This is a genomic window from Nocardioides sp. GY 10127 (assembly GCF_004919085.1).
In the GTDB taxonomy this organism is placed as follows: domain Bacteria; phylum Actinomycetota; class Actinomycetes; order Propionibacteriales; family Nocardioidaceae; genus Nocardioides.
In genome coordinates, this window is the sequence record NZ_STGL01000005.1 from 1 (window position 1) to 113,741 (window position 113,741).

A 113,741-nucleotide genomic window follows, 5' to 3' on the forward strand; every position below is an offset into this window, starting at 1 on the left:
CAGACCTCGGCGTCCAGTGCGGCCGCCAGGGCCACGGCCGTCGTGTCGGAGGCGCCGCGGCCGAGCGTGGTGACGTCCTTGGTGTCCTGGGAGACGCCCTGGAAGCCCGCCACGATGGCGATGTGGCCCGACTCGATGGCCGACTTGATGCGACCCGGCGTGATGTCGATGATCTTCGCCTTGCCGTGCACCGAGTCGGTGATGACGCCGGCCTGCGAGCCGGTGAACGACTGGGCCTCGTAGCCGAGCTGCGAGACGGCCATCGCCAGCAGCGCCATGGAGATGCGCTCACCCGCGGTGAGCAGCATGTCCATCTCGCGCGGCGGGGGCAGCGGGGTCACCTGCTGCGCCAGGTCACGCAGGTCGTCCGTGGTGTCGCCCATCGCGGAGACCACCACGACGACGTCCTTGCCCTGCTTACGCGTGTTCACGATCCGCTGGGCGACGCGCTTGATGCCGTCCGCGTCGGCCACGGAGGACCCGCCGTACTTCTGCACGACAATGCTCACGAGGAGCTCCTCTTCGGTTCCGCCGGTCAGGGCGAGGAGTCCTCCCCCGCCCGTTGGCCGACGGCTCCCTCCCGGGGTGCTCGTGCGGCCGAGGGCACAGTCTAACGACCGTCCGCCGAACCCTCGCCCAGGATCTCATTCGCGACGGCCACCTGGTCGGCGTCCACCACGACCTCGGCGTCCAGGCGGTCGTGCGCGACCACCGAGAGCAGGGCGTTCAGGGCCGCGCCGGCGAGGTTGCCCCACGAGGACACGTAGGAGAACTGCCACCACCACAGGGCCTCGGCGACGTTGCCCTCCTGGTAGTGCCGCAGCCCCGTGTCGAGGTCCGTGGCGATGGAGGTGAGGTCGTCGGAGAGCTGGCTCTCGACGACCTCCGGCACGTAGGGGTCGAAGACGAAGCCGTACGTGTCGACGCCGCCGAGCATGTCGGCCAGCGACAGCCGCATGTCGTCGAGGTCCGGCTCGGGACCGACGTCCGGCTGGTACTCGGAGCGCGGGGTGAAGTCGCGCTGGGCGCCCAGCCGTGCACCGGCGAGCAGCACCTGGCTGATCTCGAGGAGCAGCAGCGAGATCGCCCGGCCGCCGTCCTTCTCCTCGGCGATCGCGCGCAGCGCCACGAGGAACGCGCCGATCTGCTCGGCCACCTCCGCCGCCAGGGCGCGGTCGCGCGCGTCCAGAGCCGTCGGCTCGAAGCTGATGTCGGTCATCGGGCAGCCCGCCTTCCTGCAAAGGCCCGTCCGAGGGTCACCTCGTCGGCGTACTCGAGGTCACCCCCCACGGGCAGTCCACTCGCCAGTCTCGTCACGCGCAAGTCCGGTTGCACGAGCATCCGGGTGAGGTACGTCGCGGTCGCCTCGCCCTCGAGGTTCGGGTCGGTGGCCAGGATGACCTCCGTGACCGTGCCGTCGGCCAGGCGCATCATGAGCTCGCGGATGTGCAGCTGGTCGGGCCCGATGCCGTCGATCGGGCTGATCGCGCCGCCCAGGACGTGGTAGCGGCCGCGGAACTCGCGGGTCCGCTCGATCGCGACGACGTCCTTGTACTCCTCCACGACGCAGAGCACCGCGGGGTCCCGTCGCGGGTCGCGACAGATCCGGCACTGGTCCTCCTCGGTCACGTTGAAGCAGATCGAGCAGAACTTCACCTTCGTCTTGACCTCGACCAGGACGTCGGCGAGGCGCCGGACGTCCACGGGGTCGGCCTGGAGCAGGTGGAAGGCGATCCGCTGAGCGGACTTCGGCCCCACGCCCGGCAGCCGGCCGAGCTCGTCGATGAGGTCCTGGACGACGCCGTCGTACAACCGCGTGCCTCTCTCAGAACCCGAAGCCGCCGGAGCCCGGCATGCGACCGGTGGGGCCCGGCAGGGGGCCGCCGGACGCGCCGGAGCCGCCCGCGGCGCCACCGCCGGCCAGGCCCCCCAGCCCCCCGGCCAGGGGGCCGAGCGCCTCGGAGGCCTGCTGGTCGACCTTGGACTTGGCGTCGCGGAAGGCCGCGACCACCAGGTCGCCCAGCTCGGCCAGCGACTCGGCGTCCGTGCCCTCCAGCACGCCCTCACGCAGGTCGACGCGGACCAGCTCGCCGGTCCCGTCCACCGTCACGCTCACGGCACCGTCGGCGACGCTGCCGGTCACCAGCGAGTCGGCCAGCTTCCGCTGGGCGTCCATCAGCTGCTCCTGCATGGCCTGGGCCTGCTGGAGCAGGGCGCCCATGTCGAAGCCGCCCTCGCCGCCGAGGGCCTCGAAGGGGTTCTGCGTCATCGCGTCGTCACCTCTGCGTGCGTGGGGATGGGTCGGTGTGGGTGCTGCCGCTCCTGCGCGGGGCGGCGCGTCCCCTGTCAGTGTGCCGGGTCGGCGGCGGCGTCCGTGGTGGCGTCGCTGTTGGCGTCAGCGGTGGCGTCACTGGTGGCGGATCTCCTCGATCACCTTCGCGCCCAGCTCGCGGGCGAGCAGCTCGGCGCCCGCCAGGGCGTCCTCCTCGGCGTCCGCGTCGTTGCGGTCGACGTGGGCGTCCGGGTCCACCCCCGGCTCGGAGGGCGCGTCCGCCTCGTTACGGCCGCCGGCCCGCGTGGCCTGGATGGCGCTGCGCGCCGCCGAGATCCCGCCGCGGCCGGCCGGCCGCTCGGATGCTCGCTCGGGGGCTCGCTCCGGGGCCCGCGAGGGGGACTCGTCGACGGGGCCGTCGAGCGGGTCGGGCGGCAGGTCGTCGTCCGGCGGCTCGACGTCGGCCCAGGCGGGCGGGCGCTCGTCGGCGCGCGGGGCCGGGCGCTCGGGCACGGGCGGCGCGTCCTGCGCCCACGCCGGGGCGGCCTCCGGGGGACGCTGGGCGCGCTCGTCCTGACGGCCCGCGGCGCCCCGCTCGCCGGGCTGCTGAGGCCCCTCGTCCGGTCGACCCGCCTCCTGGGCGGGTGCCGCCTGCGGCGGGGAGGGCCGGGTCGAGGAGCGGGTGACGACCGGCGCGTCAGGCGAGGCGCCCGGGTCGATGATCGTCTCGATCTGCCAGTCCGACCCCACGACGTCGATGGCGGCCTGCCGGACGATCTCGCGGCTGCCGCCGGCCTCGAACGAGTCCCGGGCGCCGGTGTTGGCGAACCCGAGCGTGAGGGTGCGGGCGTCGACGGCGACGACCTGGGCGTTCTGGGTCAGGTGGATCCAGGTCACCCGGCGGCGCTGCTTGGTCGCCTCGACGATGTCCGGCCACAGGCGGCGGACCTCGACCAGCGAGAGGCCGCCCTGCGCCGGTTCGGGCTGCGCCGGCTCGGGCTCCGCCGCCGTGGGCCGCTCGGCGCGCGCCGGCTCGGGCCGGGCGGGCTCGGGGGCAGCGACCGGCTCGGGCGTGCGGGCGGGCTCGGGCGTGCGGGCCGGGGACTCCTCTGCGGGAGCCCAGGGGTCGTCGGCGGCGGCCCAGGGATCGTCGGCCGGCGGGGCGGCCGGTCGGGCTGCGGGCTGCGGCTCCGCCGGCGCAGCCGGGGCCGCGCCGGCCACCGGCGGCTCCGCCGACTCCTGCGCGCCGGTGCCGATCCGCGGGCGCGGCGGGATGTCCCACGGGGCGTCCCCCGCCGGAGCGGGCTCGGGCGCCGACGGCTGCGGGGCGGCGGACCGCTCGGTGGGCCGCTCGGCGGGCCGTTCCGTCGGGCTGGGCTCCGGGTGGGCGGGAATGCGGGCGTGCTCAGGGAGGACCGGCGTCACCGACGGGGCGGGCGGCTCGGGGGCGGGCGCGGCGGCCGGACGGGTCCGCACCTGGGCGGGGGCGGTCGGGCCGCTGGCGGGCGGGGCGGTCATGGGACCGGACACGCTCATCCGGCGCTCCACCCGGTCGATCCGGGCGGCGAGGCCGTCGGTGCCGTGGTCCGCCCCCGGGAGCAGGACGCGGGCGCAGATGAGCTCGAGCAGCAGCCGCGGCGCGGTGGCGCCGCGCATCTCGGTGAGCCCGGCGGCGACGAGGTCGGCCGCGCGGGTGAGGTCGGCGGCACCGAACCGGGCGGCCTGGGCGACCAGCCGCTCCCCGGCGTCCTCGGCGACGTCGATGAGGCCGGAGGCGGGCGCGTCAGGGACCGCGGCGACGATCACGAGGTCCCGCAGGCGGCGCAGGAGGTCCTCGGTGAACCGCCGCGGGTCCTGCCCGGTCTCGATCACCTTGTCGACCACGCCGAAGACGGCCGCGCCGTCGGCGGCCGCGAAGGCGTCCACGACCTCGTCCAGCAGGGTCTCCGGCGTGTACCCGAGCAGGCCCGTGGCGAGCTGGTAGGTGACGCCCTCGGGACCGGCGCCGCCCATGAGCTGGTCGAGCACGGAGAGCGTGTCCCGCGCCGAGCCGCCGCCGGCCCGCACGACGAGCGGGATCGCGGCCTGCTCGATGGTGACTCCCTCGCGGGCGCAGAGGTCGGCGAGGTAGGCCGAGAGCAGCCGCGGCGGGATGAGCCGGAACGGGTAGTGGTGGGTGCGCGAGCGGATGGTGCCGAGCACCTTCTCCGGCTCCGTGGTCGCGAAGATGAAGCGCAGGTGCGGCGGGGGCTCCTCGACGAGCTTGAGCAGGGCGTTGAAGCCCTGCGTGGTGACCATGTGGGCCTCGTCGATGATGTAGACCTTGTAGCGGCTCTTCACCGGGGCGAAGAACGCCTTCTCGCGCAGGTCGCGGGCGTCGTCGACGCCACCGTGGGACGCCGCGTCGATCTCGATGACGTCGATCGAGCCCGGCCCGCCGCGGGCCAAGTCCCGGCACGAGTCGCATCGCCCGCACGGCTCGGCCGTCGGGCCCTCCTCGCAGTTCAGCGCGCGGGCCAGGATGCGCGCCGACGTCGTCTTGCCGCAGCCGCGCGGGCCGGAGAAGAGGTAGGCGTGGTTCACGCGGTTGTTCGCCAGCGCCGCGCGCAGCGGACCGGTCACGTGGTCCTGCCCGATGACCTCGGCGAAGGTCTCGGGCCGGTAGCGGCGGTACAGGGCGAGGGGTGACTCCACACGCGCACCCTAACGAGCCGCACCGACAGCCGCGGCCCCGCGGAGGGGGACCTGTGGACCGGGCGGGCCGCCGACCGTCGAGGCACTGCCGGTGGCCGGGCCCAAAAAGAGAAAAGGCCCCCCGCGCACCCGACAGAGCTCACTTACCCTTGCTGCGTTTCCGCCCTGGGGGAGTTGGGCGAGATGCCGCCACGCGGGGGGTTGCCCCGAGTGTAGGTGAGGGGCCGCTCGCCGCCCAACACGGCCCCGGGGCCGTCACCGGCGGTCGGCCGACCCGCGTCGATCAGCACAGCCGGATTTCGCGCCAGCCACGCCCACCGGTATCTTTCCCGGCGGAGGTATCGCCTAGTGGCCTATGGCGCTCGCTTGGAAAGCGGGTTGGGTTAATAGCCCTCGGGGGTTCGAATCCCCCTACCTCCGCCGGAGCCGACGGCGCCGCACCAGCAGGTGCGGCGCCGTCGTCGTTCTCCCGGGGTCAGGGGCTCACCACCCGTCCGGGCCACGCAGCGCGGCTGCCCGCGTCAGGTCGGGTCCGCGCACCACCCCCCGCAGCCAGGACGCCGGCCGCGCCACCGCGTCCGACGGCTGCCAGCCCAGCGCGGCGATCGCGTCGGCACCGCCGAGCCGGTACCTGCGGGCGCCCTCCCCGGCCCCCTCTCCAGCTCCGGTCCCGCCCACCACGAGCCACCAGCGCGGCCGGCCGTCGGAGCGCACGAGCGCGACGGCGCCGTCGGCGACGGGACCACTCGACCCTGTGACCTCGGTGGCCCCGGCGGACTCGACGTCCGGCAGTGAGACCCGCACCGGGGCTCCGTCGTCGACGGCCACGCAGGTGCGGGCGGTCGTGGGGCGGGCCCCCGCGCCGGAGTCGGGCCAACCGTTCGGGTCGAGGGGCCGGCCCGCCGGGGAGCCGCCCACGTCCGTCGCCCCGGGGTCGCGCGCCCCGAGCGTCGGGCCGATCGCCTGCCAGAGCCGCCAGGCCAGGGGGCCGAGGAGGCGCAGCCGCCCGTCGGCCGCCACGACGGCGCCGCCACCCGGCCGGGCGACCGCGTCCCCCACGAGCACGCCGGCCCGGCGACCGGGAGCCTGACGCCCGACCCGTCCGCCGGCCGTCACCTCCCCCAGCGCCGCCGCGGAGACGTCAGCGCCGCGGGGCACCAGCCGGAGCCAGCCCGTCGCGACCCGCGGCGCCCAGCGGGCGGCCGGGAGCCCGAGGCGGGAGAGCAGGTCGTCCGTCACGGGGTGCGGGAGCCGAAGGCGCAACCGCCGAGCGCCGCCGCTCGCGTCCGTGACGAGGAGCCACAGGCCGCCGCCCTCCCGTGCCCGCACCACCTGCGGGCCGATCACCCCACGCCGGCCCTCCGTGGCCGTGCGCCACGCGATCCCGTCCACCCCGGAGCAGGCGACCCACGCGGAGTCGTCGAGCCCCGCAGCGGTGGGGAGCAGGGTGGGCGCCCCGCTCACCCCGAGCGCCCGTCCGCGAGGCAGGTCGCGGGCCTGCGCCGAGGTGAGCTGCACGGGAGCCACCCCGTCTGCGGCGCCGGTATCAGGGGCAGGGTCCGCGGCCGGGCCGACCAGCAGCTGCGCCGACGTCGCGTCCGTGACCGGGTGCAGCACCGGGCCGTCGTCCGACTCGAGGAGGACCGCGGGCTGGCCCTCCGGCCCGAGGACGAAGGCGGGCGCCTGCAAATCACCGACGGGCACCTGCCCCGACGTTCCCCCGGTCCGGTCCAGAAGCCCGGGCAGGAGCGCCAGCAGCAGGGCCAGCACGAGGGAGCCGAGCACGCGCGGCCACGGCGGGCCGGGCTCCTGGGCGCCGGGCTCGCGGCCGGCGAGCGCCCCGGCGAGACGCCGCCGCTGCCACCGCTCGGCCTCCAGGACCCCGGCCCGGTGCCCGGCCCCGTGGCCGGTCACGGCCGCCACCGGTTCACAGCGTCGGAGACGACCGCCGGCAGGTCGGGCCCCAGCCCCGCGGCGAGCACCGCCAGCGCGGGGAGCGCCGCCAGGAGGACCGACTCCGCGACGTCCGCCCAGCGGTCGCGGCGCGCGGCCCACGCCGGACGCGGGTCCGCGCGCGCCGTGCCCCCCGATCGGGCGAGCACGAGCAGCCCGGCGGACGCGAGCCCCAGCCCGCCCCACCAGGGGGCGCCGAGCCCCGCGACGAGGACGGGGGCCGCGACCACGGCAGTCGCTCGGCCGGCCAGCGCCGGCAGCCACAGCATCTCGTGCCGCGCGCGGAGCGCGAGCAGGAGCGCGGACACCAGCAGCAGGCCTGCACCCCCGGGACCACGGGCCAGCGGGCCCGCGCAGGCCACGAGCACGAGGAGGGAGGCGACTGCGGAGGAGGTGGCGGCGTCGCCGGCGCGCTCGACCACGCTCCCGACCGGCACGCTCCCGGCTGCCGGACCCCCGACAACCAGACCCCCGACCGGCGGCTCCGCGTCAGCGTCCGGGGCCCTCGTCGACCCCGCGGCGACGGCCGCGAGGCTCCACGGCAGCAGGTTGCCCACCATCACGGTGAGGGCGAGCGTCGCGGCCAGGGCCGGGCGCGGCCCCGCGACGGTGAGCACCGCCGCGGCCGACAGCCCGGCCAGTCCGCACGCCGGGGCGACCAGCCCCAGGCACCAGCGTCGACCGAGCAGCGCCGAGCCCAGGGCTCCCGCTGCCAGCGCGACCGCGCTCGAGGCGAGGAGGACGGCCGCCGTTCCTGCCCGGGGCAGTACCGACGCCGTGCCGACCGCCAGGCACAGGGGACCGAACGTCACCGCGACCGCAGCCGCGGGCACGGACCCGGAGCCGGCCAGACGAGGCGCGACGAGCAGGGCCAGGAGCCCGACGAGGCAGCCCAGGACACCGCCCAGGAGGCCTGCCCCATCGGGGGTCGCCCGGGCGAGCGGGAGGAGTACCCCGGCGAGGAGCCAGCACGACGCGGCGACGACACCGGCGCCCGCGGGGGCACCGGCTCGCCCGGTGGGCCCGACGGCCCGGCCGCGGACCGCGTCGGCCACCGCGAGGGCCGGGTCGTCGACCGGGCACGGCGTGCCCTCGACGTCCAGCACGAGGACGTCGCCGTCCCGCACCGGCAGCCGGTCCAGCGGCTCGGCGAGGTCGACCAGCCCGGCAGCCGCGGGCGCTGCGGACCGTCCGCCACGGCCCATGGCCCGCGCCACCGGACGGGCCGTCGGCCCGGCGGCGGCCAGGGCCGCCCGGTCCAGCCCGAGCCCGCTCGCCAGGTCGGGGCGCGCCGCCAGCACGTCGAGGAGCGAGAGACCGGCGGGGACGACGACGTCGACCCCGCCGGTCGGCCCGCGCAGCACCAGCCGGAGCTCCACGGGGGTCGGGCGCCGGCCCGCGTCGGCGCTGCCGGCAGCCACCGCGCCGGTACTCGCACCCGCCTCCGCACCAGCACCGGCACCCACGCCCCCGGCGCCCCCGAGCAGGGCCGGGAGGGCGGGCGGCAGGCCGGTGCCGGGCGGGGTCGCCCGGCGACGTCCGCCGGGAGAGGGCCTCGACGCCGGCGCGCCGTCCTCCCCCGTCGGCCCCGGCAGGAAGCCCAGCGGCTGCGTCATGGCTGCGCTCCTCAGCCGCCGAAGAGCGCGGCACCGCGCAGGTCGGCCGCGCGGTACTCCTCGTTGGCGACCGCCACGGCGCCGGCCGTGCGGGCGAGGAGGTCGTTCATGCCGGCCACCTGCTCGTCCCACCCCGCCTTCGCCGTGTCGTAGGCCAGGCGCGCCCGCCCGACCCAGGCGCCCCGCAGGGCTCCGAGGTCCGCGTCGAGCTGGGCGAGCCGGCTCTCGATGTCGCGGACCGCGCGGGCCAGGTCCTGTGCGCCGGCGTCCAGCCGGGCGTGGTCGACGCTGATGCCGTCGAGGTCGCTCATGTCTCCTCCTGGGATCGGTGCCCGCACGAGCCCGTGCGGACGGGGTGGTCGGTGCTGGTGGTCGTCGGCCCGCTCACGGCAGGGCGCCGAGGGCCGAGGTGAGACGGGCCATCGCGGCCGAGGCGGCCTCGTCCGTCGTCGTGTTGTCGCGCTCGGTCGACCGCAGGTCCGCCTCGAAGCGGTCCAGCACCGCCACGACCCGTCGCTGCCGGGCGTCCCACGCGGAGGCGAGGGCGCTGAAGGCGGTGGCGCCCCGCCCGCCCCAGCCGGCCCGCAACGCCTGGGTGTCGCCCTCGAGCCGCCGACCGACCTGGTCCAGGTCGGCACGGGCCCGGGCCACGAGCGCGGCCGCCTGCCCCAGGGCGCCCTCGCCCTGTCCGAAGTCTGCTGTCACGTGTGCCTCCTCGTCCGCGGCGCTGCCGCATGACCTCCGCGGCGCCTGCGCCGCCACCCCGACCGGTGCCGGGACGAGCGGCCGGATACCCGGGGGCGGGCGCCGGAAACGGATCAGGACGTTGTCCACAGGAGGTGCGCGCGCTGCTCTGATCGGCGGCTGGGGCGGTGTGTGGGCAACCGTCGAGGGCGAGGCTCAGGTTGCTGGGACACCGCCGGTGGGGGCTGGCTGGGTGGGCGGTGTGTGAGCAACCGGCCGGGCCGCGGCTCACGTTGCTGGGGCACCGCCGGTGCCGGCTGGCTGGATGGGCGGTGCGTGAGCAACCGTTGAGGGCGCGAGGCTCAGGTTGCTGGGACACCGCCGGTGGGGGCTGGCTGGGTGGGCGGTGCGTGAGCAACCGTTGAAGCCGAGGCTCACGTTGCTGGGACACCGCCGGTGGGGGCTGGCTGGATGGGCGGTGCGTGAGCAACCGTCGAAGCCGAGGCTCACGTTGCTGGGACACCGCCGGTGCCGGCTGACCGGATGGGCGGTGCGTAGGCAACCGTTGAAGCCGCAACTCACGTTGCTGGGGCACCGCTGGTCGGCGCGGCGAGGCTCAGCCGAGCTCGGCGGCGAGGCGCTCGGCGAGTGAGTCCTGGACGCCGGGTCGTCCCGGAGCGCCGGGGTCGGCGGGCCCACCGGCGTCGTCCACAGATCGCTCCGGCGGCGTTTCCGGCGGGTGCCCCGGGGCACCCCTCCAGCCATGTCCACGACCACTCCGCCGACCCGATCGGCCGTCGACGAGGGCGCCGCCGGCCCGGCGGGGCCGACGCTGCGCCCCGTCCCGCCGCTGCCCGGCGTCGAGAGCGGGGGCGTGCTCGGCGCACTGGTCCCGATGGTGGGGACGCTCGGTTCGGTGGCGGTGATGCTGACCCTCGCACCGTCCTCGACGGGCCGCGCCCTGCTCGCGGGCGGTTCCCTGCTGGCGGCCTCCCTCGCCTACGTCGCGGTGGGCCTGGAGCGCCAGCGACGGCACCGGGCGACGGCCCTGGGGCGCAGCCGGGGCGCCTACCTGCGGCACCTGGGCCAGGTCCGCGAGCTCCTGCGGGCCCGGGTCGTCGAGGTCCGGCACCCCGACCCGGCGGTGCTCGGTCTGCTCGCCCACCAGGGCCTCCCCCGTCCCGGGGTCGGACCCGGCCACCAGCCGGCCGTCCGCTGGGGAGTGCGCAGCGCGCCCGACCCGGGTGCCCCGCAGGCGCCGCCCGTGGGGGACGACGAGCCGGACCCCGCGCTCGCCGACGCGGCACGACGGCTGGTGGACGTGTGGGCGGAGCGCCCCGAGGCCGCTGTCCTCGACCTCGCCGAGGTGGGCTCCGCCGTCCTGGTGCCCACCCCGGACGACCCCGACCCCTGGGCGCCCGTCAGGGCGCTGGCGGTGGCCGCGGCGTGGGCCGTGCCGTCGGAGCGGCTGGCCCTGGCCGTCCTGGACGACACCGATGCCGCCGGCCGGGGCGACGACGCCCGCGGCGCCAGGGCTCACGAAGGATGGGCTCCCGACGGCTGGGCCTGGCTGCCCCACCACCGGACCGCCGTCGGATCGCTGCTGCGCGCGGGCACCACCGCCCAGCTGGCACGGCTGTTGGAGGGGGACACGCGCCACCTGCTCGTGCTCGTGGGCGGCGCCGGCCGCGTGACCACCCCGGCACGGCTCGCCGAGGTGCGCCGGGAGCTGGCGGGCGGGCGCGAGGTCACGGCGGTCGGGCGGGGCGCTGCCGACGAGGCCTCCGGGCTGGGAGGAGCCCGGTGGGAGGTGACCACGACCGGCCCCACGACCGGCCCCACGACCGGCACCACGAACGGCACGGCCGCCGGCACGGAGGCGATGAGCGGCGTCCGGCCGGACAGGCTCTCCGCCGCGGCGCTGGCGACCACCGCACGCGCGATCGGGCTCCGGCTCGAGGAGGAGGCGGCCCACGGGCCGCACGCCGTCGCACCCCTCCTCGCCCGGGTGGCCGGCAAGCGGCCGACACCGCCCGCCGGCCCCCTCACGGTCACGCTGGGCACCGGCACCGGCACCGGCACCGGCACGGAGCCGACCGCGCAGGGCGGGTCGGCGCCCGTCGTCCTGGACCTCAAGGAGTCCGCCCTCGGTGGCAGCGGACCGCACGGGCTGGTCGTCGGCGCCACGGGCTCGGGCAAGTCGGAGCTGCTGCGCACGCTCGTCGCGGGCCTCGTCGCCACCCACTCCCCCGACGACCTCCGGCTCGCGCTCGTCGACTTCAAGGGCGGGGCCACGTTCGCCGGCCTCGAGCCCGCCCCGCACGTGGCGGCGCTGCTCACCAACCTCGAGGACGACCCGGCGCTGGTGGACCGGATGGCCGACGCGCTCGCCGGCGAGCTCACCCGCCGTCAGGCCCTGCTGCGCCGCGAGGGGCTCGCCTCGCGCGAGGCCTGGGAGGACGCGCGGCGGCGGGGTCGCCCGCTGGACCCCATGCCCTCGCTGCTGGTCGTCGTGGACGAGTTCGCCGAGCTCCTCACGGCCCGCCCGGACTTCGTCGACACCTTCGTCGCCGTCGGGCGGCTGGGCCGCTCCCTGGGCCTGCACCTCCTGCTCGCCTCGCAGCGGCTGGAGGAGGGTCGACTGCGCGGCCTCGAGGCGCACCTCTCCTACCGGATCGGCCTGCGGACGTTCTCCGAGGCGGAGTCCCGCGCCGCCCTCGGGGTCCCGGACGCCGGCCTGCTGCCGCGCCGGCCCGGCGAGGCCCTGCTCCGACCGGGGCCCGGCGTCCTCGTCCGGTTCCGCGCGGGCCACGTCTCGGGGCCCGTGCCGCTCGACCGCCCGCTGTCGCGCGCCGCGGGGCGCGTGCGGACCCTGGCCGAGGACGCGGCCGCCGGCTGGACGTCGCCGCCCGTCGGCCCCGACGACTCCCTGCTGGACGCGGTGGTGAGGACCGTGGCGACCGACCCCGGTCCGCGCGAGGCGTCCCCGTTCTGGCTGCCGCCGCTCACCGACCCGCCACCGCTCGACCTCGACGTGCCGGCGGACGGGGACCTGCGGCTGCGCGTCGGCCTCGTCGACCTGCCGCGGGAGCAGCGGCAGGAGCCGCTCGTCGTCGACCTCGGCCGGGGACACCTGGCCGTGGTCGGTGGTCCCCGGTCCGGCCGCAGCACCGCCCTCGCGTGCGTCGCGCTCGCCGCGGCGGCGCGCACCGCGCCGAGCGCGTTGAGGCTGTACGTCCTCGACCTGGCCGGTGGCGCGCTCGCGGGGCTCGATCGGCTCCCGCACCTCGCGGCACGCGTCGTCGAGGAGCCCGAGCTGGTCCGCCGGGTGCTGGAGGAGGTGGAGGACCTGGTGGTGGCCCGCGAGCGGGGCACCACCGGCCGTCCGGCCCCCGGGCGCGGCCGCGGTGACGACGGCCGGGTGCTGCTGCTGGTCGACGGGGTGGCCGCCCTGGCTGACCTCCCCTTGGCCGGCCTCCCCCTGGCCGGCCTCCCCTCCTCGCCGGCCCCCGCCGGGGACACCGCCACGGCCCGGCTGGTGCGGCTCGCGGCCCGCGGAGCCGCGGTCGGCGTCCACCTCGCGGTCACCGCGGGACGGTGGAGCGAGCTGCGGGGCGGGCTCCGCGACCTGTGCACCGAGCGGGTCGAGCTGCGGCTGCCGGACCCCGTGGAGTCCGAGGTCGACCGACGGGCGGCGGCGGGCGTCCCCCGGCACCGCCCGGGCCACGGGCTCACCGCCGACGGCCACCGCTGCGTGCTCGCCGCCCCGGAGCCGGGCAGCACTGCCGGCCTCGGCGGGGCCGCCACCGCGGCGGAGCGCGTGGCGCACCGCTGGCCGGGGCCCCGCGTCCCGGCGCTGCGAGTGCTCCCCGACCGGGTCGACCTGGCCGGGCTCCTGGCGGGGCCGCCGAGCACGGGCGAGGGTCGCCGCGACGTCCTGGCCCTCGACGAGCGGACGCTCTCCCCGGTCGGCCTGGACCCCCGCACGGACCCGCACCTGCTCGTCGTCGGCGAGCCGGGCTCGGGCAAGACCTCGGCCCTGCGCGCGCTGGCCCGCTCCGCGACGCACGGTCGGACCCCCGACGGCCTCCGCGTCCTCGCGCTCGACCCGCGCCGCTCCCTGCTCGGCGACCTCCCCGAGCGGCACCTGCTCGCCCACGTGAGCGCACCCGACGACGCCCGCCGCGCCGTCGAGGAGCTGGCCGCCTACCTCGCGGCCCGCCGCCCGGGTCCGGAGGTGACGCCCGCCCGCCTCCGGGCCCGCGACTGGTGGACGGGGGCCGAGGTGCTCGTCCTGGTCGACGACCACGACCTGCTGGAGGCAGCAGGCTCGCCCCTGCTGCCGCTCGTCCCGCTCCTGGGCCACGCCCGCGACGTCGGGCTGCGGGTGGCGGTGGCGCGGCGCAGCGGAGGGGCGGCCCGGGCGCTGTGCGGCCCCGCCCTGCAGGCCCTGCGGGACGTGGCGGCCGCCGGGCTGCTGCTGCCGGGCGACCCGGACGAGGGTCCGCTGCTGGGTGGCCTCCGCCCGCAGCGCGGCGTCCCGGGCCGGGCCCGGCTGGTCACCCGGGACGAGGGCCGGCGCACCGTCCAGGTCGCGTGGAGCCCTCCGGACACCGGCCCGGGCGAGACCTGACCAGCCCGGGCCAGGACGGACCTGAGGAACGTCCCGGACCGCTACCGGGGCCGGGACGCACTCCGGTTCCGGACGCGTCCTGCGTCACATGACGCCAGGCTTAACACGGGCTCAACACGGCCGCCACCGACCTCCCCCACAGTGAAGGTGAGCCCTCTCCACCCCCCACCCCCCAGGAGACCGCCATGAGCACCACCGCAGACGCGCACACCTCGGCCCACGCCCCCTCCGCCCGCACCGCGCCGGCGAAGGAGGACGTCCGCCTCGACCGGATCACGGGCCGCCGCCAGGTCCTGCGCACCCGGCACTCCGCCCGTCTCACCCAGCTGATGGAGGAGCGGGAGGACCTCCGCGGGGTGCACGCGCTCGCGGACTTCGTCGACGACTCGGTGCGCTGGGGCGCCTGAGCCACCTCCTCACCCCCGCACCGGCACGCGGCGAGCCGCACGCCGATGCCCGAAACCGGCCACCACCCCGTTGGTCGACGGCGCGACTGCCTAGACTCGGCGCCGTGATCTTCAAGCGCGTCGGGGACGGTCGTCCCTACCCTGACCACGGGCTCAGCGCCCGGGACTGGGCAGCGCTGCCCCCTCGTCAGGTCCGGCTCGACCAGCTGGTCACCACCAAGGACACGCTGCAGCTCGCCGCGTTGCTCGACGAGGACTCCACGTTCTACGGCGACCTGTTCGCCCACGTGGTGCAGTGGCGTGGAGAGCTCTACCTCGAGGACGGCCTGCACCGCGCGCTGCGGGCCGCGCTCCAGCAACGGTCGGTGCTGCACGCGCGGGTGCACGCCATCGGCGAGGAGGACCGGATCCCCGCATGAGCCCACTGCCGCAGGCCGCGAAGACCGCGATCACCCTCCTCGTGCTGGCACTCGTGCTGGCGCTGGGCGCGTGGTGGGGCTGGTCGTCGCTCACCTCACCCTTCACCGACGAGGCCGACTCCGCCACGGGGTGCACCACCGTCGACGTCGCCAAGGGCGACGAGGTGACCACCTCGATGGTGGAGGTCGACGTCCTCAACTCCGGCACCCGCACGAGCCTGGCCAGCACGGTCATGGAGGAGCTCGTCGCGCGCGGCTACCTCGAGGGCACGGCGGGCAACAGCGAGACCGAGGTCAAGACCGTCCAGGTCTGGACGCCGAGCCGCAAGGACCCGGGGCTGGCCCTGCTCCTCACCTCGATGCCGAAGGGCACCGCCGTGAAGGTGAAGGACGACGTGGACGTGCTCACCGTCGTCCTCGGGGACGGCTGGACCTCGCTGCGCTCCGGCAAGACCTCGATCAAGGCCCAGCACGCCGGCACCCTGTGCGAGGCGAGCGACTCCGCCGCCTGAGCGACGGCCGACCGGAGGCTCAGCGCCCCGGGCGGCGCCGCTCCTCGTGGAGCCACTTCGCGAGGCGTCCACCCCGGCTGACCTGACGCAGCCGACGCTCGACCGCCTCCCGCTGCGCGCGGGGCGTGACGAGCAGCAGGTGGTCGCCGTGCCGCAGGACGGTCCGTGGCTCCGGCACGAGCATCTGCTCCCCCCGGATCACCAGCGACACGGACGCGCCCGTGGGCAGCCGCAGCTCGGCGACCTCGACCCCGTGCATCCGCGAGGTGTCGGCGATGGTGACCTGCAGGAGGTCCGCGGCGAGGCGCTCCAGCGGCGCGGCCTCGAGCTCCAGGTCGCGCGGCTGCTCGGGCAGGGCCACCCGCAGCGTCCTCGCCACCAGCGGCAGCGTCGGGCCGGTGAGCGCCGTGTAGACCACGACGAGCACGAAGACCAGGTCGAAGAGCCGCTCCGAGCCGCCGACGCCCAGGGCCAGCGGGATCGTGGTGAGGACGACGGGGACGGCCCCGCGCAGCCCGGCCCAGGACAGGAACGCCAGGTCGCGCGGGTGCATCGGCTGCACGATCGAGCTCACCGCCACGGAGAGCGGCCGCGCGACGAGGGTGAGGACGAGACCTGCCACCAGCCCCATGAGCACCTCGTTGAGGGTGATCCGGCTGGGCGAGAGCAGGAGCCCCAGCATGACGAACAGCCCGATCTGGGCCAGCCAGGCCACGCCCTCGGCGAACGAGCGCGTCGCACCGCGGTGCGGGAGCTCGGAATTGCCCAGCACGAGCGCCGCCACGTAGATCGCCGCGAAGCCGCTGGCGTGGACGTACGCGGCCGCCCCGTAGGCGAGGAACGCCAGGGTGAGCACCGACAGCGGGTAGAGGCCGGCGGTGGGCAGCGCGACCTTGCGCATGAGCAGCGCCCCGCCGCGTCCGACGAGGAAGCCCACGAGACCGCCGCCGACGAGCTCGCCCAGGATGATCAGGCCCACGACCAGCGGGTGGTGGTCACCGACGGTGCCCGTCGAGACGAGGGTGACGAGGACGACGGTCGGGGCGTCGTTGAGCCCGGACTCCGCCTCGAGCGCACCGGTGAGCCGGCGCGGCAGGGGCACCACGCGCAGCACCGAGAACACCGCGGCCGCGTCGGTCGGGGAGCACACCGCGCCCAGCAGCACCGCCACCGGCCAGGAGAGCCCGAGGAGGTAGTGCCCGGCCAGCGCCATCACGGTGACCGAGACGGCGATGCCCACGGTGGCGAGCGAGATGCCGATGCGCAGCGAGCCGCGCAGGTCGCGCCAGCCGGTGGTGAGGCCGCCCTCGGCCAGGATCACCGCGAGCGCGGCGAAGCCCAGGGCGTGGGCGGCGGAGGCGTCCTCGAACTGGATGCCGAGCCCGGACTCGCCCAGCGCGACCCCCATGAGCAGGTAGATCAGCAGCGAGGGCAGGCCGGCGCTGGAGGAGATGCGCACGGCGAGGATGGCCAGGAGCGTCACGATCGACCCGACGAGCAGGAAGCTGTCGAGGTGGTGGACGTCCAGGCTCAAGGGCGTTCCTCCCGGGTCGGCGGCCGGGGCCGGCGGCAGGCCCCGATCCTATCGGCGCCGCCCGGACGTAGCCTGCCGGTGTGAGCACCGACGCGACCGTCCACCCCGGCAGCGACCGGTTCGGCGTGGCCAGCCGGGCGAACGTCCCGCCCTTCCACGTCATGGACGTGCTGGAGGCGGTCGCCCGGCGCCGACGAGCCGGGCTCGACGTCGTCGACATGGTCGCGGGGCAGCCGAGCACCGGCGCGCCCCGGGCGGTGGCGGACGAGGCGGTGCGGCTGCTCCGGTCGGGCGACCCGCTCGGGTACACGCCGGCGGTCGGCGTCCTGGAGCTCCGCGAAGCGATCGCGGCGCACCACGCCCGGGTGCACGGCATCGAGGTCTCCCCCGACGACGTGGTCGCCACCACCGGCTCCTCAGGCGGGTTCCTGCTCGCGTTCCTCGCCGCCTTCGAGGCCGGCGACCGGGTGGCGATGGCCCGGCCCGGCTACCCCTGCTACCGCAACGTCCTCCAGGCGCTGGGCTGCGAGGTCGTCGACCTCCCGACGGGCCCCGGGACCCGCTTCCAGCCGACCGTGGAGATGCTCGAGGCCGTGCCCGACCTCAAGGGCCTCGTGGTCGCGAGCCCGGCGAACCCCACGGGCACGATGCTGCTGCCGACGGAGCTCGCCGCGCTGGCGTCCTGGTGCGAGGAGCACGGCGTCCGCCTGATCTCCGACGAGATCTACCACGGCATCGAGTACGCGCCGCTGGACGGCGGGGAGCCGCTGGCCCGCTCCGCGTGGGAGACCTCGCGCGAGGCCGTGGTCTTCTCCTCCTTCTCCAAGTACTTCTCCATGACCGGGTGGCGGATCGGCTGGATGCTCGTGCCCGCCGGCCTGCGCCGCGCCGTCGACGTGCTCACCGGCAACTTCACGATCTGCCCGCCCGTGCTGGCGCAGCGCGCGTGCGTGGCCGCCTTCTCCGAGGACGCCTACGCGGAGCTGGACGGCCACGTGAGCCGCTACGCCGAGAACCGCCGGGTGCTCCTGGACGGCCTCGCCGACCTGGGCCTGGACCGGCTCGCCCCGGCCGACGGCGCCTTCTACGTCTACGCCGACGCCGGCCACCTCACCGACGACTCGCTGGCCTACGCCCGGCACCTGCTCGACACCACCGGCGTGGCCCTGGCCCCGGGGGTGGACTTCGACCCGGTCGACGGGGGCCGGTTCCTCCGGTTCAGCTTCGCCGGGTCACGGGCGGACGTCGAGGAGGGGCTGCGCCGCCTGGCACCGCACCTGCGCGGCTGAGCCACGCGTTCACGGGCAAGCCTCCCGGCCACCTGCCGTCCACAGGCTCGCCCCGCGGCAGGGCCGTCCCCCGCGGTCGGCGAGGTCCACCACGGCCCGCAAGGCGCGCGCAGGCTGTCCTCGGCCCGACCGCCGGGCCCCCGCACCCGCGGGTGGAGGACGGGAGTCGTCGCGTGACCGGACCGCTGGACCCACCGCTGCCCGACGCCACCTGGCTGCCCGCCGACCTCACCGAGGTCGCGGCCGGCCTGCGCGCCCGGGCGGCCGACCTCGACGGGCAGGCCGAGCTCGCCCGCGCGGAGGCGGCGCGCCCGGGGTGGTCGGGACGGGCCCACCAGGCGTGGGCCGAGCGGGCCCGCGAGCGCGCCGCCGAGCTCGACCGCTGCGCCGGCCTCCACCGGGCCGCCGCCGACCTCGTCGACCGGCACGTCCGCGAGGTGGCCGCCGTGCGGGAGGCGCTCGCGGCGGCCCGGGCACTGGTGGAGAAGGCCGTGGCGGGCGCGGCATGAGCCGGGACCTGCCGGTGGCGACCGACGTCCGGGTGACCGGCGGCGTCGCGGGGCCGGAGGCCACGTGGGCCCGGCTGGAGCTCCTCGCCGCGGACGAGGAGGGGACGGCGCGGACGCTCGCCCTGACCGCCGCCCGCACCGCGGCGGACGCGGCCCACCCGCGGCTGGCGGCCGACGCCCTGCTGGCGCCCGCCACGGCCGCCAGTGCCGCCGAGGCCGCCCTCGCGCTCGGCGGGGCCGCGGCCGCCACCGCCGCCTCGGCGGCCTCCTGGGCGACCGACGCGGCCCGGGTGCGCGTCCTGCTGGCCTGGTGGCGCGCGGCGGACGAGGCCACGGCCGCCGACCTCGAACGCCTGCGGCTGGGGCTGGCCCTGCCGTGGCCGTCCCCACCGTCCCCGGCACTGGCGATGGCGCCGGCGGCGGGGCCCCTCGCGGGCGCGACGGTCCTGCCGCTCCTGGCCGCGGCGCTGGGGCACCCCCGCGCCACGGCCGCCGGGACGTCCCTAGGGGCGGGGATGCTCGGGGCGGCCTACGCCGATCCGCCGGTCCGCGTCCGCCGCCGACGGGACCTGGAGGCGGGCCCGCCCCCGGACGGGATCTCGGACCTCGCCGACGTGGTGGCCCGGCTGGAGGCGCTCAGCGCACTGTCCGACGGCGACCACCCCGACGGCAACGGCACCCTGGAGGTGCAGACGTTCGTCGACCCCGACGGAGAGGTCCGGCACGTGGCCTACCTGCCGGGCACCGACGACATGACGACGCTCCCGTGGACGGCCGACCAGGACGTCCGGGACATGGGGACGAACCTCCGGCTCGTCGGCGACCTCCCCAACGGCTACGCCGACGGGGTCGTGGCCGCGCTCCGGGAGGCGGGCGTCCGCCCCGGGGAGCCGGTGCTGCTGGCCGGTCACTCGCAGGGCGGGCTCGTCGCCGCCCAGCTCGTCGCGCACGCGGACGAGACGGGGCTCGACCTCGACCGTGCGGTCACGCTCGGCGCCCCCGTGGCCGGGTACGCCTTCCCCGACGACGCCCGCGTGCTCAGCCTCGAGAACACCCGGGACCTGGTGCCGCTGCTCGACGGTGCGGCCAACGCGGGGAGCAGCGGCCACGTCACCGTCGTGGCCGACGCGGGCGAGCGCGGCGGTCCGGCCGGGGCGCACGGCTTCGCCGCCTACGCGGCCGTCGCCCGGGCCACGGACGCCAGCGCGGACCCCTCGGTGCGCGCGGCCGTGGCCTCGCTGCGCGCGGAGGGTTGGTTGTCGGGCGCCTCCCCGACGCGCAGGATGCTGGTGCAGGTGCTCCGGGAGCCGGGGTGAGTCACCCGCCCTGTCCCCCCGGGCCCGTGCGAGAGCCCTAGGACCCTTTTCGACACTTGTCGGAGAGAGGTACCTTGACATCAAGATTGTTTCCGTCGTCACATCGAGGTGATCTCCCCATGAAGGCCGTGGTCTTCGAGAAGTACAAGACGTTCCCCGTGCTCGCCGAGATCGAGAAGCCGACCCCCGGGCCGGGCGAGGTCCTGCTCAAGGTCGCCGGCGCCGGCGCGTGCCACTCCGACGTCGCCGTGTTCACCGACTTCAGCGAGGACTTCGGTCCGGCCCAGCTCAAGCCGTCCTTCGTCCTCGGCCACGAGAACGCGGGCTGGATCGAGGAGCTCGGCCCGGGGGTCTCGGGCCTGAGCAAGGGCGACGCGTTCCTGGTCTACGGCCCGATCGGCTGCGGCCACTGCAAGGCCTGCTCGCGCGGGCAGGACACCTACTGCGAGAACGCGGCGACCATGCCCTACCTCGCCTCCGGCCTCGGCCGCGACGGCGGCATGGCGGAGTACATGGTCGTCCCGGCCCGCAACCTCGTGCCGCTCGGCGACGCCGACCCCGTCGCCGCCGCGCCGCTGTCCGACGCGGGCCTCACGCCCTACCACGCGATCAAGAAGTCGCTGCCGCTCCTCACCCACGGGGACGCCTACGCCCTCGTCATCGGCCTGGGTGGTCTCGGCCAGATCGCCGTGCAGATCCTCTCGGCGCTCACCGGCGCGACGATCATCGCCACGGACACCAAGGAGGAGGCGATGAAGGCCGCCGAGGCCCGCGGCGCCGTGGTGGTCCCCGGCGGCGAGGGCCAGGCCGAGAAGATCCGCGAGATCACCGGCGGTCGCGGCGTGGACGCCGTCTTCGACCTCGTCGGCGCCGGGCCCACGATCGACGTGGCGATGAAGACCGTCGCCGCGCAGGGCCGCGTCACCGTCGTCGGCATCGCCGGCGGCAACTACGAGTGGAACTTCTACACGACCCCGTACGAGACCGAGCTGACCAACACCTACTGGGGCACCATCGAGGAGCTCCACGAGGTCGTCGCGCTCTACCGGGCCGGCAAGATCACCCCCGACGTCGAGGTGTACTCGCTCGACGACGCGCTCGAGGCGTACCAGAAGCTGGTGGACGGCACGCTCTCCGCGCGCGCCGTCGTGGCCCCGCACGGTCGCTGACGCGGACGGGCCGGCGCCCGCGTGGGGCTCAGCCCCGCGGGGCGCCGACCCGGGCGGCCCACAGCAGGCCGGCCAGGGCCACCGCTCGCAGTCTCCCGGCGCTGTGCACGACCAGGTAGCCGGTGAGCCCGCCGGACACGACGCCGCCCACGAGGGCACGGGCGACGGCGGGACGCAGGGCCGCCGGGAGCGAGGTGGACGGGCTCGAGGTGGGCACGGGGTCTCCTGGGGGTCGCTGGACGTTCCGTCACCTCAGGTACCCCGTCGGGCCGCCGCCGAGGCACCCGACCGGGTGATCGCTCGCCGCGGGTGGAGGCATGACCCGGGAAGGGGCCCGGGCACGAGCACCAACGCCGTGAACGGCAGGAGCCCCGGACCACGTCGTGGTCCGGGGCTCCTGCGTCTGCGGTGGCGGTGGGATTTGAACCCACGGTGGGTTTGACCCCACACATCATTTCGAGTGATGCACCTTCGGCCGCTCGGACACGCCACCGGGGAGAACATTACGGGAGAGCGCTCCGCGGGTGAAATCGCCCCCGCCGGTCGCACGTCGGGCCCGGGCGGCCGCGCCGCCCGACCCGAGGAGACCCGAGGAGACCCCCTCGCAGGGCCAGTCGGCACTGGCCTCCGCCGCCGATCCGGCCGGCGCCGAGGGCCCGGCTCGCAACGTCACCGCAACGGGCCCGCCCGCATCCTCGCCCCAACCAGATGAGACCGCGATCACACGTGATCGTGGCGGGGAGGCGTGTCCTGATGTTCACTGGTCCCATGACGGAGCAGTCTGGTGGCGAGGCCATGCGTGCCGACGTCGCCGAGTCGTGGCAGCGTTCCGCCGCTGCGGGCGTCCGCTCGGACGCCGTCGAGGTCCCCGTCCTCGTCTCGGACGCGGACCTGCGGAGCATGCGCGAGGCGCACCCGCTCAACCGCGTCTTCCCGCTCCTCGACGACGTCCTGGGCCAGGCCGTGCGCGAGTGCGACGCCGTGATGGCCGTCGGCGACGCCAGCGGCAACCTCCTGTGGGTGTGCGGGGCCTCCAGCAGCCTGCGCAAGGCCGAGTCGATCGGCTTCGTCGAGGGCAGCAACTGGGACGAGCGCCTGGCCGGCACCAACGCGCCCGGCCTGGCGCTGGCCACCGGCGCCCCGGCCACGGTCACCCGCCGCGAGCACTTCCGCTCCAGCGTCCAGCCCTGGTCCTGCGCCGCCGTGCCGATCCACGACCCCGGCACCTCGCAGCTGCTGGGGGTCCTCGACATCACGGGCGGCGACCAGGTCGTCGTCCCCCAGACCCTCGCCATGGTGCGCGCCGCCGCCCGCCTGGCCGAGGCCGAGCTCGCCCGCACCCAGCTCACGCGGCCGCAGGTCTCGTCCCAGCACGGGCTGCGCCTCATGATCGAGGCGCTCGGCCGCTCGGAGTCCCTGGTCTCCGTGGACGACGGCCGCGGCAGCGTGTCCACCCTGCGCCTGTCCCCGCGCCACAGCGAGATCCTCACCCTGCTGGCCGCGTCCCCCTCGGGCATGTCCGGCGACGAACTCTCCGTCCTGCTGTACGAGGACGACGGCGCCTCCTCCACCCTGCGCGCCGAGCTCAACCGCCTGCGCGGCCTGCTCGGTGACCAGCTGCTGCTGTCGCGGCCGTACCGGCTCGCGGCCGGCGTCTCCTCGGACTGGCTGGCCGTCGAGGCCCAGCTCGCCGCCGGCGACCTGCGGGGCGCCATGCGCTCCTACCGCGGCCCGATGCTCCCGCGCTCGAACGCGCCGGGGATCGTCCGCCTCCGCGACTCCCTCGCCCACTCGCTGCGGCACGCCCTGCTGCGCAGCAACGAGCCCGACCTGATGTCCACCTGGACCCGCTCCGCCTGGGGTCGCGACGACTACGAGATGTGGCTCGCCCAGCGGGCCGCCGTCGGCCGCACCTCGCCCGTCCTGCCGCTCATCGAGGGCCAGATCGCCCGGCTCGACGCCGAGCTGGGCTGAGGGAGCCGGGCGGTGGGCGTCGGGCCGGCACGGACCCGCGTGGACGTCACGCACACCCTGCGCCGAACGTCCCGCAACGTTCGGGCACCTCGACCCTGAACACCGCGCCTGACCTGGTACTTCACCGAGCAACGTCTGCGCAACCTGGCCCCTCGTAATATGTGACCGTCGTCACAGCCGACGACGAGAACCACTCTTGCGAGGAGCATCAGATGACCGTCTACGCAGTGCCCGGAGCCCCCGACTCCCTCGTGTCCGTCAAGAGCCGCTACGAGCACTTCATCGGCGGCGAGTGGGTGGCCCCGGTCAAGGGCCAGTACTTCGAGAACATCTCGCCGGTCAACGGCAAGCCGTTCACGGAGATCGCCCGCGGTACCGAGGAGGACATCGAGGCCGCTCTCGACGCCGCGCACGCCGTCGCCGACAAGTGGGGCAAGACCTCCACCACCGAGCGCGCGAACATCCTGCTGAAGATGGCCGACCGCATGGAGGCCAACCTCGAGGCCATCGCCGTCGCCGAGACCTGGGAGAACGGCAAGCCCGTCCGCGAGACGCTGGCCGCCGACATCCCGCTCGCCATCGACCACTTCCGCTACTTCGCCGGCGTCCTGCGTGCCCAGGAGGGCACCATCGGCGAGATCGACGAGAACACCGTCGCCTACCACTTCCACGAGCCGCTGGGCGTCGTCGGCCAGATCATCCCGTGGAACTTCCCGATCCTCATGGCCGTGTGGAAGCTCGCCCCGGCCCTCGCCGCCGGCAACTGCGTGGTGCTCAAGCCCGCCGAGCAGACCCCCTGGTCGATCCTCAAGGTCGTCGAGGTCATCGGCGACCTGCTCCCCGCCGGCGTGCTCAACGTCGTCAACGGCTTCGGCGTCGAGGCCGGCAAGCCGCTGGCCTCCAGCCCGCGCATCGCGAAGGTCGCCTTCACCGGTGAGACCACCACGGGCCGCCTGATCATGCAGTACGCCTCGCAGAACATCATCCCGGTCACCCTGGAGCTCGGCGGCAAGTCCCCGAACGTGTTCTTCGAGTCCGTGGCCGCCGAGCGCGACGCGTTCTACAACAAGGCCCAGGAGGGCTTCGCCCTCTTCGCGCTCAACCAGGGCGAGGTCTGCACCTGCCCGTCGCGCGCGCTGGTCCAGGAGTCCATCTACTCCGAGTTCATGTCCGACGCCGTGACCCGCGTCGAGAAGATCATCCAGGGCAACCCGCTCGACACGAACACGATGATCGGCGCCCAGGCGTCCAACGACCAGCTCGAGAAGATCCTCTCCTACATCCAGATCGGCAAGGACGAGGGCGCCAAGCTCCTCACCGGTGGCGAGCGGAACGTGCTCGACGGCGACCTGGCCGAGGGCTACTACGTCACGCCGACCATCTTCGAGGGCAACAACTCGATGCGGATCTTCCAGGAGGAGATCTTCGGCCCCGTGGTGTCGGTGACCGCGTTCTCCGACGAGGCCGACGCCCTCAAGATCGCCAACGACACCCTGTACGGCCTCGGCGCCGGCGTCTGGTCGCGCGACGGTTCCCAGGCCTTCCGCGCCGGCAAGGAGATCAAGGCCGGCCGCGTCTGGACGAACTGCTACCACGCCTACCCGGCCCACGCCGCGTTCGGTGGCTACAAGCAGTCCGGCATCGGCCGCGAGACCCACAAGATGATGCTCGACCACTACCAGCAGACGAAGAACCTCCTCGTCAGCTACTCGCCGGACGCGCTCGGCTTCTTCTGAGCCGCAGCCCCCTGATCGTGGGGCCGTGCGCCTCGGCAGGTCGCCCCGACCGACGCCGGAGCGTGCGGCCCCACGCCCGTTCCACCAGCAGCACCCCCAGCAGCACAGGGTCCTCACCGGGACCCGCCCCACGCGAGAAGAGGCACCAGGCATGACGACGGAGCACAGCACCCTCGACATGGTCGACGTGACCCCCGAGGCCGCGGAGCTCGTCCGCAGCCTCACCGAGCAGCACGGACCGGTGATGTTCCACCAGTCCGGCGGCTGCTGCGACGGCTCGGCGCCGATGTGCTACCCGGACGGCGACTTCATGCTCGGCGGCTCGGACATCCACATCGGCGACCTGGACGTGGGCCTGGAGCGCCACGTCCCCGTCTGGATGTCGAAGGCCCAGTACCAGTACTGGTCCCACACCCACCTCACCATCGACGTGGTGAAGGGCCGCGGGGCGGGCTTCTCGCTCGAGGCACCCCACGGCGTCCGGTTCCTCATCCGCTCGCGCCTCATGACCGACGAGGAGGCGCTGCGCGTGCACGGCTGAGCCGCGCGGCGCCTCCTTCGTCACTCCGCACGGCGGGGTCGGAGCGGGCCCAGCCGCGGGAGCGGAGGAACGACGAGGCCCCCGAGGACGATCTCCTCGGGGGCCTCGTCGCGTGCCCGGGGCCGGGCACGCGAGGCTGGGTGTCGCCTGACGTCAGGCGGGGACGGCGTCCCGGGCCTGGGCCGGCGGGGCGGCGATCCGCAGCGACTGGGCGGTCTGCGTCATGATCTCGTGCGCGCGCACCGGGTCCTCCGAGAGGCGGGTGCCGTGCGAGGGGATCATCGCGTCCAGCGTCGGCTGCCAGGACTCCCACCGGTCGGGGAAGCAGCGCTCGAGCACCTTGAGCATGATCGGCGCCGCCGTCGAGGCACCCGGAGAGGCACCGAGCAGACCGGCGATGGAGCCGTCGGAGGACGTGATCACCTCGGTGCCGAACTGGAGCACGGCACCCTTGCCGGGGACGTTCTTGACGACCTGGACGCGCTGACCGGCCGTGATGAGCTCCCAGTCCTCGGCCTGCGCGGCCGGGACGAAGGCGCGCAGCTCGGAGAGCTTCTTGCGACGACCCGCGAGCACCTCCTTGACCAGGTAGACCAGGAGGGAGAGGTTGCGGAGACCGACCTGGATCATCGGCCACACGTTGTGCGGGCGGATCGACCGGACGAGGTCGAGGTTCGAGCCCTCCTTGAGGAAGCGCGGCGACCAGCCGGCGTAGGGGCCGAACATGATGGACGGCTGGCCGTCCACGACGCGGGTGTCGAGGTGGGGCACCGACATCGGCGGGGCACCGACGGCCGCCTTGCCGTAGACCTTGGCGTGGTGCTCGGCGACGAGCGCGGGGTTCGTGGTGCGCAGGAACTGGCCGGAGACCGGGAAGCCGCCGAAGCCCTTGATCTCCTCGATGCCCGAGCCCTGGAGCAGCTTGAGCGCGTAGCCGCCCGCACCCACGAAGACGAAGCGCGCCCGGTGGGTGACGCTCTCGCCGCCGTCCGTCGGGCGGGTGACGACGTCCCAGAGACCGTCCTCGCCGCGGGTGACCGAGCGGACCTCGGTGCCGAGGTCGAGGGCGACGCCCTGGTCGACCAGCGCGGAGGTGAGGTGGCGCGTGAGGGAGCCGAAGTCGACGTCCGTGCCGGCGTCGGACCACGTGGCCGCGACCGGGACCGCGTCCTGCCGGCCCTCGATGAGCGCGGGGGCCCAGGAGGCGATGGTGGCGCGGTCCTCGGAGTACTGCATGCCGACGAACAGCGGGTGCTCGCGCAGGGCCTCCCAGCGGGTGCGCAGGTAGGCGACGTTCTCCTCGCCCCACACGAAGCTCATGTGCGGGGTGGGGTGGATGAACGAGGTCGGCTCGGGCAGGCGCCCGGACTCGACCAGGAAGGACCACAGCTGCCGCGAGACCTGGAACTGCTCGTTGACGTCGACGGCCTTGTCGATGTCGACGGAGCCGTCCGCGTTCTGCGGGGTGTAGTTGAGCTCGCACAGGGCGGCGTGCCCCGTGCCAGCGTTGTTCCAGGCGTCCGAGCTCTCCAGCGCGACGGCGTCGAGACGCTCGACCACGCGGATGGACCAGCTCGGCTCCACCTGCCGCAGCAGGGTGCCCAGCGTGGCGCTCATGATGCCGCCACCGATGAGAACGACGTCCGATACCTCAGCCATGCGTCTATTACCGGAGAGGGGGTCGCACGCCCCGACACCGGGGGGTCAGATGACCCCCGAAAATGTGCAGCAAGTCTCACCTGCGGGTTTGTCAACTACCCGACAGGTGTGATCGGACGCCTGTGTTCGTTCGTACACCGTACATCGGCGGTCGCCAGCCGGACGGCGGAACCCGCTGCCCCGGCGGTGTGACGTCGCCCTCCCCGGGGAGCCGGGGACGCGAACGGGCGCCCTCCCCGACCCGCTCCCGGGGTCGGCGAGGGCGCCCGTGGCGCCGCGAGGGGCGGCGCTGCGCCCGCCCGGGGACCAAGCCGGGCGGGCACGGGTGCGAGGGCGGGCTCAGCGAGCCGCCCAGGCCTCCAGGGTGGCGCGCGCGCCGTGCTCGTGGAGGCTGCGCAGCGCACGCAGGTAGGGCTGCGTGAAGCGCTCGTCGTCGACCAGGTCACCGAACAGCGCCGGGTCGCGCAGGAACGCCAGCTCGTCCTCGCCCTGCTGGGCGGCGCGAGCCATGACGGCGTCCTTGCGCCGGTCGACCACGTCGATCGGCTCCCCCGCCTCGTCCACGCCCTCGGCGTAGCGGGCCCACGACGCGACGACCAGTGCCGCCTCGTCGACCGCCCCGTCGGCGGCGAGCCGCTCCTTGATCACGGGGACGAGCCACTTCGGGATGCGGTCGGAGGACTCCGCGCACAGGCGGGCCAGCGTGTCGCGGACCTCGGGGTTCGCGAAGCGCTCGACCAGCTTGAGCCGGTAGGCGCCCAGGTCGACGCCCGGCACCTCGGCCAGCGTCGGGGTGCCCTCGTTCGTCATGTAGCGCAGCAGGAAGTCGACGAACAGCGGGTCGCTGCACACCTCGTGGGCGTACCGGTAGCCGGCGAGGTAGCCGACGTAGGTGAGGGCCTGGTGGGAGGCGTTGAGCAGGCGCAGCTTCATCAGCTCGTAGGGGACGACGTCCTCCACGACCTGCACGCCGACCTCCTCGAACGCCGGGCGGCCCAGCGGGAAGTGGTCCTCCAGCGCCCACTGCGTGAACGGCTCGCAGACGACGGGCCAGCCGTCGGCCACGTCGAACCGCTCCGCCAGCGCGTCCCGGTCCGCGTCGGTGGTGACGGGGGTGATCCGGTCGACCATCGAGTTGGGGAACGCGACCTCGGCCTCGATCCAGGCACCGAGGTCGGCGTCGCGCAGCGCCGCGAACGAGGTGATCATCTTCTTGGCCACGTCGCCGTTGCCCTGGATGTTGTCGCAGCTCATCACGGTGAACGGGGCGGTGCCGGCCGCGCGCCGGCGGGCCAGCGCCTCGACGATGAAGCCGAAGGCGGTGACCGGCAGCTCCGCGCCGCCGACCGGCACCCCGAGGTCGTGCTGGATGCCGGCGTCGTCGGCGTCGAACTCACCGGTGACCTGGTTGACGTGGTAGCCGCCCTCGGTCACGGTCAGCGACACGATCCGCGTGCTGGGCGCGGCCATCAGCTCGACCACCTCGGCACCCCGGGTGGTGGCGTGCAGGAAGTCGACGATCGAGCCGATCACCCGGGGCTCGAGCGAGCCGTCGGGGTGCTTGACGACCAGCGTGTACAGCCCGTCCTGGGCGGCCATGACCTCGGCCATCCGGGCGTCGCCGGGCATGACGCCGACACCGGTGATGCCCCAGTCGAGGGCCTGGCCGGCCTCCATCAGCCGGTCCAGGTACATCGCCTGGTGCGCCCGGTGGAAGCCACCGACACCGATGTGCACGATGCCGGTCGTCACCGCGGAGCGGTCGTAGGAGGGGACGGGGACGTGGGCGGCCACCTCGGGGAGGGTGGCGCCGGACAGGCGGACGGTCACTTGACGGCTCCCAGGGAGAGACCGCGGACCAGCTTGTCCTGGGCCGCGAAACCGGCGATGAGGACGGGCAGCGAGACGAGCGTGGAGGCGGCGCACAGCTTCGCCAGGAAGAGGCCCTGGCTGGAGATGAAGCCGACGAGGAACACCGGGGCGGTGGCCGACACGGTCGCGGTCAGGTTCACCGCGAACATGAACTCGTTCCAGCTGAAGATGAAGCAGATCAGCGCGGTGGCCGCCAGGCCGGGGCTGATCATCGGGGTGACGATGCTCCACATGGTGCGCAGGAAGCCCGCGCCGTCCACCTGCGCCGCCTCGAGCACCTCGGACGGGATCTCCGCGAGGAAGCTCTGCATCATCCAGACGGCGATGGGCATGTTCATCGCGGTGTAGAGGATGACCAGCGTGTAGATGTTGTCGAGCATCCCGGCCTGCTTGACGATCAGGTAGATCGGCAGGAGGCCCGCGATGGGCGGCAGGAACTTGGTGGACAGGAAGAAGAACATCGCGTCGGTCCACTTCTCGACCTTGCGGATCGAGAGCGCGTAGGCGGCCGGGACGGCGAGCAGCAGCACCAGCACGGTGGAGATGACGCTGGCCATGAGCGAGTTCAGCAGGTACACGCCCGCCCCGCGGTCGAAGACCGACAGGTAGTTGTCGAAGCTCAGCGGCGCGAAGATCGACGGCGGGTTCGTGGCCGCGTCCACCTCCTGGTGCAGGGACGTGAGGACCATCCACCCCACGGGGGCGAAGAACAGCAGGGTCAGCACCCAGGTGAGCAGGCCCCAGCGCCACGAGGCGCGCTCGGGGTCGGCGCTGCGGGGCGGCTTCTTGCCGGCGTAGCGCTTGGCGGGGGCGGAGGTGGTCGGCGTGGTCACGGTGCTCATCAGCGGTGCTCCTCCTCGAACAGGGACGAGATCACGCGGAGCGCGAAGGTCGCCACGACGATGGTGCCGATCACGACCACGACGCCGGCCGCGGCCGCCTCGCCGTACTCGTACTTGCGGAACATCGTCAGGTAGATCTCGTAGGGCAGGTTGGTGGTCGCGGAGCCGGGGCCACCCTGGGTGATGGTGAAGATCGCGTCGAACGTCTGCAGGACGTAGATCGTGCCCAGCAGCACGGACAGCTCGATGTAGCGGCGCAGGTGCGGCAGCGTGATGAACCGGAAGATCTGGAAGCCGGACGCCCGGTCGAGGCGCGCTGCCTCGAGGATGTCGGTCGGCTGGGACTGCAGGCCGGCGAGCAGGATCAGCATCATGAACGGCGTCCACTGCCACACGAGGGCGGCGACCACGGCGGCCATGGGGGTGCCGGAGACGTAGTCGATCACCGGACCCTCCTCGGCGCCGAAGAGCTGCCAGAGCCAGTTGAGGACGCCGTTGAACAGGCCGTAGTCCGGGTTGTAGAGCGCGTGCTTCCACAGCAGCGCCGAGGCCACGGGCATCACGAGGAACGGCGCGATGAGCAGCGTGCGGGCCAGGCCGCGGCCGAGGAACTTGCGGTCGAGCAGGACGGCGAGCAGGAGGCCGAGCAGCATCGAGATGACCACGACGGAGGTGGTCAGCACGATGGTGTTGACCACGGCGTCGCGCAGCCGGGAGTCGGTGAAGACGGTGACGTAGTTGTCGAGCCCGGCGAACGAGGTGAAGTTCCCCATCCCGAGGAAGTTCTTGTCACCGGGGCGCAGGACGTTCCAGTTGAGCGTGGAGATCGCGATCGTGAGCAGGAACGGCAGCTGCGTCACGACGATGGTGAAGATCAGGGCCGGCAGCAGCGGGCCGCGGCGCGACCAGCGCTCGCGGGACGAGAGCCGCCGCGCCGGCGGAGCCGGCGGGGCAGAGGCCTCAGGGGCCTCGGGCTGGGCGGTGGTGGTCATCGGGGTGCTTCCTCCCGGGGAGCGCGGGCGGACGGATGGGTCGGGACGCGCCCGCGGGGCGGACGCGTGGGACGGCCCGGGTGCAGCGGAGGGGAACCACCGCACCCGGGCCGGTCAGAGGGTGTTGCTCAGTGACGGGAGCCGGGTCTCGGCGCCGGGGTCACTGGTAGTTGGCAGCCACGTCCTCGGCCAGCTTCTGGCCGTTGTCCAGGGCGTCCTCCACGGTGCCGTCGCCGGCGATGACCGCGGAGATGTCCTGGGAGACCTTGGTGCCGAGGTCGGCGAACTCCGGGATGTCGACGAACTGCACGCCGACGGTCGGGCGGGGCTGGACGCCCGGGCTGACCGGGTCGGCCTCCTCGATCGACTTCAGGGTGATCGGGCCGAAGTCACCGGCGGCGTCGGCGTACTCCGGGATGGAGTAGGTCGACTCACGCTTGCCGGCGGGGACGCGGGACCAGCCCAGCTTCTCGCCCACGAGCTGCTCGTAGTCCGACGAGGTGGCCCACTTCATGAACTCGGCCGCGGCGTCGGCGTTCTGGGTGGTCTCGGGCATCGCCCACGACCAGGTCCACAGCCAGCCCGAGGAGTCGGTCTCCTTGACCGGGGCGTAGGCGTAGCCGATCTTGCCGGCCACGCCGGAGACGCTGGGGTCCTCGAGGGAGCCGGCGGCCGAGGTGGCGTCGTACCACATGGCGACCTTGCTCTGGCTCATCGCGTTGAGGCACTCGGTGAAGCCCGCCTGCGAGGCGCCGGCCTCGCCGTGCTTCTTGATCAGGTCGACGTAGAAGTTGACGGCCTCGGTGAACTCGGGGGAGTTCACCTTCGGGGTCCAGTCCTCCTCGAACCAGGTGCCGCCGAACGTGTTCACGACCGTGGTGAGCGGCGCGAACATCTCGCCCCAGCCCGGGAGGCCGCGCAGGCAGATGCCCTTCATGCCCTTCTCGGCACCGTCGACCTTGGCGGCGATGGTGGCGACCTCGTCCCAGGTGGGACGCTCCGGCATGGTGAGGCCCTCCTTCTCCAGCACGTCCTTGCGGTACATGAGGAAGGAGGACTCGCCGTAGAACGGCAGCGCGTAGAGCGAGTCGTCGTAGGACAGGGACTCGACCATCGGCTCGAGCAGGTCGTCCGCGTTGTAGTCGGAGTCGTCGTCGACGTAGGAGTCGAGGGGCTGCAGCCAGCCGTTCTGGGCCCAGATCGGGACCTCGTAGGCGCCGACGGAGACGACGTCGTACTGGCCGGCCTGGGTCGCCACGTCCTGGGTGACCTTGTCGCGCAGCTCGTTCTCGGGAAGGATCGTGTAGTTGACCGTGATGCCGGTGTCGGCCGTGAACGAGTCCTCGGTCAGCTGCTCGATGTCCTGCATCTGCGGGTTGCCGACCATGATGACGTTGATCTCCGAGGAGCCCTCGTCACCCGCGCTGCCGCCGCCACCGGCGCCGGCGCATGCCGTCAGGGTCAGGCTGCCCGCCAGCCCGGCCACGGCCAGGGTGGCGATCCTCTTCTTTGAGTTGCCCACTTCGTTCACCTCTCGTCGGACGGGGCTGTACCGGGCGCAGGGCGCGACCGGCTGGCTGACCGTCGTGCCACGGTCAGCCATCAGGGGTGGTGCGGATGGCGCTAGACGCGCACCACCTGCGGCCCGAGCGCGGCGTACCTCTGCGCCTCGCTCGAGCTGAGGCCGGTGTCAGTCACCAGGGCCTCGAAGTCCGTGATGCGGGCGAAGCGACTGAAGCTCGAGACCCCGAACTTCTTGCTCAGCCCCACGAACACGCGCCGGCGTGAGCGCTGGACCACGAGGTTCTTCACCGCGGCGACCGCTGGGTCGGGCGTGGTGAGGCCGTGGTCGCGGCTCACTCCGTTGGCGCCGAGGAAGGCCAGGTCGATGACCAGGCCGTCCAGCATCTGGGTCGCCCAGTGGTCGACGGTCGCCATCGTGCGCGACCGGACTCGACCACCGAGCAGGAGGACGGTGACCTCGGCCTGCTTGGCCAGCGCGTGCGCCGTCAGCAGGGAGGAGGTCACCACCGTGATGGGTGACTCGGGGACGAGTGCCTCGGCGACGAACTGGGGCGTGACCCCCTCGTCGACGTAGACGGTCTCGGCGCCGCGCAGACGCTCGGCCGCCGCGGCGGCGATCCGCCGCTTCTCGATCACCTGGGAGGTGGCCCGCTGGACCACGTCCGTCTCGTAGCCGGCGCTCTCGACGGGGAAGGCCCCGCCGTGGACCCGCTGGACCACGCCGCGGTCGGCGAGGTGGCGCAGGTCGCGACGGACGGTCTCCGGCGCGACGCCGAGCTCCTGGGCGAGGACGGCGACGTCGACGCGACCCTCGGCACGGGCTCGGGCCAGGATCTCCCGCTGTCGTGCGACTGCCTCGTGCATGGTCACCTCCTCCGCCGGCGCCGCCGGTCCCCGGGGCGGCGCGGGTGCGCCGTCGTGGTCAGGTCGGGCGAGCCCGCCGAACGGGCCGCCCGGACGCCGCCCGCCCGGTCATCCCGGTACGAGTGATCGGCGTCACTGAGAGAAGTATGAGTGTGACCTGAGACATAAGCCAGTCCGAGCAAGCGCTCCTCGATGCCCGAGTGGTGACTGTTTGAAACACAGGTCCAGCACAGGCGAGCGTAAAGAACTGGTACGGACCACGCCCGGTTCGCCCGCGTCCGGCTCCGATCCTGCCCGAACGGTCATGCCCGGCCGGGCAGGAGGACCCAAAACCGAGTGACCACTCGGTTACCGGTCGGGCGCGAAGGTCCCGGACGGGCCGGGGTGCTGCCCGGGCGGGCGGCCCGGGCAGCAGCGGCGTCAGACCCAGCTGTTGTCGACGTCGAACGCCGTGGCCACGCTCTGCAGCTCGGCGCGGGCGAGGCCCTCGGCCGGGCGACCGGCGACGAGGTCCATGTACTCGTACCGGGCACCGGTCTCGGCGTACTCCACCCGGTCCACGGCGCGCGTGGCCGACAGGTCGGAGCGCGCCATCACGCCGTGCTTGCTCCACAGGACGATCTCGTGGGTCCGCAGGCCCTCGACGTTCGCCGCCATCATCTCGGGCGAGCCGGGGACCAGGAACGGGAGCACGCCCACGCCCTGGGGCAGCGCCACCACGGCCTCCGGCTCCCAGCGCAGGATGCGCCGGTTGAAGGTGAGCGTCTCGCGGTAGTCAGCGATGTGGCTCAGGTAGGTCAGGTGCGGGGGCTGCGCGTGGACGACGGCCTGGAACGTGATCCCGCGGCTCGCGACCTGGTCCTGGTGGACCGCGAGGTGGGAGTTGAACTCGCTCGTCAGCCGCTCGAAGAGCCGGCGCGGGGAGGTGTGCAGCGTGCCCTTCTCACCGCCCTCGTGGACGGTCACGGCGCCGACGGAGGCCTCCGGGTCGTCCTGGATCTGGCGCAGCCGCCGGCCCGAGCCCGTCACCAGCAGCGTCCGCCCCGCGAGTGCCGGCGCCGGGACGGGGAGCACGATCTCCTCCGTCAGCGGGAAGCGCCGCCTGACCTCCACGTCCCAGCCGAGGTAGAGCGAGATGTTGCCCGCCCCGGCCTCGCTGGCGTCGATCTCGCAGATCCGCGCCCCGGCGACCCCCATCGAGGTGAGGAGCTCGGTGAGGTCCGGGTACGGCTCGGTCATGGGCATGGCGGCACTGCCTTCCTGATGGGTTCTAGTCGTCGATCACGACACCGGTCCGACCGTGTCGGCCGCGACCAGCAGCACATGGAGCGTCCGGGGCCCGTGCACGCCCTCGACGCGGTCCAGCTCGATGTCGCTGGTCGCGGAGGGGCCGCTGATCCAGGTCAGCGGGGCGCCTGCGGACACCGCGCCCGCGAGCCGGGCGACGGCCTCGGGGACGTCCGCCACGACCTGGTCGGCGCGGACGACGCACACGTGCCGGTCCGGCACGAGGCTGAGCGCCCGGCGACCCTGGCCGGCGGAGTGGTCCAGGACGATGGTGCCGGTCTCGGCCACGCCGACCGCGGCCAGCGTGACGACCGCGTCGACGGCGTCCAGCTCGGCGGCGGTCAGCGGTCCGTCGTCCTCGGTGACGGCCACCGGCACGGCGGCGGCGAGCTCGGCGGGCAGCCCGGCCGGCACGACCACGCGCTGGCCCGGCTCGAACAGCGTGGCCAGGTGCGCGGCCAGCCCCTCGGCGTCCACCTGCTCGACCACGGCCTTGTAGTCCTCCACCCGCTCGACGAAGACGTCGAGGACGTGGCCCTCCGGCGCGGCCGAGAGGGCCGAGGTGATCGGCGGGACGACCGGCTCGGGGGTGGGCGTGACGTCGGCCAGGGCGCTGCGCACCCGGCCCAGGACGGCTTCGCGGGCGGCGCTCATCGGGTCTCCCCCTCGGTGGTCGTGCTGGACGGGGTGGCCGTGCTGTCGGGGCGGGTGCCGCCGTCCGTCCTGGCCCACCACTGGCGGAAGGACTCCGCGGGCGGGGCGGGCAGGTCGCGCGCGCCCGTCCAGGCCACGGCCGGGCCGGCGAGCCGACCGGCGGTGGGGCGTCCACCCGGGAAGGCGGACTTCGAGAGCCGGCCGAGGACGCGACCCGAGAGGCCCGAGGCCTTCTCCACGAGCCCGAGGCGGGAGGCGTCGCTGAACGCCCACGCCGCGCCCTTCATCGCCACGGCCTCGGCCTTGGGCGGGAAGTCGCCGCGGTGGCCGTCGACCACCTTCGTGCGCAGGTGCACCAGGACCTCGGGAATGTCGATGCGCACCGGGCAGGCCTCGAAGCACGCCCCGCAGAGCGAGGAGGCGTACGGCAGGGAGTCGGTCTGCTTCTCGCCCGTGCCCTTGAGCAGCGGGTTCAGGATCGCGCCGATGGGGCCGGGGTAGACCGAGCCGTAGGCGTGGCCGCCGGCGCGCTCGTAGACCGGGCAGACGTTGAGGCAGGCCGAGCAACGGATGCAGCGCAGCGCCTGGCGGCCGACCTGGTCGGCCAGCGCGTTGGTCCGGCCGTTGTCGAGCAGGACGACGTGCACCTCCTGCGGCCCGTCGCCGGGCGTGACGCCCGACCATGTCGAGGTGTACGGGTTCATCCGCTCGCCGGTGGAGGAGCGCGGCAGCAGGCGCAGCAGCGGGTCGAGCTCGGCGAAGGTCGGGACGACCTTCTCGATGCCCACCACGCTCACGAGCACCTCGGGCAGCGTCAGGCACATGCGGCCGTTGCCCTCGGACTCGACGACGACCAGGGTGCCGGTCTCGGCGACGGCGAAGTTGGCGCCCGAGACGCCGACCTTGGCGCGGAGGAACTTCTCGCGCAGGTGCTCGCGCGCGGCGGCGGCGAGGACCTTCGGCTCGTCGGTGAGGTCGGCGGGCGCGGGGCGACCGACGTCCTTCATCCGGCGCAGGAAGATCTCGCGGACCTCGGCCCGGTTGCGGTGGATCGCGGGCACGAGGATGTGGCTGGGCAGGTCGTCGGCGAGCTGGACGATCAGCTCGGCGAGGTCGGTCTCCCAGGCGGCGATGCCCTCGGCCTCGAGCGCCTCGTTGAGGCCGATCTCCTGGGTCACCATCGACTTGACCTTGACCACCTCGTCAGCGCCGTGGCTCTTCGCCACGCGCGCGACGATCGCGTTCGCCTCGGCCGCGTCGCGCGCCCAGTGGACGACGGCGCCGGCCTTCGTCAGCGACTCCTCGAGGAGCTCGAGCTGGCCGGCCAGGTCGTCGAGCGCGCGCTGCTTCACGGCGGCGCCGGCGAGGCGGAGGTCCTCCCAGCCGCCGGGGGCGCCGGCGGCGTGGGCAGCCTCGACCTCGTCGACGAGCTTGGCCCGCTTGGCCCGGATGACGCCGGTGGCGTGGGCGAGGTTGTGCCGCAGCTGGGTGTCGCCGAGGGCGGCGCGTGCCGCGGTCGGGAAGACGGGCATGCCGACGAAGGTGCCGCTCATCGGGCGCTCCCCTCGTGGCTCGCGGTGGACGCCCCGGCCGGCTCGTCCTCCGTGCTGGCGAGGATCTCGGCCAGGTGCATCACCCGGACGCCGGCCTGCTGGCGCGAGAGCGTGCCGCCGATGTGCATGAGGCAGGAGTTGTCGCCCGCGACCAGCACCTCGGCGCCGGTCTCGCGGACGTGCCGCGCCTTGTCGGAGCCCATCGCCACCGAGGTGTCGCTGTTCTTGACGGCGAAGGTGCCGCCGAAGCCGCAGCACTGCTCGGCCGCGGGCAGCTCGCGCAGGCGCAGGCCCCGGACGTTCTCCAGCAGGCGGCGGGGGCGGTCGCCCACGCCCAGCATCCGCAGGGAGTGGCAGGTGGGGTGGTAGGTGACCGTGTGCGGGAAGTAGGCCCCCACGTCCGTCACGCCCAGCACGTCGACCAGGAACTCGGAGAGCTCGTAGGTCTTCGGGGACGTCTCGGCGACCGCCTTCACCAGCGCCGGGTCGCCGGAGCGCTCGGCGACCATCCCGTGCTGGTGCCGGGCGCAGCCCGCGCAGGAGCCGGACGGCGTGATGATCGCGTCGTAGCCGGCGAACGCCTCGGTGAAGGTGCGGACGACCGGCACCGCCTCGTCCAGGTAGCCGGTGTTGACCATCGGCTGGGAGCAGCAGGTCTGCGAGGCCGGGAACTCGACGTCCACCCCCAGGCGGCGCAGCAGCCGCACGACCGCCTTCCCGGTGTCCGGGAACATCGCGTCGTTGATGCACGTGACCATGAGGGCGACCCGCACGGCACTCCTCCCTCCGCCCGGCGCCCCTCGGGCTCCGGTGCGTCTACGCTAGCGCTGATTGAAACGTTTTAATCAGGGTCGAAGGTTAGGTGAGGGCGGTCACACGGGTCAAGCCGCCCGCGCGCACCGCCGGCCCTCCCGACGGACCCCGGCGGGCGCTCCTCCGCGCCCGGTGTCGAACCTACTGCGGCGCGCTGGGCCTCGGCAGGTGTCTCAGGCCGGCGCCTCAGAGCAGACCGAGGCGCTCGAGGTAGCCGTTGGCGAACCGGCCGTCCGGGTCGAGGGCGCGCCGCTGGGCGATCCAGTCCTCCGTATGCTCCCAGAGCCCCAGGTCGACGGGGCGGGTGAACGTCTTGCCCCAGTGGGCGCGCGGCGTGAACGGCGCCAGGGCCTGCTCGACCGCCCGGACGGCGTCCATCCGCGCCGCGACGTTGCGCCAGGTGAAGTGGAAGGCCAGCGAGGCCCGCCCGGCCGAGCCGGAGAGCCAGATGTCGTCCGCGGCGATGGTCCGCAGCTCGGAGACCGCCATCGCCTCGGCGAAGACCGCCGGCGCCGCGTCCACCGCGGCGCGGAGGGCGGCCACCGCGCCGACGGCGTGCTCGAGCGGGACGAACCACTCGGACTGGTCCTCGTCGCCGAAGCTCGGGTCGCCGTCGGGCGGGAAGTGCGGCAGGCGGGTGAACCAGGGGCCGGGCGTGCCGCGGGGCGTGAGGTGCTCGCTGGCGCCGAGCATCGCCGACGGGGCCTCGCCCGGCTGGGGCCTGCCCAGCAGCGCCTCGACCTCCTCGGCAGGGCGTCGGTCGTCGGTGCGGTGCTTGACCACCACGTCGCCGACCGTGCCCCCGGGCTCGTCGACCCAGCGGGTGAAGACGCTGACGCTGTAGCCGGTCGCCATGACGGCGAGCGGGTCGGCGAGGAGCCGCTCCCACGGCAGGCCGGGGTGGATGTCCTGCACGACGTCGAAGGTCGGCACCAGGGCGAGCTCGAGCTCGGCCACCACGCCCTTGGCGCCGAGGCCGACCACCATGCCCTCGAAGCCGGGCTCGCCCCGACGGACGGTGAGCAGGTCGCCGTCCGGCAGGACGACCGTGAGGGCCGCGACCGCCGAGGCGGCGATGCGGTTGCCCGTGCCGGAGCCGTGGGTGCCGGTGGACACCGCGCCGGCGACGCTGATGTGCGGCAGCGAGCCGGTGTTGGGCAGCGCCCACCCGGCGGCGTGGATGGCGGGCAGCGCGTCGACGTAGCGCGCACCGCCCCCGACGAGCGCCGTGCCCGCCGCGGCGTCCACCGAGACGTGGTCGAGGTGGCGCAGCGAGACCTGCGTACCGGGGGTGTCGACGCCGTCGTTGAACGAGTGGCCGGTGCCCAGCACCCGGATCCGGTCGGCCCCGGCGACCACGCGGCGGAGCTCCTCGAGGTCCGCGGGCGCCGAGAACGAGCCCCGCGCGTAGGTGTGGTTGCCCGCCCAATTGCGTGCCGGACCGCCGTCCGCCGCCACCGTCATGCCCGCCTCCTCGCGCCGCCCCGGTGGCGGTGCTCACAGGGTAGGTCGGTCCTCGTGCCCACGAGGACCGAGGGCGGGAGCGGGCGCGGGCTCAGGCGGGTGTGGGCGTCTGTGGTGCCCGTTCGGTCCTCGTGGCGGCGAGGACTGAGCTGTTGGGCGGCGGGTGGGTGCGGTTCGGTCCTCGTGTCGATGAGGACCGAACGGCTTGGCGGCCGGTCGGTGCGGTTCGGTCCTCGTGCCGACGAGGACCGAACGGTCGGCGGCCGGTCGGTGCGGTTCAGTCCTGGTGGCCACGAGGACCGAAGGCGGGAGCGGACGCGGTCGCAGGCGGGCGCAGCAGGGCGTGGCGCCCCTTCGGTCCTCGTGCCGACGAGGACCGAACGAGGGCACCGGTGGGCGCGGGGGACGGTCCTCGTGGCCACGAGGACCGAACGCCACCCAGCCGCCCCGGGGCAGCCCCGGGCAGCGGCAGCCCCGGGGCAGCCCCACCGGCCACCAAACCCGTCAGCGCGGGAGACGCGCCTCGGCAGCGTCCCAGTCGAGCGCGGCGGACGGCTCGAAACGACCCAGCTCGTGGGTGCGCCGCAGCAGCGCACGCATGGCGGGCAGGTCGGGCAGGTCGACGCCGAGGGCCCGGCCCTGCACCAGGACGTTGCCGAGCGCCGCGGCCTCACCGGGGCCGGCGAGCACGGGCACCCCGCAGGCGTCGGCGGTGAGCTGGCACAGGAGGCTGTTGTGCGACCCGCCGCCGACCACGTGGACGACCGAGAAGTCCCGGCCCGCCAGCCGGGCGGCGGTCCGCAGGTGGCGACGGTAGGCCAGGGCGAGCGAGTCGAGGATCGTCCGGGCGATCTCCACCGGCGTGGACGGGACGGGCTCCCCCGCCTCCTCGGCCAGGCGCTGCACGCGGGCCGGCATGTCGCCCGGCGGGAGCAGGCGCGGGTCGTTGATGTCGACGACGGTGCGCAGCGGCTCCGCGTCGGCCGCGGCGGCCAGCAGCGTGGCCAGGTCGGTGCCGGGCACCCCGCGCTCCGCCCAGCGCTTCTGCGACTCCGAGAGCACCCAGAGCCCCATCACGTTCTTGAGGAACCGGACGGTGCCGTCGACGCCGCCCTCGTTGGTGAAGTCGGCGAGGCGGGCCTCCTCGGTGAGCACCGGCTCCGGCAGCTCGAGGCCGACCAGCGACCAGGTGCCCGACGAGACGTAGGCGAAGTCCTCGTTCGCGGCGGGCACGCCGACGACGGCCGAGGCGGTGTCGTGCGAGCCCACGGCCACGACGGGCACCTGCGCACCCTCGGGCAGCCCGATGGCCTCCGCGATGGCGGGGAGCAGGTGGCCGACGACCGACCCCGGGTCCCGCAGGGGCGGCAGGACGCCGGCCCGCAGGCCGGCCTTCTCGACCAGCTCGGTCGCCCACTCACCGGTGGTGGCGTCGTAGAGCTGGGTGGTGGAGGCGTTGGTCCGCTCCGCGCCGACCTCGCCCGTGAGCCAGTAGCCCAGCAGGTCGGGCAGCATGAGCAGGGTCTCGGCCTGCTCCAGCGCGGCGGTGCCTCGGGCGGCCACGAGCTGCCACAGCGTGTTGAACTGGAGCTGCTGGAGCCCGGTGGTCGCGTAGAGCCCGGCGGCGTCGAACCCGGAGCCCGGGTCGGCGAGCGCCTGCTCGGCCACGCCGTCGGTGCGGCTGTCGCGGTAGGTGTACGGGTTGCCGAGGAGCCGGCCGTCACGGTCGAGCAGGCCGTAGTCGACCGCCCAGGAGTCGATGCCGACGGCGTCCAGGCGTCCGGTCGCCACGACCTTGGTGAGACCGGCGAGGATCTCGCGGTGGATGCCCAGCACGTCCCAGAACAGCCCGTCGTGGGCCCGCACCCCGCCGTTGGGGAAGCGGTGGACCTCCTCCAGGTGCAGCGTCGTCGGGGAGACGGTGGCGACCATGATCCGGCCGCTGGTGGCGCCGAGGTCGACGGCCGCGACGCGCATCGCCGTGGTGGGGGTGCTCATGGTGCGGTTCCTCGCTGTGCTGGGGCCGACCGTGGGCCCTGCGGGGGCAGGTCCTGACGCGTCGGCATGGGTGGGTCTCGAGCAGGGGGGGTGGTGCGCCGCACCCGCCGGACCGGCCCAGAGGTAGGGGTCGGTCCGACGGGTGCGGGTGCTGCGGTCCCGCGCGGTGCGCGGGGCTGGGTCAGCGCAGGAACGCGGCCGCCACACCGGCGTCCACGGGGATGTGGAGACCGGTGGTGTGGGTCATCTCCGGGCCGCAGAGCACGAAGACGGCGTTCGCGATGTTCTCCGGGAGCACCTCGCGCTTGAGGATGGTCCGCTGGGCGTAGTACTTGCCCAGGTCCTGCTCGTCGACGCCGTAGACGGCGGCGCGGTTGGCGCCCCAGCCGCCGGCGAAGATGCCGGAGCCCTGGACGACGCCGTCGGGGTTCACGCCGTTGACCTTGATCTGGTGGGCGCCGAGCTCGGCGGCCAGCAGACGGACCTGGTGGGCCTGGTCGGCCTTGGCGGCACCGTAGGCGACGTTGTTCGGGCCGGCGAAGATCGAGTTCTTCGAGGAGATGTAGACGATGTCGCCGCCCATCTCCTGCTCGATCATCACCTTGGCGGTGGCCTGGGCGACGAGGAACGAGCCCTTCGCCATGACGTCGTGCTGGAGGTCCCAGTCCTTCTCGGTGGTCTCGAGCAGCGAGCGCGAGAGCGAGAGGCCGGCGTTGTTGACGACGAGGTCGACACCGCCGAACGCGAGCACCGCGGCGTCCACCATGGCCTTGACGGCCTCGGCGGAGGAGACGTCCACCTGGACGCCGACGGCGACGTCGGTGCTGCCGATCTCGGCGGCCGAGGCGATCGCCTTCTCGAGGTTCAGGTCCGCGATGACGACGCAGGCGCCCTCGGCGGCCAGCTTCTTGGCGGTGGCCAGGCCGATGCCGGAGGCGGCACCGGTGACCAGCGCGACGCGGGTGGCGAGCGGCTTGGGCTTCGGCATCCGCTGGAGCTTGGCCTCCTCCAGCGCCCAGTACTCGATCCGGAACTTCTCCGACTCGTCGATGGGGGCGTAGGTGGAGAGGCCCTCGGCGCCGCGCATCACGTTGATGGCGTTGATGTAGAACTCGCCGGCCACGCGGGCGGTCTGCTTGTTCTTGCCGAAGGAGAACATGCCGACGCCGGGGACGAGGACGATGAGCGGGTCCTTGCCGCGGATCGCCGGGCTGTCCGGGGTGGCGTTGCGCTCGTAGTAGCCGGCGTAGTCCTCGCGGTAGGCGACCGCGATCTCCTTGAGGCGGGCGATGGAGTCCTCGACCGACGCGTCCGCGGGCAGGTCGAGCACCATCGGCTTGACCTTGGTCCGCAGGAAGTGGTCCGGGCAGGACGTGCCGAGCTCGGCCAGGCGCGGGTGGTTCTCGGCCTCGAGGAAGTCCAGGACGACCTGAGCGTCGGTGAAGTGACCGACCATCGGGGCGTCGCCGGACGCGATGCCACGGATCGTCGGGGCCAGGGCGGCGGCCTTGGCCTTGCGCTCGGCCTCGGGCAGCGGGCCGAAGCCGGCGAGCTTCCCGCCGAACGGCTCGGCCTTCGAGTTCTCCGCGATGTAGGACGCGGCGGTGTCGATGATCCAGAGGCTGTTGGTCTCGGCCTCCTCGGAGGTGTCGCCCCAGGCGGTGATGCCGTGGCCGCCGAGGATGCAGCCGATCGCCTGCGGGTTCTTCTCCTTGATCTCGGCGATGTCGAGACCGAGCTGGAAGCCGGGGCGGCGCCACGGGACCCAGACGACCTTGTCGCCGAAGATCGTGGTGGTCAGCTCCTGGCCGTCCTTCGACGTCGCGATGGCGATGCCGGAGTCGGGGTGCAGGTGGTCCACGTGCGCGGCGTCGACGAGGCCGTGCATGGCGGTGTCGATGGACGGCGCGGCGCCACCCTTGCCGTGCAGGCAGAAGTCGAACGCGGCGACCATCTCGTCCTCGCGGTCGATGCCCGGGTAGACGTTGACCAGCGAGCGCATCCGGTCGAGGCGGAGGACGGCCAGGCCGGACTCCTTGAGGGTGCCGAGGTCGCCACCGGACCCCTTGACCCAGACCAGCTCGATCTCCTCACCGGTGACCGGGTCGGTCTCGGTGCCCTTGGCGGAGGTGTTGCCGCCGGCGTAGTTGGTGTTCTTGGGGTCCGCGCCGAGGCGGTTCGAGCGCGCGATCAGGTCGGCGGCTGCGGGGTTCGTCATGTCTCTCGTTTTCCTCGTCGGAGTTGACGTGTCGGTGGTGACGGGCTGAACGGACGTGGACCGGATCAGGTCCAGGACATCTGGGTGCCGCCGACACGGGCGGCCTCGATCTGCTCCTGGTAGCCCGAGGCCGCGTAGGCCTTCATCGGGTCGGCGGGCAGGCCCCGCTCCTCGCGCCAGGCGGCGAGGTCGGCGCGGACGTCGGTGTAGAAGGCGTCCATCAGGATCTGGTGGGCGGCGAGCACCTCGCCGGCGTCCTGCGCGGCGGTGAGCGCCTCGCGGTCGACGAGCAGCGCACGCGCCGTCATCTCCTGGACGTTGAGCACCGACCGCATCTGGCCGGGGATCTTGCCCTCGACGTTGTGGCACTCGTCGAGCATGAAGGCGACCGGGCTGGTGCCGTCCGGGTTGGCCGGGCCGTAGCCGCCGTTGCGGATGACCTCGAAGATGATGCGGAACAGCTGGAACGGGTCCGCGGCGCCCACGATCAGGTCGTCGTCGGCGTAGAAGCGGCTGTTGAAGTCGAACGACCCGAGCTTGCCCAGGCGCAGGAGCTGCATCGCGATGAACTCGATGTTCGTGCCGGGCGCGTGGTGACCGGTGTCGAGGCAGACCACGGCCTTGTCGCCGAGCGCGCTGACCTGGGCGTACGAGGTGCCCCAGTCCGGCACGTCGGTGTGGTAGAACGCCGGCTCGAAGAACTTGTACTCGAGCACGAGGCGCTGCTCGTCGCCGATGCGGTCGTAGATCTTGCTCAGCGAGTCGTGCAGGCGGTCCTGGCGGCCGCGCAGGTCGGCCTGGCCCGGGTAGTTCGAGCCGTCCGCGAGCCAGATCTTGAGGTCCTGGCTGCCGGTGGCGTTCATGACGTCGATGCACTCGAAGTGGTGGTCGATCGCCTTCTGGCGGATCTTGGCGTCGGCGTGCGTGAGGCCGCCGAACTTGTAGTCGTCGTCCTGGAACGTGTTGGAGTTGACCGTCCCGAGCTTCACGCCGAGGCCCTGGGCGTACTCGCTCAGCGCGGCGAAGTCGTCGACGAGGTCCCACGGGATGTGGAGGGCGACGGACGGCGCGAGGCCGGTGTGCTTGTGCACCTGGGCCGCGTCCGCGATCTTCTCCTCCACGGTGCGCGGCGTGCCGGGGCTGCCGAACACCTTGAAGCGGGTGCCCGAGTTGCCGAACGCCCACGAGGGCAGCTCGATGGCCTGGCCCTCCAGGAGGGGGGCGATCGAGGCGAAGTCAGTCATGGTCTACTCCAGTTCTGAAACGTTTCATTGCACAGGATGGCGCGTGAGCCCGCAGATGTCGAGCCCGCGACCGCGCTCGCCCCCGGTGCGGTCGGGGCAGGGACCCGGGCTCGGGTCTCTCCCCCGGCCGCACCGTCCGTCCCGCCGTCGGCGGGTCCGGTGGCGTCCGGTCGGTGGTGCGGTGCGTGGTGTCCGGCGGGTGCCGGACCGGGTGGATCAGGACGGCAGCTGGTCGGCGAGGTGGAAGACCTCGCGGACGAAGTGGAAGCCCTCGTCCGGCGGGGTGTCCCCGTCGGCGAAGAGCCGCGCCATCTCCGCCTGCCAGCGGGCGTTGACCTCGGTCTCGGCCATGGCGGCGAGCGAGGCGTCGAGGTCGTCCGACTCGACGTAGCCGATGAGGAGCCCGTCCTCGCGCAGGAAGAGCGAGTAGTTGCGCCAGCCGGTGGCGTCCAGGGCCTGGCACATCTCCGGCCACACGTGGGCGTGCGCCTCGGCGTAGGCCTCGAGGTGGGCGGGGTCCACCTGGCTGGTGAAGCAGTAGCGGGGCACGGGGGCTCCCCTTCCGGGTCGTGCGGGAGGTGCGGGGTGCGGGTGGCCCGGCCGGTGGGGCCGGGCCACCCGCCCGCGTCGCCGGGGCGACGCGGTGCCGATCAAGGATCAGCCGATCAGGGATCAGCGGATCAGCTCGTCAGCCGATCGACGTCGACGATCAGAAGTCGAAGTCGTCGATGTTGTCGGCGTTGAACTTGTACGGGTCGCCGAGGAGGACGGTCCCGTCCGCGCCCACGGTGTAGTCGCCCAGGTCGCCGGCGGTGAAGGTGTCGCCCTCGGCGCCGGTGATGGTGCCGTCGACGAGCGCCTTGGCGGCGTAGGCGGCCAGGTAGCCCAGCTCCTCCGGGTTCCACAGGGCGAACTCGGTGACGGTGCCGTCCTTGACGTACTCACGCATCTGGTTCGGGGTGCCGAGGCCGGTCACGGCCACCTTGCCCTTGTAGGAGGAGGTGGAGACGTAACGAGCGGCGGCCGCGATGCCCACGGTGGTGGGGCTGACGATGCCCTTGAGGTCCGGGTAGGTCTGCAGCAGGGCGGCGGTCTTGTCGAACGAGGTCTGGTCGTCGTCGTCGCCGTAGACCACGTCGACGAGGTCGATGTTCGGGTGGTCGGCCTTGAGGTCCTTCTTCATGAGCTCGATCCAGGCGTTCTGGTTCGTCGCGTTGGCCGCGGCGGACAGGATCGCGATCTGGCCCGAGTCACCGATCTGGTCGGCGATCATGTCGACCTGCACCTTGGCGATGCCCTCGGCGGTGGCCTGGTTGACGTAGATGTCGCGGCAGTCGGTGTCGACGTCGGAGTCGAAGGTGACGATCTTGACGCCCGCGTCGCTGGCCTGGTTGAGGCTGTCGCAGAGGGCGGTCGGGTCGTTGGCCGAGAGCACCAGGGCGGAGGTGCCCTGCTGCGCGGCGGTCTGGATGAAGGAGACCTGGCCGTCGGGGGTGGCCGTGTCGGGGCCGACCTCGCTGTAGGTGCCGCCGAACTCCTCGACGGCCTTCTGGCCGCCGGCGTCGGAGGTCTCGAAGTACGGGTTGCCCAGGTTCTTGGGCAGGAAGGTGACCGAGATGTCCCCGTCGGAGGAGGAGGACGAGTCGGACGAGGTGTCCGTGGTGCTGCCGCAAGCGGTCAGACCCAGGGTCGCGCTGAGCACGACGGCCGCGACGGCCGAGGCACGCCGGTTGAGGAACTTCATCGTTCTTCCCTTCTGGTGGGGTGTCAGGACGACAGTGACCGCTTGCCGGCAGCTGTCGCGTCCGGGCCGCTGCGCGACCCGCTTGCCCGCCTGGACCTGAGCGCCGAGATGCCGGCCAGGAGGCTGGTGGACAGGACCGAGAGCACGAGGAGCCCCCCGATCACGATGTTGGTGACGTTGACCGTCAGCCCCTCGAGCGTCATCGCGGAGCGGATGACGCCGATGAGGAGCACACCGGCGATGACGCCGTGCAGAGCACCGCGGCCGCCGAAGATGGAGACGCCGCCGAGGAGCACGGCCGCGACGACCTGGAGCTCCATGCCGGTGGCGTTGTCGCCGCGGGCGCTGCCGTAGCGCAGCGTGTAGTAGACGCCGGCCAGGGCCGCGACGACGCCCGAGATCATGAAGAGCAGCAGCTTGGTGCGGGCGACGTCGACGCCGGTGAAGTGCGCCGCCTCGTCGTTCAGGCCGATCTCGAAGATGCCGCGGCCGAACGAGGAGAAGTGCAGCATCCAGGCGATGAGCAGCGCGAGCACCGCGATCGGCACGAGGACGACCGGGTACGGCGAGGAGTTGCCCAGCTGGGCGGTCGCCAGGTCCTTCCAGGACTGCGGGAAGTCGGTCTTCGCCGCGGTGCCGAGCAGGCCCTCCGCGATGCCGCGGTAGAGGGCGAGCGTGCCGATGGTGACCGCCAGCGACGGCAGCCCCACGTAGGCCACGAGGAAGCCGTTGAAGGCGCCGCACGCCAGGCCGGCCAGCAGGGCCAGCACGATCGCGACGGGCATCGACAGCCCGGCGTCCACGTGCAGGAGGCCGACCAGGCAGGACGAGAGGCCCACCACGGAGGCCACCGACAGGTCGATCTCGCCGGTGATGATCACGGCCGTCATCGGCAGGGCGATGAGGAGGACCGGGATGTTGTCGAGGAAGAGGTAGTAGAGCGTCAGCGGGCTCGAGAAGTTCTCCACCGTCGCCGACGAGAACACGTAGACGAGGAGGAAGAGGCCGATGACGGCCATCTCGCGGGTGAGGAGCACGCGGCTCCACAGCGGCCGGGAGAAGGACGGGTAGGTGCGGGCCGGCGCCTGGTCCGGCGAGGCGGTCAGCGTGCTCATGCGGTCACCTGCGGGCTGCTCGGGGCGGACGGGGACGAGGGGGCGGCACCGGGCGGCGCCGAGCCGCCGGAGGGCGGTGCCTCGTCGCGGGCGGCGACCAGGGCGGCGTCCTGACGGACCGAGAGCACCCGGTCGAGGGCGATGGCGCCGAGGATCAGGGCGCCGACGACGGCCTGCTGCCAGAAGTCGGAGATGCCGAGGATCGGGAGCACCGAGTTGATCGTGACCAGGAGGTAGGCGCCCACGGCCGCACCGAGGGCCGTGCCGCTGCCGCCGAAGATGGCGACGCCGCCGATGACCGCGGCGCCGACGGCCTGGAGCTCGTAGCCCTGGCCGGCGCCGGAGGAGACGGTGCCGTAGCGGGCCAGGTACATGACCCCGCCCAGGCCGGCGAGCGCCCCGGAGGCGACGAAGGCGAGGAGGACGCGGCGGGTGACCTTGAGGCCGTAGAGCTGCGCGGCGTCGGGGTCCGAGCCGATGGCGTACAGCTCGCGCCCGGCGCGGGTGCTGGAGAGCACGTAGGCGCCGACGGCGAGCACCACGAGGGCCAGGATGGTGAGGACCGGGATGGTGAGGACCTGCTGGGTGCCCAGGTTCGAGAAGGACGCCGGGATCTGGTCCGCGTTGATCCGGCTGGAGCCGGCCCAGGTGAGGAAGATGCCGCGGTAGATGTACATCGTGCCGAGGGTGATGACCAGCGCCGGGACCTTGCCGAACGCCACGAGGGCGCCGTTGACGAGGCCGAGCACCGCGCCCATGAGGACGGCGAGCAGGACCACGACGACGATGGGCAGGTTCGGGTGGTCGATGAAGAGCCGACCCGAGAAGTAGGCGCAGAGGCCGAGCGTCGAGCCGACCGACAGGTCGACGGAGCGCGTGATGATCACGCAGGCCTGGCCGATCGCGAGGACCAGCAGCATGGACGGGTTGAGCAGGACGTTGCGCCAGCCGTCGGAGCTGAAGAGGAACGAGTGCGTCTTCAGCGTCGCGACCAGGACCAGGAGGACGAGCACGGCCGCGATGGCGAGCTCGCGCGAGCGCAGGAGCCTGGTGACCAGGCCGGCCCGGCCGGGGTGGACGAGGGTGGCGCTCACGCCGAGACCTCCTGGGAGTCGGGGCCGGCACCGCCGGCGGTGGTCGCGCCGGCCACGTGGCCGTCGCGGTGGGTGGCGGCGTGCATGACGTTCTCCGGCGTGGCGTCGTCGCGGGCGATGTCGGCGGTGAGCCGGCCCTCGCAGACGACGAGCACGCGGTCGGCCATGCCCAGCACCTCGGGCAGCTCGGAGGAGATCATCAGGATCGCCATGCCCTGGCCGGCCAGGTCGGAGAGCAGCCGGTGGACCTCGGACTTGGTGCCGACGTCGATGCCGCGGGTGGGCTCGTCGATGATCAGCAGCGAGGGGTTCGTCGCCAGCCACTTGGCGATGACGACCTTCTGCTGGTTGCCGCCGGACATGGTGGCGGCACGCATGTCGAGGGCCGAGGTCTTCACCTCGAGCTTGGCGGACCAGGGGCCGGCCGCGCGGTTCTCGGCGGCGGTGGTGAGGACGCCGAAGCGGCTCAGGCCGCGGCGGATGACGCCGGCGACGTTGCGCGCCACCGAGCCCTCGGTCACGAGGCCCTGCTTGCGGCGGTCCTCGGGGATGAGCGCCATGCCGGCGGCGATCGCGGCGCGCGGGTTCCCGCCGGGGATCTGCGCCCCGCCGAGGCGCACGCTGCCCTCGGAGTAGGAGTCGACGCCGAAGACCGCGCGGGCGATCTCGGATCGGCCGGCGCCGACGAGGCCGGCGAGGCCGACGATCTCGCCCGCACGCACCTGGAAGCTGACGTCCCGGAAGAGGCCGGGCGAGGTGAGTCCGGCGACGTCGAGGACGACGTCCCCGATCTCGGCGGGGGTCTTCGGGAAGAGCTCGGAGACCTCGCGGCCGACCATCTTGGCGACGATGCCGTCGACGGAGGTGTCGGCGATCCGCTCGGTGGAGACGTACTCGCCGTCGCGCATCACGGTCACCGTGTCGCAGAGCTCGAACACCTCCTCGAAGCGGTGGGAGATGAAGACGATGCCGCGGCCCTCGTCGCGCAGCTGGCGGGCGACGTTGAAGAGCCGCTCGACCTCGACGCCCGAGAGGGCGGCGGTGGGCTCGTCCATGATGAGGAGCGAGGCGTCCAGCGAGATGGCCTTGGCGATCTCGAGGATCTGCTGGTCGGCGATCGAGAGGCCCTTGGCCGGACGGCGGGGGTCGATCGCGACGCCCAGGCGCTGGAACAGCGCGGCCGCCTCGGCGTACATCGCGCCCTTGTCGATCCGCCACGAGCGGCCGGGCTGGCGGCCCATGAAGATGTTCTCGCTGACGTCGAGGTCCGGGAAGAGCGTCGGCTCCTGGTAGATCACCGCGACGCCCGCGGCCTTGGACTCGGCGGTGGAGCCGAAGTCGGCCTCCTGCCCGTTCAGCTCGAAGACCCCGGCGTCGCGGCGGTGCACGCCGGCGACGATCTTGATCAGCGTCGACTTGCCCGCGCCGTTCTCGCCGACCAGAGCGTGGATGGATCCAGGCTGGACGGTGAGGCTGGCGGAGCGCAGCGCGCGGACGGCGCCGAAGGACTTGCTGACGTCCTTGAGCACCAGGGTGGCGGCAGCCATCGAGCTCCCCCTGTTCGATGATTGAAACGTTTTAATCCGGAACGTCGAGAACCGTAGGTGAGGGCGGTCACACCAGTCAAGAGGGGACTGAGAATCCGCCCAACGACCCTGGCAGTGACCAGGGCGACAGATGTGGGAGACGGGCGTCACGCAGATCCTGCGGAAGTGGCGTGAGCAGGGCCACACGCGCCTAGACTGCGCCAAGATCGTTTCAACGAGGACGTCCCGGGGCGGACTGGACCAGTGGAGGTGGACCGTGCCGACGAGCGCGAACCGCTCCGTGTCCGTGAAGGACGTCGCCGCCGCCGCGGGCGTCTCGCTCGGCACCGTCTCGAACGTCCTCAACAAGCCCGACCGGGTCAGCGAGGCCACCCGGCAGCGCGTCCTGGCGGCCATGACCGACCTCGGCTTCGTGCGCAACGAGTCCGCCCGCCAGCTCCGCTCGGGCGTCAGCCGCACGCTCGCCTACCTCATGCTCGACGCCAGCAACCCGTTCTTCACCGACGTCGCCGCCGGCATCGAGACCGAGGCCGAGACCCACGGCCTCACCGTCGTGCTCTGCAACTCCGGCAGCCGCGGCGCCCGCGAGCAGGCCCACCTGGAGCTCTTCGAGCAGCAGCGGGTCCAGGGCCTCCTGGTCACCCCGGTCGACCCCGACTCGCCGACGCTCGACGCCGTGGCCCGGCGCGGGACCCCGGTCGTCATCGTCGACCGCACCCGCGACGACGACTCCCTGTGCTCCGTGGCCGTGGACGACGTCCTGGGCGGGCGGATCGGCATCGAGCACCTGCTCGACCGCGGCCACCGCCGGGTGGCCTTCATCGGCGGCCCGGCCGACCTCGGCCAGGTCCGCGACCGGCTCGAGGGCGCCCGTTCCGCCTGGTCGGACGCAGGGCTGGACCCCGAGGACCTGCTCACGCTGCGCACCGAGGACCTCCGGGTCGCCGACGGCCGCGAGGCCGGCCAGCGGCTGGTCGGGCTGCCGGCGTCCCGCCGCCCCACCGCGGCCTTCTGCGTCAACGACTTGATCGCCCTGGGCCTGCTCCAGCAGATCACCCAGGCCGGCCTGCGCACCCCCGACGACCTGGCCATCCTCGGCTACGACGACATCGACTACGCCGCCGCGGCGGCCGTCCCGCTCTCCTCGGTGCGCCAGCCCCGCCAGCAGCTCGGCCGCACCGCGGCGGACCTCGCGATGACCGAGGCCGCCGGCGGCCCGCACACCCACCGCCGGGTGCTCTTCACCCCCGAGCTGGTGGCCCGGGCGTCCACGCTCGGCTGAGCCCGCACCGACGCCCACACCGACGCCCGCACCCGCGCCGGCTCGCCCGGCAGGGGTGCCGACACCTGTCGTGTTCTCCCTGCCTCACAGACCACGCACAGGCCCCCTTCACCTCCGTCGCAGCGACGACCGGCTTCCTGGTGGACGTCGAGGAGTCACCTCCTCGTCACCCACCGTTCACCGTTCGCACGGACCCCGGAGTAGGCCCATGACCGAGCTGCCCATGATCCTCGTCGACCTCGTGGCGGTGGCCGCGCTCGTCGCAGTGTTCCTGGTGCGGCACCGCCGGCCCGACCTCGTGGTGGCCTACCTCGGGGTCAACGTCGGCGTCCTGGCCGTCACCGCCGTGCTGGCGACCAGCAGCGTCGGGGCCGGGCTCGGGCTCGGGCTGTTCGGCGTCCTCTCGATCATCCGGCTGCGTTCCACCGAGCTCGCCCACCACGAGATCGCCTACTACTTCGCCGCCCTCGCGCTGGGCCTCGTGGCCGGCGTCGCGGCGGCGCTCGACGGGCTGGCCATCGCCCTCATGGCGGCCATCCTGGTGGCGCTGTGGCTGGGCGACCACCCGCGGGTGGCGCAGCCGACGAGGACCCAGGAGCTGGTGCTCGACCGCGCCTGGACCGACCAGGCCGCGCTCGTCGCGCACCTCGACGAGCTGCTCGGCAGCGAGGTGGTCGACGCCCGTGTGACCAGCACGAACCTCGTCAACGACACCACCACCGTGGTGGTCCGGCACCGCCCGCGGGCGGCGGTGCCCGCCGGGGTCGCCCGATGACGGCCCTGCCGCACGGCGCGGCCGCCACGCCCGTCCACGAGGGGCACGGGTGGACCTCCCACCTCGCCCCCGTCGGCCTCGACGAGCTCGTCGAGAGCGCCGAGCTGCTCACCCGCGTCGACCGCAAGTACGTGGTGCCGCGCGCCCGGGCGGAGGCGCTGCTCGCCGCCGTCCCGGCCGACACCCGGGTGCTGGAGATCGACGGCTCGCGCGACTTCGGCTACCGCTCCGACTACCTCGACACCCCCGGGCTGGACGCGTTCTGGCTGGCCGGCCAGGGCCGGCGCCGACGGTTCAAGGTCCGTGAGCGCACCTACCTCGACACCGGCGCCACGTTCCTGGAGGTCAAGACCCCCGCCGCCCGCGGCACCAACCTCAAGGAGCGGGTGCTGCGCAGCCACCGCGGTCCGCTGGACGTCGCCGAGCGACAGTTCCTCGACGAGCGGCTGCGGGCCGCACGGGTGCCCGCGCACGTCCGTGCGGGCGACCTCGCGCCATCGCTGACCAGCAGCTACCGCCGCACCACCCTGCTGCTCAGCGGTGGCGGGGGCAGCCGCGCCACCCTCGACGCCGACCTCGCGTGGGCCCTGCCCGGGGACGGTTCCCGGCTCGGCGTCCCCGGCGTCGTCGTGGTCGAGACCAAGACCGGCTCCACCCCGTCGGCCGTCGACCGGCTCCTGTGGCGGGCCGGCCACCGCCCCGTCCGGCTCTCCAAGTACGGCACCGGGCTCACCGCGCTGCGTGCCGACCTCCCCCGGCTGCGCTGGCACCGGGTGCTCGAGAAGCACCTCGGAATGCCCCGGGACTGAGCGCGATCCGTCGCCCCCTTGCCCTTCTCCCTCCCCCCGCACCTTCCCCGCACCGCACCCTGACCACTGGAGCTCACCGTGCCCGCACCCCGCACCTCCCGCACCCGCCGCCTGGGCGGTCGCCTCGCCGCGGCCGTCGTCTCCGCCACCGCCGTCCTGGCGCTGGCCGCCTGCTCGGCGGGGGACGACACCGCCGCCACCTCGTCCTCCGGGTCCGACTCGAGCGCCTCGAGCGCCGCCGCCGGCACCGCGGGCACGACCGCCGCCGAGGCCTTGGCCGAGAACGCCGAGGTCGAGACCGGCGACGCCGACTACGACGCGTCGTCCGCCACCACCGTGGCCCTGGCCGACGGTGACTCGTCGGCGAGCGGGGACGGCAGCGACGGCGTGAGCGTCGACGGGGACACGGTCACGATCACCGCCGCCGGCACCTACGTCCTGTCCGGCAGCCTCTCCGACGGTCAGGTGGTCGTCTCCACCGCGGACGAGGGCACCGTGCGGCTCGTCCTGGACGGCGTCGACCTCACCTCCTCCGACGACTCGCCGCTGGTGGTGGAGGACGCCGAGGCCGTCGTGGTCGTGCTCGCCGACGGCAGCGACAACGTCCTGGCCGACGGGGACGGCTCGACCGCCGACGACGACGCCGACGACCCCGTCAACGCCACGCTCTTCTCCACCGCCGACCTCACCATCGCGGGCAGCGGGTCCCTCACCGTCTCCAGCCACGCCGACGGCATCACCAGCAAGGACGGCCTGGTCGTCACCGGCGGCACGATCACGGTCGAGGCCGCCGACGACGGCCTCCGCGGGAAGGACTACCTCGCGGTGTCCGGCGGCACGATCACGGTGGACGCGGGCGGGGACGGGCTGAAGTCCGACGGCGACTCCGACGACACCGTCGGCTTCCTCTCGCTCACCGGCGGCAGCCTGGACGTGGTCGCCGGCGACGACGGGGCCACGGCCACCACCGACGTCCTCGTGGACGGCGCGGACCTCACCGTGAGCGCCGGCGGCGGCTCCGCCGACGCCTCGGAGGACTCCGGCGCCAAGGGCCTCGTCGGCGGGTCCAGCGTGGTGGTCTCGTCGGGGACGGTGGACGTCGACTCCGCGGACGACGCGCTGCACTCGGACTCGATCGTCTCGATCACCGGCGGCACGGTCGTGGCCGCCAGCGGGGACGACGGCGTGCACGCCGACGGGGACCTCAGCGTCACCGACGGCACCGTCACCGTCACGTCCTCCTACGAGGCGCTCGAAGGCGCCACCGTGGAGATCGCGGGCGGCACCCTCGACGTCACCTCCTCCGACGACGGCGTGAACGTCACCGGCGACGAGACCACCAGCGCGCTGCTCACCATCTCCGGCGGCGACCTCACCGTCACCGCCGGCGGCGACGGCCTCGACAGCAACGGCCTGGGCACGATGACGGGCGGCACGGTGGTCGTCTACGGGCCGACCGAGTCCGGCAACGGCGCGCTCGACGTCGACTCCATGCTCGTCGTCTCGGGCGGCAGCCTCTCGGCCGTGGGGTCGAGCGGGATGGCGCAGTCGCCGAGCACCGACTCCTCGCAGTCGTTCGTGGCGGCCACCTTCGACACCGTGGACGCCGGCACGACCCTCCAGCTCCTCGACTCCGACGGGGACGTCGTCGCCGAGGTCACCACCCCCGAGGCCGTCTCGTCGTGGGTGTTCTCGAGCAGCGACGTGGTCGACGGCGACTCCTACACGGTCGCCGTCGACGGCACCACGCTCACCACCGTCACCGCGGGCGAGGGCTCGTCCGGGATGGGCGGCGGGATGGGCGGGCACGGCGGCCCCGGTGGCGGCCCCGGCCACTGAGCCGGCGCCTGGGCACGGCGCCTGGGCACGGCGCTGAGGTGCCGGCGCTGAAGGGCCGGGGCTACGGCACCGGTTCGGTCGCCGCGCGGACGAGCGCGGCGACCTGCGCGGCCGCCGGGCCGGCGTCCGGGTGCGAGACGAGCGCGAGCTCGACGGTCTCGGGGCGGGCCAGCGGCACGTAGGCGACCCCGTCGACCCGCAGCGCCTGCACCGACGCGGGGACGAGGGCGACGCCCATGCCGGCCGCGACGAAGACCACGAGCGTCGCGGTCTCGGAGACCTCCAGGACCTCGCGGGGGCTGAAGCCCGCGGCGCGGCAGGCGGCGAGGACGCGCTCGTGCATGGCCGAGCGGTGCCCCGAGGGGTGGGTCACGAGGCTCTCCTCGGCGAGAGCGGCGAGGTCGACCGCCTCCCGCCCCGCGGACGGGTGGCCCGCCGGCAGCACCGCCACGAACGGCTCGGTGCGCAGCGGCGTCACCTCCAGGTCGTCGACCGGCTCCGCGCCCGGCCGCACCACCGCCAGGTCGAGCGAGCGCTCGCGGACCGCGTCGAGCAGGCCGGGCGCGAGGAGCTCCCCGCGCAGGTCGAGCCGGACCCCCGGGAGGCGCTCCCTCGCCAGGCGGGCGAGGCGGGGCAGGACGTCGTAGGTGGCCGTGCCCACGAAGCCCACCGACACCCGCCCCAGCCGGCCGGCGGCCACCTCGGCGAGGTCGTCGGTGGTGCGGTCGAGGTCGGCGAGGACGTCGAGCGCCCGCTGCTGGAGCAGGCGGCCGGCGTCCGTGAGCTCGACGCGGCGGGTGCTGCGGTCCACGAGCCGGACCCCGACCTCGCGCTCGAGCTGTCGCAGCTGCTGGGAGAGCGCCGGCTGGGCCAGGTGCAACCGGGCGGCGGCGCGGCCGAAGTGCTTCTCCTCGGCGAGGGCGACGAAGGATCGCAGGTGACGCAGCTCCACGGCACGAGCCTGCCACCAGTACTGATAAGCGGCAACGATCAATAGCGCTGAACTTCGTATTGGCGTCGATCAATGCTCCGGGCCTAGCGTCGACGCCGTGACCGACAGCTACCTCTACGCCGCCGCCCGGACCCCGTTCGGCCGCTTCGGCGGCGCGCTCGCGGACGTGCGCCCCGACGACCTGGCCGCCACGGCCCTGCGCGCGGTCGTCGACCGCGCCCCCGGCCTCGACGCCGGCGACCCCGAGCTCGCCATCGACGACGTGGTCTGGGGCTGCGCCAACCAGGCCGGCGAGGACAACCGCAACGTCGGCCGCATGGCCGTCCTGCTCTCCGGGCTGCCGGTCTCCGTGCCCGCCACCACGGTCAACCGGCTCTGCGGCTCCTCGCTGGACGCCGCGATCGCCGGCTCCCGCGCCATCGAGTGCGGGGACGCCGAGGTCGTGGTCGCCGGAGGCGTGGAGTCCATGACGCGCGCGCCCTGGGTGCTGCCCAAGCCCTCGCGGGCCTACCCGGCGGGCAACGTCACCGCCGTCTCCACCACGCTGGGCTGGCGCCTGGTCAACGCCCGGATGCCGCAGGAGTGGACCGCCTCGCTCGGCGAGTGCAACGAGCAGCTCGCCGAGCGCTCGGGCATCAGCAGGGAGCGGCAGGACGCCTTCGCGGCCCGGTCCCACGAGCTGGCCGCCGCGGCCTGGGACGCCGGCTTCTACGCCGACCCGCTGCTCGGCGTGGTCGCGGTCGACGGCGTCGACCTGGACCGTGACGAGTCGATCCGCCCCGGCTCCACCCCGGAGAAGCTGGCGGGGCTCAAGCCCGCCTTCCGCGCCGACGGGTCCATCACCGCGGGCAACGCCTCGCCGCTCAACGACGGTGCCTCCGCCGTCCTCCTCGGCTCCGCGTCCGCCGCCGGCACCCTCGGCCTGGACCCGGTGGCCCGGGTCGCCGGGCGCGGCGTGCACGCCCTCGCACCGCAGGAGTTCGGGTTCGCACCGGTCGAGGCCGCGAACAAGGCGCTGCGCCGCGCCGGCATCGGCTGGGAGGACGTGGACGCCGTGGAGCTCAACGAGGCCTTCGCCGTGCAGTCCCTCGCCTGCGTGGACGCCTGGAAGATCGACCCGGAGATCGTCAACGCCAAGGGCGGCGCGATCGCGATCGGGCACCCCCTCGGCGCCTCGGGCGGTCGCGTGCTGGCCACGCTCGCCTCGCGGCTGCGCGAGACCGGCGGCCGGTACGGCGTCGCCGCCATCTGCATCGGCGTCGGGCAGGGCCTCGCCGTCGTCCTGGAGAACGTGAGCGCCTCGGTCACCGGCGCCACTGCGGGCGAGGCGACCCGATGAGCGCCGCCAGCATCCTCGCCTCCTACGCGGACGCCGTCGCCGACGTCGAGGACGGCGCGACCGTCCTGGTCGGCGGCTTCGGCATGGCCGGCATGCCCGTCGAGCTCATCGACGCCCTCATCGAGCAGGGCGCCAAGGACCTCGTCATCGTGTCCAACAACGCCGGCAACGGCGACACCGGCCTCGCCGCGCTGCTCGCGGCGAAGCGGGTGCGGAAGGTCGTGTGCTCCTTCCCTCGGCAGAGCGACTCCTGGGTCTTCGACGGCCTGTACCGGGCCGGCCAGATCGAGCTCGAGGTCGTCCCCCAGGGCAACCTCGCCGAGCGGATGCGGGCCGCCGGGGCCGGGATCGGCGCGTTCTTCTGCCCCACCGGCGTCGGCACCCCCCTCACCGAGGGGAAGGAGACCCGGGTCATCGACGGGCGGACCTACGCCCTGGAGTACCCGATCAAGGGCGACGTCGCGCTCATCAAGGCCCACCGCGCCGACACCATGGGCAACCTCGTCTACCGCAAGACCGCCCGGAACTTCGGGCCCGTGATGGCGACGGCGGCCCGGACCGTCATCGCCCAGGTCTCCGAGGTGGTCCCGCTCGGCGGGCTCGACCCGGAGGTCGTGGTCACCCCGAGCATCTACGTCGACCGGGTCGTGTGCCCGACCGCCCAGGAGTCCTGATGAGCACCCCCTCCACCTCCTCCGCCCCGGCCGAGGCCGGGCCGCGCGACAAGCACGCCCTGGCCGCCGCGATCGCCCGCGACGTCCCCGACGGCGCCTACGTGAACCTCGGCATCGGCCAGCCCACGCTGGTCGCCGAGCACCTGCGCGAGGGCTCCGGCGTGGTGCTGCACACCGAGAACGGGATGCTGAACTTCGGCCCCGTGGCCACCGGTGACGACGTCGACCTCGACCTCACCAACGCCGGCAAGATCCCCGTCACCGAGCTGCCCGGCGCCGCCTACTTCCACCACGCCGACTCCTTCGCCATGATGCGCGGCGGCCACCTGGACGTGTGCGTGCTCGGCGCCTTCCAGGTCTCCGCGAACGGCGACCTCGCCAACTGGCACACCGGCGCCCCCGACGCCATCCCGGCCGTCGGCGGGGCGATGGACCTCGCCATCGGCGCCGAGCAGGTCTGGGTGATGATGACGCTGTTCGCCAAGGACGGCACCGCCAAGATCGTGCCGACGTGCACCTACCCGCTCACCGGCCTGGCCTGCGTCGACCGCGTCTACACCGACCTCGGCACCTTCGAGCTCGCCGCCTCGCGCGGGCGCGCCGACGGCGCCGTCGTCGTCCGCGACCTCTCCGGCATCTCGCTCGAGGAGCTCGGCGGCCGGCTGGACGTGCCGGTCGTGCTCGGCTGAGCGCGCTCGTCCCTCGTCGTCCGGCCGGGTCCGGCCGGCCGGCCCGTCATCCGCGCCGACCGCTCACCGGTGCTCGGCGAAGAACTCCCGCAGCAGGTCCGCGCACTCGGCGGCGAGCACCCCGCCGACGACCTCGGGGCGGTGGTTGAGCCGACGGTCGCGGACGACGTCCCAGAGCGAACCGACGGCCCCGGCGCGCTCGTCCCAGGCGCCGAGGACGACCCGGTCGACCCGCGACAGGACGGCCGCCCCCGCGCACATCGTGCACGGCTCGAGCGTCACGACGAGCGTCCCGCCCTCCAGCCGCCACTCGCCGCGCGCCGCGGCGGCCTCCCGCAGTGCCACGACCTCGGCGTGCCCGGTGGGGTCGCAGGTGGCCTCGCGGACGTTCCGGCCACGGCCCCACACCTCGCCGTCCGGCCCGACGACGACGGCGCCGATCGGCACGTCCCCGGTCGCGGGCGCCCGGCGGGCCTCGGCGAGCGCCAGCCGCATCGCCGGCTCCCAGGCGGGAGCGGCGGAGGCGGTGACCCCGGAGGCACCGGAAGCACCCGGGCCGCCGGGGGTCTCGGGGCTCGTGGACGACGACACGGGGCTGAGTCTCCCAGAGCAGCCGCCCCCGTGCCGCACGCACCGGATCAGCCGATCAGCCGCCCCGCCCAACCCGGCAGCGCTCTCGGCGTCCAGGAGGACCGAACCCGCCCGTCTCTGTGCCAACAACACGCTGACCTGGCCTGATGCGCATGCCCCCGGGCCGGCTGTGCCGTTCGGTCCTCGTGGGCGCGAGGACCCAACGCCGGCGCCCGCGTCGCGCTTCGGTCCTCGTGGCCACGAGGACCCAACACGACGGCCGGCCGGGTTACAGGCCGCTGACCTGCACTGATTCGTTCGCCCGCCGACCGCTCGACTCGTTCGGTCCTCGTGGGCGCGAGGACCCAACGCCGGCGCCCGCGTCGCGCTTCGGTCCTCGTGGCCACGAGGACCCAACACGACGGCCGGCCGGGCCACAGGCCGCTGACCTGCACTGATTCGTTCGCCCGCCGACCGCTCGACTCGTTCGGTCCTCGTGGGCGCGAGGACCCAACGCCGGCGCCCGCGTCGCGCTTCGGTCCTCGTGGCCACGAGGACCCAACACGACGGCCGGCCGGGCCACAGGCCGCTGACCTGCACTGATTCGTTCGCCCGCCGACCGCTCGACTCGTTCGGTCCTCGTGGGCGCGAGGACCCAACGCCGGCGCCCGCGTCGCGCTTCGGTCCTCGTGGCCACGAGGACCCAACACGACGGCCGGCCGGGCCACAAGCCGCTGACCTGCACTGATTCGCCCGCGTGCCGACTGCCCGACCCGTTCGGTCCTCGTGGCCACGAGGACCGAACGGCAGGCTCAGCTGCCCGCAGCCGCACCTCACAGCGGGGGAGCAACAGGGCGGACGACAGAGGAGCCCGGCGTCAGAGCGTGGCGAGCCCCACGGCGTCGTCGAAGAGCTCACCGAACCCGAGGCGCTTGGCGAGGTCGGAGAGCACCTCGTCGAGGTACTCGGCCTCGGCGGTGTCATCGAGGAGGTCCTCCATCTCGACGGCGCCGATGCCGAGGTCCGCGAGGACGTCGAGGTCACCGACCGGGTCGCTCAGCTCGTCGTCCTCGGGGTCGTCGAGGTCGAGGAAGTCGAGCACGGAGGTGGCGAGGTCGTACTCCTCGGCGGCCGTCCCGTCCGAGAGCAGCACCCGCGTGAGCGGACCGGCCACGCGCACCAGCACGAAGAACTCGTCGGCCACGGAGATCATCGCGAGGGCGTCGGGGGCGAGCTCGCGCAGCGCCTCGGCGACGTCCTCCACGTCCTCGAGGTCGTCGTCGGAGAGCTCCGCGACGTTCCACCAGCCGTCCTCGCGGTACGCCACCAGGGCGACGTCCACGTCGTTCAGCTCATCGATCTCGTCCACGCTCGGGCCTCCGGTTCCCCAGCACGTCACCGGCGCGCACCGGCACGGACCAATGTGACAGACCCGCGGGCGCGGGACCAGTGCTTTGCGGCACCCACCCGTCCACGCCGGCCGCCGCGCTACCCCCGCAACCCGTAGGCTGCCGCCCATGCGCACCCACGTCGTGGACCACCCGCTCGTCACCCACAAGCTCACCACCCTGCGCGACGAGCGCACCGACTCCCCGACCTTCCGGCACCTCACCGACGAGCTGGTCGCGCTCCTGGCCTACGAGGCCACGCGGGACGTCCGGGTCACCCCGGTCGAGATCACCACCCCGGTCGCGCCGACCACCGGCGTCCGCCTGGCCTCCCCCAAGCCCCTCGTGGTGCCGATCCTCCGTGCCGGCCTGGGCATGCTGGACGGCTTCATGCGCCTGCTCCCCACGGCCGAGGTCGGCTTCCTCGGGATGGTCCGCAACGAGGAGACCCTCGAGGCCTCCACCTACGCCAACCGCCTGCCCGACGACCTCTCCGGCCGCCAGTGCTACGTCCTGGACCCGATGCTCGCCACCGGCGGCACCCTCGCCGCGGCCATCCGCTTCCTCGTCGACCGCGGCGCCGACCACATCACCGCCATCTGCCTGCTCTCCGCGCCCGAGGGCACCGCCCGCCTGGAGCAGGAGCTCGCGGACCTGGAGGTGCCGGTCACCGTCGTCACCGCCGCCATGGACGAGCGGCTCAACGAGCACGGCTACATCGTCCCGGGCCTCGGGGACGCCGGCGACCGGCTCTACGGCGTCGTCGACTGAACCCCGGCCGGGCGGCCCGCCGGTTCACCCCGGGTGAGGGGCCCCGACCTACCCTGTCCGGCGTGGACACCGACGACCGCTGGGAGCCGGGCTCCCTCGGCGAGGGGACCCGGCGCTTCCTCCTCGAGCACAAGTTCGGCATGGAGGAGATCGTCACCAAGCTGAACATCCTCAAGGACGAGTTCGCCCACCTGCACGAGTCCAACCCCATCGAGCACGTCTCCAGCCGCATCAAGACGCTGGAGAGCCTCGAGGAGAAGATGGGCCGCAAGGGCGTGCCCGCCGACTCCCGACCGTCGTTCGAGGAGATCCGTGCCCGGGTCACGGACATCGCCGGCGTGCGCGTGGTCTGCAGCTTCGTCTCGGACGTCTACCACGTCTTCGACATGCTCGGCTCGCAGTCGGACCTCACCGTCCGCGAGGTCCGCGACTACATCACCGAGCCCAAGGCGAACGGCTACCGCAGCCTGCACGCGCTCATCGAGGTGCCGGTCTTCCTCTCGGCCGGCACGGTGCCGGTGCTGGTGGAGGTGCAGATCAGGACCATCGCGATGGACTTCTGGGCCAGCCTCGAGCACAAGATCTACTACAAGTACCGGCGCGAGGTGCCCCAGCAGCTGCTCGCCGGCCTGCGGGACGCCGCGGAGACGGCCGCCACCCTCGACACCACGATGGAGGGGCTGCACCAGGAGATCCGCGGGCTCGAGCCGCTCCCGGACGACGTGGTGCGCAGCCTGCGCGCCGGCATCTCCAGCGACGCGATGCTGCGCTCCTCGCTCAAGCACCTGGCCGACCCGCTGCTCTGAGTCCCTGCTCTGAGTCCCTGCTCTGAGTCCCTGGCTCAGCCCAGCGGAGCGTCGGCGACGGGCTCGTACCGGCGGCCGTGACCGGTCGGCACGCTCGCCAGCAGCGTCACCACGTCCGGGCTCCAGGACGGGCCGGCGTACCCGTCGAGCAGCCGCACCCAGTCGTCCACGTGACCGGGGTGCCGCCGCCGCGCCAGCGTGAGGTGCGGCCGGAACGCCCGGCCCTCGACCCGGGTCCCGGCCCGCGCGGCCGCGTGCCGGCAGCCGGTGGCGAGCCGGCCCAGCTCCGCCAGGTCGTCGGGCGCGCCCGCGAGTCCCGCCCACAGCACCTGGGCCGCGGCCGGGTCGGGGAAGGCGCCGCCGCCGGCCAGGGACAGGCAGGGTGGACGCCGCCGGGCGGCCGCGTCCGCCACCGCGTCGGCCAAGGACTCGGCACGCTCGTCGGCCGAGCCGCGCGGCCCGGCGTCCACCTCCCCGTAGAAGGCGAGGGTGACGTGCCGGCCCGACGGGTCCGCGAGCCGGAGCCCAGCAGCCGCCGCGGCCTCGCGCCGCGGCTCGACGAACGCCTCCAGGTGCGCGAGCGCCTCGGGCGGCGGGACGAGCGCGGCGAAGAGCCTCACGCTCAGAGGTGCGTGCCCAGCAGGGTCCCGATGCCGTACGTGACGGCCATGGCGAACAGGCCGCCGCCGACGTTGCGGAGCACCGCGCGGGTGCGCGGGGCGTCCCCGAACCAGGCGCTGGACCAGCCGGTGACGGCGAGCGCCACGGCTACCGCCACCACGGTGACGGCCACGCGCCACGTCGCCCCCACGAGGACGATGGTGAGCAGCGGCAGGAGCGCACCGACCGTGAACGCGAGCATCGACGCGAGCGCCGCGGCCCAGGGGTTGGTGAGGTCGTCGGGGTCGATGCCGAGCTCGGCCTCCGCGTGGGCGCGCAGCGCGTCGTGCTCGGTCAGCTGGACGGCGACCTCGCGCGCCAGCTCGGGGGTGAGCCCCTTGGCCTGGTAGATCCCGGTGAGCTCCTCCAGCTCTTCCTCCGGTGTCTCGGCCAGCTCGCGGCGCTCGACCTCCAGGACGGCGCGCTCGGAGTCGCGCTGGGTGCTCACCGAGACGTACTCGCCGGCCGCCATGCTCAGCGCGCCGGCCACCAGCCCGGCCACGCCCGCGACCACGAGCGAGCCGCGGTCGCTGGTCGCCCCGGCGACACCGACGACGATGCCCGCGGTCGACACGATGCCGTCGTTGGCGCCCAGCACCGCCGCCCGCAGCCAGTTGAGCCTCTGGTGGAGGCTGTCGTCGTGCGGCTCGTCGTGGGCCGCGTCCTCGGGGGCGCCACCGGTCGGCTCGGTGGGCTCGTGCACGGCCTGGTCCGTCGTCATGCGTCGATCATCGTCGGCCGAGCCGTCCCCGTCCACGCAGGTCAGGCTGTCCTTCGTCACCCTCGGGCACCCTTCTGGTCGAGGCTGGTCGCGGCGGGACTCGGCGGGGTCAGGCGGACGCCGTGCGGGCCGCCGGGCCGGGCGTGCCGGGCGTGCCCGTCGGCCGGTCGCCGGCGTCCCCGTCCGAGGCGGCGTCCGTGTCCGGGGCGGGCGCGGCGTCCGGGCTGTCGTGGTCGGCCTTCACGTGCCGCGGCATCACCAGGCCGGCGCCGACGAGCGCGAGGGACACGATCGCCGCCCCGACGAACACGACGCGGATCGCCGAGTGCAGGACGCCGCCGGACAGCTCCTCCAACGACGGGGCGTCGCTGCCGAGGCGGGCGGTGACCACCGCGTTGGCGAGCGCACCGAACACGGCCGTGCCCAGCACCGAGCCCACCGACCGCGCGAACATGGCGGTGCCGGTGGCCACGCCGCGGCGCGCCCAGTCGACGCTGGACTGCGCCGCCACGATGGAGGGGCTGACCACGAGGCCGAACCCGAGACCCAGCACGAAGCAGGGCAACGCCAGCATGAGCAGGGAGCTGTCGGGGCCCACCAGCAGGAGGAGCGCCCCGCCCACGACGCCGAACGCGGCGCCGAGGAGCATCGCGGCGCGGTAGCCCCAGCGCAGGTAGATCCGGCCGGCGTTGGACGCGGCGATCGGCCAGCCGACGAGCATCGCGGCCAGCGCGAGGCCCGAGACCAGCGCGCCGTGGCCGAGGACGCTCTGGGCGTACAGCGGCACGTACGAGGTGAGCCCGAGCATCATCACGCCCACGACCAGGCTGCCGAGCATGGCCGAGCCGACGACCCGGTGGCCGAACACCCACGGCGGGAGCACGGGCTGCTCGACCCGACGCTCGACCAGTGCGAACGCCACCAGCGTGACGACCGCCAGCGCCACGAGACCGAGGCTGACGGGCGACGTCCAGGACCACTCCACGCCTCCCTCGAGCAGCGCCAGCAGCAGCGAGACGCCACCGATCGCGAGCAGGGAGGACCCGAGGACGTCGACGGGCTGGCGCTGCCGCTGCACCTTCTCGTGGAAGTTGCGGGCCAGGACGTAGGCGGCGACCACGCCGAGCGGGAGGTTGATCGCGAAGATCGCGCGCCAGGAGACGTAGTCGGCGAAGACACCACCGAGCGTCGGGCCGACGACGGAGGACGTGGCCCACACCGCGGCGATGTAGCCCTGGACCACGGACCGCTCGGCCGCGGTGTACAGGTCGCCGATGATCGTGATGCCGACCGGCTGGATCGCGCCGGCGCCCAGGCCCTGGATCGCCCGGAAGACGATGAGCGGGACCATCCCCCAGGCCACCATGCAGAGCAGCGAGCCGAGGACGAACAGGCCGATGCCCAGCAGGGCCATGGGCTTGCGGCCGAACTGGTCGGAGAGCTTGGCGTACAGCGGCGTGCTGATCGCCTGGGCCAACAGGTAGACGCTGAAGAGCCACGGGAACTGCGTGAAGCCGCCCAGGTCCTCCACGACCGCCGGCACCGCGGTGGCCAGCACGGTCGCGTCGATGGCCACCAGCGCCGTGCTGAGCATGACGGCCAGGAGCACGGGGCCGCGCTCGGACCGCAGGCCCACGGAGGCGCGGCTGATCTGGGGAGCACTCACGTGCGTCCCCAACTCGTCGCCCGTGGCAACCATTCCCTGCGGCTGGACCGGTCCGGCCCGGCGCCCCGACCACCCGGGGTCAGGCGCTCACCGGCTCGGGGCTCAGAGCCCCAGGTCGCGCCCGATGAGCTCCTTCATGATCTCGTTCGAGCCGGCCCAGATCTTCGAGACCCGCGCGTCGCGCCAGGCGCGGGCGACGCGGTACTCGTTCATGAACCCGTAGCCGCCGTGCAGCTGCACGCAGTGGTCGAGGATGCGGTTCTGGATCTCGGAGGTCCACCACTTCGCCTTGGCGGCGTCGACCGGCGTGAGCTCCTTCTTGCTGTGGGCCAGCACGCACTGGTCGACGTAGGCCTGGGTGACGTCGACCTGCGTGAACAGCTCGGCCAGCAGGAACTTGTTGTGCTGGAAGGAGCCGATGGGGGCGCCGAACGCGGCACGCTCCTTGGTGTACTCCAGCGTCTCCAGGAGGATCTGCTTGGCGTGGGCGAGGTTGGAGATGGCGCAGCCCAGGCGCTCCTGCGGCAGCTTCTGCATCATGTGGATGAAGCCGCCGTCGACCTGGCCGACGACGTCGGCCTCGGTGACGCGGACGTTCTCGAAGAACAGCTCCGCGGTGTCGGACTCGTCCTGCCCGACCTTGTCGAGCTTGCGGCCGCGGCTGAAGCCGGGCGCGCTGGTCTCGATGCCGAACAGCGTGATGCCGCGGGCGCCCTTCTCGGGGCTGGTGCGCACGGCGGTCACCACGAGGTCGGCGGAGTAGCCGTTGGTGATGAAGGTCTTCGAGCCGTTGACGACCCAGCCGTCCCCGTCGCGGACGCCGGTCGTCTTGAGGGCGGCGAGGTCGGAGCCGCCGGACGGCTCGGTCATGCCGATCGCGCAGAGCAGCTCGCCGCTGGCGACCCGCGGCAGCCAGCGCTCGTGCTGGTCTGCCGTGCCGAGCTCGACGAGGTACGGCGCGACGATGTCGGAGTGGATGCCGACGCAGCTCGAGAGCGCGGCGTTGACGAAGGAGAGCTCCTCCATCAGGACGGCGTTGAACCGGTAGTCCCCGTCCTTGAGGTCGCCGGCGCCGCCGAACTGCTCCGGGATCTCCAGGCCGAGGAAGCCCTGCTTGCCCGCCTCGAGCCAGAACTCACGGGGCAGCGCCTTCGCGACGGCGTGCTCCTCGACGTGGGGCACCACCGAACGCTGCAGGAACTCGCGCACCGAGTCCCGGAAGGCCTCGTGGTCGTCTTCGTAGATCGTCCGCTCCATGGGGAGGAGCGTACGCCCGGACGCTACTGTTCGGTAACCTCTTCCCGCTCGGAACCTTCAGCCCCGGCGGGAAGATCGGGCAGGCGCTTGGCGAACCGCTCCCACGCCGCCTGGCGCGTCACGCCGAGGGTGCGGCCGATGTGGGCCCAGGAGATGCCGGACTCACGAGCGACGGCCACCCAGGTGAAGAGGAACCGCTCCACCTGGCGCGAGGCGGCCACGATCCGGGGCAGCGCCTCGAGGATCTCGGCCTCGGAGCGGTCCTTCCACGCCACGTCCACCAGGTCGGGGACCTCGCCGGACGTGACGAGCAGGTGGGCCGTCTCCACGCACTCGGCGCAGCAGAGGACGCCGAAGCCACCCACCACGCGATCGTCGGCGGAGGCGGTGCGGCCGCAGAACGAGCACACCTTGCCCTCGGGGTCGAGCAGCACGGGTCGCTCGCGCCGGTCCACTGGTTCCATGTCACACCCATCGTCGGCGGTACGACCCGCCTGAGCCTGGAGTCAAGAAATACTGTCGTCGGCCCCGGAACCGTTGGGGCCGATCATGCCAGCAGCGGCACTCCCGCGGGACGAAGGGTGGGCGGGGCGTGTCGGCCAGAAGAGTGTGAGGCGGGCCACCCGCCGCCGTGGGCACGACGGCCGGCGGGCGGCCCGCAGGTGACCGGGGAGAGGCCCGGCCGGCGGGCTCAGCGGCCCGCGGTCACCACGCCGTAGCGGGACTCGGCACGGGCGGCCTCGGACGGGGCGACGTGGTCGGCCACGTCGGTGCCGTCGGCGCCCGGCAGGCGCTTCGCGAAGCGCTCCCAGGCGGCCTGACGGGTGGTGCCGACGACGCCGCCGATGCGGGCCCAGCTCAGGCGTGCGTCCCGGGTGCGGCCCACCCAGGCGACGAGCTCGCGCTCGGCCTGGCGCGAGGCCTCGAGGGAACGGGCGAGGCCGGCCAGCAGGTCGATGCCGGCCCAGCGGTCGGCACCGGCACCGGACTCCAGGGCGCGACCGGCCTCGGCCGCGCACCCGGCGCAGATGTAGGAGCCGAAGCCCGGGTACAGCGCGTCGCCGGCGACGGGCTCGAGGCAGAAGCTGCAGGACGCCGCGGCGCCGAGCGAGGGCTCGTTCGCGGGGGCGCTGGACGTGGGGGACGTAGTCGGGGACACGGCGACATCTTGCCTCGTCGCGGACCCCTCCCGAGCCCACCTGGGGCCCGGAGCGGGCTAATCACAGGGTCATCACAGGGACTTCGTGGTCATCCCTGGGCTGACAGCCGCGACACGCGGGAAACCTGTGCCCGACGTCACCGCCGTGGCGTCACGTCCGGGCGGCCGGAACGCTCAGCGCACCTCGTCGGTGGCGCGGTCGTCGTCGGCTCCGCCGGAGCCGGCGGCCGGGGCGTCCGCCGGGCCCGAGCCCTCGGCGAGCAGCTCGGTGACGTCGGGCAGCCGACGGGCGAACCGCTCCCAGGCGGCCTGGCGGGTCGTCCCGAAGACGTCCCCGACCGCCGCCCACGAGTAGCCGTGCGCCCGGGCGATCGCGACCCAGGTGAAGAGGAACTCGTCGGCCTGGCGGGCGGAGGCCCGCATGATCCGGAGACCGTCGAGGACCCCGGCGTTCGTGCCGTCCTCCCAGTAGGCGGGGACGCCGCCCGGCTGCACGTCCGCCGGGTCGGTGCCGTCCAGCATCGCCAGGGCGCCCACGAGGCACGCGCGGCAGATGAGCGCGCCGTACCCGCCGGCGAGCGGTCGGTCCTCGGCTGCGCCGTGGCCGCAGAACGAGCAGATCTTGCCCGCGGTGGTCTGCTCCACCGCGCTGTACTGCTGCCCCTCGGGGTCGGCTGCCGTGTCCATGGATGGGTATCCAACCAGTCAGGTGGCGGTGTACGAGCGCACAGGGGACTCATGGCTCCCACCTGGGCGGACGTCGGCTTCCGACAGGGGCCCCACCAACGCCCGGACGCACCGACGGGTGAGTCCCCCCGCGGTGCAAGGTGATGTGCGCCGCCCGCCGCCCCTGCTTGAGTGCGCGGTGGCGGGGTACCACCCCGGCGAGGAACCACCGCGGGCCCACCGCGGTGGCGTCGAGGAGGGGAGCAGATGGAGATCTGGCCGGGCAACGCCTATCCGCTGGGGGCCACGTTCGACGGCACCGGCACGAACTTCGCCCTCTTCAGCGAGGTCGCCGAACGCGTCGAGCTGTGCCTGTTCGACGACGGGGACGGCGACGACGGCGCCCTGGTCGAGACCCGCGTCGAGCTCACGGAGATCGACGCGCACGTGTGGCACTGCTACCTGCCCGCCGTCCAGCCCGGGCAGCGCTACGGCTACCGCGTCCACGGCCCCTGGGACCCGGCACAGGGTCTGCGGTGCAACCCGAACAAGCTGCTGCTCGACCCGTACGCGAAGGCCACCTACCGCGAGATCGACTGGGACGAGAGCCTCTTCGGCTACCACTTCGGCGACGAGGACTCCCGCAACGACGGCGACTCCGCGGCGCACATGACGCTCGGGGTCGTCATCAACCCCTTCTTCGACTGGGAGGGCGACCGGCGCCCGAACCGGCCCTACAACGAGTCGCTGGTCTACGAGGCGCACGTCAAGGGTCTCACCATGCTCCACCCGGACGTCCCCGAGGAGCTGCGGGGCACCTACGCGGGCATCGCCCACCCCGCCGTGATCGAGCACCTGGTCAAGCTCGGGGTCACCGCCGTCGAGCTCATGCCGGTCCACCAGTTCATCCAGGACTCCACGCTCCTGGAGAAGGGGCTGCGCAACTACTGGGGCTACAACACCCTCGGGTTCTTCGCCCCGCACGCGGACTACTCCTACTGGGCCCGCGACGAGCGCTACCGCGGCCAGCAGGTCCAGGAGTTCAAGGGCATGGTCAAGGCCCTGCACGAGGCGGGCATCGAGGTCGTCCTGGACGTCGTCTACAACCACACGGCCGAGGGCAACCACCTGGGCCCGACGCTGTCCTTCAAGGGCATCGACAACCAGGCGTACTACCGGATGGTCGAGGACGACCAGCGGTACTACATGGACTACACGGGCACCGGCAACAGCCTCAACGTCCGGCACCCGCACTCGCTCCAGCTGATCATGGACTCGCTGCGCTACTGGGTCACCGAGATGCACGTCGACGGGTTCCGCTTCGACCTCGCCTCCACCCTGGCCCGCGAGTTCTACGAGGTCGACCGCCTCGCCACCTTCTTCGAGCTCGTGCAGCAGGACCCGGTGGTGAGCCAGGTGAAGCTCATCGCCGAGCCGTGGGACGTCGGCCCCGGCGGCTACCAGGTCGGCGGGTTCCCGCCGCAGTGGTCGGAGTGGAACGGCAAGTACCGCGACACGGTGCGCGACTTCTGGCGCGGTGAGCCGGTGCTCGGCGACTTCGCCAGCCGGCTGGCCGGGTCCTCCGACCTGTACGAGCACTCCGGCCGGCGTCCGTTCGCCTCCATCAACTTCGTCACCGCCCACGACGGCTTCACCCTGCGCGACCTCGTCTCCTACAACGAGAAGCACAACGCGGCCAACGGCGAGGACAACAACGACGGCGAGAGCCACAACCGGTCCTGGAACCACGGCGTCGAGGGGCCCACGGACGACGCAGACGTGCTGCGGCTGCGCGCCCGCGCCCAGCGCAACCACCTCGCCACCCTCCTGCTGAGCCAGGGCGTGCCGATGCTGCTGCACGGTGACGAGGGCGGTCGCACCCAGGGCGGCAACAACAACACCTACGCGCAGGACTCCGAGATCTCCTGGATGCACTGGGAGGACCTGGACCGGCCGCTCGTGGAGTTCACCGCCGCCGTCGCCCGGCTGCGGATGGAGCACCCGACCTTCCACCGCAAGCGCTTCTTCACCGGCACCGAGGTCCGCACCGGCCCGGAGGGCGAGGACCGGCTCAACGACATCGTCTGGCTGCACGCCGAGGGCCGCCCGATGGAGGAGTGGGACTGGAAGGAGTCGCACACCGTCGGCATGTACCTCAACGGCCACGGCATCGCCGGCAAGGACGCCCGCGGCCAGACCATCACCGACGACCACTTCCTCCTCTACTTCAACGCCTGGCACGAGGACGTCGCGGTGACGCTGCCCCCCGAGGAGTTCTCGGCCCGCTGGCAGGTCGCGCTCGACACCTCCTCCTCCACCGACGAGAACGACGTCATCCGGTGCGAGGACGGGCTGGTGCTGCCGGCGCGCAGCCTGCTCGTCCTCCAGGAGTGGACGGCCCCGCCGGTCGAGGTCGACCACTCCGTCGACGCCTCCATCGCGGCCCTCGCCGAGCACGCGGAGGCCGAGGTCGCCCAGGCCGAGCGCGCGGACGGGGCACCGGACGAGGCGGACGGGGCGGACGGGGCGGACGGGGCCTCCCCCGACGACGCGGGGGCGGACGAGTGACCCGCCGGCCGACGTCCGCCCCGACCTCGACCTACCGGCTGCAGATCACGGCCGAGGACGACCTCTTCGCGGCCGCCGACCGGCTGGGCTACCTCCACGACCTGGGCGTGGACTGGGTCTACCTCTCCCCGATCCTGGCCGCGGAGCCCGGCTCCACGCACGGCTACGACGTGGTGGCCCACGACCACCTCGACCCCGAGCGGGGCGGCGAGGCCGGGCTGGCCGCGCTCTCCGCCCGGGCCCGCGAGCTCGGCATGGGCGTGCTGGTCGACATCGTGCCCAACCACGTGGGCGTGGCGACGCCGTCGGAGGACCCGTGGTGGTGGGAGGTCCTCATGCTCGGCCGCGACGCCCCGCACGCCCACGCCTTCGACGTGGACTGGGACGCCGCGGGCCAGCGCCTCCAGCTGCCGGTGGTGGGCACGGACGACGTGCGCGCCGACGGGTCGGTCGCGCACCTGAGCCTGGTGGAGACCGACCGCGGCCTCGAGCTGCACTACTGGGACCACGCTTTCCCCGTAGCCCCCGGCACGGCGAGCGGCCCCGACGACGACCCGAGCGCCGTCCACGACCGGCAGCACTACGAGCTGGTCGACTGGCACCGGGCCGACGACGCCCTCAACTACCGCCGCTTCTTCGCGGTGAACACCCTCGCCGCCGTGCGGGTGGAGGAGCCGGACGTCTTCGCCGAGACCCACGTGGAGATCGCCCGCTGGTTCCGCGAGGGCCTGGTGGACGGCCTGCGGGTCGACCACCCCGACGGCCTGCGCGACCCCCGGAAGTACCTCGACGACCTGGCCGCCCTCACCGGCGGCGCCTACGTGCTGGTGGAGAAGATCCTCGAGCCGGGCGAGGAGATGCCGACCACCTGGGCCACCGAGGGCACCACCGGCTACGACGCGCTCGCCCTCGTGGAGCGGGTGCTCGTGGACCCCGCGGGCGAGGGCCCGCTCTGCGCCCTCGACGCCCAGCTGCGGGGCCTGCCCGACGGCGAGGCCGCGGACTTCCACGCCATGGTCCACGACCTCAAGCGCGAGGTGGCCGACGGCATCCTGCACAGCGAGGTCAACCGCCTCGTCCGCGAGCTCCGGCGCTTCCTGCCCACGCTCTCCCCCTACCGCTGCGCCGACGCCGTGAGCGAGCTGCTCACCTGCTTCCCGGTCTACCGGTCCTACCTGGCGCTGGGCCCCTCCCCCGAGGAGCCGGACCTCACCGGCGTCGAGCACCTGGACGCCGCGTTCGCCGCCGCGCGGGCCCACCGCCCCGACCTGGCGGAGACGTTCGACGTCCTCGAGCCCTGGCTGCACGACCCCGCGCTGGCCGCGACCCGGCGGTTCCAGCAGACGTCCGGCATGGTGATGGCGAAGGGCGTGGAGGACTGCGCGTTCTACCGCTACCCGCGGCTCACCTCGCTCACCGAGGTGGGCGGCGACCCGTCGGTCTTCTCCCTGGACGTCGCGGGCTGGCACGCGGCGATGGCGCAGCGGCAGGAGCAGTGGCCCCTGGCGATGACCACGCTGTCGACCCACGACACCAAGCGCGGCGAGGACGTCCGGGCGCGGATCACCGCCCTGGCGGAGGTGCCGATGCTGTGGGCGTCCGCGCTCGGGCGGCTGCTCGAGGCCGTGCCCCTGCCCGACCCGGTCTTCGGCGGGCTGCTCTGGCAGGCCGTGCTCGGCGCGTGGGGCAGCGACCCGGACGACGTCCTGCGCGAGCGGCTGCACGCCTACGCGATGAAGGCCATGCGCGAGGCCGGGGACCGGACGACGTGGACGGCGCCGGACGAGGCCTACGAGGCCGCGGTGCACGCTGCGGTGGACGCGGCCTTCGACTCCCCCGCCGTGCGGACGGTGCTCGACGAGCTGCTCGCGGCCGTCCTCGCCCCCGCCTGGAGCAACACCCTGGCCGCGAAGCTGCTGGCGCTCACCATGCCCGGCGTGCCCGACGTCTACCAGGGCTCGGAGCTGCTGGAGCAGTCGCTGGTCGACCCCGACAACCGGCGTCCGGTCGACTTCGCCCACCGTGCCGCCGTGCTCGCGGGCGAGGCCGGCGACGACGCGGCCGACAAGCTGCACGTCGTCACCACCGCGCTGCACCTGCGACGCGACCGCCCGGAGGCCTTCACCTCCTACACGCCGGTCGAGGTGACCGGCGAGGCCGCCGAGCACGTGCTGGCCTTCGACCGCGGTGGCGTCGTCACGGTGGTCACCCGGCTCCCCGGCGGGCTCGCCCGCCGCGGCGGCTGGGGCGACACCCGGCTCGTGCTGCCCGAGGGCGCCTGGCACGACGCCCTCACCCGCCACGGCACGGACGGCCTGCTGGCCGACCTGCTCGCCACCCACCCCGTCGCGCTGCTCGTGAAGGAGTCCTGATGGACACCCCGCTGACCAAGCCCGGCCGCGGGCCGTTCGACGTGTGGGCGCCGCGGCCCGACTCCGTGGCGCTGCGGCTCGGCGACGGGTCGACCGTGCCCATGACGCGGGGCGAGGACGGCTGGTGGACGCCGACCGCGCCCGTGCCCCTCGAGGGCGCCGTCGACTACGGGTACCTGCTCGACGGCGACGAGACCCCGCGGCCCGACCCCCGCTCGCCGCGGCAGCCGCACGGCGTCCACGGGCTCTCGCGCGTGGAGGCCGGCGCGCCGTACGCGTGGGGCGACTCCGCCTGGACCGGCCGACAGCTCGCGGGCTCGGTGATCTACGAGCTGCACGTCGGCACGTTCACGCCCGAGGGCACCCTGGACTCCGCGATCGAGCGGCTCGACCACCTCGTCGGCCTCGGCGTGGACCTCGTCGAGCCGCTGCCGGTCAACGCGTTCGGCGGCACCCACAACTGGGGCTACGACGGGGTCGGCTGGTTCGCGGTCACCGAGAACTACGGCGGGCCCGACGCCTACCGGCGCTTCGTGGACGCCTGCCACGCCCGCGGCCTGGGCGTCGTCCAGGACGTCGTCTACAACCACCTCGGCCCGTCCGGGAACTACCTCCCGCTGTTCGGCGGCTACCTCAAGACCGGCCGGAACACGTGGGGCGACCTGCTCAACCTCGACGAGGACGGCAGCGCCGAGGTGCGCCGCTACATCCTCGACAACGTCCGGACCTGGTTCACCGAGTACCACGTCGACGCGCTGCGGCTGGACGCCGTGCACGCGCTGCGGGACTCCGCGCACCGGCACCTGCTGGAGGAGATGGCGATCGAGACCGCCGCGCTCTCCGCCTCGCTCGGGCGGCCGCTCACGCTGATCGCCGAGTCCGACCTCAACGACCCGCGACTGGTCACCCCGCGCGAGGCGGGCGGCTACGGCCTGGACGCCCAGTGGAGCGACGACTTCCACCACGCCGTGCACGTCGCCCTGACCGGCGAGACGAGCGGCTACTACGCCGACTTCGAGCCGCTCTCGGCCCTGGCGAAGGTGTGCGAGCGCGGGTTCTTCCACGACGGCACGTACTCGTCCTTCCGGGGCCGCGACCACGGCGTCCCGGTCGACACCGCGCACCTGCCCACGTGGCGGCTGGTGGTGTGCAGCCAGAACCACGACCAGATCGGCAACCGCGCCGTCGGCGACCGGCTCACCGCGCACCTCGACGAGCACCAGCTCGGCTGCGCGGCGCTGCTCACGCTGACCGGCCCGTTCACCCCGATGCTCTTCCAGGGCGAGGAGTGGGGCGCGAGCACGCCGTTCCAGTTCTTCACCTCCCACACCGAGCCCGAGCTCGGGAAGGCCACCGCGGAGGGCCGGATCGCCGAGTTCGCGGAGATGGGCTGGGACCCGTCCCTCGTCCCCGACCCGCAGGACCCCGAGACCTTCACGCGGTCGAAGCTGGACTGGCCCGAGTCCACCTCCGGGCACCACGCGCGGCTCCTGGACCTCTACCGGCTGCTGGGCTCGCTGCGGCGGACCGAGCCCGCGCTCACCGACCCCGCGTTCGGGTCCACGCGGGCGCACGCGGACGAGGCGGCGCGGCTGTTCACGCTCGACCGGACGTCGTCCGCCGGCGGCTCCCCGCTGCGGCTGGTGCTCAACCTGGCCGACTCCTCCGCCTCGGTCCCCGTGCCCGAGGGGGCCGCAGTGCTCGCGCGCACGGGCGACCCGGCCGACGGCGACGTCACCGTCTCGGGCGGCCTGCTCGCCCTGGCCCCCCACGCCGGGGCGCTGCTCCGGCTCGGCTGAGGCACCCGGCGGCTGACGGGTTCCTGAGGGTCCGCCGCGCCCGCCCCCGGGACGGCCCCGCACCTGCCAGGATGGCCGGGTGCTGAGCCTCCCGCGCCGCGTCTCGTCCGCGCTCCTCCTGCTGATCGCGGCGCTGCTGCTGCCGGTGTGGCTGGTGGCGTCGTGGACCGAGTCCCTCGTCACCGATCCCGACGCCTACGTCGAGGCGGTGGCGCCCCTGGGCGAGCAGCCGGAGGTGCAGGCCGCGGTGGCCGACCGGGTCGCGGCCGCGCTGCAGCAGCAGATCGAGGACCGGGTGCCGGCGCTGTCCGTGCCCCTGGTGGACAAGGCGGTGCAGGCGATGGCCGACAAGGCCGTCGCCTCCGACGCGTTCCCGGGGCTGTGGACGGCGGCCAACCGCAGCGCCCACACCAGCCTCGCGGCCGCCCTCACCTCCGACCACGACGACTCCCCGGTCGAGATCGACCTGACCCCGGTGGTCGAGGAGGTGATCTCCCGGCTGGAGATGAAGGGGCTCCTGCCGGCGTCGGCGACGAGCACGACCCCCACCGTCGTCATCGAGATCGCCCAGCCCGACCAGCTGGTCCGGGCCCGGCACGCGTACGCCGTCCTGGCGTTCTTCGACCGGTGGCTGCCGTGGCTCATGGCCGCGCTGGTCGTGGCCGCGGTGGTGATCACGCCCAAGCGACTGCGCGCGCTGCTGGTCGGGTCGTTCCTCGGCCTGCTCACGACCGGGCTGCTCGCGCTGGCCCTCGTCACGGCCAGGCCCCAGGTCCTCGACCTCGTCGAGCAGACCGTCGGCAGCTCGCAGTTCCTCGAGCCGACCTGGGACGCGCTGCTCGACAGCCTGTGGCACGAGCTGTCCGTGGCGGCGGCGGTGTGCGCCGCCGGCGTCCTGGCCTTCGGGCTGCTCGGGTTCCTGCGGCGGCGCCGGGGCTGAGTCGGCGTCGGGGCTGAGCCGCGTTCGTCGGCGCGTTCGTCGGCGGGCTCAGGCCCGATCGTCGTACTCCGCGCGCGCGGCGATCACGTCCACCATGTTGGACTCCGCCCACGTCTTGACCGACGACACCAGCTCCGCCAGCGACGCCCCCAGCGGCGTGAGGCCGTAGGTGACGCTCACGGGGACGGTGGGCTCGACCGTGCGGGTGACCATCCCGTCGCGCTCGAGCCCGCGGAGCGTCTGGGTGAGCATCTTCTGGCTCGCGCCCGCGATGGTCCGGGCGAGCTCGTTGTAGCGCAGGGCCCCCTTCTCGCGCAGGGCGCTGAGGATGAGGGCCACCCACTTGCTCGACAGCGTCTCGAGCAGCTCACGGCTCTTGCACTCGGCCATGAAGGCGTCGAACTCGATCTTCTCCAGCTCGCGGCGCTGGGCGGCGGTGAGGGTGGGCACGGGGGCCTCCTGGTCGGGACGGACGGGCGACTCGGCCGCACGACTCGGCGGGTAACGCACTTTCAGGTGCCTACTTACCAAAGGGGAGCAGCCCCTCCAGAGTGGAGCACGAAGGGCGGCAGCACAAGGGCCGCCGCCCCACCGCACTCCTCGGAGGTCCTCGTGAACACCCAGCTCCCCACCACCACCCGCGCCGCCGTCGTCCGCACCCCGGGCCCGGAGGCCGTCGTCGAGGTCGTCGACGTCCCGCTCGCGGCGCCGGCCGAGGGCCAGGTCGTCGTCCGGGTCGCCGCGGCCACGATCAACCCCGTCGACGTCGCCGTCGTCTCCGGCTTCTGGCACTCCGTCGGCGCGATCTCCCAGCCCGAGCACACCGGGATCGGGTGGGACGTCGCGGGCACCGTCGTCGCGGTCGGCGCCGGAGTCACCGACCTCGCCGTGGGCGACCGGGTCGCCGGCCTGCACGGCGGCGTCGACCACCCGGTCGGCACGATCGCCGAGCACGTGACCCTGGCGGCCTCCGACGTGGCCCGCGTGCCCGACGGCCTGGCCCTCACCGAGGCGGCGACCCTGCCCCTCAACACCCTCACCGCCGCCCAGCTGCTCGACCTGCTGGGCGAGCCGACGCCCGGCGCGACCCTCCTGGTGACCGGCGCGGCCGGGGCCGTCGGCGGGCACGCGCTGCGGCTGGCCGCGGCGCGCGGCTGGGCCGTGACCGGCCTGGCGCGGCCGTCCGACCGCGCCTACGTCGAGGCCGCCGGCGCGGCGTTCGTCGACGCCCTGCCCGAGGCGCCCGCCTTCGATGCCGTCGCCGACACCGCGGTGCTGGCGGAGGCAGCCGTGGCCGCCGTGGTCGACGGCGGCCTCTACGCCGGGGTGATCCCGCTGGCGGTCCCGGCCGGCGAGCGGGGCGTGCGCACGACCGCCGTGATGGCGAGCGCTGACGACGCCACGCTCGCCCACGCGCTCGAGGAGGCCGCCGCCGGCCGCCTCGACACCCGGGTGCACGTCACGCTGCCGCTGGCCGAGGCCGACAAGGCGGTGCGCACGGTCGCGGCCGGCGGGGTCCGCGGCCGGGTGGTCGTCCTGCCGTGACGGCCGCGGGGCTCAGTGACCGCGCAGCCCGTGCCGCTCCCACCACCGTGCGAGCGGCGCGGGCGCCCACCAGTTCCACCGGCCCAGGAGCTTCATGGTGGCGGGCACCAGGAGGGCCCGGACGACGGTCGCGTCGAGCAGCAGCGCCACCAGCATCCCCAGGCCGATCATCTTCATGAAGACCAGGTCGGACAGGCTGAACGCGCCGATCACGACCCCCAGCAGCAGGGCCGCGCTGGTGATGATCTGCCCGGTGCGCTGCAGGCCCACCTCGACCGCCCGGTCGTTGTCACCGCTCGCGTCCCACTCCTCGCGCACCCGGCTGAGCAGGAACACCTCGTAGTCCATCGAGAGGCCGAAGAGGATCGCCAGCATGAGGATCGGGTTGGTGGCGTCCAGGAAGCCCTGGGGCGTGAAGCCGAGCAGCCCCGAGAGGTGCCCGTCAGCGAAGATCCAGGTGACCACGCCGAAGCTGGCGGTGATGGAGAACAGGTTCATCACCACCGCCTTCACCGGCAGGACGAACGAGCCGAACGCGCCGAAGAGCAGCACGAACATCACGACCAGGACGATGAGCCCCATCACCGGCAGCTTCGCCGCGACCGAGGCCACCAGGTCCACCGTGGCCGCCGTGAGCCCGCCCACCAGCGCGGTGCCGGACGCCGGCTCGACCTCGCGCAGCGCCCGCACGACGTCCTGGCTCTCCTCGGTCTGGCTGTTGCCCTCCCAGGTGGCGGTGAGCAGGGTGACCGGCTCCGTCCCGTCCCCCGAGCCGGCGGTGCTGTCGACCGTCGCCACCGACGTGACGCCCTCGACCTGCTCTGCGCGCTCCACGTAGTCGGCCACGTCGGCCTCCTCGGTGCCCTCGAGCACGATCGAGGCGGTGGAGACCTCGCCGCCGAAGTCCTCGGCGAGGATGACGGCGGCCCGGTGGCTGGGCGCGTCGGGCGGCAGGACGCGGTAGTCCATCGAGCCGAAGGACGCGCCGAGGAACGGGCTGGCCACGACCAGCAGGCCGACGACGACCGTGACGGCCACCAGCACCGGTCGGCGCATGACGGCGCGCGCCAGGGCGGCCCAGCGGCCGGCGTCCGTGACGAGGACGTGGGGCCGCGCCCCGCCCGCCCGCCGACGCCACGGCATCCGGCCCGCCTCCACGCGGTGCCCGAGCAGCCGGAGGATCGCGGGCAGGAGGGTCAGGGAGGAGACCATCGCGACCAGCACCGCGGCCACGCCGCCGTAGGCCATCGACCGCATGAACGACTGCGGGAAGACCAGCAGGCTGGCCAGCGAGGCCGCGACCGTGAGCCCGGAGAAGAGGACGGTGCGACCGGCCGTGGCGAGGGTGCGCTGGACGGCGGCGGCGACGAGGTCGGGCCGGCCGCGGCCGAGGTCGGGGACCGTGGCCAGCTCCTCACGGAAGCGGCTGACGACGAAGAGGGCGTAGTCGATGGCCAGGCCGATGCCCAGCAGGGAGACGATGTTGACGGCGAAGACCGAGACGTCCGCGACCTGCGAGACGAGCCGCAGCAGGGCCAGCGAGCCGACGACCGCGGTGAGGCCCACGGTGACCGGCATGAGGGCCGCGACGACGCTGCCGAAGATCACCAGGGCCAGCACGAGCACGACCGGCATGGAGATCGCCTCGGCTCGCGCGAGGTCGTCGGCGGTGATCTGGTTGACGTCGTCGTAGGTGGCGAAGGTGCCGGCCAGGTGGGTCTCGACCTGGTCGCCGTCCGCCACGAGGAGCCCGGAGATCTCGTCGTAGCTGTCGAGCAGTTCGCTGTCGCTCTCGCCGCCGAGCGAGATGAGCACCTGGGCGGCGTGGCCGCCGTCGCCGACCAGGGAGCCCGACGGGTCCTCCCACCAGGGCACGACGCTCGCCGTCGAGCCCGCGGGCAGCCCGGCCAGCGCCTCGCGGACGGGCTCGACGAAGGCGTCCTCGTCGGCGGTGAGCTCGTCGGAGGTGTAGATCGCGACCACGTCGACGCTGCGGTGGCCGAACGCGTCGGTCTCGGCGGCGAGGGCCTGGTAGGACTCGGCGTCCGGGTCCTCGAAGCCACCGTTGACCAGGCCGCCGAAGACGCCGGCGCCGTACACGGCGGCCAGGACGACGAGCAGGAGGCCGACCCCCAGCACGCGGCCGGGGCGTCGGCCCACGAGTGCTCCCCACCGTTCGATCACGGTTCCTCCTCCGTCGCCTGGATGGTCGCCTGGACGGTCCCCAGAATGGTTCCTGAGACAGCATCAGTGATGGACAATCACACGAGTGAACGGCGTTCACGGTAAACGGTGTAAACTCCGCTCGTCAACGCGTTTCCCGTCCGCAGCACCCACCAGGAGCAGCCCGTGTCCAGCCCCGCGTCCCGCCCGGCCTCCGGCGCGGAGCCCACTCGGCGGGAGCGCCAGCGCGAGGCCACGTACGCGGAGATCGTCGAGAGCGCCCTGGGCCTGCTGCGCGAGGGCGAGGACCTCTCGCTGCGCGCCGTCGCCCAGCGGATGGGCATGACGGCGCCGGCGCTGTACCGCTACGTCGCCTCCTACTCCGAGCTCGTCGACCTCGTGGCGCTGCGCATCGACCAGGACGCGACCCGGCGCTTCGCGGCCGCCGCCGAGACGGTGCCCGCCTCCGACCCGGCGGCCCGGCTCGTCCTGGCGATCACGGAGTTCCGGACGTGGGCGATGACCTCCCCGCGGGAGTTCTCGCTGGTCTTCGCACACCCGGTGGCCGAGCCCGGCTGCCGGCCCGGCGAGCCGCTGACCGCCGCCGCCTCCGCGGAGCTGTTCACCACGATGCTGCACGACGTGTGGCGGGCGAACCGCTTCCCCGTGCCGGCCGTCGAGGACCTCCCCGAGGTGGTGCGCCAGGCCGTCCTCGACCCGGCGATCCCCGGACCCCAGCACCACCTGCCGGTGGAGGAGCGCGGCTTCGGCTGGGTGGCGATGCAGGGGTGGGCCCAGCTCTACGGCGTGGTGGCGCTGGAGGTGTTCGGGCACGTGGACGTGCGCCTGCTGGCGTCGGGCGAGCTCTTCCTCTCGACCCTGGGCCGGTTCGCGCCGCAGCTCGGGCTCGGGGCGGACGTCGAGCGCCTGGTCGGCCTGGCGCGCGCCCGGATCGCCGCGGCCTGAGCCTCCGCGGGGCACCACCGTCGCTGCACTCGGCAGTGGGGCCCACCCGGGCCCCACTGCCGAGTGCACGGTCAGCGGGCCAGCAGTCCCCGCCCGGCGAGCACCTCGTCGACCCACTCGGGCACCAGCTCGCCCGCCCGGCCGTGGCGCGCCTGGGCGAACCAGGCCGTGCCGTCCGAGGGGACCAGGTTGAGCTCGAGGGTGTCCGCGCCGAAGCGGCGGGCCTGCTGCACGAACCCGGCGGCCGGGTAGACCGCGCCGCTGGTACCGATGGAGACGAAGGCGGACGCGTCGGCGAGCGCCTCGATGATCGTCTCCATGTCGTAGGGGATCTCGCCGAACCAGACCACGTCGGGGCGCAGCTCGGCGTGGTGACAGCCCGGGCAGGCCGGGAAGTCGCCCAGGTCGCCGTCCCAGTCGAAGCGGCCCTCGCAGGCCCGGCACAGGGCCTTGCGCAGCTCACCGTGCATGTGGAGGACGCGGCTCGAGCCGGCGCGCTCGTGGAGGTCGTCGATGTTCTGGGTGACCACCAGCAGGTCGTCGCCCAGGTGCTCCTCGAGTCGCGCCAGGGCCAGGTGCGCCGCGTTGGGCTCGACGTCGGCCAGTGCCCGGCGGCGCGCGTCGTAGAAGCGGTGCACCGTGGTCGGCGAGAGCTCGTAGGCCTCGGGGGTCGCCACGTCCTCGACCCGATGGCCCTCCCACAGCCCGTCGGCATCGCGGAACGTCGGCACGCCGCTCTCGGCGGAGATCCCCGCCCCGGTCAGCACCACGATCCGTCCGCGCATCATCGTGCCAGCGTAGTCACCCGGCTCCCGCCCCGGCAGTGACCAGCGTCCTTGCCCGCGGGCGGGATCAGTGCCCGGCGAGGACGGCGGTCAGCGCGTCGTCCAGGATGTCGATCCCGGCGTCGATCTCCGCCTCGGAGGCGGTGAGCGGCGGGGCGAGCCGGAAGATCCCGCCCATGCCGGGCATCTGGACGATGTTGAGGTGCAGGCCGCGGTCGAGGCAGGCGCGGGTGACCTCCTGACCGAGGGTGTCGGCGGGCTCCTTGGTCTCGCGGTCGAGCACGAGCTCGATGCCCTGCAGGAGCCCGCGGCCTCGGACGTCCCCCACCACCTCGTGCTTCTCCTGCAGCGCGAGGAGGCGGCCGGTGAGCTGCTTGCCGAGGACGCCGGCCCGCTCGACGAGCCCGTCGCGCTGCACGACCCCGAGGACGGTGAGGGCGACGGAGGCCGCGAGCGGGTCCGAGACGTGCGTGGTGAAGAAGAGGAAGCCGCGCTCGTGGGCCCGCTCCTCGATCTCCGCGCTGGTGGTGACCGTCGCGACGGGCAGCCCGCCGCCCAGGGTCTTGGACAGCGTGAGGATGTCGGGCACGACGCCGTCTCGCTCGAAGGCGTACATCGTGCCGGTGCGGCCGAGACCGGTCTGGGCCTCGTCGAGGACGAGCAGCATCCCGCGCTCGTCGCACAGCTCGCGCAGGCGGGCGAGGTAGCCCACCGGCATCTCGATGATGCCGCCCGAGGAGAGGATCGGCTCCACGATGCAGGCGGCGAGGCTGCCGGCGGAGGCCTGGTCGATGAGCGCGAAGCCGTACTCGAGCTCGGAGCGCCAGTCGTAGCTGCCGTCGGGGTGCCGGAACGGCGAGCGGTAGGCGTTCGGGGTCGCCAGCGTGAGGTTGCCCGGGATCGGCGGGCCGTAGCCCGCGCGCCCCGCCGAGTAGGTCGCCCCGGCCGCACCCGAGGTCATCCCGTGCCACGAGCGGTCGAACGAGACGACCTCGTAGCGGCCCGTCACCAGCTTGGCGAGCTTGAGCGCGGCCTCGTTGGCCTCCGCGCCGGTGGTCAGCAGCATGGTGCGGCTCAGCGCCTCCGGCATGGTCGCCGCGAGGCGGGCGGCGAGGTCCACGACCGGGCGGCTCAGCATGCCGGAGTAGAGGTGGTCGAGGGTGCTCACCGCCTCGGACACGGCACGGGCGACGTCCGGGTGCGCGTGCCCGAGCACCGCGCTCATCTGCCCGGAGGTGAAGTCGAGGATCGCGCGGCCCTCGCTGTCGTGCACGTAGGAGCCGGCGCCGCGCTCGATGATCCGCGGCGTCCACCGCGTGCCGTAACGGATCAGGTGGTCGCCCGCCTGCTGCCAGAACTGCTCGTCGCTCATCGCTTCTCCCGGGTAGGCGGACGCCGGCCTGCCGGCCGTTCCCTCCCGGGCAGTCCTACCAGCCGAGCGGGCTCCGCGGGGCGTGACGTCGGACGCGGCCGCCCCTCGCGGGGCCCGTCCCCTGGCCGCTGTCGGACCCCTGGCCTACCGTCGGTGACAGGTCACGAGCATCGGCCGCACGCCTCCGGACGTGGCCGATCGGCAACCGCGTCGCTCGACACGGTGCCTTCCGGAGAAGACCTGGGCGCGGCCGACCGGCCGTGACCAAGCCGAGCACCGCGGCGCGCCGCGGGCCGTGCCCGAGGAGGCACCTCATGTCCGTCGACCACCGCTGCCGGGGCCGGGAGTGCGGCTTCTACGACTCGGGCCACCTGATCCACTTCATCCACGCCAAGCGCCTCGGCCAGCACCCCTGGGGCTGGCGCGACGCCGTCGTCACCGGCGTCGACGGCTTCTGGGTGTCCCTGGCCTACCTGGACAGCCTCGCCACGCCGCGGGTCTGGCACCACCGCCGGCTGTCGCGGTTCCTCACGGTCGGGGCGCCCGTGCGGCTGCACGAGCAGTACTACGCGCTGGGCTGCCCGGACGGCTGGTTCTCGGTGGTCGTGGAGGACGGCCTCGGCCCGGTGCCCCGCCCGGCCGACACGTCCCCGTGGGACGACGGGGTCGGCGGTGGGGTCAGCGGCGGGGTCGTGGACCTGTCCACCGGCGTCGCGATCGCCCTCGACCACGAGAGCGAGCGGGATCGGGAGCGGGACGAGGGCCGCTGACGACCGCGGCCCCGACCCCCTGACCGTCGGCCCCGGCCCGGCCCGCCCCGGCCCGGCCCCTCAGTCCACCGGCAGCGACACGGCCCTCCGCGCGTCCCGCCACTCCGCGGCCTGGCGGGCGGGGCTCCAGCCGAGGACCTCTCCGGCGATCCGGGCGGCCTCCCGACCCAGGACGTCGCCCGGGTCGCCGAGCGTGCCGATGCCGGTGCGCCGCAGCAGGATGTCCGCGAGCGAGCGCGGCATCTCGTGCCGGGCCGCCCACGCGACCGTGGCGAGCGGCTCACCGTCGGCGGTGGCGCGCTTGGCCAGGGCCGGGTCGGACTCCGCGAGGGCGAGCACCGCCTCGGCGTCCGTGCCGTAGTGGCGGACGACGAGGTCGACCGTGTCCGCGGCCAGGCCGGGGTGGCGGGCGGCGGTGGCGGCGATCGCCGCGGGCAGGTCGGGGACGTCGCAGCCGGCGAGCGGCACGCGGGCGGTGGTGCTCGGGGCGATGCGCCGACCGAGCTTGGCCGCCACCGCGTCGACCGCGTGCTGGGCGAAGGCCCGCGAGGTCGTGTACTTGCCGCCGGTCGCCGAGACGAGGCCCTCGCGGCCGTCACGGGCGTGGTCGACGAGCTCGGCCGCGCGCGAGGCACGGTAGGTGTCGGCCCCGGCGGACTCGGTGAGGGGCCGCAGGCCCCCGTAGGCCGCCACCACGTCGTCCATCGAGAGCGCCACCGGCAGCAGGGACGCCGCGTTGATCCGCTCCACGAACGTCTCGATGGCCGCCCGGGTGAGTCGCCACTGGGAGACCGGGCCCTCGTAGGGGGTCTCGGTCGGCCCGATGAGGCTGTGCCCGCGCCACGGGGCGAAGCTGAAGTGCCCGTGCGGGGTCACGGTGAGCACCATCGTGGGCGTGATCTGGCGGGTGACCAGGTAGATGCCCTCGGACCGGACGCGAGGCGCCGGCGCGCCGACCAGCTCCTGCGCCCAGGCCCCGGTGGCGTTGACGACGACCCCGGCGGTGATCTCGGTGGTGCCGCCCTCGAGCTCGTCGACGACCCGCGCCCCCACGGCCCGCTGCGGGCCGCCGAGGAGGGCGTCGACGCGGACGCCGTTGGCGACCCGGGCCCCGTGGGCCACCGCCGAGCGCAGGAACGCCAGGGTCAGCCGCTCCGGCGAGAGCATCATGGCGTCGTGGAAGAGCACCGGCGAGGGCAGGTCGGGCAGGCCCAGCGAGGCGAGGTCGTCGCTGCTCAGGGACCGGTGCCGCGGGATCCGCTTGCTGCGGTCGGCCACCCGGTTGCGGTCGAGCGAGAGCAGGTCGTAGGCGGTGAGCCCCGCCCGCTCGACCAGCCCGGCGCCGGGCAGCACCATCGCGATCGGGGAGACGAGGTTGGGCGCGATCACCGACAGGGTGCGCCGCTCGGCGAGCGACTCGCGCACCAGCCCGACCTCGAGCTGCTTGAGGTAGCGCAGGCCCCCGTGGATCAGCTTGCCGGTGGCCGCGGAGGTCGCCCCGCCGAAGTCGTCCTTCTCCACGAGCACCACGTCGAGGCCCCGGCTGGCGGCCTCGTAGGCGATCGCGGCGCCGGTGATGCCGCCACCGACGACGAGGACGTCGGCGCTGGTGCCGTCGGCGGGGCGGGTGCGGGTCAGGGGGGTCATCGCGACGCCTCCAGGTCGCGGCGGATGCCGCGCAGCAGCCGCTCCTGCTCGCTCGGCACGTGCAGCAGGCCGGCCCGCAGCACGCGGGCCGCCAGCAGCCAGGAGTCGATCTCGGCGTCCGTCATGCCCGTGACCGCCCGGTAGCGGCGCAGGTAGAAGCCGAACATCACCCGCCGCACGCTGGCGTAGAGGACGAGCTTGAGGAACGCGGTACCGGGGAACAGCTCGGCCTCGGTGAACAGCACCTTCGTCATCGCGACGTCGGCGGCGGGGGCGCCCTGGCAGGCGGTCTGCCAGTCGACCACCGCGTACCCGTCGCCGTGGACGAACACGTTCTGCGGGTGGAAGTCGAGGTGGAGCGGACGGTCGCCGGCCGGCAGGGCCCGCAGCAGCCGGGCCGCCTCCTCGCGCTCGGCGGGGGTGAGGCCGGCCAGGCCGGGCGCGGCGAGCTGGGCGACCGCCAGCTCCCGGACGTCCACGAAGCCGCTCACCGGCACCGCGTGCAGCCGGGCGTGCTCGTCGGCCAGCACGCGGGAGACCTCCCGCAGCCGCAGGATGTTCCTCTCGGCGAGGGTGGTGAGGCAGACACCGGTGAGTCGGTCGAGCACCAGGCCGGGCCGCCCCGCGACGTCCACGCGCCCGTGGCAGCCGATCGGGGTGAGCCCGAGCCGGTGGGCCAGCACGGTGTTGCGCTCCTCCTGGTCCACCTCGGCCGCGGAGAGCCCCTCGATCACCTTGACGACGTGGGCGCCGGCCGTGGCGCCCACCCCCTCGGCCCCGTCGGCCCCGTCGGCGGGCGCGTCCGGGGGCGCCCCCACGTAGGCGTGGACGACGGCGCTGCGACCGTGCGCGAGCAGCTCCCCCACCGGGCTCGCCGGGCTCGGCGCGCTCATCGCGGGGCCCCGACGCGGTGGGTGGTGCCGTAGCCGGTGCGCAGCGCGACCTCGATGACGGCCTCCTGCTGCGCCGGGGTGAGCGGTCGCGGCGTGCCGAGCGCGACCGCGCGGGCGTGGAGGTCGGCCAGCCACTCGGTGAGCAGCGCGTGCTCGACGGCCTTGGCGAGGCTCGGGCCGACCGCGATCGCGCCGTGGTTGGCCATGAGCGCGGCGAGCCGGCCGTCGAGCGCCTCGCGGACCGCCGCGGCCAGGGCGGGGGTGCCGAAGGGGTGGAACGGCGCGACCCGTAGCTCCCCGCCGAGCGCGAGCTGGTTGTAGTGGAGCACCGGCAGCCGGTCGACGACGCAGGCCGCGGCCGTCGAGGCGGGGGCGTGGGTGTGGACGACGCCGGCCGCCGAGGGCGCGTCGACGTAGACGCCCAGGTGGAGCCCGAGCTCGCTGGTGGGGGCGAGGTCGCCGGCGACCTGGTGGCCGTCGAGGTCCACGAGGCAGACCTCGTCGGCGACCAGGGTGGACAGGTCCGCGCCGGTGGGCGTGATCGCCACCAGGTCGCCGACGCGGGCGCTGACGTTACCGGCGGTGCCCACCACCAGTCCCCGGGAGGCGAGGAGCCGCGACGCGTCGGCCACGGCGGAGCGCAGCGCGCCCGCGGTGGTCGTGCCCGTCGTGCTGCTCGTCGTGTCCACGCTCGGAGTGCTCACTCTTGTAGCCTGGGTCACACCTAAACCAAAGTCAAGTTTGGTTTGTATGATCGGCGAGTGCCGGCAGAAGACCTCGACCTGCTCCCGCTCGCACGCGTGCCGCGACAGGCCCGCTCCCGCGAGAAGGTGGAGGCGGCGCTCGCGGCCGCCACCGACCTCGTCCGCACCGAGGGCGTCGAGGCCCTCACGCTCCCCCGCGTCGCCGAGCACGCCGGACTCAGCGTCGGCGCCGTCTACCAGTACCTGCCGGACCGCGACGCGATCATCGCCGTCCTCGTCGCGCGGTACCACGCGCGGTTCGAGGAGGTGCTGGACGGCGTGGTGGAGCGCGTCCGCCGCACCGCGTCGGCCGGGTCCCCCGACCCCCTCGCCGACCTCCTCGACGAGGTCGAGCGGATCTACGCCGAGGAGGGTGTCGCCCGGGCGCTGCGCGCCGTCGAGGGCAGTGGCCCCGCCGCCGAGCGTCGCGCCCACAAGGACCGGATGACCGCGAAGGTCGCGGACCTGCTGGTCCTCACCGGCCTCGCCCCCGCCGGTCGCGCGCGGGGCGTCGCCCGGCTCGTGTTCACCGCCGCGGACGGCGTCCTGCACGAGGCGTTCGGGCTCGAGGACGACGAGCGGACCGCCCTCCTGCGCGAGCTGCGCGCCATGCTCCGGGGGTACCTGGCCCCGGCGGACTGAGACAGGCCGTCAGCCGCAGGTCGTGTGCCCAGGACAGCTCCTGGCGACCGTCTGGGGTACACGACCTCATTGTCGATCGCCATGTGTCGAGTCCAGGCCGGAGCGGCGACGGGGCGCCGAGATCGAGCGGCTACCGCCTGCAGCACACGAGGACCCGCGCAGGGCTCTGCGCTGGACACACGCTTCAGATCAGTAGTACGAGGGGAAGCGCGGTACGCTCAGCGGCTGTTCCTAGTCATCCTTGGCATTGTGCGTCTGACCTGCGCAAACGCGTCTAGGGGCGTTGATCGAGATTGGTCGCTGACGACTCCCCTGCCACGTTTTTGCCACGCACGCGCCCCTCATCGGCCGACCTCCGGATCGCCCTGGTCCTCGCTGAGTGCGGCCTCCCAGTCCTGGCCACCGTGGAAGACACCGAGGATGTTGACCACGACCTCACCCGACGCCTCGTCAACTTCATAGGCGACGAGGGTCCGCTTCTTGCAGGTGCTCGTCCGCATGCCCGGACGGACGTCATCGCGCGCACGGCCGGCGAGAGGGAATACGACGATGCCGTCGATGTGGTCGAGGATCGCGGCCACGAATTGTCGAGCGGTCTCCGCCGTCGCCTTCTCGGCGATCCACTCGTCGAGGTGATGGAGCTGCTGCCGTGCCTCAGGAGTGAAGTTGATCCTGCCCGTCATGGACGGGCGGCCCACTTCGCTTCGAACTCGGCACGAACGCCCTCTGCAGGAATCGCGCGCGTCGGGTCAGCCTTCAGCGCGTCGTACGCGGCAGCCGCGTCGGTCTGAAGCCAGCTCTCGACTGCCTCGTCGAACGCGTCGTCGGACTCGACCGACTCGAGCAAGCGGAGAGCGACGTCCTTGCGCACGTCAGGAGGCAGGGACATCCCCGCCTCGTAGAACTCCGATGCACTGAACGTCATGCCATGAAGTGTACGTCTGGCAGACGATGGCCGCGTGCCCGTCAGCATCCGGACCCGCGACACACGCGGACTTGGAGGTGTCAGTCCCGGGTGCGCTGAGCGCGATCAGATCCAAGAAGTGAATGCCTGGCTGGGCACAGCGCCGTCGCGCAGAAGGGAGAGCAGCTCGTCAAGCACACCGTCCAACTCGTCCGGAGTCTTGAGGTCGAAGTGCTTCGCAACGAGCCAGCCGTCTACCTTGCGCCCCGCGTCGAGGTCAAGCTCGCCGGTCTCCCAGAGGATGACACTCGCCAGCCAGGAGTCGCTGTCGAACTCGGCGAGCGTTAGTGCCTTTCCATGGTTCGGATCGATCGGCTTCACAGTCCAAACGGCTCCGCAGGTCGCCCAGGCGTCCGCAAAGCGATGCACGGCCGGCTCGAACGCCGCCAGGTCAATGCTCACCGGACCACTGTGCCACGATGGAGCCACCTGTCACGCGCTCATCGCTGGATCCCATCCCGATCACAGTTCCTGCCACGCATTCCGCCACGCACGCGGCCGTATCAGGGCTTTGAACTGGACAAACGCTTCAGATCAGTAGTACCAGGGGAACGGCGACCAGTCAGGGTCACGCTTCTGGAGGAACTGGTCCCGGCCCTCCTGCGCCTCGTCGGTCATGTATGCGAGGCGGGTGGTCTCGCCGGCGAAGAGCTGCTGGCCGACGAGGCCGTCGTCGATCGCGTTGAACGCGTACTTCAGCATCCGCTGGGCGGTGGGGGACTTGCCGTTGATCTTGCGGCCCCACTCCAGCGCCTCGGCCTCGAGCTCGGCGTGCGGGACGGCCTTGTTGACGGTGCCCATGCGGACGCCGTCCTCGGCCGAGTAGGTGTCGGCGAGGAAGAAGATCTCCCGGGCGAACTTCTGCCCCACCTGGCGCGCCAGGTAGGCCGAGCCGTAGCCCGCGTCGAACGAGCCGACGTCGGCGTCCGTCTGCTTGAACGCGGCGTGCTCGGCGCTGGCCAGGGTCAGGTCGGCGACCACGTGCAGCGAGTGGCCGCCACCGGCGCACCAGCCGGGCACCACGGCGATGACGACCTTCGGCATGAACCGGATCAGCCGCTGGACCTCCAGGATGTGCAGCCGCGCGAGCTTCGCCTTGTCGATCGGGTTCGGGGCCTCGCCCGCCTCGACGTGGCCGTCGGTCTCGTACTGGTAGCCGGCCTTGCCCCGGATGCGCTGGTCGCCACCGGTGCAGAACGAGTGCTTGCCGTTCTTGGGGCTCGGGCCGTTGCCGGTGAGCAGCACACAGCCGACGTCCGCGGACGTGCGGGCGTGCTCGAGCACCGTGAGCAGCTCGTCCACGGTGTGCGGCCGGAACGCGTTGAGGACGTCGGGACGGTCGAACGCCACCCGGACCGTGCCGTGGGCCTTCGCCCGGTGGTAGGTCAGGTCGGTGAGGGACTCGAACCCCGGGACGACGTCCCAGGCGTCCGGGTCGAAGGTGTCCGAGACTCCGTCGATCGCGCTCATGCCGCGGACGCTACCGCCCGCCGCCGCGTGCCCCGCCCAGGGGCGGGTCGGGCGCGGGCTCGGGGGCGGGCTCAGGGGCGGGCGATGGAGACCGCGAGGCCCGCGAGGTGCCCGACGCGGGCCATCTCGGAGTCGAGGAACGCCGGGCCGCCGCGACGGCCGAGCACCACGATGTCGTTGCCGCCCAGGCGCGCCGCGATGACGACGTCCGGGGAGCCCTCCTCCAGCGGCTCGAGCCGCTCGGTGCCGACGATGTCGACGAACGGCAGGTCGGCGGGGGCCGCCTCGGTGGAGGTGACGATGCCGTCGACGCGGTGGACGCGCGCGGCCCAGTCGGCCCGGAAGGTGACGGGCAGCAGGTGGACCAGCCGGTCCATCGCGGCGGCCGGCTCGGCCGTGAGGTCCTCGACGGCCTCCAGGTCGAGGAAGAGGTTGCCGCCGGCGGCGTACCGGCTCACCCAGACGACCCGCACGCCCTCGACCGAGTTGCAGGCCGACACGACCGAGTCCGGCATGACGCCCGGCTCCATGTCGAGCAGCACGTCGTCGAGCGCGGTGCCGTCGAAGCGCTTCTCGACGATCTCGATCGCCTCGATGTCACCGCCCGCCTCACCGATCGCGGTCGCGAGACGACCCAGCGAACCGGGGACGTCGGGGAGCTCGACTCGGAAGAGGAAGGACACGGCGGAAGGTTAACGAACCCCGCGTCCCGGAACCGCCCCCGCTTCGGGGAGTGGACGCCGAGCCCCCTCGCGGCCTACTGCCCGAGCGCCGCCGAGAGCCGCCCCACCAGGCCCGTCGCCCGCGCCGCCTGCGTGCCGACGGCCGCCCGGACGGCGTCCGCCGACCCGATCACCCGCACGTGCGCCTGGGCGCGCGTGAGCGCCGTGTAGAAGAGCTCGCGCGTGAGCACCCGCGAGCCGGCCGGCGGCAGCAGCACCGTGACCGAGCGCGCCTGGCTGCCCTGCGCTTTGTGCACCGTCATGGCGTGCATGGTGTCGACGTCCTGGAGCCGGCCGGGCGCGAGCTCGCGCGCCCCGTCGGAGCCGCTGATCCATGCCCGCAGCCGCCCGTCGGAGCGCTGGACGGCGATCCCGGTCTCGCCGTTGTAGACGTCCAGGGCGTAATCGTTGCTCGTCACCAGCAGCGGCCGCCCGGGGTACCAGCCGCCGAGCCCGGGCGCGCCGACCTCCTCCGCCAGCCACGCCTCGACGCGCCGGTTCCAGGTGCGCACGCCCGCGGGCCCCTCCCGGTGCGCGCACAGGAGCCGGTGCTCCTCCAGCAGCTCCAGGGCGCCCGCGTGGTCGCCCGCCAGCGCCCGCTCGCGCAGCGCCCGGGCGTGGGAGACCAGGAGCGGACGCAGGTGCTCGGCCGCGTCCTCGTCCTCCTCGATCTCCACGAGCTCGACCTCGTCGCCGCCCGCCCGCAGCCCGGCCAGCACCTCCTCGGCGTCCCCGGCGCGCAGCGCCTCGGCGACCGCCTTGATGTGCTCGGTCGAGCGGTAGTTCGTCGTCAGCGCCGCCACCGGCGACGACTCCGTCTCGCGGCCCTCGGTGAAGCCGCGGACCACGTCGGCCAGCACCGCGCCCGCCCCCACCGAGGTGAGCTGGCGGGGGTCGCCCACCAGGACCAGCCGGGTGCCCTCCCGGACGGCCTCGAGCAGCCGCCCCATGAGCATGAGGTCGACCATCGAGCACTCGTCCACGACCACCACGTCGTGCGGCAGCCGGTTGCCGCGGTCGTGCCGGAACCGCGTGGCGTTGTCGCGCCGCCAGCCGAGCAGGCGGTGCAGCGTGGTGCCGGTCGGGTCGCCGAGCGCCGCCCGGTCGGCCGGGTCGAGCCGCGCCAGCTCGTCGACGACCGCCTCCTCCAGCCGCGTCGCCGCCTTGCCGGTGGGCGCGGCCAGCGCGACCGAGAGCCGGCGTCCGTGCCGTTCGGGGTCGGCCGCCGCCTGGGCCGCCAGCAGCACCAGTAGCCGGGCGACCGTCGTCGTCTTGCCGGTGCCGGGCCCGCCGGTGAGCACCGTCGTCCAGGAGCGGACGGCCTGGACGACCGCCGCCTCCTGCTCCGTGCCGAGCCGCCCGTCGCGCACCCGCTCCAGCGAGGCGGCCAGCACCGCCTCGTCCACCCGTGGCGGCGGGGCGTCCCAGCGGGTCAGCAGGTCGTCGGCGACCTGGGTCTCGAGCCGGTGGTAGCGGTCCAGGTAGAGCAGGTCGCCCTCGAGGCGCAGCGCGCCGGCGCCGAGCAGCGGGCTCGCCGCCAGGGCGTCCCGCCAGGCGTCCGGTGCGGGCCAGGCGACGGCCGCCGCCGCGCGCAGCGCCGCCCGGGTCGGCTCGTCGGCGCCGTCGGCCTCCGCCGCGTCGGCCGCCTCGGCCAGCTCGGTGGCCAGCCCCCGCGCGGCGGCGGCGGGGTCGACGCACACCGAGCCCCGGCGCAGCCCGCGCACCGCGAGCGCGACCGCCAGCGCGACGTCCTCGTCGGTCTCGCCGCCCAGCGCCGTCAGGCGGGTGGCGACGTGCACGTCCGTGGCCTCCAGGACCCCGACGGCGTTGAGCGTCGCCAGGACGCCGGTGGCGCGGGTGGCACGACGGGCGTCGTGCGGGTCCAGCAGCTCCGGCCTCGCCTCGCTCATCGGGCTCCGCCCTTCCTCGTCCGTGCCGCGGGGGTCGGCTCGGGTGTCTGCGCGGGTGCCGCGAGCCGCCCGTCCAGCAGGTCCGACATCTCCTCGAGCAGCGCCACCGGCGGCCGCCAGGTGAAGACCCCGCACGGCTCGCCGTCCACCCGCGGGGTGTCGGGCCCGCAGAGCCCGCGCAGGTACAGGTACAGGACGCCGGCCAGGTGCCGCTCCGGGTCGTAACCGGGCTGCCGCCACCGCAGGAAGCGGTGCAGCACCACGGCGTACAGCAGCGCCTGGAGCGGGTAGTCGGAGTGCTCCATCGCCTCCACCAGCGCCGCCGGGCGGTACGCGTGCGCGGTGAGCGGCTCGTCGCGCGAGCCCAGCCAGTTCGTCTTGTAGTCGACCACGAGGTAGCGCGGCTCGGCGGCCGTCCCCACGCGCAGGACGACGTCCACCGACCCGGTCAGGTAGCCCCGCAGCGGCTGGGCGCCCAGCGGCGTGGGCGGGCCGGACGGGTCGGGCAGCAGCGCGTCGGCGAACCGCCCCACGGGGTCGTCGGCGGGCAGGTGCCGGCGCAGCAGCGGCGCGAGGTCGGCCAGCAGCACCCGGGGCACGTCGTCGCCGCGCACGGTGTCGCCGCCGGCCAGAGGCAGCTCGAAGTCCATCTCGCGCAGCCGGTCGCGCAGACCCAGCGAGCGCAGCGTCCGCTCCTCCGCGACCGGGCCGAGCGGGGTGTCGCACACGGCGACGAGGGCGTCGACCAGCTCGTCCGCGTCCAGCTCCACCGGCCACCACCCGCGCTGCTCGGCCACGTGCGCCGCCAGCTCGGCCCGCAGGTCGCCGCCGTGGTCGGGGGCGGCCGGGTCGGCGTGCTCCAGCACCGCGTGCACGAGCGAGCCGAAGGTCGCACCGACGGGGAGCCCCGCCATCGGCGAGAGCACCTGCGTGGTGGGGTCCTCCGCATCCGCGCGGGTGGGGCTCAGCCCCACCGGGTCGGACTCGTCGTCCTTGCCCAGTACGTCATGGCCCAGCCCGTCCGGCTCGCTGCCGACCCCGTCCAGCGGGACGGGCGCCCCGGCGGACACGGAGGCGCCCTCCGCGAGGCCGCCGACCAGCGGTCCGGTCTCCGCGCCGTGGGCCAGCGCGCTGTAGGAGGTCCGGCGCCAGGCCGCGTCGATGACGCGGTCGAACGTGCGGGCGGACAGGGTGCCGGGGGACGGCTCGGGCGGCAGCGCGCCCACCTCGGCCACCAGCGCGCGCTCGAGCACGGGCCCGCCCTGCTCCTGCCAGGCGCGCAGGGCGGGGACGACCTGCTCGTCGGTGGGCAGCGACGGGGCGTCACGGACCTCCGCCGCGCCGGGGGCCCGGGACAGCAGCCGGTGCAGCGGGGAGGCCATGGTGTTGGTCGTCGGCGCCCACCAGAGCACCACCTGGCCCTGCGCGCGGGTCGCGGCGACGTAGGCGAGGCGCAGCGACTCCCCCGCGTCCTCCTGCTTGGCCCGGGCCAGGTTCGCGTCCCAGCCGCCGGCGCCGGACGGGCCGCCGGCACCGCCGACGTCCAGGCACCGCCGCCCGCGCTCGTCGTGGAACCGCGCGGTGGACTGCTTCCCGCTGACGAACCGGTCGGCCAGCGAGGGCAGGTAGACCACGGGGTACTCCAGGCCCTTGCTCGCGTGGATGGTGACGAGCTGGACCGCCGAGGCGTCGCTGTCGAGGCGCCGCGTCCGCTCGTCGCCGCCGGAGCGGGACTCGGCCTCGACGACCTCGCGCCGCAGCCACGCCAGCAGCGTCACCACGCCGAGCCGCTCGTTCTGGGCGACCTCGTGGAGCACCTCGCCGAGGTGGCGCAGGTCGGTGAGCAGCCGCTCCCCGCCCTCCCGGGCCAGGACCCGCTCGGGCATCCGCGCCGCGCCCGCCGACTCCAGCACCGCGGCGACCCCGCGGCGGGCGACGAGCTCGGCCCACCCGCGCAGCCGGTCGGCCACGGTGTCGGTCAGGGACTCCCCGCCGGCGTCCAGGTCCTCCGCGGAGTACCCGAGGAACGGGGTGAGCGCCGCCGACCGGACGCGGGTGCTGCGGTGCGGCTGCTCGAGCGCCTCCAGCAGCGTCGTCCAGGCCCGCGCGGCCGGGGTCAGGAACAGGCTGCCGCCACCGGCGACGACGGCACGGATGCCGACCTCGTCCAGCGCGGCCTGCACGCCCTGCAGGTCGGCGTGCCGGTGGCAGATGACGGCGACGTCGCCCTGCACCACCGGGCGTCCGTCCCAGGTGGCGCCCGAGGCGAGGAGCCCGTGGACGTCCGCGGCCAGGTCGCCCCAGACGCGCTCGCGGACCTTCCCGACGGGCACGGGCCGGGTGGCCGCCTTGCCGTCGAAGGCGTCCTGGCGGGTCAGCGCGCGCAGGCGCAGCGGCGGGAGGGGAGCCCCGTCCGCCCCGCGCAGCCGGCTGCCCTTCTTCTCCGCCTCGACGGGGTGCACGGCGATGCGGGGGTCGCCGAGCTCGGCACCCCCCAGCAGGACGCCGAGGGAGGCGACGAGGCCGGGGTCGCTGCGCCAGTTCGTGGCCAGCGTCCGCTGCTCGCCCGCGGTGGCGGCCGCCGCGAGGTAGGTGTGGACGTCGCCGCCGCGGAAGGCGTAGATCGCCTGCTTGGGGTCGCCGATGAGGACCATCCGGGCGTGCCCGCTGAAGGCCCTGTCGAGCACGGCCCACTGGACGGGGTCGGTGTCCTGGAACTCGTCGACGAGCACCACCGACCACCGCTGCCGCATCCGCAGGCGGGCCGGGGCGTCCTCGGCCTCCAGCGCGTCCGCGAGCTGCCCGAGCAGGTCGTCGTAGGAGAGCAGGCCGAGGCGGCGCTTGCGCACGTCGACCTCGGCCCGCACCGCGCGGGCGAACGAGGCCCGACGCAGGGCCGCGGCGCTGCGCGTGGGGTCCTCGGCCTCCGGGAGCAGGTGCGACTGCGGGTCGTTCACCGCGGCCCGGGCGATCCCGAGCGCCTCGGCACGACCGAACTCCGGGCCCTCGTCCGCCCACGCGAACGCGCGCAGGTACAGGTCGTCCGCGGCCTCGACGACGAGGTCGTCCAGGTCCTCAACGAGCCGGGCCCGGGAGTCCGTGTCGCCGGCGACGCCGAGGGAGTCCAGGACGAGCCCGCAGAACTGGTGCGTGGTGGCGATCGTGGCCGCGTCGAAGTCGGCCAGCGCGCGGGCGAGCCGGCGGCGGCGCAGGGTTCGCACGGCGGTGGGCGCGTCCCGGAGCCGACGCAGCAGCGGGGCGTCCTCCGGTGGCTCCGGGGCGTCCTCGGCGAGCGCCTCAGCGGCCGCGGTGAGCTGGGCGTGCACGCGCTCGCGCAGCTCCTGGCTCGCGGCCCGCCCGAAGGTGACGACGAGCATCCGCTCCAGCGCGACGCCCTCCTCGGCCACCATCCGGGTCACCAGTGCCCCGATGGTCCAGGTCTTGCCGGTGCCCGCGCTGGCCTCGAGCAGGGTGGTGCCCACGGCCGGGAGGGGGCCCCGGGCGGCGTCGAACGGCTCCGGCGCGCTGCTGCGCCTGCCGTGCCTCGGCAGCTCCATCAGTGACCCAGCCTCTCGTTGCCGTCGAGCAGCGGGAGCCACACCCGCCGGGCGAGGTCCGCCATCCCCGCGTCGAGCAGGACGCCGAGGGGCGCGCTCTCGCCGAAGGCCAGCCGGTGCGCGGGGTCGGCGTCCTCGCCCTCGATCCCGAGCGGGTGGTGGGGGTCGGTGACCCACTCCTTGCCGGCCGCGGTGGCCGGGTCGGCGCCGTGGTCCCCGGAGTCCCGCTGCCGCTCGGCGTCCGCCCAGGCGAGCCCGGTCGCCAGCGGCAGCGGCAGCGGCCGCGTGCCGCCGAGCTCGTAGAGATCCACCAGGCCGCGCAGCCACTCGGTGGCGCGGTGGTCGACCGGGCCCAGGAGGGTCTGCTGCGGCCCGGCCTGCCCGCGGCCGACCGCGTGCGCCGTCCAGTGCTGGTCGGAGCGCGCCGCGGAGAGCGCCAGGAGCGAGACCCAGGCGGTGAGCCGCTGACGGGCCTTGACCCGCGAGAACCCGACCGAGAGCAGCCGCGAGCCGTGCACCGGCCCCACCGTGCCGACCAGCCGGCGGCCGTCGCCCAGGTCGACGTCGATGTCGAGGGTCCGGGCGGGCTCCCCGCGCAGCGGCGCGGTCACGTCCACGACGGCCTGTGCCTGCCGCCCGATCGCCGTGACCGTCCGGAGGCCGAGGGTCCCCGGCGGGAGGCTGCCCGAGAGCTGCTCGGCGCGCACCAGCGCGTCCGGCGGCGAGCCGGCCAGCACCGCGCGGAGCAGCCGGTCACCGACGTGCCACTTCTCCAGCGCGTCCAGCTCGACCGGGAGCGCGTCCTCGACCTCGGCGGCCCGCAGCGGCGTGCTCACGTCGAGCCGCTGGCGCAGGAAGTGCCGCACGGGATGGGTGAGGAAGTCGGTGAGCTCGGCGACCGAGACCTCCTGTCGGGGCCGGGCGGGGAGGGGGCGCCGGGGGTCGAGCAACGGCGGCACCGGGAGCGGCGGACGCTGCGCCGCCCGGGCGCCGGCGAGGGCCGTCCGGTCGAAGCTGAAGGGCTCGGGCCGGGCCGTCACCAGCGCACCGGGCACGAAGTTGGCCGCGTCGTGCGGCTGGAGGCGGTGCCGGGTGAGGACGTGCTCGCGCACCGGCTCCGCGCACGTGCGGTCGGCCGCGTCGAGCAGCTCCTGGAGGGGCACCGACGGCGGCCGCACGGCCCCGGAGTGCTCGGTGGCCCCGGTGTAGGTCAGCACGAGGGTCTCGGTGGCCGCGGTGACGGCGTCGAGCAGCAGCTGCCGGTCCTCGCTACGCAGGTCGCGCTCGCCCGTGAGCGGGTCGCGGGCCAGCACGTCGTCGCCGTCGGCGCTCACCGCCCGCGGGAACGTGCCGTCGTCCAGGCCGAGCAGGCACACCACGCGGTGCGGCACCGAACGCATCGGCACCATCGTGCAGACCGTGATGGTGCCGGTGCGGAAGCTGGAGCGCGTCGGGCGGCCCGCCAGGCGCGAGGCCAGAAGCGCACGGACGTCGGCCAGGCGCAGGTCGGTGCCGGTGCCGGCGGCCTCGCCCGCGGCACTCGCCGAGGCCGCCGCCTGGGCGAGCTCACGCTCGAGCTGGGGCAGCTGCCAGGCTGCGTCCGCGTCGGGGAGCGCCAGGTCGCGCACCGCGCCGCCCAGCACGTCCAGCCACGTCCGCACGTCGACCGCGGTCGTCAGCCCCTCCAGGCAGGCCCCCAGCCGGTCCAGCAGCTCGGCGAGGCGGCCGGCCAGCGCCACCTCGGAGCTGCCCACGTCGTCCAGCGGGAGGGCGGGACCCAGGTGGGTGTGCTCGTCGCCGGGCACGGCCACGCCGAGGAGCACGCGGTCGACCCCCCAGCGCCAGGTGTGCGTCTCGAAGCGCTCCATGTGGAACGGCGCGCGGCCGGCCGCGTCCAGGCCCCAGCGCACGCCGGCGTCGCCGACCCAGCGGGCCACCCGCTCCAGGTCGTCGTCGGAGAGGCCGAAGCGGGCCCGCACGACGGGGTGGGCCACCAGGTCGAGCACCTCCGAGGCCGTGACCCGGCCGCCCGCGAGCTCCACCAGGTCGGCCGCCAGCCCCAGCAGCGGGTTGGTGGAGGAGAGCGCCCGGTCGGCAAGCCGCACGCGCAGCCGGTGCCCCGGGTGGGCGGGCGCGCCCGCGTCCTCGACCGCCTCGCCCAGGCCGAACGCGGCGGAGACGAGGGGGGCGTAGGACTCCACGTCGGGGGTCATCACCAGGATGTCGCGCGGCTCCAGCGTCGGGTCGTCGGCGAGGAGCCCCACGAGCACCTCGCGCAGCACCTCGACCTGGCGGGCCGGGCCGTGGCAGGCGTGCACCTGGAGGCTGCGGTCGGCCGGGTCGAGGGCGCGGGTCGCCCGCTCCGCGTGCGTGGGCGCGTGGTTGGCCCGCAGGTCCGCCTGCAGCCGCGACAGCAGGGTCGGCGTGGTCGGCGGCGCGGGGTCCGGGTGCACGTGCTCGTGGTCGGCCACGCCGTGGAGCGTGCGCCGCAGCTCGCGGGTGTCGCGCCCCAGCGCCGCGAGCAGCGGGTGCCCGACCAGGACGTCGCTCTCGTCGTCCGCCCGCAGGACCGGACCGCCCAGCGCCCCCAGCGCCTGCCACAGCGGCTCGGAGGCCTGCGGCAGCCACAGGTGGACGTCGTGGTGCACGCCCAGCGCCGAGAGCAGCGCGACCTCGGTGGCCGGCAGCCGGGTGTGGCCGAACAGCGACAGCCGCACGGGGAGGTCAGGCGCCGGGCCCGCCCGCAGCGCCTCCAGCGCCTCCGCGTGCCGCACGTGCGGCGCCTCGACGCCCGACTCGGCGCGCACTCGGGCCGCGACGCGGCGGAACAGCTCCGGCTGCCACGCCAGGTCGTCCGGCAGCCGGCCGCCCAGGCCGTCCCCCGAGCCGCCCTGCGCCCAGTCGGCGAGCAGCGCCGGCCGCTGCACCCCGTAGGCGCCGAGCAGCCGGGCCAGCCGGTGCGCGACGGCCCAGCGGCGGTTGCGCCGGGTCTCCCCCTCCGGCCCGGCCACCCCGTGCCCGAGGTGCCGGGCGAGGGGCGCGCACCAGGGCTCGCCGAGCGAGGCGTCGATCGTGGCGAGCAGCGGCCAGACCAGCCGGTCCGGCGCCCAGGGGTCGTCGCGCTCCCGCCCCAGCACCAGCGAGACCAGCGACCCGGGCGTGAGGAAGCGGACGCCGGCGCACACGCCGTCCCCCCGCCCCTGCGCCGCGCCCAGGCGGTGCGAGAGCCGCTGCGTGAGCCAGCGCTCCACGCCCCGCGCCGGGACGACGACGACCTCCTCGGCGAAGGGGTCGTCGGCGGGCACGGCGAGGAGCTCGCCGAGGGCCTCGGCGAGCGCGTCGGTGCGGGCGGCACGGTGCAGGTGGAGCGACATCGACGCCGACCCTAGGCCCCCGCACCGACAGGCGTGGCGGAAGCACCGCCACGCCTGTGGAGGACGCCGGTCTCAGGCGGAGCGGCGGCCCTGCACGTCGTCCTGCACGTCGCCCTGCCCCGCCTGCGGCCGCTGCGCCTGCCGACGCTCGTCACGGTGCTGCTCGCGCTCGGCCCGCTTGTCCTCGGTGCGGCGCTGCTGCTCGCGGTACTCGGCCTCGATCTGCGCCATCTCCGAGGGGTGCCCGCGGAAGCGACGCAGGCTCCACACGATGAGGACCGCCGCCAGGACGCCGGAGCCGATGAGCGTGATGCCCGTGACCAGGCCGCCGGGCAGCCACCAGGTGTCCGAGACCGGCCACCAGGAGGGCACCGCCGGGCCCACGATCCAGACCACGCCCCAGGCGACCAGCCAGAGGGAGAGCAGGCCCGAGAAGGTCACGCGCCAGGCGGAGTCCACCGACTCGGCGGCGCTCTTGAGCGCGCGGTACTTCAGGGGCGCGAGGCGCCGCTCCGCCCACTCGTACTGCTGGGACAGGAGCGCGACGCCCGCGAAGAGCATGAGCAGCCCCGGGCCCGGGAGGAACAGGGCCGCCACGCCCGCCACGACGAGGAGCCACCCCAGGGTCTCGAGGACCACCCGCTTCGCTGCACCGGTCATGGCTCCATCCTCCCCGGCCCGCCAACACCCCACCGGGCGTGCCCGCTAGCCTCGCGGCCGTGAGCGGCGCCGGGACGAACCTCCTCATCACCGTGGACGACGTGCGCGACCCGGAGGTCGTCGCGTTCCTCGAGGCGCACGTGACGCAGATGCGCAGCATCTCGCCGCCGGAGTCGGTGCACGCCCTGGACGTCGAGGCCCTGCGCGGGCCGGCGATCACCTTCTTCGTGGCGCGGGACGCGGAGACCGGCGAGCTGCTCGGCACCGCGGCGCTCAAGGCGCTCGCCGACGACGCGGCGCCGGAGGGTGGGCACCTCGAGCTGAAGTCGATGCGCACCGCCCCGCACCGCCGGGGCGAGGGCCTCGGCGCGGCGGTGCTCGTCCACGTCCTGGCCCACGCGCGTGCCGCCGGGGCGGCGCGGGTCAGCCTGGAGACGGGCGCGGAGGACTTCTTCGCCCCCGCCCGCGCGCTGTACCTGCGCCACGGCTTCGTCGTCACCGAGCCGTTCGCGGACTACCGCCCCGACCCGCTCAGCGTGTTCCTCACGCTGGACCTCGCCCTCCGCCACGGGGGCTGACGCGCTCACGCGTCCGCGCCCTCGCGCTCGGCCTTCGCGGCCCGCTCGGCCCGCGACGAGGCCACCAGCGACGTGACCGTCGTGAGCGCCAGGATGCCCACGATCACGCCCAGCGAGGCCAGCGTCGGCACCTCGGGGACGCCGTGCCAGGTCATGTGGGCCCAGTGCAGCACCAGCTTCACACCGATGAAGACGAGGATCGCGGCCAGGCCGTAGGACAGGTGCACCAGCTTCGCCAGCGCCCCCTCGATGACGAAGTACAGGGCGCGCAGGCCCAGCAGCGCGAAGGCGTTGGTGGCGAACACGAGGTAGGGGTCACCGGTGATGCCGTAGACGGCCGGGACGGAGTCCACCGCGAAGACGATGTCGGTGGCGAACACGGCGATGGTGACCAGGGCGAACGGGGTGAGCGCGCGACGCCCCGCCTGCTTCACGGTGAGCCGCGGACCCTCGTAGGTGTCGGTGACGGGCAGGACGCGTCGGACCAGCCGCACCACGCGCATGCTGTCGACGTCGACCTCGTGGTCGTCGTGGCCGGTGAGGGCGTCGCGCAGCAGCTTCACGCCGGTGACCAGCAGCACCGCGCCGAAGACGAGGAACACCCAGTCCCACCGCTGCAGGGCGGCGGCGCCAAGGGCGATGAAGAGGCCACGCAGGACGAGCGCGCCGACGATGCCGTAGAGCAGCACCCGCTGCTGGAGCTCGCGGGGCACGGCGAAGGCGGCCAGCAGCAGCATGAAGACGAAGAGGTTGTCGACCGAGAGCGACTTCTCCACCAGGTAGCCGGTGTAGTACTCGGTGCCGGTGGTGGAGCCGAAGGACGCCCAGACGTAGACGCCGAAGGCCAGCGGCAGCGCCACGTAGAACAGCGACCAGCCCACGGCCTCCTTCACGGAGACCTCGTGCGGACGGCGGGTCGCCAGGAAGTCGACGACCAGCAGCAGCACGACGGCGCCGAGGGTCAGGGCCCACAGCGTGGGGGTGCCGACGGACTCGATGGCCAGCGGGGCCGGCGGGGCCAGGGCCGGCGCATGGGTCAGCGACAGGGACAGTGACGAGGTCACGGGTGCTCCTCAGGGTCGGGACGCGCGCAGCGTCCGATCACTGAGGTCTCCCCCGACCCGAGGCGATCTCGGGCGCCGCCCGGGACCGCCTGTGGAGGCCGTCGTACTGACCGGGTCGAGCTTGGGTGGGGTACTCCCCTCGCCGCACAGCATAGGGGACGCACAGCGCTCGGCCCACCCCTCCGGGTCCTCGCCGGCGCCCTCAGACGTCCCGCACGCGCGCGCCCTGGCCCAGCCACCAGCGCGCCGCGCCGGCCACGTCGGGGTCCTGGCTGCGGGCGAGGGTGTGCAGCAGCGGGTGGTCGGCCATGCCGGCGGCGTAGGTGGCGGCCCGCGCGCTCGCGGGCGTCTCCACGGCGGCCAGCAGGACGTCGTCCGGGATGTGGTCCCCCACGATTCCGCTCACCAGGAGCCCGAGGCGGTGCCGGTCGCCCTGGTCGTCGCGCCAGGCGGCCAGCGCGGTGGGCACGCGGACGTCGACCAGCCCGACGAGCCGACGGCCGGCCCGCTCCCGGACCGCGGGGTCGGGCGAGGTCACCGCGATCTCCGCGACCGCGTCGGCCACCGCCGCGCGCAGCGGCTCGATCGACGTGCACAGGAACGCGGCCGTGAGGGCCCGGCTCTCGGGCCCGCCGGCGATGATCTCCCAGATCAGCCGCGTGAGCAGCGGCTGCGGGGGCAGCGTCAGTCGGTCGCAGACCACGTGGCTCTGGTGCTCGCAGGCGTTCCACGCGAGGTTGCCCGAGCGGTTGCCCGGGTCGGGGGTGGAGACCGTGGGGCTCGGCGCGTGCGCCAGCCGCCCCCGGATGCGCTGCAGGTCCGCGGAGGGCAGCAGCCGCAGCAGGTGCGAGAGCCACCGCCACGGCCCGGTGCCCGGGCGCGCCTCGTTGTAGGCCTTGGCCAGCCGCTCGACGTGCGGGGTCCAGAAGCCGCGGTCGCCGGAGACCTCGGCCATCGTCTCGAGGGTGAGGCAGGCGCCCTGGACCACCCACGGACGCTGGTCGTCCAGCAGGTCCAGCGCCCACGCGGCGGCCTGGGGGTCCACGGCCTGGCCCACGATGCTGAGCGGGTCGTTGACCACCTGGACGTGCGGGTCGGCGATCATCCGGCGCACCGCCTCGAGCACGATCCCGCCGTAGGCGCTGCGCCGCAGCAGCGTGAGGGCGTCGTAGCGGGCCGCGTAGCCCCGGCCGACGGCGCGGCCGGCCTCGGAGAGCAGACGGCCGACGAGCTCCAGCGCGAGGTCCCGCGGGAGCCCGATGTTGCCGGGCAGCGCGAGCGCGCGGGCCCAGGCGAGCCACTCGGCGCCGTCCGCGGTGCCGGCGAGGACCGGCGCGTGCAGCCGCTGCATCTCCTCGACCGTGGTGACGGGGTCCCCGGGGTCGCGGTCGGCCGGCGCGTAGGCGAACGTGCGGCACATGACGTCGATCGCGGAGCGCAGGGACGCCGGCGGGAGACGCAGCACCCGCTCGTAGGCGTCGACCAACCCGCCGTCCCGCACGACCCCGGTCTCGAGGCGGTGCAGGGAGGAGGAGGACGTGGCCAGGCCCTCCACGCCGAGACGCTCGACCATGTCGGAGAGCCGCGACGCGGACCCGTCCCCGGCGGTGAGCCGGGCCATCCGCAGCAGCCACCCGACCCGCACCGGGACGTCGACCGCAGCACCGTTCAGCGGTGTGGTGTCCTCCAGCGGCTTCAGCGGCGCCCCTCGCGCCTGCTCGGTGACCATGGCGGTACCTCCTAGGACCGCCGTCCCCACGTCAGCGGCTATTACCACTGAACCAGTGACCGGACCAGACAGGAACGCCTTTGAACCGATTTCTTTACCTGTCTGGTCCTTTCCTGTGCGTTCATCGCACCGTCCTTGACCGTGCGGGACGTCAGGACTAAGAGCCGGCTCAGCGCTCCAGCAGGCCGTGGGCGACCAGGTCGGCCAGCGCGCGGTAGGCGTGCGCGTCGTCGAGCCCGGAGGCCTCGGTCACCGCACCGGTCTGGATGCCCTCCATCACCCGCGCCACGGCGGCGCCGACGAAGGCCGCGTCCACCGGCCGCAGGGCGCCGGCGGCGACGCCGTCGTCCACGAGCGAGCGGACCCGGGCCGCGGCCGCGGCCGTGTTGCGGCGGTAGACCTCCCGGGCACCCGCGTGGGCGGCGAGGTCCGCGCGGAACGCCGGGCCGGCCGGGGCGAGCGCCTCGGCGACGGCCAGCAGGTAGGCGGTGATCCGGCGGGCCGGGTCCCGCTCGGCGTCCACCTTCTCCTCGACGAACCGCGTGCACTCGCGGAAGTACCGGTTCACCGCCGTGCTGACGATGCGCTCCTTGGAGTCGGCCACCAGGTACAGCGTGCTGCGCGAGCAGTGCAGCCGGGCGGCCAGGTCGCCGACCCCGAACGCGCGGAAGCCCTCGGCCAGGAACAGCGCCACCAGGTCGGCGAGCAGCTCGTCACGACGGGCGGCACGGCGCGGGGACGGCGGCTCGGGATCGAGCTCCACGGTCGTTCCGGCCATGACGACGACTCTAGGCCGTCACCTGACGGGCCGGCGGCGGACCCGGGCGGGCTCGGGGAGGAGCCTGGCCAAACGAGTACCAGGATGCGTACCGTGGTACTCGTCACGTACCCGTGACGTCCGCTCCCACGCCCACGGAGGTCACCGATGCCCGCCCGCCGCGTCCTCGCCGACGACACGTCCGTCGACCTGCTGCGGCTCGTCCGCAGCATCGCCACCGAGCAGCTGGCCCCGCGGGCCGCCGAGGCCGAGGCGGAGGAGGCGTTCCCCCGCGACGTGTTCGCCTCCCTCGGCGCCACCGGCCTGCTGGGCCTGCCGTACCCGGAGTCGCTGGGCGGTGCCGGGCTGCCGTACGACGTCTACCTCCAGGTCCTGGAGGAGCTGGGCTCGGTCTGGGCCTCCGTCGCGGTCGGCGTCTCCGTCCACACGCTCTCGTGCTTCCCGCTGGCCCGGTTCGGCACCGACGAGCAGCGCGCCCGCTGGCTGCCCGACATGCTGGCGGGCGACCGTCTCGGCGCCTACTGCCTCTCCGAGCCGCACGCGGGCTCCGACCCGGCCGCGATGCGCACCACCGCTCGCCGCGAGGGCGACTCCTACGTCCTGGACGGGGCCAAGGCGTGGACGACGCACGGCGGCCACGCCGACTTCTACACCGTCATGGCGCGGACGTCCGAGGAGCGCAACGGCATCTCCTGCTTCCTGGTCCCCGCCGACTCCCCCGGCCTCACCGCGGACCGCCCCGAGCGGAAGATGGGCCTGACCGGGTCCGCGACGGCGACCATGCGCCTCGACGGCGTCCGGGTGCCCGCCGACCGCCTCGTGGGCGCGGAGGGCGACGGGCTGCGGATCGCCCTGGCCGCGCTCGACGCCGGACGGCTCGGCATCGCGGCCGTGGCCACCGGTCTCGCGCAGGGCGCGCTCGACCTCGCGCTCGGCTACGCCCGGGACCGCGAGACGTTCGGCCAGCGCATCCTCGACCACCAGGGCGTCGCCTTCCTGCTCGCCGACGCGGAGGCCGCCGTCGTCTCCGCCCGCGCCACCTACCTCTCCGCCGCCCGGCTGGCCGACGCCGGCCTGCCCTACGGCCGGGAGGCCTCGGTCGCGAAGCTGGTCGCCACCGACAACGCCATGAAGGTCACCACGGACGCCGTGCAGGTGCTGGGCGGCTACGGCTACACCCGGGACTTCCCCGCCGAGCGGTACATGCGCGAGGCCAAGGTGATGCAGATCTTCGAGGGCACGAACCAGATCCAGCGCGTCGTCATCAGCCGCTCGCTCGACCGGGACGCGACGCGACCCAGCGGTACGGTCGACCAGCTGCCGGCGCCTCGCCTGGCCGCGCACGCCTGACCCACCCCGACCGTCCGACCCCGCCACCGTCCGACCCGCCCACCTTCTGAGAAGGGACCCCACCCCGCATGCAGGTCACCGACACCGCCGCGATCGTCACCGGCGCCGCCTCCGGCCTCGGCGCGGCCACCGCCGCCCGCCTCGCCGCCGCGGGCGCCCGCGTCTTCGGCCTCGACCTCCCGGACGCCGTCGCCGCGGTCCCGGCCGTCGACGGCGTCACCTACGTCCCCACCGACGTCACGGACGCCGACCAGGTCGACGCGGCCGTCGCGCAGGCCGTCGCCTCGGGGCTGCCGCTGCGGGTGGCGGTCAACTGCGCCGGCATCGGGCCGTCCATGCGCATCCTGGGCCGCAAGGGCCGCCACGACCTGGCCTTCTACGCCAAGGTCGTGCAAGTGAACCTCGTCGGCACGTTCACGGTGCTCACCGTGGCCGCCGAGGCGATGGCCGCGACCGAGCCCCTGGCCGACGGCCAGCGCGGCGCCATCGTCAACACCGCGAGCGTCGCCGCCTTCGAGGGCCAGGTCGGCCAGGCCGCGTACGCCTCCTCCAAGGGCGGGGTGGTCGGCCTGACGCTGCCCGCCGCCCGCGACCTCGCGCAGCACGGCATCCGGGTCAACACGATCGCGCCCGGCATCATCGAGACCCCGATGCTCGCCACGGTGTCGGAGGAGTTCCGCGCGGGCCTCGCCGCCGGAGTCCCGTTCCCGCAGCGGCTCGGCCGCCCCGAGGAGTACGCCGACCTCGCGCTCTTCCTCGTCGAGCACGACTACCTCAACGGCGAGACCGTCCGGATGGACGGCGCGCTCCGGATGGCCCCTCGCTGAGCACCCCTGTGCCTGCGCGCTCGGCAGTGGGGCCCGGTCGGGCCCCTCTGCCGAGCGCGGCCCGGGTGAGGTCTGTCAGGCTGGTCGGGTGCACCTCCCCACCGCCGCCGACGTGGACGCCGCGGCCGACCGGCTCGCCGGCGTCCTCACCCCCACGCCCCTGCACCGCAGCGAGCGGCTCTCCGCCGCCACCGGGTACGACGTGTGGCTCAAGCGGGAGGACCTCCAACCGGTCCGCTCGTACAAGGTGCGCGGCGCCTACCACCTGATCAGCGGCCTCTCCGAGGAGGAGAAGGCCCGCGGCGTCACCTGCGCCTCCGCCGGCAACCACGCCCAGGGCGTGGCGCTGGCGTGCGCGCGGGCCGGCGTGCGGGCCCGCGTCCACCTGCCCCGCACCACCCCGCGGCAGAAGCGGGAGCGGGTCGCGGTCCTGGGTGGCGACCTGGTGGAGGTCGTCATCGGCGGCGACACCTACGACGACGCGGCCGCCGCGAACGCGGCCTTCGCGGAGCGCACGGGCGCGACCAACGTCCCCGCGTTCGACGACCCGCGGATCGTCGCCGGTCAGGGGACCGTGGCCACCGAGCTCCTCGCCCAGCTCGCCGAGGCCGGCGTGGGCACGCCGGACGCGCTCGTCGTGCCCGTCGGCGGCGGCGGGCTCGTGGCGGGCTGCCTCACCGTGCTCGCGGCGCGGGCGCCCGAGGTCCTGGTGGCGGCCGCCGAGCCCGCGGGCGCGGCCTCGATGGCCGCGGCGATCGAGGCGGGGGCACCCGTCGAGCTCGCGAGCGTCGACGGGTTCGTGGACGGCGCGGCCGTCCGGCGCGTCGGGGACGCGACCTACGCCGTCGTCGCCGCCCACGCCCCGCGCCTGCTGGCCGTCCCCGAGGGCGCCGTGTGCGTGGAGATGCTCGACCTGTACTCCTCCGACGGGATCATCGCCGAGCCCGCGGGCGCGCTCGCCACGGCGGCGCTCGCGCAGCTCGACGAACTCGGCCTCGAGCCCGGGGCCACCGTGGTCGCGATCGTCTCCGGCGGCAACAACGACGTCTCGCGCTACGCCGAGGTGGTGGAGCGCGCGCTCGTCCACGAGGGGCTCAAGCACTACTTCCTCGTGGAGTTCCCGCAGGAGCCGGGCGCGCTGCGACGCTTCCTGGACGAGGTGCTCGGGCCGGACGACGACATCACGCTGTTCGAGTACACCAAGCGCAACAACCGAGAGACCGGGCCGGCTCTGGTCGGTGTCGAGCTCGGCGCCGCGGGCGACCTGGCCCCGCTGCTGGCGCGGATGGACGCCAGTCCGCTGGTCGTCACGCCCGTGCCGCCCGACTCGCCGCTGTTCCGGTTCGTGACCTGAGCGATCAGGTGACCAGCCGCAGCCGCACCAGGCGGTCGTCGCCGGCGCTGGGGGTGGTCCGGCCGTCCGTGTTCGAGCTGCCGAGCCAGAGGCTGCCGTCCGGGGCGGCGGCGACGAGCCGGAGCCGCCCGTAGCGTCCGGCCAGGTACTTCTCCACGTGCCCCTTCCGGGGACCCCGCAGCACCACCGCGTACACGCACTGGCCCTGGAGCGTGGCCAGCCACGCGCGCCCGGCGGCGACGGCGATGCCCGAGGGCGAGGCGTCGTCGGTGGCCCACTGCGTGAGGGGGTCGCGGTAGCCGCCCCGCCCGTCGGAGCCCTCGACGTACGGCCAGCCGTAGTTCCTGCCGCCCACGACCCGGTTCAGCTCGTCGGCCGTCTTGTCGCCGAACTCCGAGGCCCAGAGGGTGGAGCCGTCGAACGCGAGGCCCTCCACGTTGCGGTGCCCGATCGTCCACACCGGGTTCCTCCACGGGTTGCCGCGCGGCACCGAGCCGTCCTCGGCGATGCGCAGGATCTTGCCGTTGAGCGAGGCGGTGTCCTGCGCGTCCGAGGAGACCTCGGCGTCCCCGGTGCCGACGTAGAGGTGGCCGTCGGGGCCGAAGGCGAGCGCGCCGCCGTTGTGGTGGATCGAGCTGTTGATGCCGTCGAGGAGGACGTGCGGACGACCGAGCCGGCCGCCCCGGTACCGCATCCGCACCACCTGGTTCCCGCTCGCGGTGGACCGGTAGGCGTAGAGCCACGGCCGCCGCGGGTAGTCCGGGTGCAGCGCGAGCCCGAGCAGCCCGGCCTCGCCGAGCTCGGCGACGTTCGAGACCACCCCCGGCACCGTGCCGACCGAGCGACGCCGCCCCTCCGGCGTGATCCGGTGGACGTGCGCGGTGTCCCGCGACCCCACCAGGGCCGACCCGTCGGGCAGGAACGCGATCCCCCACGGCACGTTGAGGTCCGTGGCCAGCGTGCGGCCGACGCGCACGTCGACCGTGCGCGGCACCGCCCTCGAGCGGGATGTCGAGGTGGGGTCGGAGGTGGGCGTCCGAGAGGGGGTCGACGACGCCGAGCCGCCCGCCGAGTCGGACGGGGACGGCGAGGCGGTCACCGTCGTGGTCGCGCCGCTCGCCTCCCCCGACGGTCCCGTCGTCGACCCCGTGTCGAAGGAGCACGCCGCGAGCGCCTCCGCGGCCGCGACCCCCAGGCCCAGGCCGCCGGCCGCCCGCAGCAGGGCGGAACGGGAGAGGGCGGAACGGGAGAGGGCGGCGCGGGCAGGGTCCGGACGCGTCGGGCGCATGCGCCCAGCCCACCACGTCCCGGGAGCGGGCGGAAGGCGTCGGGCCAGGTCACAGGCCAGGCACACACAGGGCGGGCACAGGGCGCGGGCGGGCGCCCGCCGCGTCCTCGTGAGGCCCGCCACCCCGGCGTGCGCCACGCCGGGCAGGCCTGGGGAGGCGGTCGTCCGTCTCGTACGGTGGCTGCACCGCGGGCCGATCGGCTCGCGGTCCCGGGCACCGGGGCCGGTGCGGGAGGAGCGTCGATGAGCCGCGCAGCACGACAGGCGGTGACGGCCGTGGCGGTCGTCGTCCTCGTCGTGGCCGCGCTCGTGCTCGTGCGGGCGGTCAGGAGCGGGGACGACGTGACGAGCACCCCCGCGGACCCGACCACCACCGCCGCCGACGGCACCTCGGCGGCGCAGTACTTCCTCGACACCTACGTGGACGCCGACGGCCGGGTCGTGCGCCGCGACCAGGGCGACGACACGGTGAGCGAGGGGCAGGCCTACGCGATGCTCGTCGCCGTCGGCAGCGACGACGAGGACACGTTCGACGCGGTCTGGTCGTGGACGCAGGCGCACCTGCTGCGCAGCCAGGACGGCCTGCTGAGCTGGCACTGGTCCGGCGGCGAGGTCGTGGACGCGTCCTCGGCCTCCGACGCCGACCTCGACGCCGCCCGAGCACTGGTACTGGCCGGGCAGAAGTGGGGCGACGACAGCCTCACCCGGGCCGGTGTCGACCTGGGGACGGCGATCCTCGACCACGAGACCGTGAGCACGCCCGCGGGCCTGGTGCTGGTCGCCGGGCAGTGGGCCACCTCGTCCAGCCCGTACTGGTTCAACCCGAGCTACGTCTCGCCCGCGGCCATGCAGGTGCTGTACGCGGCGAGCGGGGACTCCCGCTGGACGTCGCTCGAGGCCGGCTCGAACGCGGCGGTGCGGGCGGCGACGGTGGACGGCCAGCTCACGCCCGACTGGGCCACCATCGACGACCAGGGCAACGCCTCGCCGAGCGCCTCGCCCAGCGGCGCCGCCGCCGTCTTCTCCTACGACGCGGCCCGCACCCTCGTCCGCAACGCGGAGTCGTGCAGCAGCGACGACACCGCGATCACCGCCGCGCTCGCGGCGATCCTGGGCACCTCCGGGGAGGCCTACGGCACCTACTCGCTGGACGCGCAGCCGCAGACCTCGGACCTCTCGGCCCTCACCGCCGTCGCCCAGGCCGCCGGCGCGGCCGTCACCGGCGACGACGCCACGGCCGAGGCGAAGCTCGCCGAGGCCCGGTCGATCGTGGCGCAGGGCTCGACCTACTACGGCGCCGCCTGGGCCGCCCTCGGCTCGATCATGCTCACGACGGACGCGCTGGGCGGCTGCCCGCCGCTCGCCGACGACGCCTCGAGCAGCGCCACGACCTCCCCGACGCCGACCCCCACCGAGTCGGCCACCGCCTCGGTCAGCTCCGCCGACGCCTGACGCACTCCCCCGAGACGTCCGCGCGCGCCCCTGCGCTGCAGCGAGGATGACGAGGTGCCGTCGGTGCCGAGCCGGGGAGCGACGGGCAGGGGGTACGAGCCCGAGAACATGCGCCCGGAGGGCGCTAGTCCAACTCAGCCAGCTCCTCGAACGCCTCCCGCGCCCCGTCGAGGTACCGCGCGACGACGGCGCGCTCGTCGTCGGTGAAGCCGGCGTCGAGGCGGGCGAGCACGGAGAACATGGGCAGCAGGTGCGCGAGGACCTCCTCGCGGCCGGAGTCGGTCACGTGCAGCTCGACGCGGCGCCGGTCGGAGGGGTGGGCGCGGCGCTCGGCGTGGCCGTGGGCCTCGAGGCGGTCGCCGAGGCCGGTGGCGGCGGCGGTCGAGACGCCGAGGAGGCGAGCCAGCTCGGCGGGGCCGGCGGGGGCGGCGACGAGCCGCTCGAGGGCGACGAGCTCGGACTCGCCGAGGCCGGCGCGGCGGGCGACGGCCGGGCGGACCTTCCCGGCGGCGGTGACGGCGCGGCGGAGCGCGCGGAGGGAGTCGGTCTGCTCCCAGGCGTCCACGAAGCCGGTCGCGGGCCGCGCGGGCGCGCCGCCCCCAGCCTCGGGGGCCCCGCCCCCGGAGACCCCGCCCCCGGAGACCCCACCGCCGGAGACCCCACCGCCGGGCGCGCCGGGGCCCCGGTCGGGTGAGCCGGGCTCGACGTCTGCCATCGTGTACTTAACCTGCTTAGCAACTAGGGGACCGAAACAAGATGAGGCAGTCTGACATGGACCACACACCCTCCTGGGCGACCTGGACGACGCGACGCGGCTGGGCCTGGGTCGCGGCGCTCCTCCCGCTGGCGTTCGCGGTGGCGATGATCGCCGGGCTCGGCAGCGCCACCCACGAGAGCGCGACCACGGACACCCTGCCTGCGGGCTACGGCTCGACGGAGGCGGCGATCCTCGAGGACTCGCTGCCCGACGACGCCGGGGCCACCGCGATCGTCCTGTGGACCTCCGACGACGGCACCCTCACCAAGGCCCAGCAGAAGAGCATCACCGCCTCGCTCTCGGACCTCACCAGCGACGCCACCGCCACCCTCCCGGCGGCCCTGGTCTCCGACGACGGCACCGCCGCCGTGCTCCCGGTCGTGCTCACGGGCGGCTCCGCCTCGGCCGTCGAGGACCAAGTCACCGCGCTGCGCGACGCCCTGCGCGCCGACGTCCCCGACGGCGTGAGCGTGGCCGTCACGGGCCCGGCCGCCATCCAGGCCGACCTCGCCCAGGTGTTCTCCGGCGCCGACGTGACGCTGCTGGCGACCACCGCGCTGGTGGTGGCCGTGCTCCTCGTCCTCACCTACCGCAGCCCGGTGCTGTGGATCGTCCCGCTCGCCGTCGTCGGCGCGGCCGACCAGCTCGCGAGCGTCCTCGCCACCCACGCGATGGCCGCCACCGGCCTGGCCTGGGACGAGTCGACGACCGGCATCCTCTCCGTGCTCGTCTTCGGCGCGGGCACGGACTACGCCCTCCTCCTCATCTCCCGCTACCGCGACGAGCTCCGGCGGGAGGAGGACCGCCACCGCGCGATGGCCCGCGCGCTGCACCGCACCGCCGAGGCCGTCCTCGGCTCCTCCTCGACCGTCGTCGTCGGCGTCCTCTGCCTGCTCCTCTCCCTCACTCCCACCACCCGCGGGCTGGGGCTCGCCTCCGCCGTCGGCGTGGTCGTGGCCGCCGTGATGGTGCTCGTGGCACTGCCCGCCGCGCTCGTGCTCTGCGGCCGCTGGGTCTTCTGGCCGAAGGTGCCCCACGTGGGCACGCCCACCTCGGAGGAGACCGCGAAGGTCTGGGGACGCGTCGGGCAGGCCGTCTCCCGCCGGCCGCGCACCGTCCTGGCTGCCGGCATCGTCCTCGTGGCCCTCTGCGCCTCGCCCGCCCTCGGCCTGCGGACCGGGCTGAGCGCCGCGGAGCAGTTCCTCGACACCCCGGAGTCGATCAGCGCGGCCGAGCGGCTCGCCGACTCCTTCCCGTCCGGCTACTCCGAGCCGGCCACGGTCCTCACCACGGACGACGCCGACACGGTGCTCGCCACCGTCCAGGCCTCGGCGGGCGTGAGCTCGGCGTCGGAGTCCACCTCAGCCGACGGGGTCACGGAGATCGAGGCCGTCCTCGACGCCACCCCGGGCACGGACGCGGCGGGCGACGCCGTGGAGACCCTGCGCTCGGACCTGGCCGACGCGGGCCTCACCGGCACCTACGTGGGCGGCTCGGACGCCGAGCGGATCGACGAGGCCGCGGCGGCGACGCGCGACCGGCTGGTCATCTTCCCGCTGGTGCTCGCGCTGGTGCTGGTGGCCCTCGTGGCGCTGCTGCGCTCGCTGCTGGCGCCGCTGCTGCTGGTGGCCACCGTGGTGGCGACGTTCGGCAGCGCGCTCGGGCTCGGCTGGCTGCTCTTCACCCGGGTGCTCGGGTTCGAGGCGCTCGACGTGTCCACGCCGCTGTTCGCGTTCCTGTTCCTGGTCGCGCTCGGCGTCGACTACAACATCTTCCTCATCACGCGGACCCGCGAGGAGGCCGCGCGGCACGGCACCCGGGAGGGCGTCCTGCGCGCCCTCTCGGCCACCGGCGGGGTGATCACGAGCGCCGGCATCCTGCTGGCCGCGGTGTTCGCGGTCCTGGGGGTGCTGCCGCTCGTGGTGCTCGCCCAGCTCGGCGTGGTCATCGGCATCGGCGTCCTGCTGGACACCCTGCTCGTGCGCACGATCATCGTGCCGGCGCTCGTCCTCACGCTGGGCGAGACGTTCTGGTGGCCCGCGAAGCCCCGGCTCCGCGAGACCCCGGCCGAGGTCAGCTGACGAGGACGACCAGCAGCGCGAGGCCGAGGAGGCCGGTGCCGACCAGCGCCCACGTGCGGGCGCTGCTCATGCCGGCCACCAGCACGATCGCCGCGACGACGGTGACGAGCACGGCCGCGCCGAGCATCGCCGTGCCGAGCACCAGGCCGAGGCCCAGCACGACCATCGTGGCGATGAGGAAGGTGTAGGTCGCCCGCAGCCCGGCCTCCGGGTCCCGCTCGGCGGCCAGGGCCGCGGGCGGCGGGGCGTCGAGGTGCCGGTGGACGTTGCGGGAGGAGTCGGGATCGATCACGGTCGTGCTCCGGGGGAGGCTGGCCCCGGTCGCCCGGGGCGGAACGGAGGGACGCGCAGGCGTCCCCGGTGACTCATTCTTTCCCCACTGGGTAGGGACTTACGTCACCTTCTTGGTCACACTGCCTGATCCACGCCGACCAGACGGGTGGCCCGGGAGGGCCAGGACGCCCCAGCCGCTCTATCGAGATGGAGGCCCGGGCGTCTCACCTGCACGTTCGGCACCATGCACTCCCGACGGAGTGATTTGCGCCCCTGTCCCGCGCGGTCTGGACCGTGGGAACGCAGCGTGACCTTCGCGTCATCCTGTCGTCACACCACTGGTACGCACGCTCGCCCACCCGACGGAGGACCCCCGTGTCCCAGCCCCTCGCACCCCTCGGCCAGGAGGCCCGACGCGCCGTCAGGTGGGCCGTCGGCCACGGCCTTCCGGCGGCCCTGCTGCGCCGCGCAGCCCGCCAGGGCGACCTCCAGGGCCTCATGGTCACCCGCACCGCCGGCTCCCTCGAGGCGCCGTACCCGCTGGCCACCGCCATCCGGGAGGCGGGCCCGCTGCACCGGGCCC

Annotated in this window: 96 protein-coding genes, 2 tRNA genes, 1 other RNA gene, 1 pseudogene and 1 riboswitch (1 of these 101 running past the window's edge); of the genes and pseudogenes, 36 read left to right on the forward strand and 64 right to left on the reverse strand. The window is 74.3% G+C overall.

Features of this window, described 5'->3' with window-relative positions; translation table 11 throughout:
- From E8D37_RS07275 to ffs, 6 genes and pseudogenes are all read right to left on the reverse strand, one after another.
- Positions 1-509 (reverse strand): annotated as a pseudogene (locus E8D37_RS07275) (aspartate kinase); the annotation flags it as partial.
- Positions 510-610: 101 nt separating this feature from the next.
- Positions 611-1,219: a DUF5063 domain-containing protein gene (locus tag E8D37_RS07280; protein WP_136569133.1), complete on the reverse strand. Its 609-nt coding sequence runs from the start codon at positions 1,217-1,219 to the stop codon at positions 611-613.
- Entirely contained in the window at positions 1,216-1,812 is a 597-nt protein-coding gene (recR, locus tag E8D37_RS07285; protein WP_136569134.1) for a recombination mediator RecR, read from the reverse strand. The genes E8D37_RS07280 and recR overlap by 4 nt, the downstream gene beginning before the upstream one ends.
- Before the next feature lie 13 nt (positions 1,813-1,825).
- Positions 1,826-2,269, reverse strand: a complete 444-nt coding sequence (locus E8D37_RS07290; protein WP_136569135.1) for a YbaB/EbfC family nucleoid-associated protein — start codon at positions 2,267-2,269, stop codon at positions 1,826-1,828.
- A gap of 138 nt (positions 2,270-2,407) precedes the next feature.
- Positions 2,408-4,966, reverse strand: coding sequence for a DNA polymerase III subunit gamma and tau (locus E8D37_RS20265; protein ID WP_136569136.1), 2,559 nt, complete (start codon positions 4,964-4,966; stop codon positions 2,408-2,410).
- A gap of 112 nt (positions 4,967-5,078) precedes the next feature.
- Positions 5,079-5,169, reverse strand: an RNA gene (gene ffs, locus E8D37_RS07300) — signal recognition particle sRNA small type.
- 131 nt (positions 5,170-5,300) lie between these two features.
- Here ffs and E8D37_RS07305 point away from each other — a divergent pair.
- A tRNA-Ser gene (locus E8D37_RS07305) sits at positions 5,301-5,386 on the forward strand.
- Positions 5,387-5,449: 63 nt separating this feature from the next.
- On the opposite strand, the gene E8D37_RS07310 is transcribed toward E8D37_RS07305, so the two are convergent.
- The 4 genes from E8D37_RS07310 to E8D37_RS07325 all read right to left on the reverse strand — a co-directional run bounded on the left by E8D37_RS07310 (position 5,450) and on the right by E8D37_RS07325 (position 9,240).
- Complete coding sequence (locus E8D37_RS07310) at positions 5,450-6,889, reverse strand: type VII secretion protein EccB (protein ID WP_136569137.1); 1,440 nt, start codon at positions 6,887-6,889, stop codon at positions 5,450-5,452.
- Positions 6,877-8,535 (reverse strand): hypothetical protein, encoded by a 1,659-nt coding sequence (locus tag E8D37_RS07315; RefSeq protein ID WP_136569138.1) that lies wholly within the window; start codon positions 8,533-8,535, stop codon positions 6,877-6,879. The genes E8D37_RS07310 and E8D37_RS07315 overlap by 13 nt, the downstream gene beginning before the upstream one ends.
- 11 nt (positions 8,536-8,546) lie before the next feature.
- Positions 8,547-8,846, reverse strand: a complete 300-nt coding sequence (locus tag E8D37_RS07320; protein WP_136569139.1) for a WXG100 family type VII secretion target — start codon at positions 8,844-8,846, stop codon at positions 8,547-8,549.
- 73 nt (positions 8,847-8,919) lie between these two features.
- The gene (locus tag E8D37_RS07325) at positions 8,920-9,240 is read right to left on the reverse strand and encodes a WXG100 family type VII secretion target (RefSeq protein ID WP_168929673.1); all 321 of its coding nucleotides are present in this window, start codon (positions 9,238-9,240) and stop codon (positions 8,920-8,922) included.
- 742 nt (positions 9,241-9,982) lie between these two features.
- Here E8D37_RS07325 and eccCb point away from each other — a divergent pair.
- The 4 genes from eccCb to E8D37_RS07345 all read left to right on the forward strand — a co-directional run bounded on the left by eccCb (position 9,983) and on the right by E8D37_RS07345 (position 15,190).
- A complete protein-coding gene (eccCb, locus tag E8D37_RS07330; RefSeq protein WP_136569141.1) occupies positions 9,983-13,852 on the forward strand; it encodes a type VII secretion protein EccCb in 3,870 nt (1,289 codons plus the stop codon).
- 185 nt (positions 13,853-14,037) lie between these two features.
- On the forward strand, positions 14,038-14,259 hold the full coding sequence (locus E8D37_RS19785) for a hypothetical protein (protein WP_168929672.1): 222 nt from the start codon (positions 14,038-14,040) through the stop codon (positions 14,257-14,259).
- A gap of 104 nt (positions 14,260-14,363) precedes the next feature.
- On the forward strand, positions 14,364-14,678 hold the full coding sequence (locus E8D37_RS07340) for a type II toxin-antitoxin system VapB family antitoxin (RefSeq protein ID WP_136569142.1): 315 nt from the start codon (positions 14,364-14,366) through the stop codon (positions 14,676-14,678).
- Positions 14,675-15,190 carry a LytR C-terminal domain-containing protein gene (locus E8D37_RS07345; RefSeq protein ID WP_136569143.1) on the forward strand — a complete coding sequence of 172 codons (516 nt, stop codon included), beginning with the start codon at positions 14,675-14,677 and terminating at the stop codon, positions 15,188-15,190. Before E8D37_RS07340 ends, E8D37_RS07345 begins: the two co-directional genes overlap by 4 nt.
- 19 nt (positions 15,191-15,209) lie before the next feature.
- Here the strand turns inward: E8D37_RS07345 and E8D37_RS07350 are convergent, their stop codons facing one another.
- A complete protein-coding gene (locus tag E8D37_RS07350) occupies positions 15,210-16,718 on the reverse strand; it encodes a potassium/proton antiporter (RefSeq protein ID WP_136569576.1) in 1,509 nt (502 codons plus the stop codon).
- A gap of 86 nt (positions 16,719-16,804) precedes the next feature.
- Between E8D37_RS07350 and E8D37_RS07355 the strand changes: the two genes are divergently transcribed.
- From E8D37_RS07355 to E8D37_RS07370, 4 genes are all read left to right on the forward strand, one after another.
- Positions 16,805-18,013: a pyridoxal phosphate-dependent aminotransferase gene (locus E8D37_RS07355; protein ID WP_240770262.1), complete on the forward strand. Its 1,209-nt coding sequence runs from the start codon at positions 16,805-16,807 to the stop codon at positions 18,011-18,013.
- A gap of 173 nt (positions 18,014-18,186) precedes the next feature.
- Entirely contained in the window at positions 18,187-18,522 is a 336-nt protein-coding gene (locus tag E8D37_RS07360) for a hypothetical protein (protein ID WP_136569144.1), read from the forward strand.
- Positions 18,519-19,838 (forward strand): hypothetical protein, encoded by a 1,320-nt coding sequence (locus E8D37_RS19790; RefSeq protein ID WP_168929674.1) that lies wholly within the window; start codon positions 18,519-18,521, stop codon positions 19,836-19,838. The genes E8D37_RS07360 and E8D37_RS19790 overlap by 4 nt, the downstream gene beginning before the upstream one ends.
- Positions 19,839-19,957: 119 nt before the next feature.
- On the forward strand, positions 19,958-21,007 hold the full coding sequence (locus E8D37_RS07370; RefSeq protein ID WP_136569145.1) for an NAD(P)-dependent alcohol dehydrogenase: 1,050 nt from the start codon (positions 19,958-19,960) through the stop codon (positions 21,005-21,007).
- A 28-nt stretch (positions 21,008-21,035) separates the two neighbouring features.
- Here the strand turns inward: E8D37_RS07370 and E8D37_RS07375 are convergent, their stop codons facing one another.
- Complete coding sequence (locus tag E8D37_RS07375) at positions 21,036-21,224, reverse strand: hypothetical protein (RefSeq protein WP_136569146.1); 189 nt, start codon at positions 21,222-21,224, stop codon at positions 21,036-21,038.
- A gap of 189 nt (positions 21,225-21,413) precedes the next feature.
- Positions 21,414-21,500 (reverse strand) — tRNA-Ser (locus E8D37_RS07380).
- A 275-nt stretch (positions 21,501-21,775) separates the two neighbouring features.
- Between E8D37_RS07380 and E8D37_RS07385 the strand changes: the two genes are divergently transcribed.
- The 3 genes from E8D37_RS07385 to E8D37_RS07395 all read left to right on the forward strand — a co-directional run bounded on the left by E8D37_RS07385 (position 21,776) and on the right by E8D37_RS07395 (position 25,258).
- Positions 21,776-22,981 (forward strand): helix-turn-helix domain-containing protein, encoded by a 1,206-nt coding sequence (locus E8D37_RS07385; protein WP_136569147.1) that lies wholly within the window; start codon positions 21,776-21,778, stop codon positions 22,979-22,981.
- Positions 22,982-23,193: 212 nt separating this feature from the next.
- On the forward strand, positions 23,194-24,717 hold the full coding sequence (adh, locus tag E8D37_RS07390; protein WP_136569148.1) for an aldehyde dehydrogenase: 1,524 nt from the start codon (positions 23,194-23,196) through the stop codon (positions 24,715-24,717).
- A gap of 151 nt (positions 24,718-24,868) precedes the next feature.
- On the forward strand, positions 24,869-25,258 hold the full coding sequence (locus E8D37_RS07395) for a DUF779 domain-containing protein (RefSeq protein ID WP_136569149.1): 390 nt from the start codon (positions 24,869-24,871) through the stop codon (positions 25,256-25,258).
- Between the two features lie 153 nt (positions 25,259-25,411).
- On the opposite strand, the gene E8D37_RS07400 is transcribed toward E8D37_RS07395, so the two are convergent.
- From E8D37_RS07400 to E8D37_RS07490, 19 genes are all read right to left on the reverse strand, one after another.
- Positions 25,412-26,917, reverse strand: a complete 1,506-nt coding sequence (locus E8D37_RS07400; RefSeq protein ID WP_136569150.1) for a malate:quinone oxidoreductase — start codon at positions 26,915-26,917, stop codon at positions 25,412-25,414.
- 339 nt (positions 26,918-27,256) lie between these two features.
- Positions 27,257-28,747 (reverse strand): mannitol dehydrogenase family protein, encoded by a 1,491-nt coding sequence (locus E8D37_RS07405; RefSeq protein WP_206055630.1) that lies wholly within the window; start codon positions 28,745-28,747, stop codon positions 27,257-27,259.
- Positions 28,744-29,631 (reverse strand): carbohydrate ABC transporter permease, encoded by an 888-nt coding sequence (locus tag E8D37_RS07410; RefSeq protein WP_136569151.1) that lies wholly within the window; start codon positions 29,629-29,631, stop codon positions 28,744-28,746. Before E8D37_RS07410 ends, E8D37_RS07405 begins: the two co-directional genes overlap by 4 nt.
- The gene (locus tag E8D37_RS07415) at positions 29,631-30,623 is read right to left on the reverse strand and encodes a sugar ABC transporter permease (RefSeq protein WP_136569152.1); all 993 of its coding nucleotides are present in this window, start codon (positions 30,621-30,623) and stop codon (positions 29,631-29,633) included. Before E8D37_RS07415 ends, E8D37_RS07410 begins: the two co-directional genes overlap by 1 nt.
- A 160-nt stretch (positions 30,624-30,783) precedes the next feature.
- The gene (locus E8D37_RS07420) at positions 30,784-32,145 is read right to left on the reverse strand and encodes a sugar ABC transporter substrate-binding protein (protein ID WP_240770263.1); all 1,362 of its coding nucleotides are present in this window, start codon (positions 32,143-32,145) and stop codon (positions 30,784-30,786) included.
- Positions 32,146-32,246: 101 nt separating this feature from the next.
- A complete protein-coding gene (locus E8D37_RS07425; protein WP_136569154.1) occupies positions 32,247-33,011 on the reverse strand; it encodes a DeoR/GlpR family DNA-binding transcription regulator in 765 nt (254 codons plus the stop codon).
- Positions 33,012-33,431: 420 nt separating this feature from the next.
- Positions 33,432-34,256, reverse strand: a complete 825-nt coding sequence (locus E8D37_RS07430) for a class II aldolase/adducin family protein (protein WP_136569155.1) — start codon at positions 34,254-34,256, stop codon at positions 33,432-33,434.
- Positions 34,257-34,292: 36 nt separating this feature from the next.
- Positions 34,293-34,952 carry a lactate utilization protein C gene (locus tag E8D37_RS07435; protein ID WP_136569156.1) on the reverse strand — a complete coding sequence of 220 codons (660 nt, stop codon included), beginning with the start codon at positions 34,950-34,952 and terminating at the stop codon, positions 34,293-34,295.
- Positions 34,949-36,505, reverse strand: coding sequence for a lactate utilization protein B (locus tag E8D37_RS07440; RefSeq protein WP_136569157.1), 1,557 nt, complete (start codon positions 36,503-36,505; stop codon positions 34,949-34,951). The genes E8D37_RS07435 and E8D37_RS07440 overlap by 4 nt, the downstream gene beginning before the upstream one ends.
- On the reverse strand, positions 36,502-37,263 hold the full coding sequence (locus E8D37_RS07445) for a (Fe-S)-binding protein (RefSeq protein ID WP_136569579.1): 762 nt from the start codon (positions 37,261-37,263) through the stop codon (positions 36,502-36,504). Before E8D37_RS07445 ends, E8D37_RS07440 begins: the two co-directional genes overlap by 4 nt.
- A 241-nt stretch (positions 37,264-37,504) precedes the next feature.
- Entirely contained in the window at positions 37,505-38,782 is a 1,278-nt protein-coding gene (locus tag E8D37_RS07450; protein WP_136569158.1) for an FAD-binding protein, read from the reverse strand.
- Positions 38,783-39,286: 504 nt separating this feature from the next.
- On the reverse strand, positions 39,287-40,780 hold the full coding sequence (locus E8D37_RS07455) for a rhamnulokinase family protein (RefSeq protein ID WP_206055631.1): 1,494 nt from the start codon (positions 40,778-40,780) through the stop codon (positions 39,287-39,289).
- Between the two features lie 181 nt (positions 40,781-40,961).
- Positions 40,962-42,998 carry a bifunctional aldolase/short-chain dehydrogenase gene (locus E8D37_RS07460; RefSeq protein WP_136569159.1) on the reverse strand — a complete coding sequence of 679 codons (2,037 nt, stop codon included), beginning with the start codon at positions 42,996-42,998 and terminating at the stop codon, positions 40,962-40,964.
- 65 nt (positions 42,999-43,063) lie between these two features.
- Complete coding sequence (gene rhaI / locus E8D37_RS07465; protein ID WP_136569160.1) at positions 43,064-44,242, reverse strand: L-rhamnose isomerase; 1,179 nt, start codon at positions 44,240-44,242, stop codon at positions 43,064-43,066.
- 216 nt (positions 44,243-44,458) lie between these two features.
- Positions 44,459-44,791, reverse strand: coding sequence for an L-rhamnose mutarotase (locus tag E8D37_RS07470; protein ID WP_136569161.1), 333 nt, complete (start codon positions 44,789-44,791; stop codon positions 44,459-44,461).
- A gap of 160 nt (positions 44,792-44,951) precedes the next feature.
- Positions 44,952-45,986 (reverse strand): rhamnose ABC transporter substrate-binding protein, encoded by a 1,035-nt coding sequence (rhaS, locus tag E8D37_RS07475; RefSeq protein WP_136569162.1) that lies wholly within the window; start codon positions 45,984-45,986, stop codon positions 44,952-44,954.
- Positions 45,987-46,009: 23 nt separating this feature from the next.
- The gene (locus E8D37_RS07480; protein WP_136569163.1) at positions 46,010-47,101 is read right to left on the reverse strand and encodes an ABC transporter permease; all 1,092 of its coding nucleotides are present in this window, start codon (positions 47,099-47,101) and stop codon (positions 46,010-46,012) included.
- Positions 47,098-48,195, reverse strand: coding sequence for an ABC transporter permease (locus E8D37_RS07485; protein WP_136569164.1), 1,098 nt, complete (start codon positions 48,193-48,195; stop codon positions 47,098-47,100). The genes E8D37_RS07480 and E8D37_RS07485 overlap by 4 nt, the downstream gene beginning before the upstream one ends.
- The gene (locus E8D37_RS07490; protein WP_136569165.1) at positions 48,192-49,742 is read right to left on the reverse strand and encodes a sugar ABC transporter ATP-binding protein; all 1,551 of its coding nucleotides are present in this window, start codon (positions 49,740-49,742) and stop codon (positions 48,192-48,194) included. The genes E8D37_RS07485 and E8D37_RS07490 overlap by 4 nt, the downstream gene beginning before the upstream one ends.
- A gap of 256 nt (positions 49,743-49,998) precedes the next feature.
- On the opposite strand from E8D37_RS07490, the gene E8D37_RS07495 reads away from it, so the two are divergent.
- The 4 genes from E8D37_RS07495 (at position 49,999) to E8D37_RS07510 (ending at position 54,447) form a co-directional block, all read left to right on the forward strand.
- Positions 49,999-51,024, forward strand: a complete 1,026-nt coding sequence (locus tag E8D37_RS07495) for a LacI family DNA-binding transcriptional regulator (protein ID WP_240770264.1) — start codon at positions 49,999-50,001, stop codon at positions 51,022-51,024.
- A 208-nt stretch (positions 51,025-51,232) separates the two neighbouring features.
- A complete protein-coding gene (locus E8D37_RS07500; protein ID WP_136569167.1) occupies positions 51,233-51,799 on the forward strand; it encodes a DUF4956 domain-containing protein in 567 nt (188 codons plus the stop codon).
- Positions 51,796-52,608 carry a polyphosphate polymerase domain-containing protein gene (locus tag E8D37_RS07505; RefSeq protein ID WP_136569168.1) on the forward strand — a complete coding sequence of 271 codons (813 nt, stop codon included), beginning with the start codon at positions 51,796-51,798 and terminating at the stop codon, positions 52,606-52,608. Before E8D37_RS07500 ends, E8D37_RS07505 begins: the two co-directional genes overlap by 4 nt.
- A 78-nt stretch (positions 52,609-52,686) precedes the next feature.
- Positions 52,687-54,447: a carbohydrate-binding domain-containing protein gene (locus tag E8D37_RS07510; RefSeq protein ID WP_206055632.1), complete on the forward strand. Its 1,761-nt coding sequence runs from the start codon at positions 52,687-52,689 to the stop codon at positions 54,445-54,447.
- A gap of 61 nt (positions 54,448-54,508) precedes the next feature.
- On the opposite strand, the gene E8D37_RS07515 is transcribed toward E8D37_RS07510, so the two are convergent.
- Complete coding sequence (locus E8D37_RS07515) at positions 54,509-55,399, reverse strand: LysR family transcriptional regulator (RefSeq protein WP_136569169.1); 891 nt, start codon at positions 55,397-55,399, stop codon at positions 54,509-54,511.
- Positions 55,400-55,496: 97 nt separating this feature from the next.
- Between E8D37_RS07515 and E8D37_RS07520 the strand changes: the two genes are divergently transcribed.
- From E8D37_RS07520 to E8D37_RS07530, 3 genes are read left to right on the forward strand one after another with little or no spacing between them, the layout of a single operon-like run.
- A complete protein-coding gene (locus E8D37_RS07520; RefSeq protein ID WP_136569170.1) occupies positions 55,497-56,738 on the forward strand; it encodes a thiolase family protein in 1,242 nt (413 codons plus the stop codon).
- On the forward strand, positions 56,735-57,412 hold the full coding sequence (locus E8D37_RS07525; RefSeq protein WP_136569171.1) for a 3-oxoacid CoA-transferase subunit A: 678 nt from the start codon (positions 56,735-56,737) through the stop codon (positions 57,410-57,412). The genes E8D37_RS07520 and E8D37_RS07525 overlap by 4 nt, the downstream gene beginning before the upstream one ends.
- Positions 57,412-58,101: a 3-oxoacid CoA-transferase subunit B gene (locus E8D37_RS07530; RefSeq protein WP_136569172.1), complete on the forward strand. Its 690-nt coding sequence runs from the start codon at positions 57,412-57,414 to the stop codon at positions 58,099-58,101. The genes E8D37_RS07525 and E8D37_RS07530 overlap by 1 nt, the downstream gene beginning before the upstream one ends.
- A gap of 63 nt (positions 58,102-58,164) precedes the next feature.
- Here E8D37_RS07530 and E8D37_RS07535 read toward each other — a convergent pair whose 3' ends face one another.
- Entirely contained in the window at positions 58,165-58,596 is a 432-nt protein-coding gene (locus E8D37_RS07535; RefSeq protein WP_136569582.1) for a nucleoside deaminase, read from the reverse strand.
- Between the two features lie 952 nt (positions 58,597-59,548).
- On the reverse strand, positions 59,549-60,040 hold the full coding sequence (locus E8D37_RS07540; protein ID WP_240770265.1) for a tRNA adenosine deaminase-associated protein: 492 nt from the start codon (positions 60,038-60,040) through the stop codon (positions 59,549-59,551).
- Between the two features lie 148 nt (positions 60,041-60,188).
- Between E8D37_RS07540 and upp the strand changes: the two genes are divergently transcribed.
- Entirely contained in the window at positions 60,189-60,830 is a 642-nt protein-coding gene (upp, locus tag E8D37_RS07545) for a uracil phosphoribosyltransferase (RefSeq protein WP_136569174.1), read from the forward strand.
- 62 nt (positions 60,831-60,892) lie between these two features.
- Positions 60,893-61,636: a GTP pyrophosphokinase family protein gene (locus E8D37_RS07550; protein WP_240770266.1), complete on the forward strand. Its 744-nt coding sequence runs from the start codon at positions 60,893-60,895 to the stop codon at positions 61,634-61,636.
- A gap of 35 nt (positions 61,637-61,671) precedes the next feature.
- Here the strand turns inward: E8D37_RS07550 and thpR are convergent, their stop codons facing one another.
- The 7 genes from thpR to E8D37_RS07585 form a co-directional block, all read right to left on the reverse strand.
- Positions 61,672-62,256 carry an RNA 2',3'-cyclic phosphodiesterase gene (gene thpR / locus E8D37_RS07555; protein WP_136569175.1) on the reverse strand — a complete coding sequence of 195 codons (585 nt, stop codon included), beginning with the start codon at positions 62,254-62,256 and terminating at the stop codon, positions 61,672-61,674.
- Positions 62,257-62,258: 2 nt separating this feature from the next.
- Positions 62,259-63,017, reverse strand: coding sequence for a VIT family protein (locus E8D37_RS07560; protein WP_136569176.1), 759 nt, complete (start codon positions 63,015-63,017; stop codon positions 62,259-62,261).
- Between the two features lie 109 nt (positions 63,018-63,126).
- Positions 63,127-64,683, reverse strand: a complete 1,557-nt coding sequence (locus tag E8D37_RS07565; protein ID WP_240770267.1) for an MDR family MFS transporter — start codon at positions 64,681-64,683, stop codon at positions 63,127-63,129.
- A 102-nt stretch (positions 64,684-64,785) separates the two neighbouring features.
- Positions 64,786-65,940, reverse strand: coding sequence for an acyl-CoA dehydrogenase family protein (locus E8D37_RS07570; RefSeq protein ID WP_136569178.1), 1,155 nt, complete (start codon positions 65,938-65,940; stop codon positions 64,786-64,788).
- Between the two features lie 23 nt (positions 65,941-65,963).
- A complete protein-coding gene (locus tag E8D37_RS07575) occupies positions 65,964-66,404 on the reverse strand; it encodes a ClpX C4-type zinc finger protein (RefSeq protein ID WP_136569179.1) in 441 nt (146 codons plus the stop codon).
- Positions 66,405-66,631: 227 nt separating this feature from the next.
- Complete coding sequence (locus E8D37_RS07580) at positions 66,632-67,099, reverse strand: AsnC family protein (RefSeq protein WP_136569180.1); 468 nt, start codon at positions 67,097-67,099, stop codon at positions 66,632-66,634.
- A gap of 174 nt (positions 67,100-67,273) precedes the next feature.
- A complete protein-coding gene (locus E8D37_RS07585; RefSeq protein ID WP_136569181.1) occupies positions 67,274-67,786 on the reverse strand; it encodes a ClpX C4-type zinc finger protein in 513 nt (170 codons plus the stop codon).
- Positions 67,787-68,032: 246 nt separating this feature from the next.
- Between E8D37_RS07585 and glgX the strand changes: the two genes are divergently transcribed.
- The 4 genes from glgX (at position 68,033) to E8D37_RS07605 (ending at position 75,444) form a co-directional block, all read left to right on the forward strand.
- Positions 68,033-70,333, forward strand: a complete 2,301-nt coding sequence (gene glgX / locus E8D37_RS07590) for a glycogen debranching protein GlgX (RefSeq protein WP_136569182.1) — start codon at positions 68,033-68,035, stop codon at positions 70,331-70,333.
- Positions 70,330-72,705, forward strand: a complete 2,376-nt coding sequence (gene treY / locus E8D37_RS07595; RefSeq protein ID WP_136569183.1) for a malto-oligosyltrehalose synthase — start codon at positions 70,330-70,332, stop codon at positions 72,703-72,705. Before glgX ends, treY begins: the two co-directional genes overlap by 4 nt.
- Positions 72,705-74,504, forward strand: coding sequence for a malto-oligosyltrehalose trehalohydrolase (treZ, locus tag E8D37_RS07600; RefSeq protein WP_136569184.1), 1,800 nt, complete (start codon positions 72,705-72,707; stop codon positions 74,502-74,504). The genes treY and treZ overlap by 1 nt, the downstream gene beginning before the upstream one ends.
- A 79-nt stretch (positions 74,505-74,583) precedes the next feature.
- Complete coding sequence (locus E8D37_RS07605; RefSeq protein WP_136569185.1) at positions 74,584-75,444, forward strand: hypothetical protein; 861 nt, start codon at positions 74,584-74,586, stop codon at positions 75,442-75,444.
- Positions 75,445-75,492: 48 nt separating this feature from the next.
- Here E8D37_RS07605 and E8D37_RS07610 read toward each other — a convergent pair whose 3' ends face one another.
- Positions 75,493-75,894 (reverse strand): helix-turn-helix domain-containing protein, encoded by a 402-nt coding sequence (locus E8D37_RS07610; RefSeq protein WP_136569186.1) that lies wholly within the window; start codon positions 75,892-75,894, stop codon positions 75,493-75,495.
- Between the two features lie 162 nt (positions 75,895-76,056).
- On the opposite strand from E8D37_RS07610, the gene E8D37_RS07615 reads away from it, so the two are divergent.
- Positions 76,057-76,989, forward strand: coding sequence for a zinc-binding dehydrogenase (locus E8D37_RS07615; RefSeq protein WP_136569187.1), 933 nt, complete (start codon positions 76,057-76,059; stop codon positions 76,987-76,989).
- 12 nt (positions 76,990-77,001) lie between these two features.
- Here E8D37_RS07615 and E8D37_RS07620 read toward each other — a convergent pair whose 3' ends face one another.
- Entirely contained in the window at positions 77,002-79,173 is a 2,172-nt protein-coding gene (locus tag E8D37_RS07620) for an MMPL family transporter (protein WP_136569188.1), read from the reverse strand.
- Between the two features lie 165 nt (positions 79,174-79,338).
- On the opposite strand from E8D37_RS07620, the gene E8D37_RS07625 reads away from it, so the two are divergent.
- Positions 79,339-80,118 carry a WHG domain-containing protein gene (locus tag E8D37_RS07625; RefSeq protein WP_136569189.1) on the forward strand — a complete coding sequence of 260 codons (780 nt, stop codon included), beginning with the start codon at positions 79,339-79,341 and terminating at the stop codon, positions 80,116-80,118.
- A 71-nt stretch (positions 80,119-80,189) separates the two neighbouring features.
- On the opposite strand, the gene E8D37_RS07630 is transcribed toward E8D37_RS07625, so the two are convergent.
- Positions 80,190-80,906 carry an NAD-dependent deacylase gene (locus tag E8D37_RS07630; protein ID WP_136569190.1) on the reverse strand — a complete coding sequence of 239 codons (717 nt, stop codon included), beginning with the start codon at positions 80,904-80,906 and terminating at the stop codon, positions 80,190-80,192.
- Positions 80,907-80,970: 64 nt separating this feature from the next.
- On the reverse strand, positions 80,971-82,275 hold the full coding sequence (locus tag E8D37_RS07635; protein WP_136569191.1) for an aspartate aminotransferase family protein: 1,305 nt from the start codon (positions 82,273-82,275) through the stop codon (positions 80,971-80,973).
- Between the two features lie 159 nt (positions 82,276-82,434).
- Positions 82,435-82,552: riboswitch (SAM riboswitch) on the forward strand.
- Between the two features lie 37 nt (positions 82,553-82,589).
- Here E8D37_RS07635 and E8D37_RS07640 point away from each other — a divergent pair.
- Positions 82,590-83,045, forward strand: a complete 456-nt coding sequence (locus E8D37_RS07640) for a hypothetical protein (RefSeq protein WP_136569192.1) — start codon at positions 82,590-82,592, stop codon at positions 83,043-83,045.
- A 60-nt stretch (positions 83,046-83,105) separates the two neighbouring features.
- On the opposite strand, the gene E8D37_RS07645 is transcribed toward E8D37_RS07640, so the two are convergent.
- From E8D37_RS07645 to E8D37_RS07655, 3 genes are read right to left on the reverse strand one after another with little or no spacing between them, the layout of a single operon-like run.
- Positions 83,106-84,692, reverse strand: coding sequence for a glycerol-3-phosphate dehydrogenase/oxidase (locus E8D37_RS07645; protein ID WP_136569193.1), 1,587 nt, complete (start codon positions 84,690-84,692; stop codon positions 83,106-83,108).
- Positions 84,689-85,585, reverse strand: a complete 897-nt coding sequence (locus E8D37_RS07650) for a phosphotransferase (RefSeq protein WP_136569194.1) — start codon at positions 85,583-85,585, stop codon at positions 84,689-84,691. The genes E8D37_RS07645 and E8D37_RS07650 overlap by 4 nt, the downstream gene beginning before the upstream one ends.
- A complete protein-coding gene (locus E8D37_RS07655) occupies positions 85,582-86,289 on the reverse strand; it encodes a class II aldolase/adducin family protein (protein WP_240770268.1) in 708 nt (235 codons plus the stop codon). The genes E8D37_RS07650 and E8D37_RS07655 overlap by 4 nt, the downstream gene beginning before the upstream one ends.
- A gap of 57 nt (positions 86,290-86,346) precedes the next feature.
- Between E8D37_RS07655 and E8D37_RS07660 the strand changes: the two genes are divergently transcribed.
- Complete coding sequence (locus E8D37_RS07660; protein ID WP_206055633.1) at positions 86,347-86,970, forward strand: TetR/AcrR family transcriptional regulator; 624 nt, start codon at positions 86,347-86,349, stop codon at positions 86,968-86,970.
- 341 nt (positions 86,971-87,311) lie between these two features.
- Here the strand turns inward: E8D37_RS07660 and E8D37_RS07665 are convergent, their stop codons facing one another.
- The 9 genes from E8D37_RS07665 to E8D37_RS07705 all read right to left on the reverse strand — a co-directional run bounded on the left by E8D37_RS07665 (position 87,312) and on the right by E8D37_RS07705 (position 99,627).
- Positions 87,312-87,653, reverse strand: coding sequence for a type II toxin-antitoxin system RelE/ParE family toxin (locus E8D37_RS07665; protein ID WP_136569196.1), 342 nt, complete (start codon positions 87,651-87,653; stop codon positions 87,312-87,314).
- Positions 87,650-87,895, reverse strand: coding sequence for an addiction module protein (locus tag E8D37_RS07670; protein ID WP_136569197.1), 246 nt, complete (start codon positions 87,893-87,895; stop codon positions 87,650-87,652). The genes E8D37_RS07665 and E8D37_RS07670 overlap by 4 nt, the downstream gene beginning before the upstream one ends.
- Positions 87,896-88,000: 105 nt before the next feature.
- The gene (locus E8D37_RS07675) at positions 88,001-88,336 is read right to left on the reverse strand and encodes a hypothetical protein (RefSeq protein ID WP_136569198.1); all 336 of its coding nucleotides are present in this window, start codon (positions 88,334-88,336) and stop codon (positions 88,001-88,003) included.
- A 132-nt stretch (positions 88,337-88,468) separates the two neighbouring features.
- Positions 88,469-89,404, reverse strand: a complete 936-nt coding sequence (locus E8D37_RS07680; RefSeq protein WP_136569199.1) for a 1,4-dihydroxy-2-naphthoyl-CoA synthase — start codon at positions 89,402-89,404, stop codon at positions 88,469-88,471.
- Between the two features lie 71 nt (positions 89,405-89,475).
- Positions 89,476-90,087, reverse strand: a complete 612-nt coding sequence (locus E8D37_RS07685) for an amino acid-binding protein (RefSeq protein WP_136569200.1) — start codon at positions 90,085-90,087, stop codon at positions 89,476-89,478.
- Between the two features lie 74 nt (positions 90,088-90,161).
- Positions 90,162-92,036, reverse strand: coding sequence for an exodeoxyribonuclease V subunit alpha (gene recD / locus E8D37_RS07690; RefSeq protein WP_136569201.1), 1,875 nt, complete (start codon positions 92,034-92,036; stop codon positions 90,162-90,164).
- A complete protein-coding gene (locus E8D37_RS07695) occupies positions 92,033-95,593 on the reverse strand; it encodes a UvrD-helicase domain-containing protein (RefSeq protein ID WP_136569202.1) in 3,561 nt (1,186 codons plus the stop codon). Before E8D37_RS07695 ends, recD begins: the two co-directional genes overlap by 4 nt.
- Positions 95,593-98,967, reverse strand: a complete 3,375-nt coding sequence (gene recC, locus E8D37_RS07700) for an exodeoxyribonuclease V subunit gamma (protein ID WP_136569203.1) — start codon at positions 98,965-98,967, stop codon at positions 95,593-95,595. The genes E8D37_RS07695 and recC overlap by 1 nt, the downstream gene beginning before the upstream one ends.
- Positions 98,968-99,039: 72 nt before the next feature.
- Positions 99,040-99,627, reverse strand: a complete 588-nt coding sequence (locus E8D37_RS07705; RefSeq protein WP_136569204.1) for a PGPGW domain-containing protein — start codon at positions 99,625-99,627, stop codon at positions 99,040-99,042.
- Between the two features lie 59 nt (positions 99,628-99,686).
- Here E8D37_RS07705 and E8D37_RS07710 point away from each other — a divergent pair, with 59 nt between their 5' ends.
- Positions 99,687-100,205 carry a GNAT family N-acetyltransferase gene (locus E8D37_RS07710; RefSeq protein WP_240770269.1) on the forward strand — a complete coding sequence of 173 codons (519 nt, stop codon included), beginning with the start codon at positions 99,687-99,689 and terminating at the stop codon, positions 100,203-100,205.
- 5 nt (positions 100,206-100,210) lie between these two features.
- On the opposite strand, the gene E8D37_RS07715 is transcribed toward E8D37_RS07710, so the two are convergent.
- From E8D37_RS07715 to E8D37_RS07725, 3 genes are all read right to left on the reverse strand, one after another.
- Complete coding sequence (locus E8D37_RS07715; protein ID WP_240770270.1) at positions 100,211-101,269, reverse strand: TerC/Alx family metal homeostasis membrane protein; 1,059 nt, start codon at positions 101,267-101,269, stop codon at positions 100,211-100,213.
- Between the two features lie 202 nt (positions 101,270-101,471).
- Positions 101,472-102,998 carry a hypothetical protein gene (locus E8D37_RS07720; RefSeq protein ID WP_136569205.1) on the reverse strand — a complete coding sequence of 509 codons (1,527 nt, stop codon included), beginning with the start codon at positions 102,996-102,998 and terminating at the stop codon, positions 101,472-101,474.
- Between the two features lie 169 nt (positions 102,999-103,167).
- Complete coding sequence (locus E8D37_RS07725) at positions 103,168-103,776, reverse strand: TetR/AcrR family transcriptional regulator (protein ID WP_136569206.1); 609 nt, start codon at positions 103,774-103,776, stop codon at positions 103,168-103,170.
- Positions 103,777-103,923: 147 nt separating this feature from the next.
- On the opposite strand from E8D37_RS07725, the gene E8D37_RS07730 reads away from it, so the two are divergent.
- The 3 genes from E8D37_RS07730 (at position 103,924) to ilvA (ending at position 107,307) form a co-directional block, all read left to right on the forward strand.
- Positions 103,924-105,126 (forward strand): acyl-CoA dehydrogenase family protein, encoded by a 1,203-nt coding sequence (locus E8D37_RS07730; RefSeq protein ID WP_136569207.1) that lies wholly within the window; start codon positions 103,924-103,926, stop codon positions 105,124-105,126.
- A 68-nt stretch (positions 105,127-105,194) separates the two neighbouring features.
- Complete coding sequence (locus E8D37_RS07735; RefSeq protein WP_136569208.1) at positions 105,195-105,953, forward strand: SDR family oxidoreductase; 759 nt, start codon at positions 105,195-105,197, stop codon at positions 105,951-105,953.
- 88 nt (positions 105,954-106,041) lie between these two features.
- Positions 106,042-107,307 (forward strand): threonine ammonia-lyase IlvA, encoded by a 1,266-nt coding sequence (ilvA, locus tag E8D37_RS07740; protein ID WP_136569209.1) that lies wholly within the window; start codon positions 106,042-106,044, stop codon positions 107,305-107,307.
- 4 nt (positions 107,308-107,311) lie between these two features.
- Here the strand turns inward: ilvA and E8D37_RS07745 are convergent, their stop codons facing one another.
- The gene (locus tag E8D37_RS07745; protein WP_136569210.1) at positions 107,312-108,595 is read right to left on the reverse strand and encodes a PQQ-dependent sugar dehydrogenase; all 1,284 of its coding nucleotides are present in this window, start codon (positions 108,593-108,595) and stop codon (positions 107,312-107,314) included.
- A gap of 243 nt (positions 108,596-108,838) precedes the next feature.
- Between E8D37_RS07745 and E8D37_RS07750 the strand changes: the two genes are divergently transcribed.
- A complete protein-coding gene (locus E8D37_RS07750; RefSeq protein ID WP_136569211.1) occupies positions 108,839-110,047 on the forward strand; it encodes a glycosyl hydrolase family 8 in 1,209 nt (402 codons plus the stop codon).
- A 124-nt stretch (positions 110,048-110,171) separates the two neighbouring features.
- On the opposite strand, the gene E8D37_RS07755 is transcribed toward E8D37_RS07750, so the two are convergent.
- Positions 110,172-110,762, reverse strand: a complete 591-nt coding sequence (locus E8D37_RS07755) for a MarR family transcriptional regulator (protein ID WP_136569212.1) — start codon at positions 110,760-110,762, stop codon at positions 110,172-110,174.
- A gap of 56 nt (positions 110,763-110,818) precedes the next feature.
- On the opposite strand from E8D37_RS07755, the gene E8D37_RS07760 reads away from it, so the two are divergent.
- Positions 110,819-112,885 (forward strand): MMPL family transporter, encoded by a 2,067-nt coding sequence (locus E8D37_RS07760; protein ID WP_136569213.1) that lies wholly within the window; start codon positions 110,819-110,821, stop codon positions 112,883-112,885.
- Here the strand turns inward: E8D37_RS07760 and E8D37_RS07765 are convergent.
- Positions 112,878-113,177 (reverse strand): hypothetical protein, encoded by a 300-nt coding sequence (locus E8D37_RS07765; RefSeq protein ID WP_136569214.1) that lies wholly within the window; start codon positions 113,175-113,177, stop codon positions 112,878-112,880. The genes E8D37_RS07760 and E8D37_RS07765 overlap by 8 nt on opposite strands.
- A gap of 356 nt (positions 113,178-113,533) precedes the next feature.
- Here E8D37_RS07765 and E8D37_RS07770 point away from each other — a divergent pair, with 356 nt between their 5' ends.
- Positions 113,534-113,741, forward strand: the beginning of a protein-coding gene (locus tag E8D37_RS07770; protein WP_240770271.1) for a cytochrome P450. Its footprint extends 1,175 nt past the window's final position; 208 of the gene's 1,383 nt are visible here — the first part of the coding sequence; its start codon is at positions 113,534-113,536; the stop codon falls past the right edge of the window.

What these genes read in the sequence shown, in the direction of transcription:
- E8D37_RS07280 (WP_136569133.1), bottom strand. Translation starts at nt 1,219, where the DNA reads ATGACCGACATCAGCTTCGAGCCGACGGCTCTGGACGCGCGCGACCGC.
- E8D37_RS07290 (WP_136569135.1), bottom strand. Translation starts at nt 2,269, where the DNA reads ATGACGCAGAACCCCTTCGAGGCCCTCGGCGGCGAGGGCGGCTTCGAC.
- E8D37_RS07315 (WP_136569138.1), bottom strand. Translation starts at nt 8,535, where the DNA reads ATGACGCAGCCGCTGGGCTTCCTGCCGGGGCCGACGGGGGAGGACGGC.
- E8D37_RS07320 (WP_136569139.1), bottom strand. Translation starts at nt 8,846, where the DNA reads ATGAGCGACCTCGACGGCATCAGCGTCGACCACGCCCGGCTGGACGCC.
- eccCb (WP_136569141.1), top strand. Translation starts at nt 9,983, where the DNA reads ATGTCCACGACCACTCCGCCGACCCGATCGGCCGTCGACGAGGGCGCC.
- E8D37_RS19785 (WP_168929672.1), top strand. Translation starts at nt 14,038, where the DNA reads ATGAGCACCACCGCAGACGCGCACACCTCGGCCCACGCCCCCTCCGCC.
- E8D37_RS07345 (WP_136569143.1), top strand. Translation starts at nt 14,675, where the DNA reads ATGAGCCCACTGCCGCAGGCCGCGAAGACCGCGATCACCCTCCTCGTG.
- E8D37_RS19790 (WP_168929674.1), top strand. Translation starts at nt 18,519, where the DNA reads ATGAGCCGGGACCTGCCGGTGGCGACCGACGTCCGGGTGACCGGCGGC.
- E8D37_RS07370 (WP_136569145.1), top strand. Translation starts at nt 19,958, where the DNA reads ATGAAGGCCGTGGTCTTCGAGAAGTACAAGACGTTCCCCGTGCTCGCC.
- E8D37_RS07385 (WP_136569147.1), top strand. Translation starts at nt 21,776, where the DNA reads ATGACGGAGCAGTCTGGTGGCGAGGCCATGCGTGCCGACGTCGCCGAG.
- adh (WP_136569148.1), top strand. Translation starts at nt 23,194, where the DNA reads ATGACCGTCTACGCAGTGCCCGGAGCCCCCGACTCCCTCGTGTCCGTC.
- E8D37_RS07395 (WP_136569149.1), top strand. Translation starts at nt 24,869, where the DNA reads ATGACGACGGAGCACAGCACCCTCGACATGGTCGACGTGACCCCCGAG.
- E8D37_RS07400 (WP_136569150.1), bottom strand. Translation starts at nt 26,917, where the DNA reads ATGGCTGAGGTATCGGACGTCGTTCTCATCGGTGGCGGCATCATGAGC.
- E8D37_RS07410 (WP_136569151.1), bottom strand. Translation starts at nt 29,631, where the DNA reads ATGAGCACCGTGACCACGCCGACCACCTCCGCCCCCGCCAAGCGCTAC.
- E8D37_RS07415 (WP_136569152.1), bottom strand. Translation starts at nt 30,623, where the DNA reads ATGACCACCACCGCCCAGCCCGAGGCCCCTGAGGCCTCTGCCCCGCCG.
- E8D37_RS07425 (WP_136569154.1), bottom strand. Translation starts at nt 33,011, where the DNA reads ATGCACGAGGCAGTCGCACGACAGCGGGAGATCCTGGCCCGAGCCCGT.
- E8D37_RS07430 (WP_136569155.1), bottom strand. Translation starts at nt 34,256, where the DNA reads ATGCCCATGACCGAGCCGTACCCGGACCTCACCGAGCTCCTCACCTCG.
- E8D37_RS07435 (WP_136569156.1), bottom strand. Translation starts at nt 34,952, where the DNA reads ATGAGCGCCGCCCGCGAAGCCGTCCTGGGCCGGGTGCGCAGCGCCCTG.
- E8D37_RS07440 (WP_136569157.1), bottom strand. Translation starts at nt 36,505, where the DNA reads ATGAGCGGCACCTTCGTCGGCATGCCCGTCTTCCCGACCGCGGCACGC.
- E8D37_RS07445 (WP_136569579.1), bottom strand. Translation starts at nt 37,263, where the DNA reads ATGGTCACGTGCATCAACGACGCGATGTTCCCGGACACCGGGAAGGCG.
- E8D37_RS07450 (WP_136569158.1), bottom strand. Translation starts at nt 38,782, where the DNA reads ATGACGGTGGCGGCGGACGGCGGTCCGGCACGCAATTGGGCGGGCAAC.
- E8D37_RS07455 (WP_206055631.1), bottom strand. Translation starts at nt 40,780, where the DNA reads ATGAGCACCCCCACCACGGCGATGCGCGTCGCGGCCGTCGACCTCGGC.
- E8D37_RS07460 (WP_136569159.1), bottom strand. Translation starts at nt 42,998, where the DNA reads ATGACGAACCCCGCAGCCGCCGACCTGATCGCGCGCTCGAACCGCCTC.
- rhaI (WP_136569160.1), bottom strand. Translation starts at nt 44,242, where the DNA reads ATGACTGACTTCGCCTCGATCGCCCCCCTCCTGGAGGGCCAGGCCATC.
- rhaS (WP_136569162.1), bottom strand. Translation starts at nt 45,986, where the DNA reads ATGAAGTTCCTCAACCGGCGTGCCTCGGCCGTCGCGGCCGTCGTGCTC.
- E8D37_RS07480 (WP_136569163.1), bottom strand. Translation starts at nt 47,101, where the DNA reads ATGAGCACGCTGACCGCCTCGCCGGACCAGGCGCCGGCCCGCACCTAC.
- E8D37_RS07490 (WP_136569165.1), bottom strand. Translation starts at nt 49,742, where the DNA reads ATGGCTGCCGCCACCCTGGTGCTCAAGGACGTCAGCAAGTCCTTCGGC.
- E8D37_RS07500 (WP_136569167.1), top strand. Translation starts at nt 51,233, where the DNA reads ATGACCGAGCTGCCCATGATCCTCGTCGACCTCGTGGCGGTGGCCGCG.
- E8D37_RS07505 (WP_136569168.1), top strand. Translation starts at nt 51,796, where the DNA reads ATGACGGCCCTGCCGCACGGCGCGGCCGCCACGCCCGTCCACGAGGGG.
- E8D37_RS07525 (WP_136569171.1), top strand. Translation starts at nt 56,735, where the DNA reads ATGAGCGCCGCCAGCATCCTCGCCTCCTACGCGGACGCCGTCGCCGAC.
- E8D37_RS07530 (WP_136569172.1), top strand. Translation starts at nt 57,412, where the DNA reads ATGAGCACCCCCTCCACCTCCTCCGCCCCGGCCGAGGCCGGGCCGCGC.
- E8D37_RS07535 (WP_136569582.1), bottom strand. Translation starts at nt 58,596, where the DNA reads ATGCGGCTGGCGCTCGCCGAGGCCCGCCGGGCGCCCGCGACCGGGGAC.
- upp (WP_136569174.1), top strand. Translation starts at nt 60,189, where the DNA reads ATGCGCACCCACGTCGTGGACCACCCGCTCGTCACCCACAAGCTCACC.
- E8D37_RS07560 (WP_136569176.1), bottom strand. Translation starts at nt 63,017, where the DNA reads ATGACGACGGACCAGGCCGTGCACGAGCCCACCGAGCCGACCGGTGGC.
- E8D37_RS07570 (WP_136569178.1), bottom strand. Translation starts at nt 65,940, where the DNA reads ATGGAGCGGACGATCTACGAAGACGACCACGAGGCCTTCCGGGACTCG.
- E8D37_RS07575 (WP_136569179.1), bottom strand. Translation starts at nt 66,404, where the DNA reads ATGGAACCAGTGGACCGGCGCGAGCGACCCGTGCTGCTCGACCCCGAG.
- E8D37_RS07585 (WP_136569181.1), bottom strand. Translation starts at nt 67,786, where the DNA reads ATGGACACGGCAGCCGACCCCGAGGGGCAGCAGTACAGCGCGGTGGAG.
- glgX (WP_136569182.1), top strand. Translation starts at nt 68,033, where the DNA reads ATGGAGATCTGGCCGGGCAACGCCTATCCGCTGGGGGCCACGTTCGAC.
- treZ (WP_136569184.1), top strand. Translation starts at nt 72,705, where the DNA reads ATGGACACCCCGCTGACCAAGCCCGGCCGCGGGCCGTTCGACGTGTGG.
- E8D37_RS07630 (WP_136569190.1), bottom strand. Translation starts at nt 80,906, where the DNA reads ATGATGCGCGGACGGATCGTGGTGCTGACCGGGGCGGGGATCTCCGCC.
- E8D37_RS07635 (WP_136569191.1), bottom strand. Translation starts at nt 82,275, where the DNA reads ATGAGCGACGAGCAGTTCTGGCAGCAGGCGGGCGACCACCTGATCCGT.
- E8D37_RS07640 (WP_136569192.1), top strand. Translation starts at nt 82,590, where the DNA reads ATGTCCGTCGACCACCGCTGCCGGGGCCGGGAGTGCGGCTTCTACGAC.
- E8D37_RS07645 (WP_136569193.1), bottom strand. Translation starts at nt 84,692, where the DNA reads ATGACCCCCCTGACCCGCACCCGCCCCGCCGACGGCACCAGCGCCGAC.
- E8D37_RS07650 (WP_136569194.1), bottom strand. Translation starts at nt 85,585, where the DNA reads ATGAGCGCGCCGAGCCCGGCGAGCCCGGTGGGGGAGCTGCTCGCGCAC.
- E8D37_RS07665 (WP_136569196.1), bottom strand. Translation starts at nt 87,653, where the DNA reads ATGACGGGCAGGATCAACTTCACTCCTGAGGCACGGCAGCAGCTCCAT.
- E8D37_RS07670 (WP_136569197.1), bottom strand. Translation starts at nt 87,895, where the DNA reads ATGACGTTCAGTGCATCGGAGTTCTACGAGGCGGGGATGTCCCTGCCT.
- E8D37_RS07680 (WP_136569199.1), bottom strand. Translation starts at nt 89,404, where the DNA reads ATGAGCGCGATCGACGGAGTCTCGGACACCTTCGACCCGGACGCCTGG.
- recD (WP_136569201.1), bottom strand. Translation starts at nt 92,036, where the DNA reads ATGAGCGAGGCGAGGCCGGAGCTGCTGGACCCGCACGACGCCCGTCGT.
- E8D37_RS07695 (WP_136569202.1), bottom strand. Translation starts at nt 95,593, where the DNA reads ATGGAGCTGCCGAGGCACGGCAGGCGCAGCAGCGCGCCGGAGCCGTTC.
- recC (WP_136569203.1), bottom strand. Translation starts at nt 98,967, where the DNA reads ATGTCGCTCCACCTGCACCGTGCCGCCCGCACCGACGCGCTCGCCGAG.
- E8D37_RS07705 (WP_136569204.1), bottom strand. Translation starts at nt 99,627, where the DNA reads ATGACCGGTGCAGCGAAGCGGGTGGTCCTCGAGACCCTGGGGTGGCTC.
- E8D37_RS07720 (WP_136569205.1), bottom strand. Translation starts at nt 102,998, where the DNA reads ATGGTCACCGAGCAGGCGCGAGGGGCGCCGCTGAAGCCGCTGGAGGAC.
- E8D37_RS07725 (WP_136569206.1), bottom strand. Translation starts at nt 103,776, where the DNA reads ATGGCCGGAACGACCGTGGAGCTCGATCCCGAGCCGCCGTCCCCGCGC.
- E8D37_RS07730 (WP_136569207.1), top strand. Translation starts at nt 103,924, where the DNA reads ATGCCCGCCCGCCGCGTCCTCGCCGACGACACGTCCGTCGACCTGCTG.
- E8D37_RS07735 (WP_136569208.1), top strand. Translation starts at nt 105,195, where the DNA reads ATGCAGGTCACCGACACCGCCGCGATCGTCACCGGCGCCGCCTCCGGC.
- E8D37_RS07745 (WP_136569210.1), bottom strand. Translation starts at nt 108,595, where the DNA reads ATGCGCCCGACGCGTCCGGACCCTGCCCGCGCCGCCCTCTCCCGTTCC.
- E8D37_RS07750 (WP_136569211.1), top strand. Translation starts at nt 108,839, where the DNA reads ATGAGCCGCGCAGCACGACAGGCGGTGACGGCCGTGGCGGTCGTCGTC.
- E8D37_RS07755 (WP_136569212.1), bottom strand. Translation starts at nt 110,762, where the DNA reads ATGGCAGACGTCGAGCCCGGCTCACCCGACCGGGGCCCCGGCGCGCCC.
- E8D37_RS07760 (WP_136569213.1), top strand. Translation starts at nt 110,819, where the DNA reads ATGGACCACACACCCTCCTGGGCGACCTGGACGACGCGACGCGGCTGG.